95 protein-coding genes, 2 tRNA genes and 2 pseudogenes (1 of these 99 only partly in view) are annotated in these 99,569 nt (G+C 51.2%); 44 read left to right on the top strand and 55 right to left on the bottom strand.

Features of this window, described 5'->3' with window-relative positions; translation table 11 throughout:
- From IPM31_16785 to IPM31_16775, 3 genes are all read right to left on the bottom strand, one after another.
- The coding region (locus tag IPM31_16785; protein MBK9008631.1) for a HAMP domain-containing protein at positions 1-1,131 on the bottom strand (1,131 nt) is incomplete at its 3' end.
- Between the two features lie 5 nt (positions 1,132-1,136).
- Positions 1,137-1,820, bottom strand: coding sequence for a response regulator transcription factor (locus IPM31_16780; GenBank protein MBK9008630.1), 684 nt, complete (start codon positions 1,818-1,820; stop codon positions 1,137-1,139).
- Between the two features lie 169 nt (positions 1,821-1,989).
- Positions 1,990-3,078 carry a hypothetical protein gene (locus IPM31_16775; protein MBK9008629.1) on the bottom strand — a complete coding sequence of 363 codons (1,089 nt, stop codon included), beginning with the start codon at positions 3,076-3,078 and terminating at the stop codon, positions 1,990-1,992.
- Positions 3,079-3,245: 167 nt separating this feature from the next.
- Here IPM31_16775 and IPM31_16770 point away from each other — a divergent pair, with 167 nt between their 5' ends.
- Positions 3,246-4,253, top strand: coding sequence for a rod shape-determining protein (locus IPM31_16770; protein MBK9008628.1), 1,008 nt, complete (start codon positions 3,246-3,248; stop codon positions 4,251-4,253).
- A 170-nt stretch (positions 4,254-4,423) separates the two neighbouring features.
- Here IPM31_16770 and IPM31_16765 read toward each other — a convergent pair whose 3' ends face one another.
- From IPM31_16765 to IPM31_16715, 11 genes are all read right to left on the bottom strand, one after another.
- On the bottom strand, positions 4,424-5,047 hold the full coding sequence (locus IPM31_16765) for a hypothetical protein (GenBank protein MBK9008627.1): 624 nt from the start codon (positions 5,045-5,047) through the stop codon (positions 4,424-4,426).
- A gap of 660 nt (positions 5,048-5,707) precedes the next feature.
- On the bottom strand, positions 5,708-6,100 hold the full coding sequence (locus tag IPM31_16760; protein ID MBK9008626.1) for a hypothetical protein: 393 nt from the start codon (positions 6,098-6,100) through the stop codon (positions 5,708-5,710).
- A complete protein-coding gene (locus IPM31_16755) occupies positions 6,078-6,377 on the bottom strand; it encodes a hypothetical protein (protein MBK9008625.1) in 300 nt (99 codons plus the stop codon). The genes IPM31_16760 and IPM31_16755 overlap by 23 nt, the downstream gene beginning before the upstream one ends.
- Positions 6,378-6,489: 112 nt before the next feature.
- Positions 6,490-7,107, bottom strand: a complete 618-nt coding sequence (locus IPM31_16750; GenBank protein ID MBK9008624.1) for a redox-sensing transcriptional repressor Rex — start codon at positions 7,105-7,107, stop codon at positions 6,490-6,492.
- Positions 7,108-7,304: 197 nt separating this feature from the next.
- A complete protein-coding gene (locus tag IPM31_16745) occupies positions 7,305-8,387 on the bottom strand; it encodes an SH3 domain-containing protein (GenBank protein MBK9008623.1) in 1,083 nt (360 codons plus the stop codon).
- A gap of 101 nt (positions 8,388-8,488) precedes the next feature.
- Positions 8,489-8,560, bottom strand: a tRNA-Arg gene (locus IPM31_16740).
- A gap of 68 nt (positions 8,561-8,628) precedes the next feature.
- Positions 8,629-9,615 carry a PrsW family intramembrane metalloprotease gene (locus IPM31_16735; protein MBK9008622.1) on the bottom strand — a complete coding sequence of 329 codons (987 nt, stop codon included), beginning with the start codon at positions 9,613-9,615 and terminating at the stop codon, positions 8,629-8,631.
- Positions 9,616-9,633: 18 nt separating this feature from the next.
- Positions 9,634-10,266, bottom strand: a complete 633-nt coding sequence (locus IPM31_16730) for a DUF2344 domain-containing protein (protein MBK9008621.1) — start codon at positions 10,264-10,266, stop codon at positions 9,634-9,636.
- A 139-nt stretch (positions 10,267-10,405) separates the two neighbouring features.
- Positions 10,406-10,822, bottom strand: coding sequence for a hypothetical protein (locus IPM31_16725; protein ID MBK9008620.1), 417 nt, complete (start codon positions 10,820-10,822; stop codon positions 10,406-10,408).
- 21 nt (positions 10,823-10,843) lie between these two features.
- The gene (locus IPM31_16720) at positions 10,844-11,572 is read right to left on the bottom strand and encodes a GNAT family N-acetyltransferase (protein MBK9008619.1); all 729 of its coding nucleotides are present in this window, start codon (positions 11,570-11,572) and stop codon (positions 10,844-10,846) included.
- Positions 11,573-11,766: 194 nt separating this feature from the next.
- Complete coding sequence (locus tag IPM31_16715) at positions 11,767-13,683, bottom strand: TIGR03960 family B12-binding radical SAM protein (GenBank protein MBK9008618.1); 1,917 nt, start codon at positions 13,681-13,683, stop codon at positions 11,767-11,769.
- Between the two features lie 234 nt (positions 13,684-13,917).
- Here IPM31_16715 and IPM31_16710 point away from each other — a divergent pair, with 234 nt between their 5' ends.
- Positions 13,918-14,568 carry a hypothetical protein gene (locus IPM31_16710; GenBank protein ID MBK9008617.1) on the top strand — a complete coding sequence of 217 codons (651 nt, stop codon included), beginning with the start codon at positions 13,918-13,920 and terminating at the stop codon, positions 14,566-14,568.
- 236 nt (positions 14,569-14,804) lie between these two features.
- Here the strand turns inward: IPM31_16710 and IPM31_16705 are convergent.
- Positions 14,805-15,107 (bottom strand): annotated as a pseudogene (locus IPM31_16705) (YjbQ family protein).
- A 129-nt stretch (positions 15,108-15,236) separates the two neighbouring features.
- Positions 15,237-15,656, bottom strand: coding sequence for a YjbQ family protein (locus IPM31_16700; GenBank protein ID MBK9008616.1), 420 nt, complete (start codon positions 15,654-15,656; stop codon positions 15,237-15,239).
- Between the two features lie 135 nt (positions 15,657-15,791).
- Here IPM31_16700 and IPM31_16695 point away from each other — a divergent pair.
- A pseudogene (locus IPM31_16695) lies at positions 15,792-16,380 on the top strand (ATP-binding protein).
- A 325-nt stretch (positions 16,381-16,705) separates the two neighbouring features.
- Here the strand turns inward: IPM31_16695 and IPM31_16690 are convergent.
- The 20 genes from IPM31_16690 to IPM31_16595 all read right to left on the bottom strand — a co-directional run bounded on the left by IPM31_16690 (position 16,706) and on the right by IPM31_16595 (position 42,792).
- Positions 16,706-17,230, bottom strand: coding sequence for a hypothetical protein (locus IPM31_16690; protein MBK9008615.1), 525 nt, complete (start codon positions 17,228-17,230; stop codon positions 16,706-16,708).
- Between the two features lie 34 nt (positions 17,231-17,264).
- Complete coding sequence (locus IPM31_16685; protein MBK9008614.1) at positions 17,265-18,872, bottom strand: polysaccharide deacetylase family protein; 1,608 nt, start codon at positions 18,870-18,872, stop codon at positions 17,265-17,267.
- A gap of 36 nt (positions 18,873-18,908) precedes the next feature.
- Complete coding sequence (locus tag IPM31_16680) at positions 18,909-19,832, bottom strand: PD40 domain-containing protein (GenBank protein MBK9008613.1); 924 nt, start codon at positions 19,830-19,832, stop codon at positions 18,909-18,911.
- 160 nt (positions 19,833-19,992) lie between these two features.
- A complete protein-coding gene (locus IPM31_16675) occupies positions 19,993-21,090 on the bottom strand; it encodes a hypothetical protein (GenBank protein ID MBK9008612.1) in 1,098 nt (365 codons plus the stop codon).
- A 69-nt stretch (positions 21,091-21,159) separates the two neighbouring features.
- Positions 21,160-22,425: a hypothetical protein gene (locus tag IPM31_16670; protein MBK9008611.1), complete on the bottom strand. Its 1,266-nt coding sequence runs from the start codon at positions 22,423-22,425 to the stop codon at positions 21,160-21,162.
- A gap of 2 nt (positions 22,426-22,427) precedes the next feature.
- Positions 22,428-23,792 carry a hypothetical protein gene (locus IPM31_16665; GenBank protein MBK9008610.1) on the bottom strand — a complete coding sequence of 455 codons (1,365 nt, stop codon included), beginning with the start codon at positions 23,790-23,792 and terminating at the stop codon, positions 22,428-22,430.
- A 25-nt stretch (positions 23,793-23,817) separates the two neighbouring features.
- Positions 23,818-24,090 (bottom strand): hypothetical protein, encoded by a 273-nt coding sequence (locus IPM31_16660; GenBank protein ID MBK9008609.1) that lies wholly within the window; start codon positions 24,088-24,090, stop codon positions 23,818-23,820.
- On the bottom strand, positions 24,087-24,761 hold the full coding sequence (locus IPM31_16655) for a hypothetical protein (protein ID MBK9008608.1): 675 nt from the start codon (positions 24,759-24,761) through the stop codon (positions 24,087-24,089). Before IPM31_16655 ends, IPM31_16660 begins: the two co-directional genes overlap by 4 nt.
- The gene (locus IPM31_16650; GenBank protein ID MBK9008607.1) at positions 24,758-26,173 is read right to left on the bottom strand and encodes a hypothetical protein; all 1,416 of its coding nucleotides are present in this window, start codon (positions 26,171-26,173) and stop codon (positions 24,758-24,760) included. The genes IPM31_16655 and IPM31_16650 overlap by 4 nt, the downstream gene beginning before the upstream one ends.
- Positions 26,174-26,255: 82 nt before the next feature.
- Complete coding sequence (locus tag IPM31_16645; protein ID MBK9008606.1) at positions 26,256-27,311, bottom strand: PD40 domain-containing protein; 1,056 nt, start codon at positions 27,309-27,311, stop codon at positions 26,256-26,258.
- A gap of 10 nt (positions 27,312-27,321) precedes the next feature.
- Complete coding sequence (locus tag IPM31_16640) at positions 27,322-28,683, bottom strand: hypothetical protein (GenBank protein MBK9008605.1); 1,362 nt, start codon at positions 28,681-28,683, stop codon at positions 27,322-27,324.
- A gap of 25 nt (positions 28,684-28,708) precedes the next feature.
- Positions 28,709-29,662 carry a hypothetical protein gene (locus tag IPM31_16635; protein MBK9008604.1) on the bottom strand — a complete coding sequence of 318 codons (954 nt, stop codon included), beginning with the start codon at positions 29,660-29,662 and terminating at the stop codon, positions 28,709-28,711.
- Positions 29,663-29,782: 120 nt separating this feature from the next.
- The gene (locus tag IPM31_16630; GenBank protein MBK9008603.1) at positions 29,783-30,376 is read right to left on the bottom strand and encodes a hypothetical protein; all 594 of its coding nucleotides are present in this window, start codon (positions 30,374-30,376) and stop codon (positions 29,783-29,785) included.
- A complete protein-coding gene (locus IPM31_16625) occupies positions 30,373-31,140 on the bottom strand; it encodes a hypothetical protein (protein ID MBK9008602.1) in 768 nt (255 codons plus the stop codon). Before IPM31_16625 ends, IPM31_16630 begins: the two co-directional genes overlap by 4 nt.
- Before the next feature lie 7 nt (positions 31,141-31,147).
- Positions 31,148-31,942 (bottom strand): PD40 domain-containing protein, encoded by a 795-nt coding sequence (locus tag IPM31_16620; protein ID MBK9008601.1) that lies wholly within the window; start codon positions 31,940-31,942, stop codon positions 31,148-31,150.
- A 312-nt stretch (positions 31,943-32,254) separates the two neighbouring features.
- Positions 32,255-32,944 carry a hypothetical protein gene (locus tag IPM31_16615; GenBank protein MBK9008600.1) on the bottom strand — a complete coding sequence of 230 codons (690 nt, stop codon included), beginning with the start codon at positions 32,942-32,944 and terminating at the stop codon, positions 32,255-32,257.
- Between the two features lie 14 nt (positions 32,945-32,958).
- Positions 32,959-33,816 carry a hypothetical protein gene (locus IPM31_16610; protein ID MBK9008599.1) on the bottom strand — a complete coding sequence of 286 codons (858 nt, stop codon included), beginning with the start codon at positions 33,814-33,816 and terminating at the stop codon, positions 32,959-32,961.
- On the bottom strand, positions 33,801-35,072 hold the full coding sequence (locus tag IPM31_16605; GenBank protein ID MBK9008598.1) for a hypothetical protein: 1,272 nt from the start codon (positions 35,070-35,072) through the stop codon (positions 33,801-33,803). The genes IPM31_16610 and IPM31_16605 overlap by 16 nt, the downstream gene beginning before the upstream one ends.
- Before the next feature lie 2 nt (positions 35,073-35,074).
- On the bottom strand, positions 35,075-41,971 hold the full coding sequence (locus IPM31_16600) for a DNRLRE domain-containing protein (protein ID MBK9008597.1): 6,897 nt from the start codon (positions 41,969-41,971) through the stop codon (positions 35,075-35,077).
- A gap of 314 nt (positions 41,972-42,285) precedes the next feature.
- A complete protein-coding gene (locus IPM31_16595; GenBank protein ID MBK9008596.1) occupies positions 42,286-42,792 on the bottom strand; it encodes a hypothetical protein in 507 nt (168 codons plus the stop codon).
- 862 nt (positions 42,793-43,654) lie between these two features.
- Here IPM31_16595 and IPM31_16590 point away from each other — a divergent pair.
- From IPM31_16590 to folE, 18 genes are all read left to right on the top strand, one after another.
- Entirely contained in the window at positions 43,655-45,295 is a 1,641-nt protein-coding gene (locus tag IPM31_16590; protein ID MBK9008595.1) for a recombinase family protein, read from the top strand.
- A gap of 269 nt (positions 45,296-45,564) precedes the next feature.
- On the top strand, positions 45,565-46,500 hold the full coding sequence (locus IPM31_16585; GenBank protein MBK9008594.1) for a DMT family transporter: 936 nt from the start codon (positions 45,565-45,567) through the stop codon (positions 46,498-46,500).
- Positions 46,501-46,627: 127 nt separating this feature from the next.
- A complete protein-coding gene (locus IPM31_16580; GenBank protein MBK9008593.1) occupies positions 46,628-47,527 on the top strand; it encodes a diacylglycerol kinase family lipid kinase in 900 nt (299 codons plus the stop codon).
- Between the two features lie 76 nt (positions 47,528-47,603).
- On the top strand, positions 47,604-48,167 hold the full coding sequence (locus IPM31_16575) for a GNAT family N-acetyltransferase (GenBank protein ID MBK9008592.1): 564 nt from the start codon (positions 47,604-47,606) through the stop codon (positions 48,165-48,167).
- Positions 48,168-48,342: 175 nt separating this feature from the next.
- On the top strand, positions 48,343-49,608 hold the full coding sequence (locus IPM31_16570; protein ID MBK9008591.1) for a hypothetical protein: 1,266 nt from the start codon (positions 48,343-48,345) through the stop codon (positions 49,606-49,608).
- Positions 49,609-49,625: 17 nt separating this feature from the next.
- Entirely contained in the window at positions 49,626-51,164 is a 1,539-nt protein-coding gene (locus IPM31_16565) for a hypothetical protein (protein ID MBK9008590.1), read from the top strand.
- On the top strand, positions 51,127-52,599 hold the full coding sequence (locus IPM31_16560) for a hypothetical protein (GenBank protein MBK9008589.1): 1,473 nt from the start codon (positions 51,127-51,129) through the stop codon (positions 52,597-52,599). The genes IPM31_16565 and IPM31_16560 overlap by 38 nt, the downstream gene beginning before the upstream one ends.
- A gap of 182 nt (positions 52,600-52,781) precedes the next feature.
- On the top strand, positions 52,782-53,483 hold the full coding sequence (locus tag IPM31_16555; GenBank protein ID MBK9008588.1) for a response regulator transcription factor: 702 nt from the start codon (positions 52,782-52,784) through the stop codon (positions 53,481-53,483).
- Positions 53,484-53,486: 3 nt separating this feature from the next.
- Positions 53,487-54,518 carry a hypothetical protein gene (locus tag IPM31_16550; GenBank protein MBK9008587.1) on the top strand — a complete coding sequence of 344 codons (1,032 nt, stop codon included), beginning with the start codon at positions 53,487-53,489 and terminating at the stop codon, positions 54,516-54,518.
- Positions 54,519-54,662: 144 nt separating this feature from the next.
- Complete coding sequence (locus IPM31_16545) at positions 54,663-54,812, top strand: Flp family type IVb pilin (GenBank protein MBK9008586.1); 150 nt, start codon at positions 54,663-54,665, stop codon at positions 54,810-54,812.
- 157 nt (positions 54,813-54,969) lie between these two features.
- Positions 54,970-56,025: a hypothetical protein gene (locus IPM31_16540; GenBank protein MBK9008585.1), complete on the top strand. Its 1,056-nt coding sequence runs from the start codon at positions 54,970-54,972 to the stop codon at positions 56,023-56,025.
- A 41-nt stretch (positions 56,026-56,066) separates the two neighbouring features.
- Positions 56,067-57,308: a response regulator gene (locus IPM31_16535; protein ID MBK9008584.1), complete on the top strand. Its 1,242-nt coding sequence runs from the start codon at positions 56,067-56,069 to the stop codon at positions 57,306-57,308.
- Positions 57,309-57,331: 23 nt separating this feature from the next.
- Entirely contained in the window at positions 57,332-58,744 is a 1,413-nt protein-coding gene (locus IPM31_16530; GenBank protein ID MBK9008583.1) for a CpaF family protein, read from the top strand.
- Positions 58,745-58,771: 27 nt separating this feature from the next.
- Positions 58,772-59,740, top strand: coding sequence for a type II secretion system F family protein (locus tag IPM31_16525; GenBank protein MBK9008582.1), 969 nt, complete (start codon positions 58,772-58,774; stop codon positions 59,738-59,740).
- A gap of 1 nt (position 59,741) precedes the next feature.
- Positions 59,742-60,683 carry a type II secretion system F family protein gene (locus tag IPM31_16520; GenBank protein ID MBK9008581.1) on the top strand — a complete coding sequence of 314 codons (942 nt, stop codon included), beginning with the start codon at positions 59,742-59,744 and terminating at the stop codon, positions 60,681-60,683.
- A gap of 240 nt (positions 60,684-60,923) precedes the next feature.
- A complete protein-coding gene (locus IPM31_16515) occupies positions 60,924-61,430 on the top strand; it encodes a ComF family protein (protein ID MBK9008580.1) in 507 nt (168 codons plus the stop codon).
- 47 nt (positions 61,431-61,477) lie between these two features.
- Entirely contained in the window at positions 61,478-62,047 is a 570-nt protein-coding gene (gene raiA, locus IPM31_16510; protein ID MBK9008579.1) for a ribosome-associated translation inhibitor RaiA, read from the top strand.
- A 167-nt stretch (positions 62,048-62,214) separates the two neighbouring features.
- On the top strand, positions 62,215-62,835 hold the full coding sequence (folE, locus tag IPM31_16505; GenBank protein ID MBK9008578.1) for a GTP cyclohydrolase I FolE: 621 nt from the start codon (positions 62,215-62,217) through the stop codon (positions 62,833-62,835).
- A 39-nt stretch (positions 62,836-62,874) separates the two neighbouring features.
- Here the strand turns inward: folE and folK are convergent, their stop codons facing one another.
- From folK to IPM31_16490, 3 genes are all read right to left on the bottom strand, one after another.
- Complete coding sequence (gene folK, locus IPM31_16500; protein MBK9008577.1) at positions 62,875-63,354, bottom strand: 2-amino-4-hydroxy-6-hydroxymethyldihydropteridine diphosphokinase; 480 nt, start codon at positions 63,352-63,354, stop codon at positions 62,875-62,877.
- A complete protein-coding gene (gene folB, locus IPM31_16495) occupies positions 63,347-63,703 on the bottom strand; it encodes a dihydroneopterin aldolase (protein ID MBK9008576.1) in 357 nt (118 codons plus the stop codon). The genes folK and folB overlap by 8 nt, the downstream gene beginning before the upstream one ends.
- A 68-nt stretch (positions 63,704-63,771) precedes the next feature.
- Positions 63,772-64,500 carry an SDR family oxidoreductase gene (locus IPM31_16490; GenBank protein ID MBK9008575.1) on the bottom strand — a complete coding sequence of 243 codons (729 nt, stop codon included), beginning with the start codon at positions 64,498-64,500 and terminating at the stop codon, positions 63,772-63,774.
- A 163-nt stretch (positions 64,501-64,663) separates the two neighbouring features.
- Between IPM31_16490 and IPM31_16485 the strand changes: the two genes are divergently transcribed.
- The gene (locus IPM31_16485) at positions 64,664-65,683 is read left to right on the top strand and encodes a hypothetical protein (protein MBK9008574.1); all 1,020 of its coding nucleotides are present in this window, start codon (positions 64,664-64,666) and stop codon (positions 65,681-65,683) included.
- Between the two features lie 94 nt (positions 65,684-65,777).
- Here IPM31_16485 and IPM31_16480 read toward each other — a convergent pair whose 3' ends face one another.
- The 3 genes from IPM31_16480 to IPM31_16470 form a co-directional block, all read right to left on the bottom strand.
- Positions 65,778-66,929: an acyl-CoA dehydrogenase family protein gene (locus IPM31_16480; protein ID MBK9008573.1), complete on the bottom strand. Its 1,152-nt coding sequence runs from the start codon at positions 66,927-66,929 to the stop codon at positions 65,778-65,780.
- Positions 66,926-67,165, bottom strand: a complete 240-nt coding sequence (locus IPM31_16475; protein MBK9008572.1) for a DUF2007 domain-containing protein — start codon at positions 67,163-67,165, stop codon at positions 66,926-66,928. The genes IPM31_16480 and IPM31_16475 overlap by 4 nt, the downstream gene beginning before the upstream one ends.
- Positions 67,166-67,270: 105 nt before the next feature.
- A complete protein-coding gene (locus IPM31_16470; protein MBK9008571.1) occupies positions 67,271-68,089 on the bottom strand; it encodes a YwiC-like family protein in 819 nt (272 codons plus the stop codon).
- A gap of 394 nt (positions 68,090-68,483) precedes the next feature.
- Between IPM31_16470 and IPM31_16465 the strand changes: the two genes are divergently transcribed.
- Positions 68,484-68,963, top strand: coding sequence for a peptidylprolyl isomerase (locus IPM31_16465; GenBank protein ID MBK9008570.1), 480 nt, complete (start codon positions 68,484-68,486; stop codon positions 68,961-68,963).
- A 215-nt stretch (positions 68,964-69,178) separates the two neighbouring features.
- Here the strand turns inward: IPM31_16465 and IPM31_16460 are convergent, their stop codons facing one another.
- Both IPM31_16460 and IPM31_16455 read right to left on the bottom strand, forming a co-directional pair.
- Positions 69,179-69,526 (bottom strand): DUF59 domain-containing protein, encoded by a 348-nt coding sequence (locus IPM31_16460; protein MBK9008569.1) that lies wholly within the window; start codon positions 69,524-69,526, stop codon positions 69,179-69,181.
- Between the two features lie 55 nt (positions 69,527-69,581).
- Positions 69,582-70,202 carry a winged helix-turn-helix transcriptional regulator gene (locus IPM31_16455; protein ID MBK9008568.1) on the bottom strand — a complete coding sequence of 207 codons (621 nt, stop codon included), beginning with the start codon at positions 70,200-70,202 and terminating at the stop codon, positions 69,582-69,584.
- A gap of 189 nt (positions 70,203-70,391) precedes the next feature.
- Here IPM31_16455 and sufC point away from each other — a divergent pair, with 189 nt between their 5' ends.
- The 7 genes from sufC to IPM31_16420 all read left to right on the top strand — a co-directional run bounded on the left by sufC (position 70,392) and on the right by IPM31_16420 (position 76,858).
- The gene (gene sufC / locus IPM31_16450) at positions 70,392-71,165 is read left to right on the top strand and encodes a Fe-S cluster assembly ATPase SufC (protein MBK9008567.1); all 774 of its coding nucleotides are present in this window, start codon (positions 70,392-70,394) and stop codon (positions 71,163-71,165) included.
- Between the two features lie 87 nt (positions 71,166-71,252).
- Positions 71,253-72,662 (top strand): Fe-S cluster assembly protein SufB, encoded by a 1,410-nt coding sequence (sufB, locus tag IPM31_16445; GenBank protein ID MBK9008566.1) that lies wholly within the window; start codon positions 71,253-71,255, stop codon positions 72,660-72,662.
- A gap of 66 nt (positions 72,663-72,728) precedes the next feature.
- Complete coding sequence (gene sufD, locus IPM31_16440) at positions 72,729-74,069, top strand: Fe-S cluster assembly protein SufD (protein MBK9008565.1); 1,341 nt, start codon at positions 72,729-72,731, stop codon at positions 74,067-74,069.
- A gap of 15 nt (positions 74,070-74,084) precedes the next feature.
- The gene (locus tag IPM31_16435) at positions 74,085-74,633 is read left to right on the top strand and encodes a hypothetical protein (GenBank protein MBK9008564.1); all 549 of its coding nucleotides are present in this window, start codon (positions 74,085-74,087) and stop codon (positions 74,631-74,633) included.
- Positions 74,634-74,712: 79 nt separating this feature from the next.
- Positions 74,713-75,939: a cysteine desulfurase gene (locus IPM31_16430; GenBank protein MBK9008563.1), complete on the top strand. Its 1,227-nt coding sequence runs from the start codon at positions 74,713-74,715 to the stop codon at positions 75,937-75,939.
- Between the two features lie 91 nt (positions 75,940-76,030).
- The gene (locus IPM31_16425; protein MBK9008562.1) at positions 76,031-76,426 is read left to right on the top strand and encodes an SUF system NifU family Fe-S cluster assembly protein; all 396 of its coding nucleotides are present in this window, start codon (positions 76,031-76,033) and stop codon (positions 76,424-76,426) included.
- Positions 76,427-76,510: 84 nt separating this feature from the next.
- Positions 76,511-76,858: a non-heme iron oxygenase ferredoxin subunit gene (locus tag IPM31_16420; protein ID MBK9008561.1), complete on the top strand. Its 348-nt coding sequence runs from the start codon at positions 76,511-76,513 to the stop codon at positions 76,856-76,858.
- 173 nt (positions 76,859-77,031) lie between these two features.
- On the opposite strand, the gene IPM31_16415 is transcribed toward IPM31_16420, so the two are convergent.
- Together IPM31_16415 and IPM31_16410 are read right to left on the bottom strand one after the other, a co-directional pair.
- A complete protein-coding gene (locus IPM31_16415; protein ID MBK9008560.1) occupies positions 77,032-77,664 on the bottom strand; it encodes a PIG-L family deacetylase in 633 nt (210 codons plus the stop codon).
- A 72-nt stretch (positions 77,665-77,736) separates the two neighbouring features.
- The gene (locus IPM31_16410) at positions 77,737-78,537 is read right to left on the bottom strand and encodes a class I SAM-dependent methyltransferase (GenBank protein MBK9008559.1); all 801 of its coding nucleotides are present in this window, start codon (positions 78,535-78,537) and stop codon (positions 77,737-77,739) included.
- Between the two features lie 168 nt (positions 78,538-78,705).
- On the opposite strand from IPM31_16410, the gene IPM31_16405 reads away from it, so the two are divergent.
- From IPM31_16405 to IPM31_16390, 4 genes are all read left to right on the top strand, one after another.
- Positions 78,706-79,905: a hypothetical protein gene (locus IPM31_16405; protein ID MBK9008558.1), complete on the top strand. Its 1,200-nt coding sequence runs from the start codon at positions 78,706-78,708 to the stop codon at positions 79,903-79,905.
- A gap of 42 nt (positions 79,906-79,947) precedes the next feature.
- Positions 79,948-80,556, top strand: a complete 609-nt coding sequence (locus IPM31_16400; protein MBK9008557.1) for a hypothetical protein — start codon at positions 79,948-79,950, stop codon at positions 80,554-80,556.
- Between the two features lie 532 nt (positions 80,557-81,088).
- Complete coding sequence (locus IPM31_16395; protein ID MBK9008556.1) at positions 81,089-82,366, top strand: histidine--tRNA ligase; 1,278 nt, start codon at positions 81,089-81,091, stop codon at positions 82,364-82,366.
- Positions 82,359-82,832: a GNAT family N-acetyltransferase gene (locus tag IPM31_16390; protein ID MBK9008555.1), complete on the top strand. Its 474-nt coding sequence runs from the start codon at positions 82,359-82,361 to the stop codon at positions 82,830-82,832. The genes IPM31_16395 and IPM31_16390 overlap by 8 nt, the downstream gene beginning before the upstream one ends.
- A 175-nt stretch (positions 82,833-83,007) precedes the next feature.
- On the opposite strand, the gene IPM31_16385 is transcribed toward IPM31_16390, so the two are convergent.
- A complete protein-coding gene (locus IPM31_16385; protein MBK9008554.1) occupies positions 83,008-83,421 on the bottom strand; it encodes a 4Fe-4S binding protein in 414 nt (137 codons plus the stop codon).
- A gap of 272 nt (positions 83,422-83,693) precedes the next feature.
- Positions 83,694-84,302 carry a superoxide dismutase gene (locus IPM31_16380; protein ID MBK9008553.1) on the bottom strand — a complete coding sequence of 203 codons (609 nt, stop codon included), beginning with the start codon at positions 84,300-84,302 and terminating at the stop codon, positions 83,694-83,696.
- Positions 84,303-84,496: 194 nt separating this feature from the next.
- Between IPM31_16380 and IPM31_16375 the strand changes: the two genes are divergently transcribed.
- The 8 genes from IPM31_16375 (at position 84,497) to msrB (ending at position 91,341) form a co-directional block, all read left to right on the top strand.
- A complete protein-coding gene (locus IPM31_16375) occupies positions 84,497-85,072 on the top strand; it encodes a DUF1211 domain-containing protein (GenBank protein MBK9008552.1) in 576 nt (191 codons plus the stop codon).
- Between the two features lie 4 nt (positions 85,073-85,076).
- Positions 85,077-86,345, top strand: a complete 1,269-nt coding sequence (locus tag IPM31_16370) for an aconitase X catalytic domain-containing protein (protein ID MBK9008551.1) — start codon at positions 85,077-85,079, stop codon at positions 86,343-86,345.
- Positions 86,333-86,758, top strand: a complete 426-nt coding sequence (locus IPM31_16365) for a DUF126 domain-containing protein (GenBank protein ID MBK9008550.1) — start codon at positions 86,333-86,335, stop codon at positions 86,756-86,758. The genes IPM31_16370 and IPM31_16365 overlap by 13 nt, the downstream gene beginning before the upstream one ends.
- A 153-nt stretch (positions 86,759-86,911) precedes the next feature.
- Entirely contained in the window at positions 86,912-87,955 is a 1,044-nt protein-coding gene (locus IPM31_16360; protein ID MBK9008549.1) for a proline racemase family protein, read from the top strand.
- A gap of 145 nt (positions 87,956-88,100) precedes the next feature.
- Positions 88,101-88,589 (top strand): YbaK/EbsC family protein, encoded by a 489-nt coding sequence (locus tag IPM31_16355; protein ID MBK9008548.1) that lies wholly within the window; start codon positions 88,101-88,103, stop codon positions 88,587-88,589.
- Between the two features lie 60 nt (positions 88,590-88,649).
- Positions 88,650-89,618 (top strand): hypothetical protein, encoded by a 969-nt coding sequence (locus tag IPM31_16350; GenBank protein MBK9008547.1) that lies wholly within the window; start codon positions 88,650-88,652, stop codon positions 89,616-89,618.
- Between the two features lie 50 nt (positions 89,619-89,668).
- Positions 89,669-90,496, top strand: coding sequence for a serine/threonine protein kinase (locus tag IPM31_16345; GenBank protein ID MBK9008546.1), 828 nt, complete (start codon positions 89,669-89,671; stop codon positions 90,494-90,496).
- A gap of 398 nt (positions 90,497-90,894) precedes the next feature.
- Positions 90,895-91,341, top strand: a complete 447-nt coding sequence (gene msrB, locus IPM31_16340; protein MBK9008545.1) for a peptide-methionine (R)-S-oxide reductase MsrB — start codon at positions 90,895-90,897, stop codon at positions 91,339-91,341.
- 84 nt (positions 91,342-91,425) lie between these two features.
- Here msrB and IPM31_16335 read toward each other — a convergent pair whose 3' ends face one another.
- From IPM31_16335 to IPM31_16305, 7 genes are all read right to left on the bottom strand, one after another.
- Positions 91,426-92,040, bottom strand: coding sequence for a transposase (locus IPM31_16335; protein MBK9008544.1), 615 nt, complete (start codon positions 92,038-92,040; stop codon positions 91,426-91,428).
- 415 nt (positions 92,041-92,455) lie between these two features.
- The gene (locus IPM31_16330) at positions 92,456-92,800 is read right to left on the bottom strand and encodes a transposase (GenBank protein ID MBK9008543.1); all 345 of its coding nucleotides are present in this window, start codon (positions 92,798-92,800) and stop codon (positions 92,456-92,458) included.
- Positions 92,800-92,991, bottom strand: a complete 192-nt coding sequence (locus tag IPM31_16325) for a transposase (protein MBK9008542.1) — start codon at positions 92,989-92,991, stop codon at positions 92,800-92,802. Before IPM31_16325 ends, IPM31_16330 begins: the two co-directional genes overlap by 1 nt.
- A gap of 81 nt (positions 92,992-93,072) precedes the next feature.
- Positions 93,073-94,599, bottom strand: a complete 1,527-nt coding sequence (gene malQ, locus IPM31_16320) for a 4-alpha-glucanotransferase (GenBank protein ID MBK9008541.1) — start codon at positions 94,597-94,599, stop codon at positions 93,073-93,075.
- Complete coding sequence (gene glgC, locus IPM31_16315) at positions 94,589-95,851, bottom strand: glucose-1-phosphate adenylyltransferase (protein MBK9008540.1); 1,263 nt, start codon at positions 95,849-95,851, stop codon at positions 94,589-94,591. Before glgC ends, malQ begins: the two co-directional genes overlap by 11 nt.
- Positions 95,848-97,377 (bottom strand): glycogen synthase, encoded by a 1,530-nt coding sequence (locus tag IPM31_16310; protein MBK9008539.1) that lies wholly within the window; start codon positions 97,375-97,377, stop codon positions 95,848-95,850. Before IPM31_16310 ends, glgC begins: the two co-directional genes overlap by 4 nt.
- Positions 97,378-97,735: 358 nt before the next feature.
- A tRNA-His gene (locus tag IPM31_16305) sits at positions 97,736-97,807 on the bottom strand.
- A 480-nt stretch (positions 97,808-98,287) separates the two neighbouring features.
- Between IPM31_16305 and IPM31_16300 the strand changes: the two genes are divergently transcribed.
- Together IPM31_16300 and IPM31_16295 are read left to right on the top strand one after the other, a co-directional pair.
- Positions 98,288-98,887 (top strand): hypothetical protein, encoded by a 600-nt coding sequence (locus IPM31_16300; protein ID MBK9008538.1) that lies wholly within the window; start codon positions 98,288-98,290, stop codon positions 98,885-98,887.
- 283 nt (positions 98,888-99,170) lie between these two features.
- On the top strand, positions 99,171-99,569 hold the 5' portion of the coding sequence (locus IPM31_16295; protein MBK9008537.1) for a hypothetical protein. The gene runs 123 nt beyond the window's last position; the window shows 399 of its 522 coding nt (coding positions 1-399); its start codon is at positions 99,171-99,173; the stop codon falls past the right edge of the window.

The raw sequence follows: 99,569 nt of genomic DNA, 5'->3' as shown, positions 1-99,569 counted from the left end.
GTCAACATGATCGCCTGCTTGATTCGCAGAAAGGACGATGCTCCCGCCTTCGGGCGTGTGGCGCAGGGCATTATCCAGAATATTGGTGAGGACTTGCGTTATCCGCGCGGGATCAACCTCAACGGTGGGAAGAGGCGAAGCAATATCCAGTTCAAGCGAGATATTTTTCTTTTGTGTTTCGAATTGATAAAGCGATGCCACTTCTTGAATCAATCGGTCTGGCTCAATGATCTGCAGATTGATGGTCAATTCGCCCGCGTCGGCAAGAGACAATGTCCGCAGATCGTTGACGAGGTGTTCAAGTCGCGCGGCTTCTTCGCGGATGATCTCGAAGTTTTCTTTTGTTGGAGGTAACACGCCGTCGTGCACTGCTTCCGCGTGCCCCAAGATCAAACTCAATGGCGTGCGGAGTTCGTGCGCGATGTCGGCGGTCATTTGTTTGCGGGCGTTGACCGAGCGCAACAGTTCCGCGCTCATTTTGTTGAAGGCTTTGGCAAGTTCACCCAGTTCATCGTGGGAACGGACCGTGACCTGTTGCGAAAGATCGCCCTCCGAAACCGCGTGTGTGGCTTGGGTCAGTTCGCGGATGGGACGCGTGATCGTGCGCGAGAGGAAAATGCCCAATCCTAACGCAAAGACTGCACCGATGAGCGCGCCGTAAAATAGCGTGGTATTGATCCGTTCGATGAATTCGAGTTCGCGCGGTTGACCTTGATACGGTGTGCTCATTGGGACGAAGATACCGATCACAGTTCCGTTTTCGGTCAGCCGGGTTCCCGCCGAAAGGTCAGAGGGTGAAAGTGTATCGCCGGGTCTGTATTTTCCGTTCGAGAGGATCACTACGCCGTTTGCATCTGCCAACGCAAAGGATTTTGCATGTGCGTGATTCGGGCCGGGTCCGTAGCCCGGTTTGGGTTGATTTGAAAAATAATCTATTTGCAACCCGTCCCATGAACCGTTCTCAAGGTGATAGTTCGAAAGCTCGCTGATCGTGTCCGTTTGTGATTGATCGTTGAGAAAGCGGATGAACTCGGCGCGCGTGTTCCATGTGGCTGTAACGGCGATGATGACGATGCTGAGGATGCCGATGCTGAGGAATGCCAGAATTAATTTCGAGGAGATGGAGCGCATAACACTTATTCTCTTTTGAATCGATAGCCAACACCGTACACGGTTTCGACATATTGCGGCGCGCGCGGATCGTTTTCTATTTTGCCGCGCAGGTTTTTGATATGCGTATCAATAGTGCGCTCGTAGCCTTCGTAACGGACTCCCTGGATGATGTCCAGCAGGTCGAGCCGTGAATAGACACGTCCGGGCGATGCCATCAGCGCGGTGAGGATGTCGAATTCAGAAGGAGTGAGGTCAACGAACTCTTCCCCTACTTTAACCGTGCGCGTGTCTCGGTCCAAGACGATATCTGCCGCCTTCAACACTTTGGCAGAAGGTTCTTTTTCTCCCGCGCGGCGTAACACAGCGCGGACGCGTGCCACCAATTCGCGCGGACGAAATGGCTTGGTCATGTAATCGTCCGCGCCGACTTCGAGGCCGACAACTTTTTCTTCATCGTCCACCCGGGCGGTGAGCAGGATGATCGGCGTATTGCTCTCGGCGCGGTGTTTGCGCATGAACTCGTAACCGTCCATTTCGGGCATCATCACATCAAGCACGATGAGATCGGGCTTGTCGCGGCGCGCGGCGGTCAGCGCTTCTTTTCCGTTGTGCGCGGTGGCAACGCGATAGCCTTCTTGCTTGAGGTAACTCTCTACCAGCGAGACCAACCGCTTTTCATCGTCTACAACGAGGATGGTTTTTGACATACGGTCAGTATACCAAGTTGCCGCGTTGCAGAGTTCACGTATGTTGGTGGAATTATGTGGAATTTGTGTGGGTTTGACAAACAAATTTTACTTGGACGCTGATGAACGCAGAAAACGCAGATTTTTCTTTTCAGGGTAAATCAACGTTTATCTGCGTCCCAATTTAATATTAACTCTTCGTTACTGTAGGAACTTCGCGCGGAGAAACCATGCCCCAGCGCGACGCGCCGAGGTACAAAATATCGAGGATGAGATCCTCATAGCGAATGCCTTCTGCTTTGGCTTGCAAGCACAAATCGCTGTAATCAGGCGTGAGCCCGGGCAGGGTGTTGATCTCGAGCAGGCGCGGGTTGCCCTCATCATCGAGGCGGATATCGGTACGCGATATATCCAACGCGCCGAGCAGTTGATGCGCGCGCAAGGCGAAATAGCGGAGTTTCTTTTCCAATTCGGGTTCCACCACCGCCGGGCAGAAATAACCGGGAGCGCCTTCTTCACCTACTTCTTTCGACTTGGAGGCATTGCTGTACACGTTCGGGGTAACGGAACGCGTCATATCCAATTCGAGGATGGGGAAACGGTGGAAGCCGTCTTTTTCATACCACTCAGGGTTGCGCGAGTAGAGTTTCGCATCGGCGCGCCCCAGGATGCCGACGGTGAATTCACGCCCAGGTAGAAAGACCTCCACCAGCGCAGGTTGCTGATAGGTGTTGATGATATATTGCGCCCGCTCGCGTAATTCCTTTTCTTTGGTGACGATGGCTTTTGTGTCCACGCCCATGCCGGTGCCTTCGCGCGCCGGTTTGACGAAGAGCGGATATTTTAATTCGGGTCGAAGTGGTTCGTCGCCGACGATGAACTCTTGAAACGGCGCGACGGGCAACCGCCGGTCGCGCCAGATGCGTTTTGTCAGGGTTTTATCGAGCGAGATGCCGTTGGTCAGCACGCGCGAGCCGGTATAGGGGATGCTCATCATTTCAAGCAGGGCTGGCACTTGCGCCTCGCGCGCGTCGCCGCCGAGTCCTTCGGCGATGTTGAAGCAGATATCCGGTTGGTGATCGCGCAACGCGAAGGGCAAGTCCCTGTCGGCTTGGATGAAGACCGTTTTGTGGCCGTCAGTTTCAATGGCGGCACGAAGCGAATCAATAGTTTCTATGTGGTCGAAATCTGAGAAGGCATCCGGTGGGACGCCCTCCGGCTTGGGCTGTGAATCATCCTTGATGTTGGCAAGAACGGCGACCTTCCAATAGCGCTTCATGAGGATTTGAATCTCCTTTTATTTGATTCAAAATTTTTCGAGCTAATGATAGCGCAATGCTGTCAGATGACAAGGGTTATGAAGTTTAAAACATTCTGCTAGACAATGAATTGTCTTTCAGGTATCATCGGTTCACTTCCAACGAAACGGGAAAGAGAAAAACACGAATGGCAATGTTTTCCAAAGACCTGGGTATCGACCTGGGAACGATGTTCACCCGCTTGGCTGATTCGACTCAGGTGCTGGCTCAGGAGCCGACCATCGTTGCGATCGAGGCGATTGAGCAGAAGATGGTGGCGGTGGGGCAGGAGGCGCGCGATATGTACGGCCGCGTGCCGGAGAGCATCGAAGTGGCGCGTCCCTTGAAGAACGGCGTGATCGCGGATTATGAAATCACCGAGACGCTTCTCTCGTACCTGCTTTCACGCGCTAGTGGAAGCATGCGCATCTTTCGCCCCCGCGTCATGATCTCCGTTCCCAACGGAGTCACCAGCGTGGAGCGGCGCGCAGTATACGAAGCTGTGCTGGAGGCTGGAAGCCGCGAGGCGTTTTTGATTCAACAACCGCTTGCGGCGGCGATCGGGGTGGACCTTCCGATTGGTTCGCCTTCGGGTAACATGGTGATCTGCCTCGGCGGCGGGTGCACTGAGGCGGCTGTGCTGGCGATGTATGGCATTGTCTCTGCGGAGACCCTGCGCTCCGGCGGTATGGATTTCGACGATGCCATCGTTAATTATGTGCGCAGGAAATATGGCGTGGTGATCGGGCAGGTGACCGCCGAACAACTTAAGACAAGGATCGGCGCGGCGGTTCCGCAGGATACCGAGAATAGCATGGAAGTGCAGGGACAGGACCAAGTGACCGGTTTGCCGCGCCCGGTCACGTTGACGACCGGCGAGATCGTCGAAGCGTTGCAAGACCCGCTCAAGGCAGTCGTCGAGACCGGTCGCCGCGTGTTGGAGAAGACTCCGCCCGAACTCGTATCGGACATCATCGATCGCGGTGTGGCGTTGTGCGGCGGCGGGGCGCTCTTGCGCGGTATCGATAAATTGCTGACGAAATCTTTGGGCATCCCCGCCTATTTGGTCGATACGCCGATGACGTGCGTCGTGGAGGGCACAGTGAAAGCGATCCCGATGTATAACATTTTACGGCGTAGTTTGCCGCAAGTCTGAAAAGTAATCAAGATTCCCTCTTAGATTTTATCTGAGGCACAGAGAAACGCTGGTTTGCGCTGAGGAACGCAAAATCAGCGTTTTTTCGTGGGCAGCCCAAGAAATAAACTCAACTAGTATTGATGCGTGTCAAATTTTTGATTCGAGTGGATTGCGCGTTATCCTTCATGTCACTGATTGGTTGAAAACATCAAAGCGATGAAGTAATCGCGCTCGCCGAGAAATCCATCGATGTCGATTTGCTGCCCCACTTCAACTTGAGAAGATTGGAAACCATATTGCCCCACGCTAAACCCGTCAACGGATGAATCGTCAGCGTTCAGGGGGATTGCGCCGTTCGGAGTATCCTGCCAGTGAGCAAAAATATCATTTTTCTGGACGGTTAAAGAGCTTGACAGTTTTACCACCGTGGTCCCTGTTTGGGCGGAGGGCGAGTCGTCGGATACGTGAATGCGATAGACGACCTTCCAGCCATCATCGTTGGGTCGCAGGATCAGCAAGTCGAATTGTTCGACGGCTTTGTCGCTGTCGTTGAGATACATGATCCCGTTAATAAATCCATCTGACGGCATGGAATATTCGTGCAGGAACAAGTGTCGCCTGGCGGACAAATCGCCTTTTGGCGACGATGGGACTTGCCCCCAAAAATTAAAACCAATTTGCCGAGTCTGCGCAGAGGGTTTAGACGGGGGCGGGTTGTCGTCTATGGATATTGTGATGCTACTACATGCAAGAGATAACACGATCAAGAAAGTGAAATATGTGAGAGGCGCTTTTCCTGCTGGGTAATCCATGAATTGTCCTTTTTTCCACCCCCCCGCGGGGGCCGGAAGGCCCCCGAAGCCCCAAAACCCCAACCCGGCCCGGGGACCCCCCCGCCCCGGGGGCCCCCCCCGGCCTCCCTGGGGGTTGGGCGGGGCGGAAAAAGCCCCCGAAATTAAACTTTTTTCCTTCCCCCCCCGGGGGCCCCCCCTCCCCCCAGGCCTCCCAAGGGCCCCCGGAAAAAGGAACCCCCCCCCCCCCGGTGGGGGCCTTTCCCCGCCCCCCCCCCGGGAGGACCGAACCCGGGCCCGCCGGGGGGAAAAGGCCCCCCCCGGGAAAAAGCCCCCCCCCCTCCCCGGGCCCCCCCATTTTGGGCGCTGCCCCCCTGCCCCCCCCCCCCCCCCCCCAGAATCCCCATCTGGGGGGAGGAAAAAAAACGGAAGGGGGAGCCGGCGGGGGGGTGCGGGCGAAAGCCGTCTCATATATTTCCCCAGCCCGCCCAATATGGGTTTAACAACATCCGTCGCGGGAAATTCCCACCAATCATTTGAGTCGGCTAACCGCTTTCGCAGCATCCGATTATGGACATGCCATGCGCCAAAATACCAATCAAAATCTCGCGCGCCCGTTGGAAGTTCGTTCATGATAAAAGAATCTCCTTGTGATAGCAGTCTACTTGTACCGTCAGTAAATTATGAGCCAGCGATTGTATCGCTGTGCGGGGCGAGGAAGGCTAATACAGCGGCAACAGCAAACAGCACCAAGACATCCCCATAGAGATGCCCCATGTTATTTATGCTGTCGAATGACTGCACAGCCATAATGCCTCCATGTACCACGCTTGACCACACGGTGAACCAAATAAGGCTTAGGTGTTTGAGCGGATCTCGAGCAGCAAGGATGAGAAATATTCCCAGCGTGGCGTAAATGCCGATGATCATCTCTAGATAATAGGAGCGTCCCTCAGCATGCCATGACCATCCGGATGGCCAAAGTTGAGTGAGAGGCCAAAGCCCAAAAGTAGCGACAAATCCAACAACCCACAGCGTGATGCGTAAGTACTTAATACGATTTGATTCGCTCATGTTTCTCTCCTTTGGCGGCTTCAATTTCAGTTTCGTTAATTTTCACGCCGCCTGCGGGTAGTTCCCATTCAGTTAAGCCAGTCGTATAGCGGGAAATACGGGCAAACACAATATTTCTCGAATCGTTTTCTACAATTGCTGCGACTGCGGCACGAGGAAAATCCAGAAGATGATATTTTTCAATCACAAGCCCATTTGGAAATTTCACCTTATCAAGATACAGGTTTACCCAGGGACTTTCATAAACGGGAATTCTCGATAATCGCTCTGGTTGCATGTGCCGTTTAAAAATTTCCTTATAAATTGGAAGGGGTTGCCTAACTAGGGGTTATACCGCCGCCGCATAATACGCCACGTGGCAGATTAGACGGCGTCAGATTAATTCATCTCTACAGATAATACGTCATCCTCTGCAAATGCGTGACCGGGTCCACATACTGCACCTTCACATCCTCTGGCACATTGATACTGATCGGGGCGTAGTTGAGGATGGCTTTGATGCCCGCCTTCACGAGTTGGTCTGCGGCTTCCTGCGCCGAAGAGGCGGGCACGCACAGCATCGCCACTTTGATCTTTTGGCTTCTGATCTTCTCTGCCAGATTCGCCGAATCGAGCACCTCGAAATCCCCCACTTTGCGGCCGATTTTCTTAGGATCGTTATCGAACACCATGCTCACATGAAAGCCGCGTTTGTTGAATTCTTCGTAATGCGCCAGCGCGTGACCGATGTCGCCCATGCCCACGATGATCACATCCCAAACGCGATCCATTTTGAGGATGCTTCGCAATTTTTCCATCAGGTAAGAGATCGAATACCCCGTCCCTTGTTTGCCGAACTCGCCGAATTGTGAAATATCCTTGCGGATCTGCGCGGCAGAAATGCCCACGATAGCCCCCAAATCCTGCGACGAAGTGGTTTGAATCCCCTGATCAGACAGCCGTTGTAACGCCCTCAAATAAATGGGCAACCGCCCGATGATAATATCCGGTATCCTCTCAGTAGCCATGCAGGACATCCCTCGTTGAGTGTAAAGTTATCTGACTCGAATTGTAGAGCACTGACCCACGCGGAAAAACGCAGAGATACGCTTTTGAATCAACGTTTTCAGCGTCCAAAAAACTGCCTGAATGTTTGTTCGATTAACTCTACCATAAAAGGTTTCTTAGTACAAACTGGCACAATCAAAATGCAATAAAACAAAGGTCATGGGATCGCCTCCACCTTCAACGTGTATTTTGTATACTCCAACCCCCCGGTAGGCGACGAAACGAAATGCACCGCATACACCCCGCCCGGGTCGCTGAGGAACAAAATGATCTTCCCGCACACAAGCGACTCCACCACCGAATAGTTCAACAGCAACTCCGCAATATACGAGCCGCTCCCCGCGCACTCCAACTCCAATTTCGTATTCACCGAAAAAGTCTTGAACTGAATCCAATCCTCCGCGTCGCCGATGGGGGAGGAGACATCGCTCGAATACTGAAACGAACTCGCCCCAGCCGAGGTCAATGTGATATTCACCGCGGGCGCCACCGCCGAATCATGATCCGGCGCGGCAGGCGCAACCGTTGGCAAAGCCGGGCTGGCGGTATTTTCCGGGGTGCCGGTGCCGATCACCAGCCCCGTGTCTGTCACGATCGGGAGCGAATCTACACGAGTTGCCTGAACGAACGCCGCATTCACCCAACCCAATCCGTCTGGTCCCGCCGCAAAGACGATCTGCAACCATGCTCCACTCGCATCCTTGCCCGTCAGCGTGACCACATCCCGCGCGTTCAACGTGCCGATGGAATTGAAACTCGTGCCGGGTCCGCTGCGCACATTGAGTTGCTGTTGGATGATCGCCACATGATCGCCGTTCGGATTCACCCCCGCGCCTCCCACCACAGGGACAGTTGGCTCGCCCGTGGTGACGATGAACTCCGCCGTTACCCAGCCTTTCCCCTCCGTCGCCTGCGGGTACTTGATCTGCCACCAATTCCCGCCGGGGTCTTTGCCGATGATCTCCACGTTCGTGTTTGCCGGGATGATGCCAACCACTTCGCCCGCCGTAGACGGTTCGACGCGCACATTCACCTGTGTGGATGTTGTCCCCGCCGCCGGAGCAACTGTACTCGTGGGAAGAGGCGGAAGCGGCGTTTCGCTGGGCTTCGAGGTCGGCGAGGCCGGTAACGTCGACGTGACGACCAACGCGGTTGGCGTGTCCGCTTCGATCACATCCACAGAAAAACTGCACCCCGCGCAAAAGATCGCCAGCCAACAGATCGAAATAAACTTTTTCATTGCGCTTGAATTGTAATGCAAAATAAAATCAGTTTCGTTGGGCGGGATGCCATCCCGCCCAACTGATCAAAACGAAAACCGCCTCGCGGCGGTCTTTTGTGCGCCCCCGCGCAGACTCGAACTGCGCTCTTCGGCTCCGGAGGCCGACACTCTGTCCACTGAGCTACGGGGGCGGGTTAAAAATTTTATCACAAGCGAACGATGCCGCCGCAGGTGAACTGCGGCGGCATCGTGTGATTGGTCACGCCTTCGCCAACGGAGCCAGCCGCGTTAACTCGGTACGATAGCCGTTAATGATCTCTGTGTTGTTTGTTTCTTCGCCTACCCTGACGCGTTGCTCTTTTTTGTGCGCCAGCTCGCCCAATACTTGATAAAAACGCTTTGTAGGACCGAAACTCCCCGAGGTGAGCGCCGAAATATGCGCGTTGAACTGAAAGAACGAAATGGCGGTCTGATATTGCTGCTGCGAGATCGTCCCGCTGTTCACTTCCTCTACCAACTGCCGCTTCAAAATGTTGCGCTCATGGATGATCATCCAGATGATGAACGCCGTCATGAAAAAGTAGCCGAAATAATCGGCGAGGATGCCGAGGAAGAACCCACCCTCACCGCCGACGAGCGAGCCGAAGGTATTGTGGAACGAGTGGGTGAGCACGGCAACCACATAACCCGCCGGCACCGCGATGATCTTTACCAGCATGTTTCTGCTCATGCGCGCCACGGCGAAGCCGATACCGGTGAACGCCGTAAAGAACGGATGCATCCAGCCCACCAAGACCACCCGAACTACCACGAGAATCCAGAAACCTTCCCAGCCGCCTTGCTGAAAACCGTTGCGGTAAATGTACAACACGTTTTCGATCGCGGCAAACCCCATGGCGGTGATCGCGCCGTAGACGACGCCATCCAGGATCGAATCGAACTCCTTACGGAAAAGCAGGAAGACCACGCCCACCGCCAGCCCTTTCAACGCTTCCTCGATAATCGGCGCAACGATGGAGGTTGTGCCGAAGTCTGCCGCGCTTTCCGAACCCGTCAGCACATAGATGCCGATACCGAACACCGTGTTCAAAATATACGCGCCGCCCCCGGCGATCACCACGCCCCACACGAACGCCGCGCCGAGCAATAGCTTCGGCTCTTTTTCATAACGATCCAGCCAGTTCACGAATGCCGCGAACACAAACATCGGCACAAAACCAAAGAAAAACGCTCCAAGTAATGCCATCTCTCCTCCAATTAATTTTTATGTCACTCTGAGCGAAGAGTCTCGAAATATCAACTGTGTCCGCTCGATCTTCGTCTCATCGAACGCGATGCCCAACACATCTAACACCTCTTCGGGTCTCCCCGTTGCGCCTTCGCGCGCCGCCAATTTCATCACGATTGTATCATCCATCGCTTCCATCCACTCGATCAACGGACGCAAGTCATACTTCTTTCCGCGACGTTCTCGGAGGATGGATTCGGATTCCAAAACGGACTCAACCCTGCGCTTCAGATCGGACCCTCCGCCTGCCTCTGCCAATTTGACTTGATACTCCGCCGAAGCGACCTGCGTCTGCAAGGCTGGTTCGCGCTCGTCAACTTGCTCAACGCCTGACACTCGAACCCCTGGCGGCAGGGTCGCGTTCAATTTCGCAGGTAAGCCGTCCAACTCAACGTCGCGTTCGAGACGCATGTCTAACATCTCGCACGTGGACGAAAACCCCAACGGCAACGCCGCCGCGAGACTCATCTTCGGCTGTGGGTGAAATCCCTGCGAATACGCCAGCGGAAGTTCGGCGCGGCGGGCGGCGCGTTCCCACAACTTGTGCAAGTCGAGATGCCCCGTGTAGCGAAGCGGTCCCTGTTTGGAAAATGTGATTCGTATCCGCATGATGTTTGTATAGCGAGATAATATCTCGCTCTACTTGGCATTCACCGCGTGTGTTTTGAGCCACTGACGAATGTCCCTCAGGTGCTCACGGTAATGTTTGAACGTGTTGTTGGCGATGCGGTCGAAGAGATTATGCTCATCAATCAACTTCTGCGGCATTGTTTCGAGCATCGTAACGATGGATGAAAACGCCTTGAATCTCTTGCGCGACAACATCCTCCAGCGAAACATTTTTATATTTTTCCACCACCCACGCATTTGGCGCGTCGTCATCCAGCAGGGGAGAGCCGAAATCGGGATAGCCGAACTCCTCGAGGAAAGCATCCAACGCGGATTGTGTCTTGCAAGGCGTGTACTCTTGTCCATGCAAAATTTCGTTCATACGATCCGCGATATACAGTTCGTAAGCCAGGATGTGCGCGAGAATATCCTTGATAGACCATTTCTCTGTTACGCCCTTCAACGTCATGCGGCGCGAGTAGCCGACGCGGTTCAAGGTCAACTCGAACTTGTCGCGTTCGCGCATTAATTTGTCAATGAATTGTTTCTTTATCATGGCAGGTAACGCCGAATCCTATCACACCTGGAGTTCTTTTTTGTAAATGTGATATTGCTGGACGATCTTCATCCCCACGCTTTCATACAGCCTCGGCGCATTGGTCAGGCTCTTTGAGTCCACGCTCAATTTTACAGTCTTGAGTCCTCGTTTGTAGAATTCACCAAAGGAATATAGCAACAAGGCTTTGCCGATTCCCTTGTTGCGCCACTCGCGTCGCACGCTCAAATGGTCAACCCAGGCGACGCTACCTTCCAGATCGTGTACGTTGAGTGCGACGCCAACGACATCATTTCCAGCGCAGGCAAGGAACCAGATGCTTGGGTCGAAATCTTCGCGATCCAAGCCCATGCGTTTGACCCAACCTTCATAGCTAAGCGGAGAGTGATAGCCCTTATCTTTCCCTGCTTCCTCGTCGGTCTGGTACGTGACTTGTTCGTCCAAGCCGCGTTCAAACGTTCGGACGCGAATCCCCTCCGCCCAACGTGCAGGCGCAGGTCGTTCGCTCAACGATGATTCCATGATGAGAAAAGAAAGATTCGAGTGATATCCCTTTGATGCGAAGAGTTGCAGAAGCGGCTGGTTCTTTTCACTGATTTGTGTAATGAGCTGAAATGTTTCTTTGGCGCGTGAAGCGGCTTTCTTTTCAAGCAATGACAGGAGTTGGAAAACCGAGGTCAATGTTATTTCGATCTGCCAGATAAATAAAAGGCGAAGGTCGCCATCGCGCAGTTCCGCATAACCTGCCAACTGTCCTCTGAAAATGCGGTGATGGTATCGTTCTCAAGATCGAATTTGCTCCATCTCTTTTGCAAGTCGTCCAGCGAGATCATCGCGGAGCCAAAGTCGATCGTCCTTTGTGTCGAAACAAGATCGAATACTGCTTCAATGTCACTGGTTCTTGCAGGGCGTACGGAATATTTATTCATCGAAAAACGTACGCGTTAATCCCCGACCATTGGTAAACTGTTCACTGCTAACTGATCACTTGCAACTGCCTCACTGATCACTTTCCGCGAAGGCGACTTCACCTCCGGGCACTTCCACACATCGCCGGGATTCTCGCGTCGCATTTGCGCGAACGTCGGCAGGATGCCGCAGGCGAAACAATCGAAGCGGCAATCCACGCGGATCTGCCCCTCGAGCGATTGACGGAAATCTTGGAATAAAAAGTTTTTGCGAACAGCGGCAGTGATGTGTTCCCACGGGAAGACCTCGTCCGTTCGGCGTTGGCGGTGCGTGTAAAACATTGGGTCGAGTCCGTGTCCCTCAAAGGCGGCGATCCACGCGTCGTATTTTCGTCCCTCCTGCCACGCGTCGAATTTCGAGCCGTTCTTCCATGCGGAGTAAACGACCTCCGCCATTTTTCTGTCGCCGCGTGAGAGCCACGCTTCGAGGAACGAATCTTCCGCGTCGGTGAGACTCAGTTTGATGCTTCGATCGCGTCCCAGTTCGCGGCGAAGCAATGCCTGCTTGGCGCGGATCTGTTCAGGCGTGTCGCATGAAACCCACTGGAACGGTGTCTGCGATTTTGGCACGAACGTGCTGACGCCCGCGTTCAACTTGACGCGCATCCCCGCCACTTTGCGTCCCTCGGCGATGACGCGCTTGCACAAATCCGCAATTGCCTGAACATCCTCAAGCGTTTCGCTCGGATGACCGATCATGAAATACAGCTTGATCGTCGTCCAGCCGCGCGAGTAAATTTCGCGCGTGGTGTTGATGATATCTTCATCGGGAATATATTTGTTGATGATGCGCCGCATCCGTTCGGTGGCGGCTTCGGGAGCGAGCGTGAATCCGCCCGAGCGTTTGTCCCTGAGTTTTTCCATCAGGTCAATCGAGACCGATTCGATTCGCAATGATGGCAACGAAACTTTGAGATGCGTGCCGCCGAATTTTTCTCCGACCTTCGTGACCAACTCCAACACGTTGGTGTAATCGGACGAAGACAACGACAACAGCGCGATCTCCTCAAAGCCGCTGGATTTGACCGCTGCCTCGAGCGCCTCGACCACTTCATCTACGGGTCTTTCGCGGACGGGGCGGGTGATCATCCCTGCGTGACAGAATCGGCACCCGCGCGTGCATCCGCGCATGATCTCCACTGACACGCGGTTGTGGACGATGTCAATGTTTGGGACGATGAACTTCGTCGGCGGCGGAGGCAGTTTGGCAACAACGCGCTTGGTGACAACTTTTGAAATTTCGGGAATCGTCGGCTCGATGTGCGAAACGGTGCCATCTTCGAGATAATTGGCTTCGTAGAAGGTGGGGACGTAGACGCCGGGGATTCGCGCGAGTAAGCGAAGTAATTCGTTGCGGTCAAATGTCGAAAGTCGAAGGTCGCTTGCGACTTGTGACGTTTGACCTTTGACTCTCTGAATTACGTTGATGATGTCGTGTATCACCTCTTCCCCCTCGCCGATCACGAACGCATCAATGAACGCGTGCATGGGTTCGGGGTTCATGGTGGAATGTCCACCGGCGATGATGATGGGGTGGGTCTCGTCGCGGTCTGCGGAGCGGACAGGGATGCCGGCTAAGTCGAGGATGTTGAGCGCGTTGGTGTAGAGAGTCTCATAAGGGAGGGTAAAGCCGATGAGGTCGAAGCAGGCTAAAGGTCGTTTTGATTCGAGCGCGTACAGCGGAATCCCGTGCTCGCGCATGAGCGCTTCCATATCCAGCCACGGAGCGTAGGCGCGTTCGGCGAGCGCGTCGTCGCGTTGATTCACTTGGTCGTAGAGGATCTTGAGTCCCACGTTCGAAACGCCGATGTCGTAAATGTCGGGGAAGACGAACGCGACCCGGGTCTGAAACCGAGTCCCACCTTGAGCGTGTGTTGAGTTCGCCGCCCACATAGCGACCGGGCTTTTGCACTCTCAACAGGACGCGATCCAGTTTGTTTTCGATCTGGTCGGGCGTGAGCATGGTGAAAATTATATCAGAGCCTCATGGGTACTTTGGGGGATGATGCCTCGCGACAAGAAGCCACCAAACTATCGAAAATGAAAAGTAGAAATCGAATTGAGCCGTGTACACATACCTGACACCGGGCTAAGATTGTTTAACTATCCAAAAAGGAGTGAAAGAAAATGAAGAGACTTTTATTTATCTTGTTGGCGGTCGCGCTTACCGCGTGCGCCGCGCCGGCGACTCCCACTGCCCAGCCGGTGGCGCCCGAGCCCGTCGTTGTGACTGTGGTGGTCGAACCGACTCAAGCCCCGCAAGAGCCGCAGCAACCGGTGGTTGTCACAGTGGTGGTTGAGGCTTCGCCTGTGCCCGCGCAACCGACCGCCATTCCGCCCACGCAAGCGCCTGTTGTTGTCGCGCCCACCACTGCGGCTACCGGCGGCGCCATCGTGGTGGATGACTTGCTGGGCAAAGGTGTGTTCAACAACATTTCGGTATCGGGCAATGAATTCTCACTGCGTTGCGTAACGCGCGAACTGACCTTTACGGCAACCGCCAAATTGATCGATATCACAGATGCCGAACTCTTCTATCGGATAAGAGATTACCCGCAAGCGCTCTATGATTCTCCATGGAGAACCGCAGGCAAGATGGATGAAGTCAGCCCGGGCGTGTTCTCGATGGTGCTTACCGGTGAAATGGTTAACCCCGATTCACGGCAAGACCCGGGTTGGTTTGATTTCCAGATCGTCGGCTTGAACAAAGGCGGCGGTAGGGTAGACGCAACCCAAAAGATCGAGCAATTGATCGTCTATCGGATCAACTGCCCGTAGAAAGTAACCGTCCCGAAGGACTCAAATCCTTCGGGACGATTTTTTTGCCTCACTTCGACAAATCTCAGTGCGGCGCATTCGCAGGGACGGTTGATTCAGTTTCCTGCAAGTTTCTCGCCTCGTCATGCCCGCACGGGGATGAACCCCCGTGCTATTCATACAAAGCCCGCTGAAGCGGACTAAACCCAAAACGATTTTCCTTAGTGCCTCTTTGTGCCCTTCGTGGTGAGAGTGCTTTATTCCCCAATTATTTTCACAAGCACGCGCTTCTTTCGCCTCCCATCGAACTCGCCATAAAAAATTTGTTCCCACGGACCGAAATCTAACTTGCCGTTTGTGATCGCGACGACAACTTCGCGTCCCATGATCTGACGTTTGAGGTGAGAGTCCGCGTTGTCTTCGCCTGTGTCGTTGTGACGGTATTGACTCACAGGTTCATGTGGCGCGAGTTTCTCGAGCCATTGTTCGTAATCGTGATGCAAGCCTGTTTCATCGTCGTTGATGAAAACGGATGCGGAGATGTGCATGGCATTCACAAGTCTGTCACACTTACCACTTTGAGATTTCACCAAACTTAGTTCAACTCCTGTCGAAAACAAAATCAAAACCTACCAATTGATTTGAAAGCATCAAAGAGAGTCCTCTTGGAAAAAAACCGAGAGGACTTTTTATTCACCGATGATTTTCACCAAAACTCGTTTTCGCCGTCGACCATCAAATTCACCGTAGAAAATCTGTTCCCAAGGACCAAGGTCAAGTTTACCATCTGTCACAGCAACGACTACCTCCCGCCCCATGATCTGGCGCTTCATGTGTGCATCGGCATTGTCTTCACCGGTATCGTTATGACGGTACTGGCTGACAGGTTCATGCGGAGCCAGTTTTTCCAGCCACTTTTCATAGTCTTGGTGCAAGCCTGATTCGTCGTCATTGATGAACACTGACGCCGTTATATGCATGGCAGAAACCAGAATAAGGCCTTCCAAGATTCCACTTTCATGCAGGCAGGTTTCTACTTGCGGAGTTATGTTTACAAAGCCGCGGCGGGTGGGGATGTTGAACCAAAGTTCTTTACGATGGGATTTCATATTTATCTTGTTCAGAATTTTTTTACTGTTAAGATTCTACTTGACTCTTAAGTATTGGCATAGCTGTATTTACTTGGAGTATATAGCAATGAGATCTTTTTACATGCGATTAGTAAGATAAACGAGATCGCGTATATGGGGAATACATGTGATCCTGTTGGTTCGGCATTTCGCACGGCGGTTTATCATCACGTGTGTGGGGGAATACTGTCTAGGTCGTATATCCAACCACACCCGTGCGGCTACTACGGCGATTCACAAAAACCATGCACGTGAGCAACTGCGCTGGTGACCAAATACCAAAAACGAATATCGGGTCCACTGCTCGATAGAATTGACACGGCGCAGCCGCATCGAAGTCCCGCGCGTGGATTATGAAAAGCTGAGCGGAGATCGAATTGGCGAATCAAGCGAAGCCATCCGCGCGCGCGTGCAAGCCGCAAGAAACATTCAACAAAAGCGGTTTGCCAATTCGCAATCCGATATTATCTGCAACGCCGATATGCGCGTGGGGGAGATACGTCAGTTTTGCCAGTTGCAGGATGAAGGTCAGAGCCTGATGCGTGCGGCAATGAGCCAGATGAACCTGTCGGCGCGAGCGTATCATCGCATCCTGAAACTCGCGCGCACAATCGCTGATCTGGCAGGGAGCGAAGAGATTCAATCCGCGCATTTGGCGGAGGCGTTGCAGTACCGTCCGAAGTTGATGATGGGGACGATGTGATGGGGGTAAGTTAAGATTATGTATGGTGTCCTTGAAGCACGCGCTCTGGGACTGAAATTGCCAGCGCCGATGGTATCGAACGTATCACCCCAAGGAGTGTAGCGCGCGGAGAGGGTAATGTCACCGCTCAGATCAGACAGTTGGCGCGGGGTGTTTGTTCCATCGGGCAGGGAGTAACTCCATGCGCTTGTCTTTTCTCCAATCGCGCCGAGACCATAGAGGTAGAAGGTGGTGTTGTTATTTGAGGTTGCTGTCAAAGGTCTGTCACCATCCAGCACATACGCGGCGATTACGCCTGCGGCGTCCATGCTCAGGCAATGACTACTTATCTAATATTGAAATCCGTAAACAGGACCTCTTTGTAAGCTTCGCCTTTCGTAGTAATGACAAGATGACTTATATACCCATAATCCGAATCGAATTCTATAGAGGATATTTCGTAGGATAAACTGTTCTCTAAAATATCCTCTACAAACTCAAATTGATTCGAAATTGTGTATCTTTCATAATCACTGCACTCTGGATTCTGAATAGACTGGTTCTCGGGCAATTCAATAGTAACTGGTGTAACCAATTCTTGGATTGAAAATAATTTGTTATCCATGACAACTAAAGTTGCAATCATCTGGCACGGTGGAGGCAAAATGGAAGAAAATACATCAACAGTAATATTGTAATTTACGACTCCTCCAGTATTCCATTTCTCGCGTGCGTCGTTGTAGGAATCACGAATGGAATCGGGAGATGTACTTGTTTTCGTAATAGTTGTCGTTGGATAAACTGCACTACATGATGAGTTTATCACCAAAAACAATGTTGCCAATATTGATGTAAAGATTTTGATTTTCATATTTGACTGCCTAAGTCTAAACGCGGCATTCATGCTACCAAGAAATGGGGGTTATTGTGCCTGGGCTATCGCACGGCCTTGGCAGTATTCCGAAACTATAATGTCGTTCTTGAAATCCTAGTATCAGTCGTTCTAGAGCCGGGGGATCAACCGGATGAATAGAATGGATCAATACAATTGGTTGAGGGTGTCCCGTCGCATCAATAGAAATACCCTGAGTATAGATTCGTCCGTCTTCGCCGATTGGAATGGAGTTAGTAAATACTCCCTTGAAAACATTATCTGCAACTACCTGAGGATCGCCGTTAGGAAGATAATAGTCGAAGGTATCGTGAGACCAATTGTAATTGTAGAATTGTGATATGTTGGCAGTTGTAGCGGCACCACCTGGTGCGCGGAACAAATTGATTTTGCTTCCAGTCAAATTCTCTAGAAGCTGTTGCGTATCATATATTTCTTTGGTTTGTTGCTCTGTGGAAAGATTATTCCAAAATGGAGCAGGAGCTGGTCCATTTGGATGAGACCAAGAATGGACACCTATGGCATGTCCTTCTTGTTTGATACGTTGAACTTCACCAGGATATTGTTCTATATTTTTACCCACCAAGAAAAATGTAGCTTTGACTTGGTATTTGGCAAGCACGTCTAACACAGCACCCGTATAAGAACCTGGGCCGTCATCAATAGTAATATAGGCAATTCCTCCTTGTCCTGGTGGGAATATTTGTGGACAGCTGTATGTAGGTGTCGGCGTCGGCGATGGAGGCGCAGCTGGGCTCGGTGTTTGTGATGGAATCGGAGAAGGAGTCGGCATTGACGGTGGTATTGTTGGCGAGGGAACAGGAGTTGGCGCGGGAGAGCAAGCCGCAATGGTCATTCCCACGCTTCCAAGCACTACTAACAACACCAGGAATGTTCCATCCTTGCATCCTTTCTTCTTTCTTCCGAATACCAGTGCAATCAGCCCCAGTGGACCAACAATCGCTCCTATAGGATTCCAAGGCACATAAGGGTTCGTACTTTCAGGATTTACATCGCGCGTCAGGAATCTGCCAGTGGACGGATCATAATACTGCCCATTGCCAACATACAGCAATCCTGTAGTAGCATCCAGCACGCCGCCGAGGTAGCCGAAGGTGAAACCGCCAGTGCCGAATGTATCAAGCGTGTCACCCCAAGGAGTGTAGCGCGCCGAGAGGGTAATCTCCCCGCTCAGACTAGACAGTTGACGCGGGGTGTTTGTTCCATCGGGCAGGGAGTAACTCCACGCGCTGGTTTCTTCGCCAATTGCGCCGAGACCATACAAGTAAAAAGTGGTGTTGCCGTTGGATTCGGCGGTGAGAGGACGATCACCGTCAAGCACATACGTGGCGATCACGCCTGCCGCGTCCATGCTCAGGCGTTGACCGAGTCCGTTGTAGGATAAACTGGTCACTGATAACTGATCACTGACTTGCACTAACCGATTCGCAGAATCATATGTGTATGTCTTCATACCATCAGAAATTAAACTACCATTGGCGTCATATGTATATTGCCAAGTAGTACTGCCTTGTTGCGCGGTGTTGAGTTGGTTCGCTTCGTCGTAGGTGTAGGTCGTGATAATCGTGCCGGGACCGAGGTTTTGTTGCAGTTCAAGCACGTTGCCCAAGGCGTCGTAGGTGTATGCGAAGGAATATCACTGTACTGGCGACCAAGTAGGCATATAATCGTCCGCAGGATCGTTTGTTAATTGAATAATTTTTGTGCCATCTGTATTCATCACATAAATATCGTAGTTACCGTCGCGTCTTGATGCAAAAACAATATACTGCCCATTACGCGCCCAAGATGGATCTATATTATAAGAAGAATCATCGGTTAAGGCAGATTGATCTGTTCCATCTATATTCATAATGTAGATATTAGATTGACCATCTCGATTAGAAACAAACGCGACGTGCTTTCCATCCGGCGACCAATCTGGATCGCAATTATTTGATGTACTTTGAGTTAGTATCTCCTTGCGAGATACTAATGAAATATAGATTTCATCAAAATAATATGCGCCACTGGCCGCCCTAGGAGTAGAGCAAATTACAAAACTCTTACCATCTGGCGACCAAGAAATCGTATGATAGAGGTCTAGATCATTAGTTAATCTCATTTGGTTAGAACCATCTACGTTCATGATATAGATTTCAGACTTTGTAATACCCCGGTTTGAGTCTACTATAACGTCATCGCGATTAGAGAGAATAGCGATATATTTTCCGTCTGGAGACCAAGCCAATGGCATATCATTTGCCTTATTGTTGGTTAATCTCTTTTGATTAGATCCATCTGCGTTCATAACATATATTTCGAAATTTCCATCTCGATTGCTCGCAAAAGAAATTTTTTTTTCATCAGGTGACCATACAGGTGAGGAATCGTCGGCGGGATTTCTTGTAAGATTAACCTGGTTGTTGCCATCCGAGTCCATAACATAAATCTCGAAATTTCCATCTCGATTTGATACAAATGCAATCTTTCCATATACTTGAGACGTAGAACAACTTGCAATTGCTATCGATGCGACAGCAAATAATACTAACGTAAGAAATACTCTCTTTGGGATCATGGCTCACCTCACTATGGCAACTCTCGATTTAGGCGCGCCATTTCCAAGCTGAATGACATCGTTCCAAAGCATAGGACCTACAAAGATGTCCACATGATTTTGATCTGCTAATAACGTGCCAGTATCAGTTACTGTAAACTCCCCAAACTCCTTGTACTTCTCAATGATTATTTTTGTTCCAGGAGGAAGTCTTGGGATCTCTGTTTCCAACAGTTTTCCATGGTATAGAGTGGGCATATGCTCCGCCTTCTTCATACAAGAAGAAATAGTCGTCCACCCTTACATCGTTTATATTCGAAATATTATAGTGTTTGAGTGTTGTAAAGTGATCGATAGTAATATATTGATTATTGGCTGTAATGCCCGTCCCTTGCTTAACGACTCCTTTTTGCAGATCATAAACAAAACTATATCGATGTTGATGATACTCGGGATTAGGATACCCATAAGAAAATTTTACATTAACAAGATAACCCAAAGGATCATTAACAAATACTGGGTCATTTTCCAAAGGATAATGATAATAGGTTAATTTAAAATCTTCGCTAAACCATTCTAAGGTTACGGGTGGTGTTGGTGTCTGCGAGGGCGCTGAAGGTGTCGATGTTGGTGCAGGTGTGCTGGTTGCAGGTGTTGGACAAGGAACAGCGGGTGGTACGCTTGGCGACGGAGGCGTTCCATTGCCACCTCCACAGGCGGATAGAGTCATTCCTACTGTCACTGTAACCAACAATAGAACAATCCACGTTCCTCCTTTGCCGCCCTTCTTCTTGCGACTATAGAACGCCGAGATCACCCCCAATGGACCAACGATTGCACCGATTGGATTCCAAGGAGTGTAAGGATTCGTGCTGTTTGGGTTTACGTCCCTTGTTAAGAATCTACCAGTTGTAGGATCGTAGTATTGTCCATTCCCCACATAGATCAGATTCGTGGCCACATCCAATATCCCCTCGAGATAACCATAAGTAAAGTTGCCAGCGCCACGAATCTCTAGAGTATCTCCCCAAGGTGTATACCTACTCGCCAATGTTATTTCTCCATTGGCGTCGGTTAGCTGACGTGGAATGTTTGTCCCGTCAGGCAAAGCAAAACTCCAAGCATCTGTTTTCTCTCCAATCGCTCCCAAGCCATATAGATAGAAGTTTGTGTTGCCGCCAGATTCAGCAGAGAGAGGTCTGTCGCCATCTAGCACATACGTGGCGATCACGCCTGCCGCGTCCATGCTCAGGCGTTGACCTAGTCCGTTGAAGCCCATCTCGTGTCCCAGTTCTATCAAAATTCACGAACCAGTAGTTGGTCAAATCGGATTTCTATACTTCGCAATTTATGGACCCAATTCTCCAAATCCCAAAAGTTCGTAGCCCTCCAAGTAACTCAACTTACCTGTCTCAGTATCCAGTATTACAACGCCTAATGGCTCTTCATTACTTGGCAATTCGCGAATCGTCCAACCGACGAAACGATGGTCGGCTGAAATATACATAAACCATGCACCACCAATTTGATCATAGAACAAAGATCGATTCAAACAGTAATTATTTAGTGTCCGAGTTGCCAAATTGATCGTTGCAAAAGTCTGTGGGATGTCACAACCCAAAAAAATCTTTTCGCCAGTCGCAACAAGATCCAATCCGATGATTTGGTCTTCTGGTATCCAAAATGTAAACAGGGCATTCTCATTCACCATGCCTTTAGGGAGTGAAATTGTGCTTACAGTTGGTTTAGATAAAAATGCAGTATCGGGCAAATCAAATGCGTAGGTGATTTTACCTGAATCAGGTATAGCGAATGACAGACCATCTTTTCCCCAGTAGAAGTAAGATTTTTCACCACCCGGACTTGTGTTTAACCCCGGCAAGACAGAATAGGATGTTTGAGTTCTGTAATCGTATATTTGCCAGCCTAGTTCACTATTAAGATACATTACTTGAGAAAAATCTGGATTAAAATAAGGTATCGGAAAGCAGTATTGACTTCCTTGAGTTGAAATATCTGGAACATTATTTACATCTCCTGAAAATGGATTGAAGATCTGCATTTCACTCGGACAATCTAACCCAAGCCCTCGCCTATCATAAACAATTATTTTTTCATTGTTCAACCAACGAAAAGATGATCCAATGGCGTTTTTTATACCCACAAAATGCTGAGTGCCATCAACAGAGCTTATCCATATGTTGAAACCTTCGTCTATCACTAAATAAGCGAACCAACGGCGGTCGGGACTCATACTTATTCCACTACGGAGTATATTTGCCTTTGATTGTATGCTAAAGACCGGGTCGATGGAATTATCTGAGATTGCTAAAACCTGATCTGATTTTGGGTCAAGGACCAAAATTCGTGTTGTGGGTTTTAATTTAAGATCGGACAACTCAACAACGCGGTTAGAGAAATCGAAATTTTCTACCTGAAGGGTAGTTACATCAGGTATTGCTGTCGCAATTTTTGAAGGCGCAATTTGAGCGACTGTTGTGCCAGTTTCCGTTACCATAACAGTCGTAGCCGACGGATTGACAGTATTCTGGGGCAGCGTAGAGCACGCTCCCACAGAAACAGCCACGAGCAATAACAAAGAAGTTGTCCTCATTTTTACTTCTCCGGTGGCGTTGGGTATATCACTTTATACCAATCTTCATATGCCTGGAGAAATTCCAAGTATTTACCATCCCAAGTAGGCGCATTATGATGTTTATAGTTGAACTTAATCTCCCTTTTAGTGATTCCTTCGGCAAATTCAATCTCATCCTGTGAAACCCAATAAAGATACCACGGACGTTCCTTTGTATTATATGTTGTCATGGATTCTTGAATAATTTTGAACGCATCCTCCAATTTCAATCGATCTGGATTAATTAGTTTGTTCCAATCGCTCATAGTGAAATTATTTCTTTCATAACCCGTACTAACGTCTGGATTTGTTGTAGGAGTATATTCTGCTATGCCCGAATTGGGGATTTTATAAAGTAAGATCCATGCCATCAGTTTCTTATCCTCACGGTTAACCAAATTTACACCTTCCGCATAGATCAAATAGGCAACCCACTCTTGCATTGTCGGATAATCACCTTCCCACCATTTCTCGCCTTGATAACTCGAGAGTACCGGTATAAGCATTTGCACATGTGCTTCCTTCTGAGCGATACTATTTCCCCACGAATTATCAGTCGTGAATGGGGGCGGACATGGAGTTTGGGTTGGCCCAATCGTCGGTGCAGGAGGCGCAGTCGGGGAAGAAGTCTGAGTAGACGCGGGAATGATAGTTACATTAGGAGGAGGCAATACTGGAGTAGGTGCAGATTGCGTTGGCGCGGGCGCACAAGCAACCACACCCATTCCTACTGTAATTCCAAGCAACACAAGGACAATTACCGTATCCCATTTGCCACGCTTCCGTTTGCGGCTGTAGAAAAGCGACACCATCGCCAGTGGACCCAATACCGCCCCCAGCGGATTCCACGGCACATACGGATTGGGGCTATTCGGGTAAACATCCCGCGTTAGGAATCTGCCCGTGGACGGATCATAATACTGCCCATTGCCAACGTACAATAATCCCGTAGTCGCATCCAGCACACCGCCGAGGTAGCCGAAGGTGAAATTACCAATACCGAATGTATCGAGTGTATCACCCCAAGGAGTGTACCGCGCGGAGAGGGTAATCTCACCGCTCAGATCAGCCAGTTGACGCGGGGTGTTTGTTCCATCGGGCAAAGAATAACTCCATGCGCTGTCCTGAGCTTGTCGAAGGGCGTTTGTCTCTTCGCCGATGGCACCAAGTCCGTAGAGGTAGAAGGTGGTGTTGCCGTTTGAGGTTGCTGTTAATGGTCTATCACCGTCAATCACATACGTGGCGATCACGCCCGCCGCATCCATGCTCAGGCGTTGACCCAGTCCGTTGTATTCCATCTTGGCTTGCCTGTCCCATTTCAAGCCATTGTGAGCATCCAGTTGCACGAAATTCTCTGAGGGGTTTTTGATGTCAACGAAAACTTGGTTGCAGGGTTTGGATTTGCTCTAGATTTGTTGTAACACACATGTCAAAGGCATTGTCGCTTGTAAACGTCTGATAATATGCATTCAAATCCTTTTTAGTCAGTGCTTCCCATGTTACAGGGAATATATTTTGCAATTCCGCCAAAGGGCGTTCGGGATTTATTTCTATCAACAGATAGTGAGGGTCTTTTGATGGGCATAAAAACAGGGCCTCTCCATCATAGTATGCCAATGCGCCTATAAGTATTTCCAAATTCATTTGTTCATATTGTATATGCATCGCATACAAAATGGTTCTTCCTCCAATGGCGATCCCGCCTGAACGTTTGTTGTAAAGTCATAACCAACATATGATGGAACACCATATGCCTTGAGAAGCTTGTCCAAACTAAACCCCTGCAATGTATCACGGTATGCCAATAAAGCATCTTCTCTCAGATAAATATCTGAGGAATCTTGAATCCGAATACGTACGCGGTCAATGGTCTCTAATTTTTTTGTCCATGTTCCAATAGATAAATACACAGCCACCTGTCCATAGAGCGGATTTTGATCAAGGGTAATATATGTTTCTCCGTTAGGGTTCTCAAATATACTCATTGGCCCCCATTGCGACAGCTTTTGCGCGGCATCCTGCACTGTCATAGTATCTGGGCGGATACCCGCAATACATTTGCCTGCACAATCGCCGTTTGTTTTCAAGAGTTCTAACAGGGCGCTTTCAGATTCCTGAGATGACATCGTAATCAAGGGGAGCACAAACCGATAAAGTGTTGGGGTAAATGTGGGCGAGGGACGCAAAGTCCCTATCATCGCACTGGAAGGCGTTGTAGCACTTGTAACCGTTACTGTGACGGGAAGTTCATTGGCCATGGCGCAGCCTACAATGAACAAACAAAGCAATGTATATCTATACCAATATCTTTTCATGGAACGCCTCCCATCACATGGCTTTCCATTTCTCTAAAGAAAGTATCCATCTGCTTGCCCAGGCTATTTGACTTGTTGATATTGAGAAGGATAGAATTAGAAAATATGTCTGCCCAATCTTCCCAATGTGGAGTGCCACCTCCTTGTTGCCATGCATCTCCTCCGCCAGCCGGGGATGCTATTAATGCCTCGGATTTAACTATGGCTCTTGGCAAGGACGCATAAGAATAAGATGTAGTATTCCAGCCAGCCAAATATTTACCGTCTACGTCCGTAAAAGTTGTTTTTTTCAATTTGCTTGTAAAATAATCTTGCCAAAGATTATCTACCAAATGTCCCATTTCATGCAACATATTTACGACTGGATTAACCATATTCGTAGCGTAAAAGTAAATTGTAGTAGAGGGCGTTTCACCATAATAGCAGTATTCTCTCTTTTTTCCGTTTTCATCTACTGGACAATCTGCGCCCCCCGCTGTTTTTATGGTCGCTTTCTGCCCTCCCATCCAGTATTTCAGATTTATATAGCCAATATGATCAAATAAGGCTTCCCACAAGTTTAAGAGATATCTACCAGTCCAATTACCTTCAAGCGTAATCCCGAAAGAATTGATATATTCTATCCTTTGCGATTCAGTAGGATTCGCTGGCGGCGGTAATAAAGTTGATGTTGGTACCGGAGTTACGGTACAAGTTATAGTAATCGTCGGAATGGGTGTTCCTGTTGGTGCAGGGGTTGAACCTGGCACTGTCGTTGGTGTCAGAGTAATCGTATAAGTGTTCGGCTGAGCTGGAGACGGGGTAACTGTTACATCATATCCAGATGTTGTAGTTTGACAAGCCGCCAGCGTCATCCCCACTGACCCAAGCACCAGCACCAAGGCTAGGAATGTTCCAGCCTTGCTTCCTTTCTTCTTGTGCCTGTAGAAAAGCGAAACTACCGCCAGCGGACCCAGTATCGCTCCAATCGGATTCCAAGGTACGTAAGGATTTGTGCTATTCGGATTTGCATCGCGGGTTAAGAAACGCCCAGTTGCCGGATCGTAATACTGCCCGTTGCCAACATACAACAACCCAGTGGTTGCATCCAGCACGCCGCCGAGGTAGCCGAAGGTGAAGTTACCGGTGCCAAAAGAATCTAGCGTGTCACCCCAAGGAGTGTACCGCGCTGAGAGGGTAATGTCACCGCTCAGATCAGACAGTTGGCGCGGGGTGTTTGTTCCATCGGGCAGGGAGTAACTCCATGCACTGGTTTCTTCGCCAATCGCGCCAAGACCATACAAATAGAAAGTTGTGTTACCGCCTGATTCGGCTGTGAGAGGTCTATCGCCATCTAGAACATACGTGGCGATCACGCCTGCCGCATCCATGCTCAGGCGTTGACCGAGTCCGTTGTAGGAGAGATTGCTCACCGACTTCTATCACTTGATTCACAGAATCATATGGGTACGTCTTGACACAAACAGTTGAACAACTACTAATTTCAGGAACTATTTATTGTTTCAAGGATAATCGCCAGGAAGGAACAGCATCTTGATTACCATGAGTGGCTTGAATCACAACCGATTGACCAAGCGAAGCAACAAAAATATTGCTGTTTAACTCCTTATCAAAAGAAGTAAATGCAACCCATTTTCCATCGGGTGAAAGAGCAGGTGAGAATACATCACCTTCGAACTCTTGAGTAAGGTTTTTTTCTTCTCCTGTATCTAAGTCTTTCATAACAAGATCAGACTGTAGCAGTGAATTTACACCCTCAGACTCGTTAAGACGTACAAATAGAATTTTCTTACCATCGGGAGAAAAAGATGGAGTTATGTTGTTCATTGGCCCTTCCGTGATCTGACGGCCATCTGAGTCATTAATGTCAGCTAGATAGATCTGATCGTAACCTTGATTATCTGTCAAAGTGTACGCGACTTGTTGACCGTCAGGCGATACATCATAAGAATTGTAGTAATCAATCCTCGAGTTGAGTAAATTGAATTGCACCTCTCCTGTGAGACGAGCGCGATAGAGACGGCAGGCACCATGTCCTCCATAGTTTCCTTCTGTTGTGCGCTGACAAGCACGATAGTAAATAGAATTTCCGTCGGACGACCACTTAGGTTGATATTCATCAACATCAGAACTGTTTGTTATATTGACCCAACTTTGCGCTTTTATGTCGCCTATTAATATGTCTCCGGTTGAAGTGAGGGCGATTCTAGTTCCATCTGGCGACCAACTGTAATCTGTGAGTAAGCCTCTTGGCTTATTTTCATCACTATTTGGCATAGTTAAAGTAGCAAATGACAATTTCGGTTCGCCAAAACACGCCTTATCCTGTGTCATGCAATTGACATCGGATATATATAGTTCACCAGAATTGTCGTGGTTTTGTATATACGTTAATTGAAACTGATTTGCTGAAAAAGAAGTTGTCGATTGCGTTGAGACGGCTTCAGTTATAAAAGTATTCGATTTTTCTGTTGTCAGTGAGGAACAGCCAACCATCCAGATGATTAATATATACAAAAGAATTGGATTAATCTGTTTATAGTGCTTCATATATTTATTCCTATTTATTTGGGCAATAACTCTGGAACTTATCATTCCCGTCAGCGGTTAGCATCCAAAACACAAGCCCATTCCCAACATCAATACTTATGCTCGGCTTTACGTTTTTGGCACAATTTTTACTCGGTGTGAAAGGACCAAACCATTGCCATGGTTGGTTTCCGATCTTTCCTTGGGTCCATCCTAATGGATTGGCGTAGTTAAAATCTGTAATTTGTCTTACATCTGTCCATAGCCAGTCCTTATTACTGCCGAGTGCCTTGATCAGATGTTGTGCTCGCTCCGTAGGCGTCTTTTTATTATTGTCAAGCTTTCTATCTGACCAAGGCTCGTAACCAGCGAGAAAATTATAAAATTCATCATCTTGACAGCCGTTGACATAATCTTTCACATAGCAAACGGAATAATAGGTTCGAGCCAGTCCTTCTTGCCCGAAATCTTCGGTACCAGAATAAGCTGTGTATTCAGTGTCGGCGGTCATATACAAAACTTCTTCCATGCTCGGTATACGGCCCAATTGATTTACCACTGCAGCATAGGTGAGATAGGAGTCATAACAATCATATATGCAGGCTGGGCTAGGTATAGGAGCTATTATTGGAGTAGGCGTCGGCGTTGGCGTCTGTGTTGATGGTTCTAGTGTTTGACACGGCACCGCCAACACGTCTGTTGGCATGCCGTTTGATGCGGGTAGCGTGCCAGTAACTGTAAGTCCATTATCAAAGGTTGCGGTGTAATTTATTGGAGATCCCGGCGTCGAAACAGCAGTTATTGTCACTTGACCAGCTGGAAGCCCACACCCCACCAGAGTCATCCCCATACCGCCGAGCACAATCAACAAAACCAGGAACGTTCCAGACTTGCTTCCTTTCCTCTTGCGCGTGTAAAAAAGCGACACCACCGCCAACGGACCCAGTATCGTCCCCAGCGGATTCCACGGCACATACGGGTTGGGACTGTTCGGGTACACATCGCGCGTCAGGAACCTGCCAGTAGCGGGATCATAGTACTGCCCATTGCCAACGTACAATAATCCCGTAGTCGCATCCAGTACGCCGCCGAGGTAGCCGAGGGTGAAGTTTCCTGTGCCGAATGTGTCAAGCGTATCACCCCAAGGAGTGTACCGCGCCGCGAGGGTAATGTCACCGCTCAGATTAGACAGTTGGCGCGGGGTGTTTGTTCCATCGGGCAGGGAGTAACTCCATGCGCTTGTCTTTTCTCCAATCGCGCCGAGACCATACAGATAGAAAGTTGTGTTACCGCCAGATTCAGCCATGAGAGGACGATCACCATCCAGAACATATGTGGCGATCACGCCTGCCGCGTCCATGCTCAGGCGTTGACCGAGTCCGTTGTAGGTCATCTACACTTAAAAATCCCAACTTGAATCATTGTTCTAGCCAAATATCTAGTGAGGTTTTCAAACAATTATTGGTAGGTTCTCTAAAAGTTTGGTAAAACTCTTCAACTGTCATTAACGCAGCTTCTTCTACAGGTTTCGTATATGGAAAATTACCTTCCCATGTAGCGTCATTTACTGAAAGAAATTCATCATAAGAATCTTTATCATCTGGCGACAATAACCATAGCTCCACAAAAGCCATAGAGGGACAACCGATAATATTACTTGCCACTCTTTCAGCAACAGAATTGTAACGAACGTATATTCCTTTTTCTGGATACAGGAGTGTAACTTCAAAGGTTTCTCTTGACTGTGTGTAGTTGTAAATGTCTGCCCTCAATAAAACTTGAGAAGGGCGTCCATACTTGGCCAATATATTAGCAAGGGAATAAGAATTTAACAATTCAATATAAGAAGAAGAATCGTATATCTCTTCATAACTTCTATTGCCAAGGTCACGTAGAACTTGCGTGGAGATTTTCAACATTCTAGTTATTAACCCACTAGAATCAGAGTGGAATTTCACATTAATCTTTGTGAGTAATTCATCTTTAGGATATGTAATATCGATAACTCCACCCGTAGGATAAAGAAGCCCATCGTAGGCTATGCTTTTAAAAGTGACTAATGTGGTATATGCATCTGAAGAGGAAGAGATACTGGGCGTAATTCCCCACCAGCAGGGGAGATCACACCCCTTGTTATTTCTAAGCAAATCAACTAACAAGAGATATGCATCATCCTTTGGAAGTGAAGGCGTTATTGTAAGATGTGAATTTTCAATTGCAGTAGTTGTAGGGACAATTGGCTCAACAACAATTGTTCCAATACTAGGAACTTTTGTCTTCGTATCTTGTGTTGTATCGTTTGTTTTACACGCACTTAGGATAACTAAGGCAGCGCATAGAAAACAAGTAACAAACAATGTTCGACTAAACATTTTGTCTCCATTTTTTCAAGATCATCAGCAAATTTCAAAACTGTATTAGCGGCTCTAACCGTTCGGTCAAAATCTAAGGCTCCATTTCGATGCTTTTTTAGCGAAGTAAAGATCTTCATATCAAGGAGTTCCCATAAAATTATTCATCCATTGCCTGGCTTTTCCTGACCTAGTTAAGTTTTGATAATTATCTACAAGGGGTTCTTGCCATTGATCATATGTCCAAGCCACGAAGAAGTCCCCAAATGTTTCCTGTGGGGTCATTGCATCATTGAGTACCCAGGAACAATCAACATTCGGTTTGATTATTTCCTTGCGATTAGTGACAAAGTCTTCTGGATTTATAGATAGATCGGCCATTTTAGAAGCTGGCGTGCCATTATTAACATTGTTGTATATATGGCCAAATTCATGAACAATATTATGTTGGGCAGTACAACCATCATTCCACCTAGATAATGAATTAAAGTTTATTATACGTTTTCCAGTTGTACATCCGCCATCATCATTATTATTTTCGCAAAATTCACTTATATTTATATCGCCGACATCTTGTTTACCCATAACTAGATATATGGGTGATGATGGAGTTGCGTTAAACTTAGAACGAAAAGTTTCTGCCGAACCTATCCTATTCGCTATGGCTTCCGTTGCAATCCGGGCGTTGTCCTCATTAGTCGCTGACCATGTAAGTTCGCTGTCTATTAATTTCACACCATAAAGATTAAGTAATGAATCCCTAGTAGACATTGGTGTAGATGTTGACGTTGGGCAGGGAATCGGCGTTGGCGTTTCAACGGGAGCCGTGGCGTTCCAGTTGGGAAGGTGGGAACAGTTCCCGGGTTGGTTGGCACAGGCGTTTGAGTCTGTGCAGGTATCGCTGGTGCTGTATTGGCAGAGCTAGATGGTGATGTTGGCGCAGGGGTACAGGCAACCACTCCGATGCCCATTGATATACCAAGCAACGTAAGAATAATCAGCGTGTCCCACTTGCTCTTCTGTTTCTTTCGACCATAGAACAACGAGAGCACAGCTAGCGGACCTAAAATCGTGCCGATGGGATTCCACGGCACGTACGGATTGGGACTATTCGGGTAAACATCTCGCGTCAGGAACCTGCCTGTTGACGGATCATAATACTGCCCATTGCCAACGTACAGCAATCCTGTTGACGCATCCAGCACGCCGCCGAGGTAGCCGAAGGTGAAACCGCTAGCCCCGAATGTATCGAGCGTATCACCCCAAGGAGTGTAGCGCGCCGCGAGGGTAATCTCACCGCTCAGATCAGACAGTTGGCGTGGGGTGTTTGTTCCATCGGGCAGGGAGTAACTCCATGCGTTGGTTTCTTCGCCAATCGCGCCGAGACCATACAGATAGAAAGTTGTGTTACCGCCAGACTTAGCCGTGAGAGGTCTATCGCCATCTAGCACATACGTGGCGATCACGCCTGCCGCATCCATGCTCAGGCGCGACAACATAGAAAGTCTAGGGTAACGGGTAAACTGCCACGATACTATAAAAAGCTTCTTGATTCGTTACAGGATGGTTGTTTGAGCCATCGGGAGAAATCGAATAAATATTTGTATGTCCAGAATCAACTCCAGCTACATAGACGATTTGTTTTCCATCTGGCGACCAAACAGGCTCTTTTAGAATAGCGAAGTTCTCTAATTTCATCTCGTGAATTCCGTTACCAACAGAATCAGTGATAAAAAGCCCCATCAGATCAGTTACCTTATCGCACACGAAGGCAAGTTGATTCCCATCAGGAGACCAAGATGGCTCAAAACATGAAGTATCACTAGGTCCAATTCTTATTGGCGCTGCAAATTGGTCATCCAAATCTATTACATAAAGTGATGATATTGATGATAAAGCCGAGTCAAGTTTGCAAGTTACCAAAATCTTATTGTCTTCTGGTGATCGTATAGGATTTCCACATAATCCAAGCGATGCTTCAGTTATTTGCCTAATTTGAAAATCTTCTAGTCTAACAATGTATACATGTTGTTTAAGGGGGGGCTCTGAGAAAAAATTTCCTGCGGAAAAGATAATATTTTTTCCATCCATTGTCCAGTCAAGAATGGGCGTGGGGTATTGATAAGTTGGAGCATTACGGATTGATAAAGGGATTTCTACATAATTAGTACCGTTAGCATCCATAAGCATCAAGGATGACTGTCTATCTCGAGTTAGAAAAGCAATTTGCTCTTCATTGGGTGACCAAGAACCCGGGTAACTTAGAATATCAAGGTCATCCGTTAAACTCTTTGTAATCATATCTTGAGTATTTAGAATATAGACTCTTCTAGGTAAAACTCCACTATTGTCTAAGATATCAAAAAGGATTTCTTTCCCATTCCTAGATACGTGAAGTAGCTGTTCTGTAACATTTGGTGTATATGTCAGGCGTTCTGCGTTTTACTACTCAAGTTCATGCGATAAATATCTTGATTCCCATTGAGATCAGCTGTGAACACTATATTGAAAGATGGCTCAACAGATTGGCAACCTGTAACCAGAAATGCCAAAACAAACAAGAGACGCCCAAGTTTTAGTTCGAGAATTTTATACATAATTTCCTCTCTTACCTTACGGTCCTACTAAGTTGTTCACAATATCTTGACCTTTTCTCAAGGATGCAACAAGTCCAGAATCTCCACACCCAACATCTCCGGGGACCCTAGCTTCCAACATGTTTGCAACATTGTTCAAGTAATTTCGATTTCCTTGTCTATTCTTATATACTAAAATTGGATTCGGTCCACCATTATAGTGAAGCAGAATTCTAACAGTGCGTGAATTTTCAATATCGTTAAATGCTTCTCCATAACCAATAGTATAGGAATCAATGTTGCTGCTCAAATATTGCAAATAGGAGATTGCATCAATAACATTAGACTCAATTCCCATTGGAGTATTATTGTATAAAGCACCGTTTTGGTTATCCCGCGCCCATTTTTCATGGAATCCACTTGCCTCTGTAACCTGTAGAATGCCATCACGTAAGCCAATACTAGGAATATAATCATTGTTCCAATAATGAGCTTCTCCTGTTTCAGCCCAACCCATAGCTACTAATAGCTCGACAGGAATTTCTGGGGGTAATTCATTCTTATGTCTAAAGACTGATTGTTTAAAATAGAAGTGCCTTTGTTCAGGATCATCTAATATATCCCATTGATGAGTGGGGTCAATAGTAGGATCTGGAGGGGTTACTGTTGCAGCTATACAAAAATAACTTGGCGTCGTCGTAGGTGTAACCGGTACAACAAGAGTCATACTGTCACCGTTTGCTAGGTTGCTTCCACTAACTGGGTCTGAGTATTAATCGGCGTAATAGTTGCTGTAGCTTGACCAGCAGGAAGTTGCTGCTCTCCTCCACACCCCGCCAAAGTCATCCCCACTGATCCGAGCGCCAATACCAACACCAAGAACGTGCCGGCCTTGCTACCTTTCTTCCTTCTCGTGTAGAAGAGCGACACCACCGCCAGCGGACCCAATATCGTCCCCAGCGGATTCCGCGGCACATACGGATTGGGGCTGTTCGGGTAAACATCTCGCGTCAGGAATCTACCAGTGGCGGGATCGTAATACTGCCCATTGCCAACATACAATAATCCCGTAGTCGCATCCAGCACGCCGCCGAGGTAGCCGAAGGTGAAACCGCCAGCCCCGAATGTATCAAGCGTATCACCCCAAGGAGTGTACCGCGCCGAGAAGGTAATGTCACCGCTCACATCAGACAGTTGACGCGGGGTGTTTGTTCCATCAGGCAGGGAGTAACGCCACGAGTTTGTTTCTTCGCCAATTGCGCCGAGACCATACAAGTAAAAAGTGGTGTTGCCGTTGGATTCCGCGGTGAGAGGTCTATCGCCATCTAGAACATACGTGGCGATCACGCCTGCCGCGTCCATGCTCAGGCGTTGACCGAGTCCGTTGTAGGATAAACTGGTCACTGATGACTGATCACTGACTTGCACTAACCGATTCGCAGAATCATACGTGTATGTCTTCACACCGTCTGAAATTAAACTACCATTGGCGTCGTATATATATTGCCAGACTTGCCCTGAGTCTGATGAAGGGTCTCCTTGTTGTGTGGTGTAGTAAGCGGAGATACCAACAGAAACGAATCTTATGGAATGATCCATCCAAATGTTTCTAAATCCTTTATTACTATTACCACACCAGTTTCAAGGTCTAATACTTGTGTTTCAATAGGAGGGGTATAGTCGGCATTGCTATATATAGTCCACGCTAAATATTTACCGTCTGGAGAAAAGTAGCCCTGTTGCACTGTTTTGGCAAATTTTGCTTTGTCCGGATCAAATGGGACACTTCGATCTAAACAGTAATTTGTAAATTGATTTATATCTAAATTGATCCCATAAAAGGTTGTCGGTAAATTACCATTGTCTGGATTAATATAATTGCTTGGGGCGTCGGCGCTTGAGCCAATTAAATCCCAGCCGAAACTTCTTATATTTGATCCAATTATGGGCGATATCCAATAGTAATCTTTTGTGGCAAAGGCGGGCAGTTGAATAGTGTGCAACTTGATGGGCTGATCATTCAAATCACTCGTTGTTAAGTCTAACTGAAAGGAGAGTAAGTTTTCCTTAAAGGACATAATAGAAATTGAGTCATTTGTCCAATCTAAATAATAGCGCGGAGGATCGGTAGCAACATTATCGGCTAGATGAATCTCTGATATAGCGCCAGTATTTAAATCTTGTATCTGCCAAGGATACAGGGCTTTTAAACCGTTTTCGCTAATGGATGGGAGCAATCTACATCTTGTCGGATCTAACTCAGGTATCTTGTTTGCAGGTTGAGTAATAACCTCCGTATTTAGATCAAAAAAACCGTTATATTGCTGACATCCATATGAATCAGGGTAGTTCCACAATGCAATTTTATCGCTAGCGATCCAACTTATTGAAACAGTTTCGGATGGTATTGGATAAGATTTAGGCGAACTACGAGATGAAGGCATAAACACCCATAGCGTCTTCTTGCTACCGTTGATAGTCATATACGCTATGTACTTACCATCTATACTCGAAATCAAAGGCTTTCTATCAATTACAATTTCGTCATACATATCAGTAGTACCAGTACTTATATTGGTTAGTATGAGTTTGTTGTCAATCAACCCGACTAAATTTGCGTTTGATGAAAAACCAGAATATTTATCTAGAGCATATCGATCTGATGGACAACTTTCTGTCACGGAAAACGATGTTTCTGGCGAAGAAGTTGCTAATTTTGATGAGCCGCTAGCATCGAGCGGACTAAGCGTTTGCAATGAAGTCGCGGTTGCGGGTGGCTGTGTTTTGGGATAGCTTGTTCGCGAAACACATCCATAAAGTAAAAGCATTAAGGTCAAAAAGATATAACGTTTCATAACTATGGTTGTACCTCACAAGCACTGCCGCCTTGAGTTCCACACTTGAACACATTGGGAATTCCGGTAAAGTAAAACGGCAGGCCATCTACTCTAGTAGTCCTTGTATATTCTCCAAACGGCTTCAAATCCGGCTCAGTTACATTGACCTTGTCCATTTCAGACTGGTCGAACCAGTATAAATATTTGCCTCGGAGATCCCTGGGGCCTTTGTACGGTATTGAATATGTTTCGTTTGTTATCTGCTTATATCCCGACATATCCACTCCTGGAGCAGTAAGCGACCTCCAATCTCGTTCATCGAAAACATCGTCTCTTACGGGATTAAGAAAAGCTGTATATGCTCTCAATGAAAAAGAGTTAAAGCCCCATCTGCTAAATCTATAGTAAATTCCCCCGGACATGTTTTTTTGATCTGGGGCAGAAAGAACGCCACCTTCTTCGAATAGTATCCAAGCGGCTAAGGTTATCTCATCCGGACACCCTGGACCCCAAAATCCACCACTTTTACATATCCATTCATGTACTTTCTCAGCCTTTTTCTGACGCGCCGGTTCGCTGTTATCTGTTCCCCACTGCAAAATGCTGTTTGAAGTGGAATCGTATCCAAGGCTGCCAGTCTCCTCCTCATAGCCCCAATCCATTTTCCAAGGCTCTAAGTTAAAGGTTGGGGTTCCAGTGAATATCGGAGTCGGGCAAGGTATTGGGATTGGCGTTTCAATAGGGGCAGTTGGTGTTCCTGTTGGGAAGAAAGGGATGGTTCCCGGCTCGGTAGGTACAGGCGTTTGATTCTGCACAGGCATAGCTGGAGGCACTGTATTGGCAGAGCCCGCGGGCGGAGTTGGCGCGGGCGCACAAGCAACCACACCTATTCCCACTGTGATTCCAAGCAACACAAGGACAATTACCGTATCCCACTTGCCGCGCATGCGTTTTCTACCAAAGACCAACGCAATCAGTCCCAAGGGTCCAAGTATTGCTCCAATGGGATTCCAAGGAACATAAGGATTCGTGCTATCAGGATTGACGTTGCGAGTTAGGAATCTACCCGTTGATGGATCATAGTATTGACCATTCCCCACATAGATTAGGTTCGTGGCACCGTCCAAGATTCCGCCAAGATAACCGTAAGTAAAGTTGCCTGTACCGTACAAATCGAGAGCGCCACCCCAAGGAGTATAGCGGGTTGAGAGGGTTACATCGCCTTGTATGTCCGTTAACTGACGGGGCGTATTCAATCCATCTGGCAGAGCAAAGTTCCACGTATTAGTTTTCTCTCCTATTGGACCGAGACCATACGAATAGAAAGTGGTATTTCCACCAGATTCAGCAGTTAATGGTGTATCCCCATCCATGACGTATTGCGCGATGACACCAGCCGCATCCATGCTGAGTCTTTGACTCAATCCATTGTAAGAAAGTGTGGTCGTTATTGATTGGTCACTGACTTCGATCAGCCTGTTCGCAGAATCGTAGGTATAGTTCTTCACACCGTCTGAAATTAAACTACCGTTGGCGTCATACGTGTATTGCCAAGTAGTACTGCCTTGTTGCGCGGTGTTGAGTTGATTCGCTTCGTCGTAGGTATATGCCGTGATGATCGTGCCGGGTCCGAGATTCTGTTCCAGTTCCAACACATTGCCTGAGGCATCGTAGGTATAAGCAAAGTTGCGTCCGTCGCTGTAGTTTGCGCTCGTGAGACGGTTGAGGGGATCGTAGGCGTAGTCAATGATCAACGATGATGTTTGTTGAGCAGGCGCTGGGAGTTTGAAACTGACAGGCGCAAAGTTCCCAGCCAGTTGAGGCAAAGTCATCGAACCCGTTTGGCTGAAGGTCATGTAATTGATATTGCCTACCCAGCCATTGGACGAATTGGTATCAAACGCCAATCTGACGATGTGTTCCCCTGCCGCAAGCGAAATGCCGTTGACAGTCACTGTTTGCCACGCATGCCAATGCTCCGTTTGAGGGACGGCGACCGAACCAGTCACGTTTACACCGTCTACTTCTACATGTAACATGCCGCCGGGGTCTGGGTTGGCGAGCCGTAAATCCAACGAATAGGTTCCGCTGGTGGTTACATTCACGGTATATTCCAACCATTCACCGGCTTCTGCCCAGAACACGTTGTATCCACCTGTCGGATCCCAAGCCACTTCGATATCCACCATTTCGTCGGTGCGATATTCTCCGCCCTGATTCTGCAAGGTGGTTTCATGATAGGCAACCCCTTCGCCGCCATTGTCGAAGTCTTCGGCTTGGATGATACCGGGGATCGTCCGCGCAGTTCCACCAAACGGTGTTTGGGGAAGGGGGGTGAATGTGGGAGCAGGTCCCGCTGTAATAGTCCCGCCGCCGAAATTGTCGAGAATGGCGTCGGTTGCGTCAATGAACCACAAGCCGATGAGCCCGCCTTCATCGTAGTAGGGCCACGAACTCACATTTCGTGTGCCGATCAACGCGTCATTCTTGTACACTTCGACTGTTCCGTCCGCAAAGGCGCGCGCGCCGAACTGGTCGCCGTTGTTGAAGGTGACGGGAATGGGCGCGCCATGCTCCACCCAGCCCTGAGAAGATGCATGGGTTACTACTTTAACCACATCATCGGTTGCGTTATACCAAACTTCAAGCACATTGGTATCTCCGCCTACGCTGTGTGATTTCAACAGCAGATCCTGCTCGCCGCCATCCGGGTCCACATTTACAAATGTGACATACACCTCTTGGTCTGCGCCATAGGGACCCCCAGTCCATGCCATATGGCTACTGCCTGTCACATCGAGTTGGTTCGATACAATGCTATAACCGCCGGTATTCCCCTGCCAGTTGCTGCCAACCGGTCCATTAGCGCGGTTGAAATTATCCAGTACGGAGGTGGATGGGAAACCGCTGGAGTTCGTCGCGGTGGGCGTGAAGGTTTGAGTCGGGGACAGGGTGTTAGTGGGCGTATTCGTAATGGTAGGCGTCAGGGGAATTGTAGGTGTGTAAGTAACTGTTGGGGTCGGAGCAACAGTGGGAGTGTTTGTAGCGGACGGAAGAGCGTATTGCACAACCAGTTTCGGTCGCTGGGACGCGGTGGCATGGTCCGACGTTTTGTAGGTGAACCCATCGTTGATTTCGGTATCGGCAATGATGATAAAACCGTTGTTGGTGAACGCGCCGTTGATCAGCTCCTGAATCTTGACGGCATCCAGCGCGATCTGCTTCTCGGTGTTGAGCGGTTCATTTGCAAGGATTTGAACCGAACCGATACTCACACTCTCACGGTCGTTCGCGCCGCTTGCGCCGGCGGTCTGCCAATTCGAGCCGCTGGCGCGGATATTCCATGTGGCTTGCGTTTCATTGAACGGGACTTTCAAGCGGAACACGCGGATCGTGCGACCGTTACTGGAGTAGTCGGCGTTCGTCCACAACGATAGCGTAACCGAGGTGATGACAGCGTTCGAGGGGATGGACGACAGATCGAACTTGATCAGGCTCCGCGCAACGGTATTCAATGAGTTATTGGCTTCGCCCACGCCCATCTCATTCACTGTTCCAAAATTCGTCGTGGGGTTAACGTTCATCATGAAGGTGTCCATGCCTGAGGAAGCATTGGGCTGGAGAACCAATGTGTTACTGCTTTGCGTGGCGGTTGGCGTAAGACTCCCCTCTCCGGTGGGTGTTGGTTGAGTCGCTGTCGCAGACGGCGTATCGGAAACAGAGGGGCTGGGGGTGAGGGTGGAAGTGGAAGTGGAAGTGGGCGTAGAGGTTTGCGTTGGCGTGGAAGAAGAAGTCGGCGTCTCCGTCGGCGTGTTTGTAGAGGTCGGGGTCGGCGTGGGCGGCAATTCAGGCTGGTTCACATTTTCAATCGCTTGAATGCGGTTGCCAGCCGCGTCATACAGATAATCATAGGAAGCCAAAGGTTCAACACCCAACGCATGGTCAAGCCCAATCAACCGCCCCGCGTTATCATACGAATATTGGGATTCAATTCCATTAGGTCGCGAGACGGAGGTCAACCGCCCAGCGTCGTCATACCCATACCCAATACTCTGGTTATCCCAACCTGTCACACCTGTCAGTTGATTTACATCGTCGTATGCATACGAAACAGTTTTATTATCGGGATAGGTCAGTGCAATGCGGTTTCCAACCGCGTCGTAACCGTAACCGATCGTGTTGCCGTTGGCATCCGTAACGGAAATCAGGCGGTTGAGGTTGTCATACGTCCAGGTAGTTGCCCCCAGCCCGTCGGTCATTCCGATGCGCTGCCCGTTGAGATCATACGTGAAGGTCACATCGGGCTCCGTGCCCGGGTAATCAATTATGATTAACTGCCCCGCGTCATCGTAGGTATATCCAATGGTTTGATCCTTTGCGTCGGTCGAAGAAATGCGGTTGCCCGCCAGATCGTAGGCATAGAGCCACGTGTTATCGAGCGGGTCCGTTTTTTGGATGACGCGGTTGAGCGGATCGTATCCGTAGGCGGTGACATTGTCGTTCGGGTCTTTTACGGATATGCGATTGCCAACCGCGTTGTAAACAAACTCATAGCGGACGTTCGTGTCCGCGTCTGCCTGAACTCCAGGCTGGTAATTCAAAATAACGGCTGTCTGTCGATTCAAGGCGTCGTATAGGTAATGGGTTACGACGTTGTTGGCATCCTCTACCTCAAATACATTTCCAAATGAGTCATAGAACCATTCAGTTGTATTTCCGTCCGGGTCGCTCACACTCTTTCTGCGATTGAGTTCATCGTAGGTATAGTTTGTGGTGTGCCCAAGCGCATCCGTTACGGCGATCAGGTTTCCCGCCGCGTCGTAGGTGTTCGTGGTTTGATTCCCGTTCGCGTCTGTGATTACCTGTGGGCGATACAAATCGTCATACGTGGTTGTGGTTGTATTACCGTTGGCGTCGGCGCGCGATAAGACATTCCCAAGCGCGTCATACGTTGTGTTTGTGGTGTTGCCATCCGCGTCGGTCACTGCGATCACGCGGTCGAGCAGATCGTAGGTATAGCTGGTTTCGCGCTCCTCCGCGTCAATGGTCGCGATACGCCGCCCATACACATCATATACGGTTTGCGTCGTGCGGTTCAACGGGTCTGTTGTGGCGGTCAGCCGCCCAGCATCGTCATAGATATAGGTAGTTTGGTTGCCCAACGGGTCTATGGTGGTAATGCGGTATCCGGTCACCGGGTCATACACAGTCTCGGTGATTCCGCCATTGGGGTCAATGGTGCGAATCAAGCGATTCAGTTCGTCGTACTGATATTGGGTTGTTCTCCCTAATTGATCCGTACGCGCGATGACGTTGCCATTCTCGTCGTACGTGATCGTCGTGGATTGAGTTAAAGGATCGACGACCTCAACGACTCTTCCAAGTTCATCGTAATGAAAGACCGTTGCTCTCCCGAGCATATCCGTTACGGTGGAAGTGTTATTGCTTACATTGAACGTCGTGGCGCCTGAGTGAAAACCCAAAGCATTGATCGTTTTTATGAGCCTGCCAGCCGCATCGTACTCATATTCTGTTGTGTTTCCAAGCGGGTCTGTCGTAGAAATCAACCTCCCGGAGGTATCGTATGCATTCGTTGTGGCGCTGCCTGCCGGGTCAATTGTCTGGATCAGGCGATCCGCGTCGTCGTACACATATTGTGTCGTGCGGTCATATGTGTCAGTAACTGAAATCTGGTTGCCGCGGGCGTCATACTCGTATACCGTAACGATGTTATATACGTTCTCGCCATTCTGCGGACGATTTGGATCATAGTTTTGCGTCACACGGATCAATTGCCCTGCCGCGTTGTATTCATTGTGAGTTACACGTTCGCGTGGGTCAGTGGTATCAATCAGCCTCCCAAGTGAATCATAGGTGTATTCCCATGTATTATCGCTCGGGTCGGTCATCGAAATGCGCTGACCGAAGGTGTCGTATTCGTATGAGGTTACTCGACCAGACAGATCAGTAACAGATTCCAAAAATCCTTCGGGGGTATATGTGTAAGTGGTTTCGCCTCCGAGCGGATCTTCACTGCCCATCAATAACTTTCCGTTATATGTGTAGTTGGTCGTGAAGTTTCGCGCATCAGTTGTCGAAGTTAAATTGTGTAGGGAATCGTACATGTAGGTTGTTTCATTTCCCGCCGGGTCGGTCTTCGATAATAAATTGACGCCGTCCGCGCTCCAAATCATCTCTAGCGTTTGGTTCGAGTCATTGGTGATCTCTGTTGGGCGGAAATTAGGATCGAACGTCCTGGTTTCCATCCTGCCGAGCGGGTCAACAGTCTCTGTTGCAAGATTGTGTTCGTTGTATTGATGTTCGTTCTTTTGCCCCAACGCATTATAGACAGACGTGCTTCCATCGCTGTTGTAAATAATTGAAACGATCAGGTTTCCTTCACCGTCGAACTGTCGGTTGGCGCGGCCCTGTTCATCATACTCCGTCTTAACGGTCTCTTTACCTGCCGGATCGGTCGCCTGAGTCATATGGTGTTCGGAATCATACAGATACGCCCAGGTTTGCCCCAGCACATCGGTGGCGGAAACCAAATCTCCGGCAGCATCATAGGTGTAAGAGACCACCTGGTTTGCATGATTGCTCACAGAGTCAATGCGACCCTGGGGATCGTAACTAATTTGAATGAAGCGCGCTCCGTTATCGGAACTGACCGTTACTAATTTACCCTGGGCATCATAGTCGTAATCAAATGCATGTCCCTGGGCGTCTTCGCGCAATATCAAGCGGCCATTTTCATCAAACTTGAAAATAGCCTGCTGAGTATCGGTCAGGGTATAGGTTATCGGCGCAGTCGTGGATTTTAGAAGTGTTGCAATGACACCGGGTCCCGGACTGTAACTTCCATCCGCCTCGATCTTGAAAAGAAATTGATTTCCCAGGACACTTTGGAAAAGCACATATCCTTCCATCCCGCCCGGATCGGTAGGGAAGATGAGCTTAGCGTCGTGGTTGTGAGTCCAGCCGTACCCTAAAACCCCAGCAGAATTCACTGCGCCCGATGAGTATGACCTCTGGAAAATCAGGTCGCCTGCCGAGGTGGGTATAGTTAGATCCGCTAGGGTAAAGGAAAATACACCAGTATGGGTATTGACTGGGTCGCCATCGCACTCCTGCGTGCATGCGGTATTACTGATGTTCCCATCATTCTCAATCCTGCCGGAAATTGTTTTACTTCCACCAGCATTAAGGATCGAGCCTGGAAATACATCAGTCAGAGGATTGAATACGTAAATAGTTGAAGCGCTACAGGCATAGGTCTGTTGAACAATTTGTTGCGCGCTGGCTTGAGAGTCGGCGCATACAAAGTGGGAATCGTATCTGTGAAAGAGCCGATTAATGTGTCATTGAAATTAATCTGACTGCTGTGGTTCAATACATTACCTTGCGGCTGAAACGTCATCTTCAACAGGACAGACGCAATATTTTCCGTCCTGAGAAAGGCGGGAATAGGCATCGACGTGTCAATTAAAGGACGATTCGTACAATACCAGTCATCAGTTTTAAAAGTCATAGTGCAGTCTTGCATCGTCACAGGAATAATCTGCCTGGTTGTTCCACAAGATGTAGTGACCGGTCCAGTGCTGACTGTGGTTCCCGCTCCAGCGGCTTGCAATTCAAAATCTATATCGCCGACACCGGCTATCTGGCTTGCAGGCGTCCCCAAGGTGCTGGCTTGCCCGGTCAGCCCGTCTATGATTGGATAGGTTGTTACCAACAACAGCGAGCCGTTCTCAGATTGAGATGAATGTGATCCCGCCTGATTCGCTGAATCAAAAGATGAGCCTGCTGTTTATCTTGGGAATATCGTTCGCTTACAACACAGGATGCTAAAAGTAACTTCCCAGTTGGCTTGCTCTGCGTTCGTCAGATAGCGGTGGGAGTTTTGGAGCATACGACTTGTGACTATAGATAATGCCAAGCGTCCTGGATCGTGCGCTCGCATTATTTGCAAAGCATGGTCGCAAAATCGCTGAGTTCTCCCAAAGAAGTACCTGGCCGTGAAGGGCAACTGCGGAAGATTTTACATGATAGGGCATTTGCGGCGTGTGTAATCACATGGCATAAACGTCAAGAGTGAAGAATGGCTGACTGTTCAAGGCTGCAAAATTGACCAGCTATCGTGCTGAGTATTTGCGCCTTCTTATTCGAGAGGAAGATTGCTGCCCGCAAATTTGACCTGTCTGGGCAATAAACAAATCCTCTTGGCATATTTGAAAGCGCTGAAAAATCTTCGGACAAACGACACGGTCCGCGGTAAAAATACTGCGGTTGGGCTTGTCTGGGTGTCTAATTACATTGTAATGATACAATGGCAGCCTTTGATCAGTGTTCCTGGAGTCTGTCGCAGGAGGGACGAGCCTTCTGCACTGTGAGAGCCCGGTCGGTTTGCTTCTTTTCGATATTGTTGCAAAACTTGACATTCCTGCCGAAGAGCAACGTCATTTGCTTGGACCAGCATTGTTCAACGAAGTGACTGAATTCGTGACAAACCAAGGTTGATTCAAAGAAGGGGATGTGCCGGCGCATCCCCTTCTTTCATATTGATATATATCTCATGAAATTCTACATGGAGTAGAACAATGACTAAAAAAGCAGCAATTTACGCTCGTGTTTCGACAGATGATCAAGCTGACAAAGGGTACAGTTTACCAAGCCAGTTGGATGGTTGTCGGCAGTATATCGAACAATTGGGGTACTCAATTGTGGCTGAGTTCAAGGAAGATAATAGTGGTGCCATTCCAGTTGCTGACCGCACACAGGGGAAGCGTCTGGCAGAAATGGTGAAGTTTCGTGAGGTGGATGCCGTGGTTGTGCATCAGGTGGATCGCTTGTCGCGTGACATCGTAGACTTGCTTGCCACAGTCCGAAACTGGCTTCGTGCGGGAGTTGAAGTATATGCTCTTGATGTTGGGAAGATCGAGAGCGAATTGGACATTGTTCTCGTCATTAAAGGATGGCAGGGGAGTGATGAACGAAAGAAAATCAGAGAACGCTCTATGCGGGGAAAAAGAGCAAAAGCACGTACCGGAAGGGTGGTAGGAACACGGGCACCTTACGGATATGATCATATTCGCGATGAGAATGGAAAGGTAGTGAATTTTAAGCCGTTTGAAGAAGAGGCAAAAATCGTACAATTGATCTATCAATGGTATGTTTATGGTGATGAATCTGGTCAGCGACTTTCAGCAGGTGGGATCGCCAAGAGATTGTCCGAAATGCGTATTCCGACCCCTGGCGAAACAAACTCTGGTTATCACCGTTCCCGTGGAAGCGGTATGTGGCACACTTATACAGTCCTTTCGGTGATTGAGCGTGAAACCTATGCCGGAATTTGGCGGTTTGGAGTCCGTATTGGTCCAACCCGCAATGAACGCCCAAAAGAGGAATGGATTGAAGTCGAGGTTCCGCCATTGGTAGATCGCGAAACTTGGGAAGCTGCGCAAGAATTAAGAGGACAGAACAAGCGTTTTTCGCGACGCAACAAGCGGCATGATTACCTGCTAAGTGGACTAATTCGTTGTGTCTGCGGAAGAGCGATGAGCGGTGAGTATTTTAGCGATCATCAGTATTACACATGTACTTGGCGGAATAATCATCATAGCCACCTGGAAGAAAGAACTTGTTGGGCACGTTCTGTTCGTGCCGACGCTATTGAGGTTGATGTTTGGGATAGCATCATTGACCTCTTCAGTAACCTCGAAAAATTAGAAAAGCAATTACGGATTGCCCAACAAGAGGAATTGAATGCGCTAGATCCAAAATTGGAGGAGTTGAACGCTGTAGAAGCAATGATGATTCAGACCGAAGCCGACGCTGTGGAGATTGGCCAGGCGCTAAAACGTGCGACTGGACTGGTAGCAAAAAGTTTAGAACAGAATATGGCAGAAGTAAATCAGAGATATGATGCTTTATGTAAGCGACAGGGTGCTTTACAGACAGAATTAAGCGTTACCCAGTTGACGGACGGCGCCATTCAGGGTGTGATTGAATTTGCTCAGGATGTTTTTGTAGGAAAAGAGAATGCCGACGTTCATGTCAAAAGGCGAAATCTCGAAATATTGAAGGTTCAGGTCGTAGTCGATAAAGGGAGATTTACAATTTATAGTGCCGCAGGGGAAATTTCCGGAGAGATCCGCAAACTACCAAAAGCTACGCGATGGGGCGGTCCCGGTGGTGGAGGTGTGACAAACTTGCGTTCACCAGAACCATCCCCTCTTTGATTCCGCTTTCGCGCAGGGCAAGTTCCACCTCGGGCGTAATATTCACGAATCCGCGGCGGGAGGGGAGGTTGAACCAGAGTTCCTTACGGTAGTGTTTCATCATGGTTTCTCGCCGATGAAGTTGGGATCCTCCATGCTTGTTACGAGAAAAGTTGTTTTGCCTTGATTGTATAATATCCACGTAAAGTATTATCGGTATTAAAATCGTCTGCGCAGTTGATCCGACAACAAATCATAGGATCCGACAACAAACCTAGTCCTCGCATCTCATGCGCCTCAAAGCCGACATTCTTCTCTTCATTGTAGCCATCATCTGGGGGACGGGATTTGTCGCGCAGGGAATAGCGGCGCAGTACCATGTCGCTTATCTATTCAACGGCGTGAGTTTCATGCTCGCCGCGTTGATTTTGTTTCCGTTCATCCCGAAAACCACTTTAGCCGCAGAGAGCACAGAGAAAAAAGAGAAAAAGAAAAATTCTCAAAGGTCTCTGTGGCTACCTAAAATATCCCAACAATGGAAGTGGATGTTCATCGCGGGCGCGATCCTGTTTTTCGCCACAGCCTTCCAACAGGTGGGGCTGTTCTACACCAAGGTTGCCAACGCGGGTTTCCTCACCAGCCTCTACGTGGTGTTCACTCCGTTTTTGTTGTGGGCGATGTTCCGCGAAAAACCACACGGGGTGGACTTGCTCGCGGTCGTCCTTGCTGGGGTGGGGGCGTACTTCCTTTCCACGGCGGGCAAATTCGAGTTCCAAAGAGGCGACGCGCTGGAAGTCGTCGGCTCTGCGTTTTGGGCGTTGCACGTTGTTGTGCTGGGGCGGTTCGCCTCCAAATTCGAATCCGTTTCGTTTGCGGCGGGTCACTTCTTCATCAGCGGACTTCTCAACCTCCTCTGCGGACTCGCCCTCGAAGACGTTTCGCAACTGACGGCGCTTCCGCTCGTCGGCGCGATTCTTTTCCGCGCTTCGATCTCGGTCGGCATCGGGTACACGCTTCAAGTGTGGGGACAAAAACACACGCCTCCCACCGACGCCGCCCTGATTCTCAGCCTTGAGGCGGTCTTCGCCGCCCTTGCAGGTTGGCTCGTGTTGAGTCAGACCCTCCAGCCAATTCAGAGTCTTGGTTGTATTGTCATCTTCGTTGCAGTTTTACTCGCGCAATTCAAAAGTTGGAATTCAAGTAAAATTGAAATACCTGATCCATGAACGCCACGATCACTTTGCCGAACAACCCCCTTTCATTTGCAACCGCAGAGACGCCGAAAAACTTAGCTGCGCCAGGAAAATCTGGTTCAATTTGCGATCTTCGCGCTCTTGGCGGTTAATCATAAAAATGACAGCAAAAGTTATTCTGAATCCCTACTCCAACCGCTGGAACTCACAAAAGCGCTGGCCCGAAGCCGAAGCCGCGCTCAATGCCGCGGGCGTGAAATTCGAGTTGGTCGTCTCGCAACACAAGGGACAGATCGTCGAACTCGCCGCGCAAGCCGCGCGTGAAAAGTTTTCGCCGATCATCGTCTCGGGCGGCGACGGTTCGCTGGGCGACGCGGTCAATGGATTGATGCAGGCGTCCACTGCGAATGAAGCGATTGGTCCGCTGGGTATCATGCCGACGGGCTCCGCGAACGACGTCGCTTTCGCGCTCGGTCTACCGAAGGAACTCAACGAAGCCGCGCGCGTCATTGCAAACGGAAAGACTCGCGCGATGGACCTCGGCAGGCTGAACAATAAATATTTCATCAACAATTCGGGCGCCGGGCTTGAGCCGTACGTCACCCTCAAGCATGAAAAGATCCATTGGATCAAAGGCATTGGGCGTTATCTCGTTGCGGCGGTGCAGGGCATCATGGATAAACCCGACTGGACAGGCAGGCTCACCTGGGACGGTGGCGAATACAGCGGAAAATTTTCCCTCATTTCAATCGGGAACGGACGGCGCACGGGCGGATTCTTCATGACGCCACACGCGAATCCTTTCGACGGGAAGTTGACCCTCGCCTTCGGCTATCGCGCCACGCGACTTGGACTCTTTCAGGCTTTGCCCCGCGCGTTCAATGAAGACAAAGGCAGTTATGTTGAAATGGACGGGATGCGCGAAGTGAACACGACGAAAATTTCCCTTCACCTCGAATCGCCCTCTCCCGCCCACACCGATGGCGAACTGCTCCCCGAATGGATTCAAGATTTTGACTACGAAATTTTGCCGCAAAAACTAAACATACTGACGGCGTAGAATTTGGCCACCGCGAGCGCGGAGAGTTTGAGATTTTCCCCGAGAACTCTGTGGTCTTTGCGGCTAGGAATATTTGATGAGCGAACTCTCTTTTCACCCCCTCACTCGAAACCTCTGGAATGACTTCGAAGAACTCTTCGGCTCGCATGGCGCATGTGATGGCTGTTGGTGTATGTATTGGAAACTGCGCGGCAAAGCCTACGACGAAGCAAAAGGCTACGAAGCGCGGCAATTGCATAAAAACCAATTAAACGATGGCGCGGTCACGGGTTTGCTCGCATACCTGCATGGCGATGTAGTCGGCTGGGTGGCGGTGGAGCCGCGCGCGGCGTATGAAAAACTGGCGCACTCCAAAATTCTCAAGCCGGTGGACGAACAGGAAGTCTGGTCGGTGCCGTGCTTTTTTGTCGCGAAGAAGTTCCGCAAGCAGGGCATCAACGTCGAGTTGTTGAAAGCCGCGGTTGGGTATGTCAGATCGAAGGGCGGAAAGATCGTCGAAGGCTATCCTGTGGAGGCTGAGAAAACGATCGCGCCTCCGTTTGCGTTCACAGGGTTGGCATCCGCGTTCGAGCAGGCGGGCTTCAAAGAGGTTGCGCGCAATTCACCCACACGTCCAATCTTTCGGTTTGTCATTGAGTAATTTTGGCTCCCCCGTAATTAACGGGAACCTTTTCAAACGAAGGACACGCGGTACAAGGAAAAAAAGGATCGCAGGTTTCAGACGTGTCCTCGTGGTTCCTGGACCCCGCCGGTTTCAGAATTTTTAGCGTTCATGGCGGGCTTCGCGGCTCAACGGTTGTTGCACTCGAGAGAATATGGCATTTCAAGATATTCGCAAAATGCGCAAAGGATGGAGTTGGGAGGATATTCGCTTCCTTATTTTGTTTTTCCTTGTCCTCGCCGGATTGCTTGCGCTGAATATCTTCCTCGCGCGGTCCCTGCCCGGCGGCGAGTGGTTATCTTTACGTTGGAATGGCGCGCGCGCGTTCATGTTCGAGGGCGTGGAGCCATACAGCACAGCCGTTGCCGAGCGCGCGCAGTCGTTGGTCTATGGGCGAACCGCCCTGGCTAGCGAGTATGGATATGTGCTGAACGATCCGTTTTATATTGTGTTGTTGTATGCGCCGTTGGCGGTCTTCAGCGATTTTTCAATCGCGCGCGGCATTTGGATGCTCTTCGCCGAAGCCGCATTGGTGGGAACCGTTTTGCTTACCTTGCGCCTGCTCGAATGGCAGGCTCCGCACTGGGCGCTTATATGCCTTTTTGCTTTTTCGCTATTCGGTTACTACAGCCTTTTGTCTCTGATCTCCGCGTCTCCCACAATATTCTTCACCTTCATCTACATCTCGATCCTGCTCGCGCTCCGTTCCTTCCATGATGAACTCGTCGGTGGTCTGCTTGCCCTTCTCGTCTATCAGTGGGAAGTGGGCGCGTTATTTTTTCTATTCATCCTCCTCCTCGTCGTTGCCAATAAGCGCTGGGCGGCGCTGACCGGTTTTGGCATGGCGCTTTTCGTGTTGCTCGCGGTATCTTTTTTGATGAAGCCAGACTGGTTCCTCCCGTACGTTCGCGCGACGCTGTCCGATTGGTATCGCGGCGCGGCGTTGAACCTCAACGCCATATTGGAATTTTGGTTCCCCGCTTCGAGATTTCCAATGGGTGGAGTGATTTCTGCCGCTTTGCTGATCATCGTGCTCATCGAAATGCTTCGCGCGGCACAGGAGCATTTTCGCCGAATCACCTGGGTCGCCTGCCTCGCGCTTGCCGCAACGCCCTTGCTTGGCTTTCCGATGTTCCCGTCCAACTATGCGACGTTGTTACCCGCTTTTATTTTGATCCTCCTGCTTGTATCCGAGCGCTGGAATCGCCGCCCGATCATGGCGGGCTTCATCGTGTTCGCGAGCGGCTTGCTGATCCCATTCGGTTTGTACTACGCGTCGTTTGTTTTTGCATCATACCTGTACAAAGATCTACTCGCGACCCTTCCGCCCATGGCGGCGATCCTCGCCCTGTACTGGATGCGCTGGTTTGCCGTCCGTTCGCCGCGCACGTGGTTCGATCAAGTGGGGTTACGCAAATGAACTGGCGTCATTACCTTATGCTCTTCCTCGTTGGCTTGGCTGTCCCAATCGCGGTCTCGCGCTATCAAAACCTGCCGGGCTACATGGACGCCGATTATTATTTTGCCGGCGGCATTCAACTCGCGCAAGGCAAAGGCTTCACCGAACCCTACATCTGGAATTACCTCAGCGACCCGCAAGGACTCCCCAACCCCTCGCACACCTATTGGATGCCGCTGGCGTCCATGATCTCGGCCCTGGGGATGTGGGTCACGGGACTCGCCACCTACGCGGCTGGACGCGCTCCGTTCATCCTCCTTTCAGCCTGCGCGCCCCTCCTGACCGCCGCTCTCGCTTTCGACATTTCTCGCCAAACCCGCCTTGCCCTGGCTTCCGGCTTGCTGTCGATCTTCTCGCTGTACTACGCGCCGTTCATGCCCGTCCCTGATAACTATGCCATCTTTATGATTCTCGGCGCGACTTTTTTCCTCCTTGCCCCCCGTAACGAAAAATGGATTCCCCTCGCCCTCGGCGCGCTCGCCGGCCTGTTGACTCTTTCGCGCAGTGACGGTTTGCTCTGGCTCGGTCTTGCGGGGTTAATCCCCCTCTTTCGAATGGAGAAGGCAAGTGTGATTGCGAAAGCCCGCTCTACGCTTTCCGCCGGCTTGCTCACTCTCCTCGGCTACCTCGTGACCATGGGCTTTTGGCACTACCGCACCTTTACCTTGTTTCACTCATTCCTCGCCCCCGGCGGCGGACGCTTGCTCTGGCTTGAGAATTACAACCAAACCTTCATCTATCCGCTCGACGCATTGACGCGCGATGGATTCCTGCAAGCAGGCTGGAGCGCGGCATTGCAAGACCGGCTTGCCGCGCTTGCATCGAACTTGGGCATCGCACTTGGCGCGCAAGGCGAGATATTTCTTCTTCCCTTCATTGTTGTTGGATTGTGGGGTCTGCGAAAGGAATTGCGGACAAAGGTCGCGGTAATAGGCTGGCTGATCCTTTTTGCTGTGATGACGGTCGTCTTTCCATTCGCAGGTCCGCGCGGAAGTTTTTTCCATGCGGGCGCGGCGTTCCAGCCGATGTGGTGGGCTGTCGCGCCGGTCGGGCTGGACGCCGTCCTTGCGTGGGCGCGCGATCGTGGTCAGTTTAAAGACAAAAACGCGCCGTTTGTATTTCAAGGGATGATGATCTTTCTGGCTGTGTTTATGACGTTCTATCTCGTGAATCTTCGCGTGATCTCCGACGGATGGGCGCAGGATGATGCCGTGTATGCGAAAGTGGAGGAAAAATTTCAGGAAAGTGGAATCAGCCCGAAGGATGTGGTGATCGTCCGTAATCCGCCCGGGTACTTCATCTCATCGGGTCGGGCGGCGGTCGCGTTGCCGTTTGGAGATGAATCGACGATCCTTGCCGTCGCGGAAAAATTTGACGCGCGATATCTTGTCCTTGAGAAGGGTGGCACGTACGACGCGATTCAAGATTTATACGACATCCCGGAAGGGAACTCAAATTTTATTTTTGTAGGAGAAGTCGATGGCGCGCGCCTCTATTTCATCGAAGCCAACCCTTGATTGGCGCGTGATCGTCGCCTGCGCGGCGCTCATTGCGGTGGGGCTGTATTTGTTGATGAGCGCGACGATCGCTCGCGTCGGCTTTCCGCTTGATGACGCGTGGATTCACCTCACGTATGCGAGAAATTTCGCCGAACAGGGCGAATGGGCGTTTCGGCTCGGCGAGCAATCTGCCGGTTCCACCTCGCCACTTTGGACGTTATTACTTTCGATCGGATATGTACTGCGCCTGGCTCCCTATGGTTGGACATTTTTTCTCGGATGGTTGATGCTAACCCTGCTCGCCATTTCAGCCGAAGCCAGCGCGCGAAAATTGCTGACGGGGTATCAGCCTCGCGTCCCTTGGGTGGGAATCTTTTTTGCGTTTGCCTGGCATCTCACCTGGTCGGCAACCTCCGGGATGGAAACCCTGCTCCACGCGTTGTTGATCTTTCTTGTTCTAACAGCTCTCATCGGCGGCGCGAAGCGCTATGCTATGTTGGGTCTGCTTGCCGGTCTCAGTGTGTGGGTTCGTCCCGATGGAGCGACATTGCTGGGTCCGATTTTATTTACGATTGTCTTCAATGAAAAAAGTTGGTCCTCGCGCGGCAGATCGGCTGTTTCTGCGTTGATCGGTTTTGGGGTTTTGTTCCTTCTGTATATGTTATTCAATCTTGCGCTGTCCGGTCACCCAATGCCAAATACGTTCTACGCCAAGCAAGCGGAGTATCAAGCCGCCTGGCTCGACCAACCGCTGAAAGACCGCCTAGTCGATTATTTGGCGCCCATTTTTGCGAGCCCTTTCATTGCTTTGTTCCCCGGCGCAGTAGGGTGGGTGGGCGGGGCAATTCGGAATCGAAATTGGGGCGCGTTGGCTGGGGTGATCTGGTTTATTGGATATATCTTGATCTATTTCCTGCGGTTGCCTCCCTATCAACACGGGCGTTACATCATCCCTGCTTTTCCCATCCTTTACCTGTGGGGATTGTTAGGCATGGCTGGGTTCGCGTTGAGGGCAACATCGAATCTGCGCCTGAAATTTCTGTGGACGACTCTGGTCGCGGTGTTCTCGGTATTGTTTTTCATCCTGGGCGGGTTGCAAAATGCGGATGATGTGCTCTGGGTGGAAAGTGAAATGGTTGCCACTGCCGAATGGGTGAAACAAAATATCCCACCCGACGACACCCTCGCCGTTCATGATATCGGCGCGATGGGATATTTTGTCTCAAATCCGCTTGTTGACCTTGCCGGGTTGGTTGATCCGGAAGTGATCCCGTTTATCCGCGATGAAGCTAGGCTGGTAGAGTATCTCAACGAGCGGTCGGTTGATTACCTGATTGCGCCCCCAGGTTTTTATCATGCGCTACTCGCAAACCGGGAAATCATCCATGTTGCGGGCGGGGCTTTATCCTCTACAAACCCCGATGAACACATGCTGGTCTTAAAATGGAAATAATGAATCAGGACTTACGCAGTTGGCGGGCAATTGTACTGCCGCCGCAGTGCAACTACGGCAGGTCTTAAAATGGAAATCATGAATGCTAAAACGATATTGAAATGCAAGCGCAAACTCGCCAAATTGCCCCCATGTTCCACCTGTGCTATACTCCGGCGCACAGTTAAACATGGGATTGAATTATGAATGAAATCACTCTGATCGTTGCAGACGACCACCCGTTATTTCGGCAGGGGGTGGTGGATGCGTTATCTCTGGAACGGGATTTTCGGATTTTGTCTCAAGCCTCAGATGGGAATGACGCGCTTGATCAAATTCGGTCGTTGAAGCCCAATGTGGCGATCCTCGATGTGAACATGCCCGGCTTGAATGGTCAACAAGTTACGCATCACGTGTCATCCGATCGCATCCCGACCCGTGTTGTTTTGCTGACCGGCTATGACGATGTCGAACAGGCAATCCATGCAATGATCGCAGGCGCGGCTGGATATTGCGCAAAGGATATTGAACCCGATGTGTTAGCGCGAACGATTCGAGCCGTTTCCGAGGGGAGGTACGCGGTTGGCGGAAATGTGTTCAACCGGCGCGAACTTGACCACTGGATCGACGAACAGATGGAAGGCACGCGTCGATCCTACAGTGAGCCTGGCGCGCCATTTCATCCTTTATCGGACCGTGAAATGGAAGTCCTCAGTTGTGTTGTGCGCGGCATGAGCAACAAGGAAATTGCCGGCATGTTGGGGATCAGCCACCAGACTGTGAAAAACCATGTCACCTCGATCCTTCGCAAATTCGGCGTTGAAGACCGCACCCAGGCCGTTGTCTATGCCCTCAAGCGCGGTTGGGTTAAGTTACAATTCGACCAAGAGAAAACCCAGGAGTAATGTATGTCTGTGGAAATGGAATCGCCCGCCGGCGAATTGGACATTCAAACTGAACTTGACGAAACAGTCCGCGCGTTGCGTGAGATTACCTTGATGATCGAGCAAAGTCAGGTTGAAGTCTCCAAACTTTCCCAGCGGAATGCGGCAATTACCACTCACTTGCAACAGGTCCAGAACCAATTGGATAAAATGCCCCAGCAGGAAATCCGAAACGCCTACGATTCCGCCCTGGACGCCCAGCAACGGCTGTTTGTGATGCGAGGGCAGTTGGAAAAACTCCAAAGTGAAAAAACCCACCTCGAACGGTTCAAATCTGCGCTTGAACGGGCAAGCGCAATGACCGCAGGCGGCGGAGCGGTCACTGCTTCGCCCGGGTCGGCATCCAAAGGACCCATGGCAAGCGTCGAAATGCTGGTCAATGCGCAGGAAACCGAACGCCAGCGTTTATCGCGCCAAATACACGACGGACCCGCGCAAGCGCTCTCGAATTTCATCCTCCAGACCGAGATCGCAATGCGCCTGATGGATGTGGATACAAACCAAGCTCGCGATGAATTGAATAATTTGAAATCGTCCGCGATGGGCACCTTCCAGAAGGTGAGGAATTTCATCTTTGAGTTGCGCCCGATGATGTTGGACGACTTGGGGCTGGTCCCCACGCTCCGTCGTTATGCCGACGCTTACAGAGAACAGACAGGCATTGATATAACCATCACCGTGACCGGTAATGAACGTCGCCTGCAACCCTATCTCGAAGTTATGTTATTCCGCGCAATTCAAGAACTGCTCGGGAACTCGGCTCGGCATGGGCAGGCTACCCAGGTGAAAGTGCTGACAGATTTGGGAGAGGATCGAATCCGCGTCAGTATTGACGATAATGGTAAAGGGTTTGACCCCGACAGCGCGCTCCAGAATAATAGTCTTGGGTTGAAACTGATACGCGAGCGGGCTGAGATGTTGGGTGGAAATTTCGAAATCGACAGTTCCCCGGGCAAAGGCGCGCGCGTTTCTTTTGCGGTTTCGGCGCGATCGTAAGTTTCAAAGTCGTTAGGTGAAGATAACAGGATTGTAAGCGATTCTCATCCTCTCCATCTTGATTTTTAGCCAAGGCTGAATACAATAGAAACAACACTGAGGAATGCCTCAGGTAAATATTTCAGATCAAAAGGAGATTTCATCATGTTATTTGCACCCAAAGAAAAAGGTCAAGGTTTGGTTGAGTATGCCATCATCATTGCTCTTGTGGCGATCGTTGTGATTGCGGTCATGACGTTGCTCGGACCCAAGATCGGCAATACCTTCTCCAGCATCAACAACTCCCTGCCGTAACCCCACTCTGACCTGTCAAAAAGTAGGACTCTGCCATTGGCAGAGTCCTACTTTTTTACTAATTTGCCATTATCGCCTCTTGTTTATGCTGTATAATCACAGGAAAGATGGACATACCAGCTTGACGGATGAACAGTCAAGAGAGGAGATCTGAAATATGCGTCGCGGACGATTACTAATCTTCGTTGTATTAATTCTTGTAGTGGGGCTGGGAGTCTTGTTCGTTGCCCTTAATTTGCTCGCCCCTGCCACACAGCAGCAAGCGACCCAAACGGCGGTAACTGAAATCTACTATGCCGCCCAGAACATTCCCCAAGGCGCTGAAATTACGGCAGATTTGCTTGGCAAATTTTCCATTCCCTCGGCAAATGTTGCAGAAGTTATGTTTACCGCAGGCGAAGAGGCGAATTTGGTGGGTCAGACCGCTCGGTTCACCTTGGAGCAAGGCGTTGTGATTACCTCGTCTATGGTTGGATCGAAACCGGTGGAAATTTCCGGTCCCGCTTGGGCGGTTCAAATCCCGACGGGCATGGTGGCGATCACGATTCCAACGAGCCGTCTCGCCACAGCCGGCTACGGGATCAATGATGGAGCCCACGTCAACGTCAATGCCTGTTTACTATTTATTGATATTGACCCAGCCTATCAGACCATTTTGCCCAATCGCACATCAGTCGTTACCGGAACGGGGTTTCCTCCCAATGCCTTGCCGGTCCTGTCTGCCGCCGTTGTGTCTGGCGGCGAGCTATCAACTCAGGGGCGGGTGGAACTTGACCCCACATTTCAACAGCCGTTTTATGTGATTCCATCCGAAGCGCAACGCCCTCGCATGGTGTGTCAAATGATCTTGCAGGATAAGGTTGTGATGAAGCTTGGCAATTTCACGTTGGCGGCTCCCTCGGCGGATCCGAACGCCACTCCATCTCCTGCTCAAGCCCAGGCTCAAGCGGCGCCGGATATTATTACCATCATGGTTGACCCTCAGGATTCGATCTATTTGAATTACCTGATGTATAACGGGGCGCTCATTACCATGACCTTGCGCAACCCGAATGACACTTCCCGCATCGAAACACAAGCGGCAACTCTGACCAACTTGTTGACGAAGTACGGAATTTCCCTGCCTTCCAAACTTCCCTATACCACCGGTCCACGAGTTGATATCTTGACCCCGCCGGTGTTACCGAATGACACCGTACCGGCAGAGCCTTAATCGAGAATTGTTGATCATCAATCAGTAGAGGCTGATCCTTCATGGCACCAGGCGACAAAATTAAAGTCTTGATCGTTGACGATATTTCCGAAACACGAGAGAATGTTCGGAAACTCCTTCAGTTTGAATCTGACGTTGAGGTTGTTGGCGTTGCGAGAACCGGCAAGGAGGCAATTCAAACATCCTTAGAATCGCAGCCGGATGTTGTTTTGATGGATATCAACATGCCGGATATGGATGGAATAGCCGCGACGGAAGCCATTCGAGCCAAACAACCTGCCGTGCAGGTGGTCATCCTCTCGGTTCAGAACGATCAAAATTATATGCGGCGGGCTATGCTTGCCGGGGCGCGTGATTTTCTCACAAAACCTCCCATGGGGGACGAGCTGATCTCTGCGATTCGTCGGGCTGGCGCAATGGCGCTGAGCGAAAAAGCGAAGGCCGCCCAGGTCCAAGTGGCGCCTGCCATGGGATCGATGGCTGGGACTAGTTATTCGTATGGCACGAAGGGGAAAATTGTAACGATTTACAGCCCTAAAGGCGGTGTCGGTTGCACTACCATTGCCGTGAATCTTGCCCTGACCCTAAATAATGAAGACACTCGCGCCGCGTTGGTGGATGCGAATCTTCAATTTGGCGACGTCGCTGTCTTTGTCAATGAACAAGGTAAGAATACCATTGCCGATCTGGCGCCGCGAGCCGAAGAACTCGACCCGGAGATCGTTGAGGAAGTCATGGTGAAACATGCGGCATCGGGGTTGCACATCCTTGCCGCACCCAGCCGCCCTGAATACGCCGAAAAGGTGACTGGCGAGCAGTTGTCTAAGGTGCTCGAATATCTGCAAAAACTTTACCCCTATGTGGTGGTTGATACATCACCCTACCTGACCGACAACGTCCTTTCCATTCTTGATATTAGCGATATCATCATTCTTGTCACTTCCCAGGATATTCCTTCGATCAAGAATTGTCGTTTATTTTTAGATCTTCTGCAAACCATGGGCGTCGATCGCGACCGGATCATTTTTGTGATGAACCGCTTTGACAAACGGATTAATATCACGCCGGACCGGGTGGCTGACAACCTAAAACAACCTGTTGCGACGATCATCCCGCTGGACGAACAAGTTGTAACAAAGGCGGTGAATCGCGGCGTCCCGTTTATTTTGGAAGCCAGAAATCAGCCTGCATCCCGAGGAATTCTTTCTTTGGCTGAAAACGTCCGGGCGCGTGTTGCCGAACTCGAGTCTGACGGTGAACCGGGCCGGGTTGCCAGGCGATAAGCAAAGAGTTATAGGAGATATATATGTCTCTATTGAAAAGAATTGAACAAGGACAGACGGGGTCGTCCGGCGGCGGACAATCCTCCGGCAATCAGGGAGGGGATGGTTCAAAACTTGCATCCTTGCAGGCAAGGCGCGTAAACGCGCCCATCACATCGCCGCAGGCTGGCACATACTTCGACCTGAAAACCCGCGTACAGAATAAACTACTATCCGAACTCGATCCTACCATGGATATCTCGCGGACCGATGATGTTCGCAAAACGATCCAGGATCTCTTCGAACAAATCTTGGCGGAAGAAAACATCGTTCTGTCACGGCCTGAAAAAGCCCGTTTGTTTGAGCAGATCACGGCGGAAATCCTTGGTTTTGGTCCGTTACAACCCTTACTGGAGGATGAGACCATTACGGAAGTGATGGTGAACGGCGCGAAAAATCTCTATATTGAGCGTAAAGGTAAGATTCATCGCGTGCCGGTCACTTTTGAGAACAACGATCATGTCATGCGCATCATCGACCGTATTGTGGCGCCTCTGGGAAGGCGCATCGACGAATCAAGCCCATATGTCGACGCCCGTTTGCCGGACGGCTCCCGTGTGAACGCAGTGATTCCCCCAATCTCGCTCGTTGGACCTGTCCTGACGATCCGTAAATTTTCCAAGAACCCAATTACCGTGGATCAACTCATCACGTATGGATCGCTATCGGCTGAAGGCGTGCAGTTCTTGAAAGCGTGTGTGGAATCGAGATTGAACGTGGTAATTTCCGGCGGCACAGGCTCTGGAAAGACAACATTGCTAAATGTGTTATCCAGTTTTATCCCTGTGGATGAACGAATCTTGACGATTGAAAACGCCGCAGAGTTGCAGCTTCGTCAGGAACACGTGGTTACGCTTGAATCCAAGCCGCCCAATATTGAAGGACGCGGTGAAATCACAATCCGACAGTTGGTGATCAATGCGTTGCGTATGCGCCCCGACCGTATTGTGGTGGGCGAGATCCGCGATGAGGCGGCATTAGATATGCTTCAGGCGATGAATACAGGTCATGATGGGTCGATGACCACCCTTCACTCAAATAGTCCGCGAGATACTCTTTCGCGCCTCGAAACCATGACGCTAATGGCTGGTATGGAACTCCCTGCTCGCGCCATCCGTGAACAGATTGCCTCTGCGGTGGATGTAATTTGCCATCAGGAGCGCATGCGCGATGGAACAAGAAAAGTGACCAACATCACCGAAGTCAGCGGCATGGAAGGCGATGTGATTACCATGACCGATATCTTTGTGTTCGAACAAACCGGGATCGAGAACGGCCAAATCGTTGGACGATTGCGCCCGACGGGTCTGCGTCCCAAGTTTATGGATAAGATCGAGGCGTCGGGTATTAATTTGCCCCCATCGATTTTTGGTATTGGCGAAAGGCGACGATATTAGCAGGTCGATTTTGCAGGTATGTGATCAATGAATCCCGTCATATTGCTTGGGGGGGGCATCCTCCTCCTGGTCCTCCTCATTGTTGGCGCAGTCATTACTGTGATCAGTGACCGGTCGTTGGTAGAGGAGCGCCTGGGTCAATTCCTTGAAGATGACAAGCCTCGAGTGGAAGAATCCTCGCGAGGCGCTGTCGTCAGTGAATGGTTAAACCGACGGGTTGCGAAATCTTCCTGGGGCGACCGGGTTGCCCGCGAGTTGGCGCGCGCCGATCTCAAGTTTAAAGTATCTGAATATTACGCTTTGATCTTTATTTCGGTAGCGGCCTTGGGCGCGATTGGCTTTCTCCTCCAACCGATCTGGATCTCCGCTGTGATCGGCGGTGTGATCGGGTTCTTCCTGCCGCGGTTGTACGTCAAACGACAACAAACTCAGCGGCTTTACAAGTTCAACGATCAACTTTCTGATATGCTGAACCTGATGGTAAACGGCTTACGGGCGGGGTATTCCACGATGCAAGCCATGGAAGCGGTGAGTCGGGAACTTCCCGCGCCGATTTCCGATGAGTTCAGGAGATTGGTCCAGGAGATACAGATCGGTATCCCGCAGGAGAAGGCGCTTGACAATATGCTTCGCCGCATTCCCAGCGACGACCTTGATTTCGTGATCACGGCGATCAATGTTCAGCGTGAAGTTGGCGGTAACCTATCCGAAATCCTCGATACGATTTCCTTCACCATCCGGGAACGCGTGCGGATCAAAGGCGAAATTCGCGTGTTGACCGCTTCCGTGCGCACCTCTGGAACTGTTTTGTCTCTCATCCCGGTGTTTCTAAGCGTGGCGCTTTGGTTCGTAAGCCCGGACTATCTGGCAGGATTTTTTGACGATCGCGGAGGAATACCCCAACCGCTCTGCGGAATTGTGGCTGTGGCAGTCATTGTCGGCATGATCGCGCTGGGCTATTTCATCATGATGAAGATCGCGGATATCGAGGTGTGATGTGAGCGCTGGATTATTGATCTTCGGCGGTGTTGTTGTCCTGGTCATTATTGCCGTGGTGGTCTTCAGCATCCGGGCGAACGCGGCCGCGCAAGGCGAAGCGGACGATCCGTTGCAGGAGCGGCTTTCGGAATTCATTCAGCGGGGCGAAGTGGCGTCTCTTGAGGAGATTGAGCTTTCTCAGAACTTCAGCGAACGGGTGCTCATCCCGGCGGTGAGGAGGTTGGGCGAATTTTCAGCCCGCTTTACGCCCCAAAAGATGATTCAAGATACTGCCCGTAATCTTGAATTGGCGGGTAACCCCTGGCCCGTGGATGCGCCCACGTTTTTGGCAATTCGATTTATCCTCGCCGTTTTGTTGGGCGGATTCATGATTACAACGGTGGCTTTGAATCCCGCGCCACAAGCAAGTAACAACTTTTTATATATCGGCGGCGCGCTCTTTGGAGGGTTTTTTCTGCCGCATCTCATCTTGACGCGCCGAATCACCCAGCGGCAATCTGAAGTGCGCAGGGCAATGCCCGACGCCTTGGATTTGTTGACGATCTGCGTAGAGGCTGGCTTGGGTTTTGACGCCGCCATGGCAAAAGTGACCGAGAAATGGGAGAATGAACTTTCTTTGGCATTTGCGCGGACCATTCGCGAAGTGCAGTTGGGCAAGACCCGCCGCGAAGCCTTGAAAGCGATGGGAGACCGTCTGGGAATCCCCGAAGTATCGAGTTTTGTGGCGGCGATCATTCAAAGCGAAATGTTGGGCGTGAGCATGGCGCGCGTTTTGAGAATTCAATCGGATCAAATGCGCGTCAAGCGACGCCAGATTGCGGAAGAAGCGGCTCATAAGGCGCCAGTAAAGATGATCGTCCCCATGGCGTTGTTGATCTTCCCGTCCATTATGATCATTATTCTCACTCCGGCGGCGCTTAATATTTACGCAACTTTGTGATCTACTGCTTTGAAAAACATTCCGTGGTCGTATCGCTTGTACCGATGGACCTGGAGCGGGTTGGATTTGCTCTTCCCGCCCGTGTGCGGCGGATGCGGAAAACCCGGTTCGCGCTGGTGCGCTGATTGTAGGAAGCGCGCGCCGAAAATCGGCAAACCGTTCTGTGAGAAATGCGGAATACCAACGAAAGGGGCTGAACGATGCGAGAAATGCAAAGTAAACCCGCCCGCGTATCGAATGATGCGTTCTTGGGCGGTTTTTGATTCGCCGGTGCAGAACGCGTTGCATACCATCAAGTATCGCCGCAACATTGGGCTTGCGGATGCGATCGCGGTAGACATGGCGGAATTTGCCCAGCAGTTGAACTGGAATGTGGATATGTTGATCCCGATTCCGTTGGGGAAGGCTCGTTTGAAAGAGCGAGGATATAATCAAGTTGCGCTCGTTGCGAAGCCTCTCGCGTATGAACTTGGGATTTCGTACGCGCCGCATGGAGTGAGAAAGGTCCGCGAGACGCGCACGCAGGTTGGCTTGACGGCGGCTGAACGGCGAGAAAACGTCCGCGCGGCGTATCAGGCTGACCCGTCGGAGGTGAAGCGGAAGTCCGTCCTGTTGATGGACGATGTGGCGACGACCGGTTCCACCATCTCCGCCTGTGCCGACGCGTTGCTGTCTGCGGGCGCATCAGAGATTTACGCCATCACGATCGCGCGGGCGCTTTCACATCACGATCTGAATCGCGTTTGACAATCGCGCATATGCGTGATTGATAAAATAATTTCAGGAGGTCTGTCATGACAAGCAAGATCGATGTTCAGGCTCGAAACATGCGTTTGACCGATAACACCCGCGAGTATGTTGAAAAGAAGACCGCCAAACTTGAGCGGCTCCTTCAAGATATAGAAGAAGTTTACATCGAGTTGTCGCACGAGAAGAACGCGCGGCAGGCGAGCGACCGGCAAGTGGCGCAAATGACCGTGCGCGGAAAAGGATTTCTGCTGCGAACGGAGGAGCGAGCGGACGATCTGCATCTCGCGTTCGATACGGCGTTGGATAAAATGCAGAGGCAGATCGAACGGTACAAAGGGAAGCGTCATCGCGGTCGCGGCGATGGGCGTTCGGCGGCGGAGGTGGTGGAGGAAGAAGAGATGCCGGTGGACGAGACCGGCGAACTCCTGCCGTTGATCGCGAAGCGCAAGAAGTTCATCATCATGCCGATGAATGAAGATGAAGCCGTTGAACAAATGCGCCTGCTGGGGCATAACAACTTTTTCATCTTTTTCAACGCCGAGAAGAATTCGATCCAAGTGTTGTATCGAAGGCGGAACGGGTCGTATGGGTTGATCGAACCGATCGTCGGGTAAAACGAAATAGGACGTACGCAGTTGAACCTGTTTTGCCGTAGTTGCACTGCGGCGGCGGCACGATTTGCTTGGCAAATCGAACTGCCCGCCAACTGCGTAAGTCCTGACGAAAGAAAAAAATCATCAGCCCGGCAAACATTGTCGGGCTGAATGTTCAAGGAGCGAGCATGGAGTCTGACGAGGAATCGAACGAAGCAAGCGAAAGCAAGATTAACATAGAAACCATTAGCCGCATCATCCGCGAGTTGATCGAAGCGGTGGGCGAGGACCCCGAACGCGAAGGATTGAAAAACACGCCCGACCGCGTGGCGCGGATGTATACCGAATTGTTGAGCGGCTACACGGCCGAGCCTGAGCGAATCATCAACGGCGCGTTGTTCAACATCGCCTACGACGAAATGGTCATCGTGCGCGACATCGAATTTTACAGTTTATGCGAGCATCACATGCTGCCGTTCATCGGCCGCGCGCACGTCGCGTACATCCCCAAGGGCAAAGTGATCGGCTTGTCGAAAATTCCGCGCATCGTGGATATGTACGCGCGTCGTTTGCAAATTCAAGAACGCATGACGCGCCAGATCGCGGACTTCATCCAAAAAACGCTTGAGCCGCAAGGCGTGGCGGTCGTCGTCGAAGCGATGCACTTGTGCGCGATGATGCGCGGCGTGAAGAAGCACGACGCGCGCATGACGACTTCCGCGATGCACGGATCGTTCCGCGCGAGCCTGGCGACGCGGCAGGAATTTTTGGATAACATCAGCCGCGGAGCAAAACCGATTCAGTTCTGACGCCGCGCTTCGTTCGCAGGGCGGGCTGGTTCGCCCTCGTCAGCCTAGCAACACATCCCGACGCGTCTCCGTCCAAAATTCACGGCGGAGGCGCGTCGCTGTTTCTGCGATGCTTTCATGAGAGGTGGGGTTTTGAAAGTCGGGATAAATTTCTGCCAGCGGCACAACGACGAACAATTGCGAGAGCCAGCGTCCGCCGACGATCTCGTCGTCGAACAAGACGATGTCAATGTCAATGGTTCGAGGCGCATTTTTGTCTTGCGTGCGTTTGCGTCCAAGGCTTGATTCGATGAGATGAAGAATCGTGGTCTTCAATTCATCATGCGCGAGTGTTGTTTTGTAGGACAAACACGCGTTCAAATAATTTCCACCCTCGCCGCCGACGGGTTCTGTCTCCCACGTGCTTGAAATTTTTTCGACCTCCCCGCGTTTTGATAATAATTTCACCGCCTTCGGCAAGTTGACCTCAGGCTCGATATTCGACCCCAGACTCAAATACGCGAGGTGGAGTTCATTCATCGCGGCTACGTTCGATCTCCACGCCCACCGATTCGGCAAAGCGCACCGCGCCTGGCTTCTCCACGCGGACGATGACTTTTTGCACGTTCGCATCCTCAAGGCAGAGCTTCGCCAGATCGTTGGCGAGCGCTTCCACGGTGAGACGCTGTACGCTTTCGGCGTGCGCCATCACTTTCTTCGACATCTTGCTGTAATCCGCGCAATCGTTGATGTGATCGGTCTCCGCCGCGCGATGCGTGTCGGTGAAGAGGGTGAGGTTGATCAAGATATTTTGGGCGCGGCTGCGTTCCCAGTCGTTGACGCCGATGATGCCGCGGGCGAGCAGGTTTTTGATGATGACTTTGTCCATGGGGATTTCCTTTGAATGTAGTAACGACTTTAGTCGTTCTGCGTGGGCGACTGAAGTCGCCACTACGACTATACCAAATGTCTTCCGCCATCCACATGAATGATCTCGCCTGTGATGAACGTGGGGGAGGTGAGCAGGAACAGCAAGGCTTGTTCCACTTCATTTTCTTTTGCCCAGCGTTTCATGGGGATATTTTTCGTGATGTCGGGCGAGGCGTTTCCATCGGCGGGAGGGATGATGGCGCCGAGCGCAAGTCCATTGACCGTGATCTTCGGCGCGAGGGCAACCGCCATGGACTTGGTCATCGCCGCGAGCGCGGACTTGCTCACGGTGTAGGGGAAGTGGTCCGCGGCGGGGCGCAGGGCGCGCCAGTCGAGGATGTTGACGATGCGCGCGCCTTCGTCTGCTTGACGGGCGAAGGCTTGGCTGAGGAGGAAAGGCGCGGTGAGGTTGAGGGCGAGGTGACGGTTCCAATCATCCAGCGTGGTTGAATCGAACGTGAGTGACTCGAAGATCGCGGCGCTGTTGACGAGAAAATGCAGAGGCGTGGATTCGTTGACAAGCCGAATCAGGTCGCCCGTCTGAGTTGAATCGTTTAAGTCCGCTTGAACAATCCACGCGCGTCCACCGAGTCGCGTGATTTCGTCGCGTAACGATTCAGCATCCGCTTGCGAGTGCGCGTGATGGATGACGACATCCGCGCCCGCTTGCGCGCACGCCAGTGCGAACATCCGCCCGAGGCGGCGAGCCGCGCCAGTGATGAGGACGGTTTTATTTTTGAGAGGCTGATCGGGCATGAGAGAGATTGTAATCCAGATTGACTACGATCTTGAGGAGTTGTACTGCATCAAGAACGCGCAAAGTGAACTTTGCGGTACGGGCGAAACTTGACGCTCATGTTTGGCGGTGATATATTTTCGTCGCAAGCCGACTCCTTCATCGATCAAGAAAGGTGAACCAATGGCTACCAATCAAACCTCAACAGTTTACACGGGGGATATTGCCGAACAACACGTTGACCCAACCAAAGAATATTCGAGCGAAAATCAGGAGATCAGTTTTTCCGCCGAGCAGCACGCCATTTGGGCGGACTTATACGCGGGCGTGCATCAGCCGTATCTTGTTGAGCATATCTGCGACGAATGGAAGAAGGGGATGGGATTTCTGCAACTCGACCCGCGCGGCATTTCGACGGTGGCGCATTTGAATGGGAACATCACGCCGCGTTCGGGCTGGCGCATCGAGCGGACGGTGGTGCGTTACACGATGGCGGACGATTGGTATAAAAAATTTGCCAACCGCGTGTTCCTCATCACCGATTATTTGCGCACGCGCGACCAAATGGAATTTACGCCTGAGCCAGATATGTTCCATGACATCTTTGGGCATCTGCCGTTCTTGACGCAGGAGTTTTATGCGCGCATCGAAGATAAATTTGCGCCTGCCTACATGAAAGCGACTCAAGAAGAGCGCGAGGTGATCAAACGTCTGGCGTGGTACAGCACGGAGTTCGGACTCGTCGTGCAGGATAACCGCTTCAAGGTCTTCGGCGCGGGGATCATCTCAGGTCGCAAAGAGTTGACGCGCACCATCATGGAGTTCTACCGCCTCGGGCGCGATAACGTGATTGACTTTACTCACGATGTGTACAAGCAGGTGCATCACCAGTTTATGGCGAACAAGAATAAATTGTTCCGCATCATAGACGGGGTGAACGCGCTCCACCAAAAGGGACAGATGTCCTCCGCCGACGCAGGCTGGAACGTGGTGTTGTCGCTGTATCAGAGTTTGGGCATCGAGCAGGAGGGTATCTTCGGCGGCGAGGTCATCATCGCGCCGTTCGACATCGAGACCATCGCCCGCATCCCGAAGACGGTCTACGCCTTCAACCCGATGCTGTTCGTGTGCGAGTCGCTGGAGCAGATGGACGCGTTGCTGGAGTCGTATCTGGGTCCCATTGCGGCGAGGAACGGCGCATAGGCGCTACTGGGAAGTTCTTGACGCGACAGTATTCGCCTTATATCAACCATGCCCATATAGACAGAGAGACGGTCGCTTGTGACCGTCTCTCTGTCTATTCGCTCGCCAACACATGCCGCGCGATCACTAACCGTTGAATCTCGCTCGTCCCCTCGCCGATCGTCATCAACCTCGCGTCTCGATAAATTCTTTCAACGGGATATTCGCTCGAGTAGCCGTAGCCGCCGTGAATTTGGATCGCATTACGGCAGACGCGTTCCGCCATTTCAGTGGCAAACATCTTTGCCATGGCGGCTTCCTTGTTGAAGTTGCGTCCCTGCTCTTTGAGCCATGCGGCTTTGTACAACATTGTGCGGGCGAGTTCGATCTCGGTCGCCGCATCTGCCAGCATCCATTGGATGGCTTGTTGCTCGGCGATGGGCTTGCCAAAGGCTTTGCGTTCGCGGGCGTAACTGACCGCATACTCGAACGCGGCTTGCGCCAGCCCAATTGAAATTGCCGCAATGCCCACGCGCCCGCCATCGAGTATCGACAACGTTTGTTGCAATCCCTTGCCTTCTTCGCCCACCAAATGATCGAGCGGCACGCGCACATCTTCATACGTCACGGCATGGGTGGGGGAGCCGCGCAGTCCCATCTTTTTCTCGGCGCGACCGATCTTCAACCCCGGCGAACTCGTCGGCACCAAAATTTGACTCAACGAACGCGAGCCGCCTTTCGCATCCGTGCGGACGAGCGTGACGATGTACTCAGCGATGGACGCGTTCGTGCACCACATCTTCGCGCCGTTGATCACCCACTCGTTCCCATCTTTGACGGCTTTCGTGATCACGCCTCCCTGTAGATCGGAGCCCGCGCCCGGTTCGGTGAGCGACAACGCGGCGAGCTTATTTTTTCCGCTGGATACGAGAGCCAGCCATTTTGATTTCATCAATTCGCTTCCGAACAGCACGATCGGAGTTGTGCCGAGACCGTTATGCGCCGCAATCGCCAGTGCGGTTGATCCACACCCCCAACCCAATTCCTCCAGTGCGATCGCCGCGCTGATCGAATCCACGCCCGCGCCGCCGTACGCTTCGGGAATGTTCAACCCCAGCAACCCCAGCGGACCCATCTTGCGCGTTGCCTCCCAGTTGAATTCACTGGTCGCGTCCACTTCCTGGGCTTTGGGTTGCACTTCCTTCGCCACAAACTCATGAACGGTCTTGCGCCAGAGCGTCTGTTCCTCGGTCAAATCGAAATTCATTTCGCCTCCATGTTATCAAAATAAGTTTCCATTAAAGTTCGGGCAGTGTCCAGATCTTCGTTTGCCACAAAAATTTCCACGCGTCCAAAGATGTCCAAGTTTGTGGGAATCAGTTGACCGATCGCCTCCTGCGCGAGGTGGGCATCGATCCCATGCAGGGCAAGGTATCCTTTAATGATATCCGCCTGCCAGCGACCTTGAATTTCAGCGAGCAATTCCAGGTTTGATTGGCTCATCTAAGTTCATCTCCGTTGACGCATGAGCATCTTCCTGACGAGTTCGGCGTATTCGGCAAATCGCGCGGAAAAAACCGCGTTCCGGGTATGAAAGCGCGGGTCACATCACCTCCACACAAGAATAAACAATACTGTCCACAAAATGGAAACGATCAACTGGCGAACGCCGATGCGGGTGGGTTTCCATCCCACGGCGGGGAAAAAGATTCCCCAGATGGTCTCGCTCCATTGTAAGAGGTAGGGGAGGAAGAGAAGGCTGGGGAGAAAGCCGAGCAAGCCTAACGTCAGGGTGGAAGCGAGGTTGAAGGTGGTGTAGAGCGCGGCGCGGAATCCCATCTTCCACGATTCGTTGCGAGTGGGCATCGCTTTCAAGACGCGTTGGTCGAGTCGCATGTAGGCGTGGATAATGCTTGCCGCGGATTGAAACCACACAAGGATCCATAACCACCAGCCTGCGGGGTCGTATCGTCCGACACCGATCCAATAGGCGGCGGGCGCGGTTAGCGATAGCACGCCTGTGGCGATAATCTCGACGCCGACCTGTTTTCTTTCATCGCGATTGCGCACCAGCCATAAATGCCAGCCAAAGACGAACGCGCCCGGAACCGCCAGATACAGGATGAAGTAGAAACCTTCAAGGACGAGGGCGATGACCGATACCAGGGCGATGGCTGAATAGAGGGCGAGCCAGAACCGCGCAACGGGTAGTTCGCTATCCGGGCGGCGAGCCGCGAGAATTTTAACCAGCACGGTTGTGGGCTGGCGGAGCATGAACGCCGCCATTGCCGCGACGATCAGGTTGAAGGAGCCGTAGTTGAAGGTGTTCCCGGCAAAGATGCCGATCAGTAATGGGCTGAGGATGAAGACCCACGAGCCGTGATCTTGAGGTATGGTGATATGTTTTTTGAAGGCGTATGGTTGCATGGTTCCCATTATATTCGGTAATGAGTATGCTAGAATCGTCGGAAATATCCCGGGAGTGGTTATTTGGGTGTGTACAGTCACAGAGTCCACAGAGAATTTGAGTTTTTCACTGCGGTCTCGGTGTTCTCTGTGGCAAAGATGGTTTTTGCACACTTGTTTCGCCACTTCAAATATCCCGACAGGAATTAGGAGAAAAGCAGATATGGCAAACAAGAAGAAGATCGACGAGCGCGAAAGAGCGTTGCAGGCAAAACAATCGGAGCAGACCGTTCAACGGGTCGGTCTTGCGATCGTTTTTCTGGTGGTTGTGGGGTTGGTTTTTGTTTTTGTGCGAAACCGTCCGACGCAACAGGCGGAGCGGGTTCAGATCATGCAATATGCGTCGCCTCCCGAAATGACCATTGACCCATCCGCAAAGTATTTTGCCGCGTTCAAGATGCAAAATGGCGGCGAGTTTGTGGCTGAGCTCTTTGCAGACAAAGCGCCAGTGACCGTGAATAATTTTGTATTCCTCGCCCGTGAAGGTTTTTATAACGGCTTGACGTTCCATCGCGTGATCGACGGCTTCATGGCGCAGGGCGGCGACCCGTTCGGGGATGGGACAGGCGATCCCGGCTATTCTTTCGAGGATGAGATCCGCGACGATCTTGTGTTTGACAAGGCCGGACTGCTCGCCATGGCGAATTCGGGTCCGAACACGAACGGTAGTCAGTTTTTTATCACATTCGGACCAGCCGAATGGCTGAACGGTTTGCATACGATTTTTGGGCAAGTGATCGAGGGCATGGATGTGGTCAACGGTATTACGCGCACGGAGCCGGGTTCCGGCGTCCCTGCCGATGTGATCGAGACGATTACGATCACTGAGAAATGAAAGGTGAAGAGAAAAGACGCCGCCCTTACGGACGGCGTCTTTTTATAACAACCTTTCTACCATACATTTGCACGGCTAAGTGTCGCCATGGCGCCATGCGACACCCGCAAAGAACGCAAAGAAAACCTTTTTAACTTGGCGACCTTAGCGTGCTTTGCGGTAAAAAGCTTTCATGTACGGTAGAGAAATGACAACTTGACTACCAGACGAGCGAACTACGCGTACATTCCCCAGTCCAACGCGGAGGGATCTTCCATCATCGAGAAGTCCCACATGTCCATGCCCATTTCGATGGTGACAGGCATGTTGAGTCCTTCCATGGCTTTGGCTTTGGTCATTTCGATCATGGCGGGACCGTACGGGCAGAACGGGGTGGTAAGGATCATTTTCACGTGGGCAACGCCGTTTTCGATGGAAATGTCGCGCACCAATCCCAGTTGGATGATGTGCATCCCGATCTCCGGGTCGATCACCTCGGAGAGGCTCGCGCGGGCAGGTTGAACTAGCTCAGGATTAGTCTGGTGGATCGTCCATTGGATTTCGTTGACGGTTTCTTCGGTCATATTTCCTCGTTGTTGTAGACCTCACAGGTCTTCGAGACTTGCGAGGTTTTTGAAGTTAATTTTTACTGCCTACATTCACCACATACGTGCAATGCGGGCCGCCGTCCAACACACATTGTACCTTTTGGGCGGGCAGGGCAAGCATTTTTGAGATCAAGGTCTGGTCTACCGCGCACACTTCCGGATGGGCAATGCCAATCTGATAATAAGGGCATGAAATTTCGTGGATCTGGTATTCCTTACCCTTCTTCTCCCATTCCACAGTAAAGCCTTCCTGGGCGAGCGTCTCTTTTAGAAACTCCAGCCGGGCTTCCATGCTCATGCCTTTCACCTGCTCTGAATAATCGCTTGCCATTCCTTCCGCAACCTGGCTGAATAATTTTGCCACGGTTGGCGCCGGCATGGATTCTTTCATCTGCGCCAGTAATTTGGTTGTCAAGCGCAGGTATTTGGTGGGGAAGCGCTCCATGCCATCTTCGGTGAGTGAATACATCAGACGCGGGCGCCCTACGCCGTGACGCTCTTCTTCAGCGGTAATGAGCCCTTCCTTTTCAAGATTCGACAGATGATGGCGCACGGAAATAGCGTTGATGCCCACAGCCTCCGCAATCTCGTTGATCGTGATCTTCGGCTTGCGAAGTAAGGTTTGGAGAATCTTGTCCTTCGTGCTTTTCATGTGGCGGAGTATAACCGTCTGCTTTTGTATTGTCAATATACTAGAAAAATATCATAAATATTGACTTTTCGCTCCAGCCCTGCTATAATGCCGCCGACCGGCACTATAAGCGCCCCGCAGGTATGTGGCAGGGTCATTTTTTCAACAGAAACCCGCGGGACAGTGAATCATCTCAGGAGCAAATCACGCATGTCGCAACTCGAAATCAAGAATCTGCACGTGAGCATCGAAGACAAGGAAATTCTCAAAGGGCTTTCGCTCACTGTCAACCAGGGCGAGATCCACGCCATTATGGGACCGAACGGAACGGGGAAGTCCACATTGGCATACACATTGATGGGGCATCCCAATTACACCGTCACACAAGGCGAGATCATTTTCAAAGGACAAAATGTGTTGGAACTCGAACCCGATGAGCGCTCGCGCCTCGGCATCTTCCTCGCGTTCCAGTATCCGGTTGCCATCCCCGGCGTCACCGTCGCCAACTTTTTGCGGACAGCCATCAATGCCCGCCGACGCGCGGAGAATCCCGAAGACAAGGGCATGCCGATTCCCGAGTTCCGCAAACTGCTCAAAGAAAAAATGTCCATGTTGAAAATGGATCAGAATTTTGCGGGCCGCTACCTCAACGACGGCTTCTCGGGCGGAGAAAAGAAACGCGCCGAAATTTTGCAGATGGCAACCTTGAAGCCCGTGATCGCCATTTTGGATGAAACCGATTCGGGTCTGGACATCGATGCTCTGCGCATCGTGGCGGAGGGAGTCAACGCCCTGAGCGGATCCGAACTCGGCGTGCTGGTCATCACACACTATCAACGTTTGCTGAATTACATCAAACCGCACTTCGTCCACATCATGCTGGACGGGCGTATCGTCGAATCGGGCGGACCCGACCTCGCGTTGCATCTTGAAGAGCAAGGTTACGATTGGGTGCGCGAGAAACACGAAGAAGTCGCCGCATAATTAGCCACAGAGCCCACTGAGAAAGATGAGTTTTAAATCTTTTCTCAGAGTCTCTGTGCTCTCTGTGGCTGACAAATTGGAGATACTATGTCTGAAGATGCGCAACTGCTTGAAGATATTGGACAATATAAATACGGCTTCCACGACCGCGACGATAATTACGTGTTCAAATCGGAACGCGGACTCTCCCGCGCCGTGGTGGAAAACATTTCGCGTATGAAGCAAGAGCCGCAATGGATGCTCGACTTCCGCTTGAAAGCGCTCGAACATTTCATGAAGCGTCCCATGCCGAACTGGGGACCGACTCTCGCAGAGTTGGACCTCGATAATATCTACTACTACGTCAAGCCGACGGAGAAGAGCGAAAAATCATGGGACGATGTTCCCGATGACATTAAGCGGACGTTCGACAAACTGGGCATCCCCGAAGCGGAGCGGAAATTTTTAGCGGGCGTCGGCGCGCAATACGAATCGGAGATGGTTTATCACTCGATTCAGGAACATCTCGAAAAGCAAGGCGTCATCTTCCTTTCGATCGAAGACGGCTTGAAGCAATATCCCGATCTGTTCCGTGAATATTTCGGGACAGTGATTCCAATTGAAGATAACAAGTTTGCCGCGTTGAACAGCGCGGTCTGGTCGGGCGGATCGTTCGTCTACGTGCCGAAAGGCGTCAAAGTGGATCTGCCGTTGCAGGCATATTTCCGTTTGAACACGGCGAACGTCGGACAGTTCGAACGCACGCTCATCATTGTGGACGAAGGGGCGTCGGTGCATTACGTTGAGGGTTGCACAGCGCCCCAGTACACCACCGATTCCTTCCACTCCGGCGTGATCGAGATCATCGTCAAAAAAGGCGCGCGCTCGCGCTATTCGACCGTGCAAAACTGGTCAACGAATGTGTACAACCTTGTGACCCAACGCGCCAAGGTCTTCGCTGACGCCACGCATGAATGGGTGGATGCCAACATCGGCTCGAAGGTCACGATGAAATATCCCTCATGCTACCTCATGGAACCGGGCGCGCATGGCGAAATGCTTTCGATGGCGTTCGCAGGTCCCGGTCAAACGCAGGACGCGGGTTCGAAGATGGTTCACTTCGCGCCGAACACCTCCAGCAAGGTGACATCCAAATCAATTTCAAAGTCTGGCGGACGCGCTTCGTATCGCGGTCTGCTCAAAGTGCACAAAGGCGCGAAGGGCGTCAAATCGAACGTGGTGTGCGACGCGCTTCTGCTCGATCCCAAATCGCGCTCCGACACGTATCCATACATTGAAATTGACGAAGACGATGTGACCATCGGTCACGAAGCCTCGGTCAGCAAAGTGGGCGAGGAGCAGCTCTTCTATCTCATGTCGCGCGGTCTCAGCGAGGAAGAAGCCACCACCATGGTCGTCTCTGGTTTCATCGAGCCGCTCGTCAAAGAACTGCCGATGGAATACGCCGTCGAAATGAACCGCCTCATCGCATTGCAGATGGAAGGGTCGATCGGATAAATTAGTCTAAGGTCGAAAGTCAAAAGCCAGACCTTCGACCTTTGACTTTCGACTTGAGGAATTCACATGCAAGAAAAACCAAAAGTAGTAATTTCAAAAACTAGACGCGCGGATTCTGCCGCGAAGGATTTTGCATTCGCCGAATCTGATATTCGCATGGGACAAGGGGCAGTCGCTTCTTATCGGACCTCAGCCTGGTCCGCCTTTAGGAAACATTCTCTCCCCCTAACGACCGAAGAGGCATGGCGCCGCACGGATATTCACGCGCTCCCCGCCGATAAATTCGTCCTGCCGAAGGATGGCGCGTTCGACGATTTGCCTCCCGTCCGCGAAGATCTGCTTCGTCCTCTGGTTGCCGATCAACACGGCGGACAGATCGTTTTGTTGCCCGGCGGCTCAAAGATCGAGTTGGATGAAAAGATCGCAAAGAAGGGCGTCATTTTCACTGACTTGAAAACTGCGGAAGAAAAACATCCTGAACTGCTTGCGAAAATGTTCGGCAAGACCGTCAACGTTGAGGAAGGGAAATTTTCCGCGTTGGCTGGCGCGTTCGCGCAAAACGGAGTTGTGTTGTACGTCCCCAAAGGCGTGACCGTGGACGAACCGCTTCACTCCGTGTTGTGGGGTCCCGGCGCAGACTTGGCTCACATCTCGCACATCCTCGTCCTTGTGGACGAAGGCGCGTCCGTGACGTATGTCCACGAGGCGGCGTCGCCCGACGAAACTGGATCAAATTCACTGCACGCGGGAATCGTCGAAATCCAGGTGATGCAAGATGCCACGTTCAAATTTGTCGAACTGCAATCGTGGGGACGTCACGTGTGGAATTTCAGTCACGAGCGCGCGCGCGTCGAACGCGGCGGCAATCTCGATTGGATCTTCGGCGCGATCGGTTCGCGCCTTACAAAAAATTTCTCCGAACTCGATCTGGCTGGCGAAGGCGCGCAGGGACGCATGTCGGGTTTTTATTTTACCGATGGCAACCAGCATCTCGATCACGACACGCAACAGAATCATTTCGCGCCGCACACCACCAGCGACCTGCTGTTCAAGGGCGCGCTCAAAGGCAAGAGCCGCTCGGTGTGGCAGGGCATGATCTACGTGGCGCCCGGCGCGCAAAAGACCGACGGCTATCAAGCGAATCGCAATCTCGTGTTGAGCGAAGGGGCGCGCGCCGACTCGATCCCCGGCTTGGAAATTCTCGCCGACGATGTGCGCTGTACGCACGGCGCGACCGTTGGCAAGCTGGAAGCCGAGCCGTTATTCTATTTGAAGTCGCGCGGCATCCCGCAAAACGAAGCGGAGAAAATTGTCGTCGAGGGATTCTTCGACCCGATCTTCCAGCGCATCCCGTTCGAAGGCGTGCGGGAGCGGTTTCAGCAGTATATAGCGGATAAAATGGCATAAGGAAACCAGAAAACCATGACAAAGTTGAAAACAAAAACAGTTGCAAGATCGAAAACCCAGCCAAAGTTAAAGAAGAAGGCGGTTGCTGAGAAAAAAGCGACAGTGGCGATTATTAAGCCAAAATCGATTGTTTTGTCTCGCGCGAAAAACTTGTCTGCGAAACCGAAGGCGTCAACCTCTACGAAAGTGCGCGTGGTGAACAAGGTTGCATCTCCAGACATCTTATCGCGTGACGGACGGCGATTGTCGAAGGGACTGCGCTTGCCTCAATACAATTATATGAAGCCGCCCGGTTTGGCGCATAACTTTCAAGTGGGCGATAAGGTGGAAGTGTTTTGCGACCACGAAAAGAATCGCGAGCGAATTCGCGGCTGGATCCAGGGCGTTGTGGTGCAGGTGGACAACAAACTCGTCGCGGTGCAGTTCCGCTCCAACGTGTATCTCACCGACGGCTGGATGGTTCCCGACCGCATCCTGTGGTATCCGCTGACCTCCGAACACATGCGACCGGTGCCGGGCAAGAAATCGGCGAAGCGCGAAGAAAAATTTATTCCAGATTATTAGGAATTCACGTATATACGTAGACAAATAGACACGCACACATGTTTACTTGTTTACCTGTTTACGTGTGTACTTGCTTACCATGCCTCTCGACCCCAACGAAATCCGCAAAGATTTTCCCATCCTCCAGCGTAAGACGCATGACAGTGTCCCGCTGGTGTATTTGGATTCGACCGCCACCTCGCAAAAGCCAACGGCGGTGATCGAAGCGATGAATGACTATTATCGCCGCTCGAACGCGAACATCCATCGCGGCGTGCATACGCTTGCCGAAGAAGCGACGACGATGTACGAAGAGGCGCGCGAGAAGATCGCCAGGTTCATCAATGCGCCATCGTCAAAGCAGATCATTTACACGCGCAACACGACTGAGTCCATCAACCTCGTGGCGTACACGTGGGCGCGCGCGAATCTCAAGGCGGGCGACCTCGTTATCCTCACCGAGATGGAGCATCACTCGAACCTCGTGCCGTGGCAGATGTTGCAAGCCGAACGCGGCATCGAATTGGATTTCATTTCTGTAACCGAAGACGGCTTGCTGGATCTGGACTCGTACAAAACGCTTCTTTCGCGGACCCCGAAACTGGTCGCCTTTACCCACATGTCCAACGTGCTGGGAACGATCAACCCCGCCGCCGACCTCATCCGCATGGCGCATGAAGTTGGCGCGATCACCATCGTGGACGCGGCGCAATCTGTCCCGCATCTCACAGTGGATGTGCAGTCCCTCGACGCGGATTTCCTCGCTTTCTCTGCCCACAAAATGTGCGGACCAACCGGTATCGGCGCGTTGTATGGCAAGACTGAATTGCTCGAATCCATGCCTCCGTTCCTGGGCGGCGGCGATATGATCAAAGAAGTGAAACTCCGTTCGTTTCGACCGAACACACTTCCGCACAAATTCGAGGCGGGCACTCCCGCCATCGCGGAGGCGGTCGGTTTCGGCGCGGCGGTGGATTACCTGACCAAAGTCGGTATGGACAATATCGCCGCCCACGAACACGCGATCACCGAATACGCGCTCGAACGCTTGGAAGAGATCCCCGGCGTGAAGTTGTTCGGTCCCTCGGCAGATAAAAAAGGCGGCGTCGCCGCGTTCACCTTTGACGGCGTCCACCCTCACGACGTGGCGCAGATCCTAGACCGCGACGGGATCGCCATCCGCGCGGGACATCACTGCGCCCAACCGTTGCACGAGAAATTTGGAATCCCTGCCACCAGCCGCGCTTCGTTCTATTTGTACAACACAAAAGAAGAAGTTGATTTTCTGGTAAACGGACTTTATAAGGTGAAGGAATTGTTTGGTTAGTCGCATAGTTCGTTAGTCGAATAGTCTGATTGTTTTGACTTTTCGCTGACCGACTACGAAACTACCTGGCTATTGGACTACGAGACTACCTATGGACGACCTCTATCGCGAAGTCATCATCGAACACTACAAGAACCCCGCCTACCGCGGGCGCCTCGACCCGCACGATATTCAATTTGCGGACAACAATCCGCTGTGCGGCGACCATATCGAGATCACGCTTCAAGCCGCCGCGGATGGAACGGTCAAGGACGCGCGCTTCGATGGGCATGGATGCGCTATCTCGCAAGCCTCCGCCGATCTGCTGATCGAGTCGATCATTGGCAAGCCGCTTGAAGACATAAAACTGATGAGCAAACAGGACATCCTCGATATGCTCGGCATCGAATTGGGACCTGTTCGCTTGAAATGCGCGTTGCTGTCGCTGAAAGTTTTGAAGGCGGGGGTGTATGGTCTCGGCGAAGCGAGTGATGAATTGGTGGAATAAAAACACAGACAAGGAGACACGTACACAGGTAAACAGGGAAACACGCACCCACGTGTCTACTTGTTTACCTGTATACATCATCGAATGTTCAACTACACAACCTTAGACGAATCAAAAATCGAATACTATGAAATCATCCCCGCCAGCGAATTGCCGAACGGAGAGCGATTGTTTATCGAGATCGAAGGCAACTCGCTGGTGATCTTCAACATTGCGGGTCAATTCTTTGCCATTGCCGACATCTGCTCGCACGACGGCGGTCCGCTAGGGGAGGGCGACCTGGAGGGATTCAATGTGATCTGTCCGCGCCACGGCGCCGAGTTCGACGTGCGGACTGGCAAGGTGGTTCAACTTCCCGCCGTGGACGATATCCCCGCGTATCCTGTGCAAGTGCGGGATGGGGTTGTTTTCATCGGGATACCGAAGGAGTAAGGCAAAAGTAGAAAGTGGAAAGTAAAAGCGGAAGGCTTGGTTGTCCTTCCGCTTTTTGTTTACCAAAAATTTTGAATTCCATCGCAGTCTCCAGTCTCGATACGCCCCTCAAAACCATTCGGGGCTACTCGACCACCGTCAATTCTCTAATTCTCCCAATTCTCTTTACTTCCTCACCCCTCAAACGTCCCCACAATCCTCAAAATATCAAACCCCTCCGCAAAGGGACGCTCCGCCAGCGCGCCGTGACGAACCATGATGGAGCGGGTCAATTCGCTGTTGAAGTAGTAGCGGTCGCGATACGTCTCGTATTTGGATAGCGCTTCGATCTTCTTGTTCACATCCTCCTCGGTGACTTCGACGAGGAAGTGGGGGAAGAATCCGTACGAGGAACGGACAACGTCGAATCCCAGCACGGTGATGCCGCGAAACGCGCGTAGCGCCTCATCGGTCATCGTGTTGTGATCTTGATGCACATCCTGCTTGGAGTGGGTGAAGATAAGATCAGGCTTGAAGTCCTTGCGGAGTTTGAGAAAGTATTCGAGAATTTCCTGCCGCGAATCGGGGAAGACGCGCGTGGTGAATGGTCCCAGAATAATTTTTTCTTTTGAAATACCCAACACTGCCATCGCTTCGTGATGTTCGCTCTTCACGTTTTGCAGATCGGGATTCTTTTGGTTGTCCGATAGCGTGACGCAGAGAACATCGGTCTTGTCCGCGATGTTATGAAGTAACGCGCCGCATCCCAACTCAATGTCATCGGGATGCGCGCCGAGGAAGAGGACTCGTTTGCCAGAGAAGTTCATGAAATGCAATCCGCAGATTTGGCAGATTACGCAGAAAAAAATCTGTTCAATCTGCGTAATCTGCGGATACTATTACTTTGTCGCCAAAATTCCGCCCACAACCTTCGTCATCACTAACTTGCCGTCGCGTTCAAACCAGCGCGTAGCCACATTGGTGATCTTGCCGATGAGCGCTTCGTATTCGTCGTGACCGTTAAACATCGAAGTCCACAACTTGCGGTCTTCGCTCAACGAGGCGCGGACGTATTCGATGAACGGTGGGACGCTGGGGAAGGTGAGATGATTCTCGAACTTGTGCAGTTCGGTCTTGGCGAAGATGCGGTCAATGGTGTTGAAGATGTCGCCTTTGAAGCGACTCGACCCAGGCATCGGCGGGATGGTCGCATTCGTCGCTTCTTTGATGATGTCGTAGAACATCTGCTTGTTCTCAGGCAGTGGACCCGAGACGAAAAGCCGTCCGCCAGAAGTCAGCACCCGATGAGCCTCACCAAATGTAAAGTCGAGGTCAGAAGCGTAATAAATCGCAAACGCGCTGGTGCAGAGGTCGAAGGTGTTGTCCGCAAAGTTGAAGGGCTTGTTGAAATCCAAAAAGACGAAGTCAATGTTCGAGCCGCGCTCCTTGTTTTTCGCGCGGGCTTTGTCGAGCAGTTCTTCCGAGAAATCGCCGCCCGTGATTTTCGCGCCGCGTTGAGTATAATCGTCGAAGAGAAAAGACAGTTTGCCCGCGCCACAGCCGACATCGAGAATGTTCATGCCCGCCTGAGGCTGGAGCAATTCGTTCGTCCACACGTCAATGTTGGCGGAGCCGTATGTTTCGTGAATGTCAATGCGGGTGAGCAGGTCTTTTGATGTTTCTTGGTAATTGATTTCCATTGATTCTCCTGATGTGGTCCTCGTACCGCAAAGTTCACTTTGCGGATGCGCAGTGTAAAAGCAAGTGAAGCGCAAGATAAATCTTGCGGTACGAACTGGTACAAAAAATTATACCAACAAACAAACTAAAATTCAACCGCTGAATTTTGAAGCCCTGTTGGAATTGCCATGATTAGAAAACTCACCTTGCATAATTTTGACTCGATGGTAAACCGTCCACGAATAAGACCACGAATTCTCGAATGTCGAGGCGTCAATTCGTTTATTCGTGTGTATTCGTGGACGGTCTTCGCTTTTCTTGCAACGATTCTTTTAGCCTCCTGCGCCGCGCCGACAGCGCAAGCGACAGTGACGGCTGTCCCCACTTCGACGCGCGCGGCAATTTCAATTTCAACTGAAACGCCCGCGCCAATCCCTGCCCCCACAGAAGACGAACAAGCAAATACCGCTGAGGTGGCGGACCTCCTCGCAGACCTCGACTACGACGCCTCTGATCACGAGAGCTTTGGTTCTGAGTTCTACACCATCGAAACGCGCGAATGGCAGGGACAGCAGGTGCGGATGCTCATCCATGACGATCCTTCTGTTGAGGGACAGCGCATTGACGGGATGGAGGTGATGATCGACGGCGAGCTACGTTGGGTGCGGGGACTATGGTATCCGACCACGGCATACCCAGGATCGGGAGGCATTGTGCTTGATATGCCAGTGTCGCCTGGGACTGATCTGGCAACCTATTTTCGAGAGGAGAATGGACCCAACTCGGTGTATGGACAGTTTTTGCGGGCGATTGCTCACCAGAGGGGGATAGCGGAGAGCCAGATATGGGACTATATCGTAGAGCATGACTACAAAATCAAAATCAGGTTGCCTAACAGAGCCAACGGGTCGAGCTACTCGCCCTCGCTCCTGACCGAGTCGGAGCTGGTAGAGGTGGACTTGTCCCAGCCGTTTTATCGGAGCCATCGCGCGGAGGTCAATCTGGGTCAGGCAGTCAATGGAGTGGTATTGACCGATCTACCCGAGAGGGTACTATTTCTTATCGGCGACTCTCGAGAGCGGAGTGGATGGTTTGTTGACGCGCAAGGCGCCTTGGTCCATGTGCGTTTTGATTACGAAGGCTCGATGATTACAGGTAGGGCAGAGTATGTAAGTGGGGACTTGTTTGATCAGTTGGAGATTTTGGCGGCAATGACCGACGGATTTAGCGACGCAGGCGACTTTGGTCCCAATCAGTGGTTGCAAAAGTTCTTTGCCAGAGTAGGGGCGAGTTATCGTCCAGGTAACACGATATTGGATCGAGATCTTTTTGCCAAATATAATGATGCTTTTACGGATTACACATGGTCTTTGTTTACGAGAAAGTAAGATTAAGTTGACTGTGGGCGAGATTTTTTGCACAATGAGGGGGTGAAGAGATATGGATGGATTGTTTTATTGTTATTGGTGATTGCAGGGTCGGTGGTGGGGAGAAAATATCTCGGTGACCTGGCGACTGACATCGTGACTCCTGATATCGAGGTCGTGTCTGACTCGAGCCTCCTAGCGGTGGGGACGGTAGATAGGGACAAGATCAGGGACGAACTCAATACGATCAACTTGTATGATGCCAGAGGCGTCACCTATTATGCACCCACGACGGCACAGCAGGGGAGCGTGAGCGTGCGCAAGATCAAAATAGTTTTGACTCCTACCAAACAACCGCTTGGCTTGACCTATTATCAGGGAGAGCGTGAGCCTTTTCAGAGCTGGGGGGTGGAGTATGCACCGACGGCGTCGGGCGCCAAGCACGACCTAACCATCTGGCTGTATGTGCGGGAGGATATCGTGCAGAGAGAGACGGGCGAGTCGCTCGCCAAGTGGTATCAGGGCGTACTCCTGAACGCTCTCTGGGACTTGACCCACCCGCAAAAAGCGGAGTACACAGGGATGGAGCGGTTTGCGGGGATGAGTGAGTATATCCAGAGCGGGGTGGGAGCGAGCTGGTGGAGCATAGATAAGGCGGGGGGTAGACCATGAAGCACCTTAACCTGTTACTCTCGGCAGGGATATTGCTCACAACTCTGTTGGTGTTGCCAGGCAGTGTAGGGGCGCAGAGCTGTGGAGGCGGGACGATCACGGGCGCACAACCGATAACGGTTTGCGGGGGTGCGTGTCAACCTAGTCAACCTGGATGTTGCACTCAGAGTTGTAGCGGGGTGACGCTGGCTATCGAGTACTGCTCGGACTATACAAATGAGGCGACTTGCAACGCGGCGGGATTTGGCGGGAGCTATACGTGTGGGAGTGGTGGCTACTGTAGCTGGGGAGGGACGGGTGGAGGTGGGGGCGGTGGATCATCGTGCCCAGGGGAGTGCAGGCAGGGGCATTGTGGGTAGTGGCTATTTGGGTGCGTAAAGCCACAGAGATCACAGAGGATTTGAGATTTTTCTCTGCGGTCTCTGTGTTCTCTGTGGCAAAGAGGTTTTTGCCCACATGTATCGCCACTCCTGCATTGTGAACAGCGGGAAGTCTTTCGATGCCATGATAAAATCTCCGCACTGGAGTCATTATGGCGAGCAAAATAAATTCTGTCAAAGGCACACGCGAGTTTTACCCCGAGCAGATGTTCGCGCGCAACTTCATCTATGCAAAAGTTCGCGCGGCGTCTGAGATGTTCGGTTATCAAGAGTGGGACGGTCCGTTCATCGAGCCGCTTGAGTTGTACGCCGCGAAATCGGGCGAGGAACTCGTGAAGAAGCAATCGTTCACGTTCGAAGATCGCGGCGGCGAGCAAGTTGCCCTGCGCCCCGAACTCACGCCGTCGCTGGCGCGCATGATCGCGGCGAAACAGGGCGAGTTGAATTTCCCCGTCCGCTGGTGGTCGTTCGGTCCGTTTTGGAGATACGAGTCGCCTCAGCGCGGACGCTCGCGCGAATTCTTCCAGTGGAATATTGACATGCTCGGCGCGGACTCGCCCGAAGCGGATGCGGAACTCATCGCGGTGGGGGCGACGTTCCTGCGCTCGGTCGGACTCAGCCCCAGCCTGACTCAAATTAGTGTGAATAATCGGCGTCTGATGGATTCGCAGTTCGACGCGCTCGACATCCCAGCCGACAAGCGCGTGGACGTGTCGAATCTCGTTGACCGCCGCGCCAAAATGGAATCCGCGAAATGGGACGCGTACGCGCTTGAGATCGGACTGAATCAGAATCAACTCGACGGCTTGAAAAGTTTGCTCGGTAATTTCGACTTATGGAAGCAAAGCGAAGAACTCACTCGCGCGTTCGCCGCGCTCGAAGCGTTGGGTGTGAAAGACTACGTGAGGTTCGATCCAAACATCATGCGCGGACTGTTGTATTACACAGGCACGGTCTTCGAAGCCTTCGACACCAGCGGATCGGTCAAACGCGCCATCTTCGGCGGAGGTCGCTACGATAATTTGCTGGCAGATGTCGGCGGGCAACCGCTTTCAGGCGTTGGCTTTGCGATGGGCGATGTGGTGGCGGGGATCATCCTGCAAGAGGCGGGACTCATCCCTGAGTTTCAGCCAAGCCCTGCGCAGGTATTGGTCACTGTGTTCGATGCAACTCTCTTGCCTCAATCCTTCGCGCTTGCGGCGGAGTTGCGCACTGCGGGACTCAATGCGATGGTTTATCCTGAGCCAACAAAACTACAGAAGCAATTTAAATTCGCCGACAAGATGAAGATGAAGGTCGCGCTGGTGCTGGGTCCCGACGAAGCGGAGAAAGGCTTGGTGGTGGTCAAAAACCTGACGACGGGCGAGCAGGCTCAGGTCAAGAAAGAAGCGGTTCTTGAATCCGTAAAAGGGATTTTGAGGGATGCCTGAAATTCGTCCTGTAACAAAAGAGAACTGGCAAACGTTGATCGATCTGAAAGTGCGCGACGATCAGAAAAATTTTGTCGCGTCGAATTTGTATTCGATTGCCCAGGCGCAGTTCGGCGATGAGTTCGAGGGACATTGGGATCTGTTCGCGTATGGAATTTACGATGGCGATACGCCCGTCGGCTTTTTGATGTATGGATTTAATTTTTCGCATCCGTCGCAACAGGCTTACATCCAACGCTTGATGGTGGATGAAAAATTTCAGGGCAAGGGCTATGGGCGGTTTGGGATGGAAAAGATGCTCGAAATTTTTCGCGCCGATGAACGCGTCAAAGAAGTGAGCATTAGCTATGAGCCAGAGAACGACGTTGCGCGAAAGTTGTACGCAAGTTTGGGGTTTGTAGAGACAGGGCGCATCATCGAAGGTGAAGCGGAAGCGGTGTTGAAGTTGAAAGCCCCCAATAACTAAAGCGAAAGAACCTTAACACGAAGGACACCAAGGACACGAAGGAAGGAAAAGCGCCTTTGATTTGATCGGCTTTTTCCTTTGTGACCGTTGTGTCCTTTGTGTTTGAAAAGAGATGCCTGGTTGATTGCACTGTGACTAATAAAAAGAGCCACGTTTTTACGCGGCTCTTAATTTATTATCTTCCGTCGTCTTGATCTTTCACGCCGTAACCGGGACCGTCTTTGAAGAAATCGTAATGCGGTTTGATGTCCGGCGTAAAGTCGAGGACTTCGCCAGCCTCAAGTTGGCGGGCGGTCTCGAGCAGGATGGGCTTGCCGTGATGGTTCGTCCCTTCGAAGAGACCGGTGAGTCCGACGGCGCTGATGTATTCGCCGCCTTTCGCGGTGTAGGCGGTCGGCACTTCGTCTTCGGGGAAGATCGCAAGATACGGGCATTCAGGCACGCACGCGCCGCAGTCAATGCAAGTGTCGGGGTCGATGTAGATCCAGGGCCATTTGTCGAGCGGGAAGCCCGGCAACATGCACTCGACGGGGCAAACGTCGATACAACCGCGGTCTCGAACGCACAAACTGGTGATGATATGGGTCATGTAGAAACGTCTCCTTTGAGAAGTTATTTTCGAAGTTGTCTGATTATATCTGCCTTCGCGTACTCTGCAAGATTGAAATTCGATTTCTTCCTAAAGTTGTTTTTGCCACTGAACCTGTTGCGCCGTAGTTGCACTGCGGCGGCGGCAGTACAACTGCCCGCCAACTGCGTAAGTCCTGCTAAAGTTGTTTTCGCCACAGAGAACACCGAGATTTTGAGAAAAAACTCTGAGCGCTCTGTGGACTCTGCGGCTAAGACCGCAGGGTAACGCGCTTACTTCGCGGCAAACTTCGCGGCGACGGCATCCCAGTTGACCACGTTCCACCACGCAGCGACGTAATCGGCGCGGCGGCTTTGATAGTTCAAATAATACGCGTGTTCCCACACGTCAATGCCGAGGATGGGCGTCGCGCCGTCGGACAGCGGATTATCCTGATTCGCCGTCGAGACCACCGCGAGTCCGCTCCCTTTTTTGACGAGCCATGCCCAGCCTGATCCGAAGCGCGTGGCGGCGGATTTGGCGAACTCCTCTTTGAACGCGTCGAACGACCCGAAGGCTGATTCGACCGCTTTTGCCAACTCGCCCTTCGGCGCTCCGCCGGCGTTCGGTCCCATCACTTCCCAGAACAAATTGTGATTGAACGTCCCACCGCCGTGGTTGCGGACAACTCCGCGCACCGATTCGGGGATGGCGTTCAGGTCGCTCAACATCGCCACGAGCGATTTGCCCGCGAGTTCGGGGGTCTTCTCCACCGCGCCGTTCAGGTTGGTGATGTAAGCCTGATGATGTTTCGTGTGATGGATCTCCATTGTGCGCGCGTCGATGTGAGGTTCGAGCGCGTCGTAGGCGTATGCCAGTTTTGGAAGTTCGAATGCCATGATCGTCTCCTTGTTGGAATTATCGTAGTAACGACTCTGCGAAGCGCGCTGTGCGTCAGTCGTTATTTGACGACTGAAGTCGTCACTACGTTGTGGATTTCTTACAAAGAAATTGTAGCCCTGTGGAGGGAGCGTGTCAAGAAAGATATTCGATTTCTCTCTTGCCTCGAATCGGCTCCCTCTGTTATCCTCCCCGCATGAACAAAAACAGACTGGAAGCCTTCAGCGATGGCGTGATCGCCATCATCATCACCATCATGGTGTTGGAATTGAAAGTTCCACACGAACCGACGTTTGCCGCGTTGAGCGAATTGGCTCCCGTGTTTCTCAGTTACGTATTGAGTTTCATCTACGTCGGCATTTACTGGAATAACCATCATCATCTGTGGCAGATGGGCAAACAGGTGAACGGACGAATCCTGTGGGCGAACATGCACCTCCTATTTTGGCTGTCGTTGATTCCGTTCGCAACCGCATGGAGCGGCGAAACGAGTTTTGCGACACTGCCGATGGCAACGTATGGATTCGTGTTGTGGATGGCGGGATTCGCATATTACATACTCGTCCATGAGATGATCTCGCATCATGGAAAAGAATCGAGTCTTGCCTCCGCGATCGGCAACGATTTCAAAGGCATCGTTTCGTTGGTTGGATACACGGTCGCGATCATCGTTGCGTTTTTCAATCCGTTGATCTCATTGGGGTTGTATGCGGCTGTCGCCATGCACTGGTTTATTCCCGACCGTCGAATCGAAAAGATGATAGGTCGTTGATAACATGACTCTCGCATTGACGGACAAAGACCGCGCCATGTTGCGCGGAGATGGAGGAGCCGCCGCGAAGATGGCGATGAATATCATCGTCCGCATGGCGGAGGTGTCTGGCGCGAAAGAATTGCTCGACATCACCGGCGCGCACATTGACAGCACGGTGTACATCGGCGACGCGGGATTGGAGTTTGCCGAACGGCTGGCGAGCCTCGGCGCGAAAGTGGCCGTGCCGACCAGCCTCAACGTGAGCGGACTCGACGAGCATCACTGGCAGGAGTGGGCGGTCCCGCCGGAGTGGGCGAGGCAGGCTCAACGTCAGATGGAAGCGTATCGAAGCATGGGCACGACTCCCACGTGGACGTGCGCTCCGTATCAGACAGAGGAATCCAAGCCGAAGTTTGGTCAGCAAATTGCGTGGGGCGAGTCGAATGCGATCGTGTTTGCAAACTCTGTGATCGGAGCAAGAACAGAACGCTATCCCGACCTGTTTGACATCTGTTGCGCCATCACGGGTCGCGCGCCCGCGATTGGCTTGCATCTCACGGAAAATCGCGCGGGCGAATTGTTGTTGCAATTGCGAGACGTTCCCGCCGCGCTTCAACACAGCGATGATTTTTATCCAGTGCTTGGACATTTCATCGGCAAGATTGCGCGGGATCGAATCCCGGTCATCCACGGGCTGGCTGTTTCGCCTGCGGAGGATCAACTCAAAGCGTTAGGCGCCGCGTCTGCGTCGTCGGGCGGAGTGGCGTTGTTCCATGTCGTCGGCGTCACGCCCGAAGCGCCGACGTTGGAGTCGGCGTTTCAAAATAAATCTCCACATGAAACGATTGATGTGACGATGGATCTGTTGCGCAACGCGCGCGCCGAACTTACGCACACCGACAGCGACGAGTTGGACATGGTCGTGCTGGGAAGTCCACATTTTTCACTGGCAGAATTTAGACACCTCGCGCCGTTGATCGCTGGGAAACAAAAACATCCGCGCGTGAAATTTTTGGTCACCTCCAGCCGCGCCATGACTCAACTCGCACAGCAAGCGGGCTATCTGGATTCGCTTCAATCCTTCGGCGCGCAATTGACTGTGGATACGTGCATCCTCACCACGCCGATGCTTCCGCCAGACATCAAACGCCTGATGACCAACTCGGCGAAGTTCGCGTATTACACGCCGGGCTTGCTCGGCAGAAAAATCGCGTTTGGAAGTTTGAAAGACTGCGTGGACTCTGCCAGCGAAGGCAAAATCGTTCGGGATGAATCCTTATGGACAAGTTGACGATTTCAGGCAAACCGTTCATCGCAGGCTCGGCAAAGGGAATCGCACTCGTCAGCAGTGAGCCGCTTTCGTTTTGGGGTGGCTACGATTGGAAGACGGGCGAGATCATTGACCGCAGGCATCCGCTTTCGGGTGAGATTGCGAAAGGTAAAATTCTTGCCATCCCGTTCACGCGCGGATCATCAACCACGACAGCAGTTTTGCTGGAGTCGATTCGCGCTGGGACCGCGCCAGCGGGCATCATCACCACCGCCACCGATTTTTTCTTCGCGCTCGCCTCTGTGGTAGCGGACGAGATGTACGCGAGTCCAATTCCGCTGGTGGCTGTTTCACCCGAAGATTTTGCGCGGTTGAAGACGGGTGATGAGGTTGAGATTGAAGGAAATACTATTTCAATCAAACCCGGTGGTTGAGTAGGGGCGGTGCAGTTCCGCCCCGTATCGAAACCACAGGTAGGCATACATAATTTTGTAACGAGAATTGCTTTGGCGCCTGGTGGTTTCGATACGCCCTCGGCTATGGCCTCGGGCTACTCAACCACCGGATATACTTTTAGCGAGGAATCTATGCTCAGCTTCAACCCCGCCCTAAAATTCGTTCCTCCCTCCGATTGGCTCAAAATCACCGCGATTGACGCGCACACGGGCGGAGAACCCTTCCGCGTGATCGTGGATGGATTCCCTGAATTGAAAGGGGACACCATCCTCGAAAAGCGGCGATATGCCAAAGAGAATTATGACCACCTCCGCACTGCGTTGATGTGGGAGCCGCGCGGTCACGCGGACATGTACGGATGTATCCTCACGCCTCCCGTCACGCAAGGCGCGAACTTTGGAATCCTGTTCATCCACAACGAGGGATTCAGCACCATGTGCGGACATGGAATCATCGGCATCGCAACCGTCGTGCTGGAAACGGGGATGATGCCCATGGTCTCGCCGATCACCGAAATCAAGATTGACAGCCCAGCAGGTCGAATCACTGCCTTTGCTCATATCGAAAATAGTCACGTGAAAAACGTTTCGTTTCTGAACGTGCCGTCTTTTGTTTCGGAACTCGACGCGGTGGTTGATGTGCCAGAGTTGGGAAAAGTCCGCTATGACCTTGCGTTTGGCGGCGCGTTCTATGCGTACGTCAACGCGAAAGATGTCGGTGTGACTTGCTCTCCGCAAGATTATCGTCCGTTGATCGAAAAGGGGATGGCGATCAAACGCGCGGTGATGCAAACGAAGCAGATCGCGCATCCGTTTGAAAAGGATTTGGGATTTTTGTACGGCACGATCTTTGTGGATGAACCGCAAGACCCCGCGTCACACAGCCGCAACGTGTGCATCTTCGCCGATGGGGAGGTGGATCGTAGTCCCACAGGCACAGGCGTCAGCGGGCGACTCGCCATCCATCACGCGCGCGGCGAGATTCAGTTGAACGAGTCCATTGTGATCGAGAGTATCATTGGAAGCAAATTCACGGGCAGGGTCGTCGAAGAGGCGACGTTCGGTCCCCATGCCGCGATCATCCCCGAGGTCCGAGGTGAAGCGCATATCGTTGGTAGGAACGAGTTGTGGATCGATCCGAATGATCCGTTTAGCAGTGGATTTATTTTGAGGTAAACCGTCCCGAGAATTCTTTTTTTCAAACACAAAGGACACGACGGTCACGAAGGAAAACACAAGTAATCTAACTCTTTTCTCCTTTGTGTACTTTGTGTCCTTCGTGGTGAGGCACTTTTCCGTTAATTACGAGAGACCCGATTTTATGAAACTTCCACCACACATCTATCTCGATGAACGAAACATCCCATACGAAGCGCGCAGTTTTTCGCCTGAAACTGAAAAGGGCGCGGTGAACGTAGCGCGGACGCTTGGGTTCTCGGAACGGCAGGCGGTGAAGACGCTGATCTTTCAAGTGGACACGGGTGAGCGCGTGTTGGTGATGCTCGGCGGCGACCAGAACGCGATCTCTGGAAATTTGAAGAAGGCTATCGGCTCGCGCAATATTCGGATGGCTGAGCCTGACGCGGTGAAAGAGACGACGGGTTACGTGATCGGTTCGATTCCCGCGTTCGGCTGGCAACCCAGCGGATTCCGCTCCTTCCTTGAAGCGACTCTGCTCGACGAACCCATCCTTGGCACGGGTGCGGGTCAATGGGGCGAGGAGATCATGATCACGCCGCAGAATTTGGTGAAGGCGAGTAGCGCGATCGTGGTCAATTTGACGGAGAGGGAGAAGTCTGTGTTTGCGTAAGTTTTTCGAGGTTATACTTGAATCAATGAAGCCATTCTTCAATACGCACTAAGGATAAAAATGACATTGATTGGAAACATCTTGAAGGTTGTTGGGGTCATCATTGTCGGTTGCATTGTCGGATATTTCCTAGGCTCTATCCTTGGGGCTGTGTTTGGAATAATTGCCAGTTTTCTAGTTCCAGATGTATTTACATCCCACCAAGCGACTCTCATTAGTTTTTTCATTTCTGCGCTATTAGGAGTCTCCCTTAGTTCGTTTGCGACAAGGGTCTACAATAGGTTGAATGAAACCAACATTAATTTATTCCTTGGCGTAATCCCTGGAGTCCTTATTGGGCTTTTCGTTGTTGTTTTTGTTTATGGATATGTTGAAGTTTATGACCAAAGTGATTTTTACAGGATCAGAGCAAGTCATCGGCTTGCAGTAACCCCAATCATGGGGTACGGCGCCAAAGTAGGCGGCTACGTTGGTGCCGTAACTTTTGCGCTTTTTGGCGCGGTTGGAGTCGTTCATGAGATCATTCAGTCTCATTTGCAGTTACAGAGAAACCGCGAACTGATGAAGAATTCGCCTCCAATGAGTTGGGGATACCCAGAGACGCCAAAAAGAATATCTCCTGTACAAATAAGCCAGACAACTAACTCTTCTCCTCCTTTGCAAAGCCGTATGAATTTTCAAAAAGGCGGGAAAATTATTATTTTGTTAAGAGCGTTTGTCTCTGCTGTGGTTGTAGGGATAATCCTTTCGGTTGTTGGCTGGCAAATTTTAGGCTGGAGTTCAAGCGCCCAATTCAGTGAGGGACTCTTTTGGACGAGTTTGTTACTGGCTGTCTACGGCTATGTCAGCTTTTCAGGAAGACATAGAGGCAGTCGCACCTACAGCGAGTCGGCGGGCGTCATGGATCTAGAAGAACGGAATAGATTTTGGTCTTCAGAAGCGGAAAACATTTTTGAGCGGTTGCCTTACATTATTCCGGTCAGTGTCTGGCTTTTTGTGTTTGCTGGGTTGATTTCGATTATCTTTTGATCGTAATTTGACGGAGAGGGAAAAGTCAGTGTTCCTCGGATGATTTCCAAATGACCTCAACGCTCAAAAAAGCAACCATCCTCCACAAGCGCTATGAGATTATAAAAATATTAGGCGCGGGAGATTTTGGCACGGTGTACCAAGCGCGGGACACGAAAGCGGTCAACACGCCTTGTTATGTCGCCATCAAACAGATGCCCATGCAAATGATCGTTGACTGCGAGCGGCAGGCAGATTTACGCGCGACGTTGATCCATCCGTCCATTCCACGCGTCTTCGATTACTTTGCCACCGATACCCATTCCTATCTTGTGCGTGAGTTGGTGCGAGGGTCAAACCTTGAAGAGATTCTCGATAGCTGCAAAGGATTTTTGAAAGAGAAAGTTGTTGTCCATTGGGCGATCCAAATCTGCGGCGCGTTGGAGATTCTACATACTCATCCCGTTCACCCGATGGTTTTTCGTGACTTGAAGCCGAACAACATTATGGTCAATTCAGCGAGCCGCGTCTCTCTCGTTGACTTTGAACATGCCCGCATATTTCCGCCGCGTTTCTTTGAGGAAGACAAAAAGGAATTCGACCACTTCAAAAAAGGATTTCCCATCGGCACAAAGGGATATTCTCCGCCCGAACAATATCGCGGCATCGTCACCCCGCGCAGTGACGTGTACGCGCTCGGCGCGACATTACATCATCTGTTGACAAAAAGAGACCCTCGTAAGGAAAAACCTTTCACGTTTCAAAATTATCGCGTGCGGTCACTGAACTCCGCCGTTTCAAAAGGAATGGAAGCGATTGTGATGAAAGCGGTTCAGCCGAAACCAAGTCGGCGGTTTTGGACGGCGCGAGAAATGAGACAAGCACTGAATGCTTTGTAACTAACCTTTGCATCTAGCAATTAGCGCGATATGGATTGTTGCCATAAAGCCAATCCCGAAGGGATGGCAGAATTCTAAAAACGGCAAAAGGGTCTCCAAATCCCGAAGGCGTCGCGTGGCGCCGTGGCGACAGATGACATAAATTTGCCGCCTCTGACACCCCTTCGGGGTTGAATGTGATACATCCTCAACTAGAATCATTTGACCCCTTCGGGGTCTGTGAGTCATTGTCGTAATGCTCGGTTTACTTGTTAACCTGTAAAATGCCTCGTTACAGAATCTAACTTTGTTTTTTTTGTGTAAAGTGAATTTGTAAGATTTGCTTAATGAATTCACGGGTAAAAGTGAACGTCTACTTCTCGTCTATCGAGTAGAACAAGATAAAAGGAGATCGTCCGATGAAAGACTTTACGAAACCCTCAGATACCGAACTGCGCAAGCAATTGTCCCCGCTTCAATATGAAGTGACCCAACATGAGGCGACGGAGCGTCCGTTTTCGAACACTTATTGGAACAACAAACAGGCTGGGATTTATGTGGACGTGGTCTCCGGCGAGCCGCTGTTCAGTTCGCTGGATAAATACGATTCGGGATGCGGCTGGCCCTCCTTTACCCGCCCGTTAGTGTCGGATAATCTTATTGAGCGCAGCGACTTCAAGTTGTTCATGCCGCGCACCGAGGTCCGCTCGAAACATGCCGATTCGCACCTCGGTCACGTGTTCGACGACGGTCCCGCGCCGACAGGTCTGCGGTATTGCATGAACTCGGCTTCGCTGAAGTTTGTCCCTGCCGAAAGATTGGAAGAGGAAGGATATGGGGAGTACAAGTCGTTGTTTGAGAAGTAAAGTTTAGACCTGGGGTTGTCTAAAAAGGGGAAGAACAAGTTGAGAAAACGGCGTAAACGGAGCAAGAGACAAAAAAACTGGCGGTCATTGGATCGCCAGTTTTCGTAAATTGTGCGCCATGCACACCAGACCCCACTCCACATCCACTTTTTTCAACCCTCGGAGCATGAACCTTCGGAAGCCCATGTTCTGTTTCACGTCCCCGAAGACCGTTTCGGGTTCAATGCTTCGTAATTTACGCAAGGCCATACCCTGCTCGGAAAGCAGGTTGTCTTTGGCTTGCTGACGATAGCGGCGGAGTTCAAATCCGACTTGCATTTGGCGATTGCCTTTGGCTTTGGTGCATTTGGGTTTGAGAGGGCAGGCGGCACACTCCAAACATTCATAAACCCGCCGTTCAGATAAGAAGCCGTTTTTGGATTGGTAGGGTTTGGTTTCGATATAGACCATGCGATGGTGGGCGGGACACACGAACTGATCCTTGTCCTGATCGTAGGGAAAGCAGGTTGACTTGAAGCGCATCTTCTCAAGCAGTTCGGGTTTGCGCGGCGGGTGTTGCTCCTGGTGGAAGGTGTTGTATTTGAGGTAGTTCCCCATGCCGTGCTTTTCCAAATAGGCATAGTTTTCTTCGCTGCCGTAGCCTGCGTCGCCAGACACGTTTTTGAATTGTTTGCCCTGCGGAAACTGCTGTTGTTGCATATGGGGAATGAAGCAACTGGTATCGTCGGCTTGTTGGTGGAGCTATAGCCCACCACAAACTGTCCTTCGGTTCCTATTTGCACGTTATAAGCCGGGCGCGCCAGCGGCTTGCGCGCCGCCCGGTCTTCCTTCATGCGCAGACTGCTGGCCTGCGGGTCGGTTTTCGAATAGCTGTTGCGTCCCGCCAGAATGCGTTCTTGCTCTTCGTACTTCTCCAAACGCGGCACATCCTCCTGCTCCAATTTCTTCATTGCCTTTTTCTGTTCCGGCGTCAGCGGCTTTTCCTTCAACTGGGCGTTGATCTCCGCCGCTTTCCGCTTCACCTTCTCGGCCCGTCAACTCGCTTTGCTCGCCCAGTTCTCCCAGGTTTTCCTCCCCGTATACTGCATTCTCGCGTTCGTTCACCTGCTCGATTTCATCCAGCAACGCCTGAATTTGCTGTTGTAGTTTCTCCTTGTATTTCTGCGTCTTCTTCGCCCACACCACTTTGTGCGGGTTGGAGTTGGCGCCCAGCTTGCTCCCATCCACAAAGTAATTCTCCATCTTCACGTAGCCCTCTTCCACCAGAAGCTCCATCATCGAAGCGAACACTTTCCGCACCGCTTCCTTCAACGTGTCGCTCCGAAAGTTGTTGATCGTGTGAAAGTCCGGCCGTTGCCCCGCTGATCCACATGAAGCCAATATTCTCCCACAGCGCTTTTTCGATCTTCCGCGACGAATAGATCTTCTGGGTGTAGGCATACACAATCACCTTCAACATCATGCGCGGATGATAACTGCTCGTCCCGCCCCTTTGTATTTTGCTAAAAGCGGCTCGATGTCCAGCTCATCCACGACGCGATTGACCACCCGTACCAGATGTTTTTCAGGGATCAATTCTTCCAAACTCGGCGGCAGCAGACTCAACTGCTCCATTGCGTACGGCTTGAAGGTGAGGTTTCGGTTGTTCATCTCCCTATTGTATTAAACTTTTCCCCAACTGAGGAGGGGCTGTCCTCCCCTTTTTAGACAGCCCCAGGTCTTTTTTATTTGTTACCTCAAATACAGCCAATTCAATTCACGCAACTTATTTGCCAGCGACTCGCTCAAATCTCCCTCGCTCATTCGCCATTCCCAGTTGCCGCCAAGTTTGGAGGGGAAGTTCATACGCGCCTCGCCGCCCAGGTTCAACACGTCTTGCATGGGAGTCATGGCGATTGTCGCCACAGACGACCAGACCGCGCGGATCAAGTCCCATGCAAAGCCTTGCGAAGGTTTGGAACCTTCGCAAGGCTGAATATTCAAATACCGAAGCGCGAACTCACGTTCTTCACTGGTCGTTGATTCAAACCAGCCTTTAGCCGTATCGTTATCGTGAGTGCCGGTATAGGCAACGCAATTTTCCACATAGTTGTGAGGCAGGAAGGGATTCTTCGGATCGGAGAAGCCGAACTGCAAAACCTTCATCCCCGGTAGTTGAAACTCTTCCAAGAGCGCGATGACATCGGGTGTAATCAGCCCCAAATCCTCGGCGATGATGGGAAGTGTGATTTCGGCGGTGGATGCGCCATCGCTGAGTTTTGAGTCGACCGCGCGGAAGAAATCGGAGCCGGGTCCCGGAACCCAATGCCCGTGTTCGGCAGTCTTATCGCTGGCGGGAATTTCATAATACCCCGCAAAGCCACGGAAGTGATCGAGCCGCAAGATGTCAATCGTCTTCAACGCGAACTTGATCCGCTCGAGCCACCATGCGTACCCTGATTCTTTGTGAATATCCCAGCGATACAGCGGATTGCCCCACAGTTGACCGGTGGGTGAGAACAGGTCGGGCGGAACGCCCGCGACGACGGTTGGGTTGCCCGTTTCATCGAGAAAAAATAATTCGGGGTGCGACCATACGTCCGCGCTGTCGTAGGCGACAAAGATCGGCATGTCGCCGATGATTTTCAATCCCTTTTCGTTGGCATACTTTCGCAGATTTTCCCATTGGCGCGAAAATAAATATTGATAGAAAGAATGGCGATGGATGTCGTTGGATAATTCTTTACGGGCTTTGTCCAACGCGGATTGCTCCCGCATCCGAAGCGGCTTTTCCCACGTGTTCCATGCTTTGCCGCCGTGCGAATCTTTCAACGCCATGAAGAGGGCGTAATCATTGAGCCATGAAGCGTTTTGCGCGCAGTAATAATCGAAGCCGTCGCGGAGGTCTTTTGTCGCGGCAGGGAAGCGGGAGAAAGCCTTGAGGAGTAGAGTCAGTTTCCACGGGATGAGCAGGCCGAAGTCCGCGCGAGAGGCGGGAAAGGCTGGCACGTCGCGTAGGTCATCCTGAGTCAGAAGTCCATCTTGAATCAAAACATCGGGGCTGATCAAATAGGGGTTGCCCGCGAACGCGGAAAAACATTGGTAAGGCGAATCGCCATATCCCGTTGGACCGAGCGGAAGGATTTGCCAAAGTTTGCATTGTGACGACGCCAGCCAATCTACAAAGCGATAGGCTTGCGGACCGAGATCGCCGATGCCGTATGGGCTTGGAAAACTTGTGGGATGTATGAGGATTCCGCCCGCGCGGTCAAATTTCATTTGGCTGTCTTTTCGTTTGAATGACCTGACCCGCGCGAATGGTTGAATCGGGATAGTCGCTTTGAATCACGTCGGTGCCGATCTCGGCTTCGGGCTCGATCACATAGCCTGACGGCACAACGCTATTCTTGCCCACCAATGCGATGCGGATGTTTTGATCGGTTACGCCCCAGCCTACGCGGGCGTGTTCTTCCACGCGCGCTTGTTTGTCGAGCACGGATCGTTCCACAACCGCGCCGGGTCTGATTTCCGCGTCGGTCAATACGATCGATTCGCGCACCACCGCGCCAGACCGAACGATGACGCCCGGCGATAGCACACTGCTCTCCACGATCGCGCCTTCTTCAATGAAACAGCCGTCACAGATCATGCTGGCATACACATAGCTTTTGGCGGGGAAGCGCGCCGGCGGGCGTTCGGCGGTGCGGGTGTGGATGATCCAACTTCGATTGTACAGTTTCAAGCGGGGCGAAGGCGCGAGCAAATCCATGTGCGCCTGCCAATACGACGCCAGCGTTCCCACATCCATCCAGTAACCGCTGTATGGATAAGCAAAGACGCGAGTTTTTGATTTGATCAAGCGCGGCAAGATATCCTTGCCGAAGTCGTGCGACGATCCTTTTCGCTGGCGGTCTTCCCAGAGGGCTTTATCGAGCACTTCGCGTTTGAACAAATACACGCCCATGTTCGCAAGGTTCGATGGCGGCTGTGGCGGTTTCTCGACAAATGAGGTGACGCGATATTTGTCGTCTGTGGCAAGGATGCCAAACCGCGACGCTTCTTCGATGGGGACGGTGATCACGCCCATGGTCAGGTCTGCCTCATGGTCGAGGTGGAACGAGATCATTGGCTCATAGTCCATGGTGTAGATGTGGTCGCCCGAGAGGATCAACACCAGGTCTGGCGAGCCTTGTTTGATGAAGCCGAAATTTTGTTGCACGGCGTCGGCGGTGCCGGCGTACCAATCCGATTCGTTGCGGGCTTTGTACGGCGTGAGGATTTTGATGCCGCCTGTGAAGTCGCGGTTTAAATCCCAGGGCGCGCCAACGCCGATGTGTTCGACCAGGGATTGTGGGCGGTATTGCGCCAATACCATCAAGTCGAAGATTCCCGAATTGACGCAGTTTGATAATGCAAAATCAATGATGCGATATTTGCCCGCGAAGGGGACGGCGGGTTTTGTCCGTTTGACGGTGAGGGCGCCCAGCCGCGAACCTTCGCCGCCCGCTAAAATGATTGCTCGTGTTTTCATTCTGCCTCGCCATGGACTACTGGAGTTGTGGCTTGCCTTTCACGGATTTGCCTGCGCGGTTTCTCTGCCGAAGCCGGATACGCTTCACGCGCCGGGGCGGCTGATTCGGCGATCAATTTTTTATACGCTTCGACATATTGTTCCGCCGAGGCGCGCCAGCTGAAATCTTTTGCCATGCCCGCTTTTTGCAGAGCCGCCCAGCGGGGTCGATCTGGAAAGAGCTGTAATGCGCGTCGTACCGCCTCGTTGAACGATTTGACTTTTATATCCACAAATACGAACCCGGTTTCGCCGTCGGTGACCGTATCGTGCAGTCCGCCTACGGCGCGCACGAGCGGCGCGCATCCGTAGCGCATGGCGATCATTTGCGAGGTGCCGCACGGTTCGTAGCGCGAAGGCATGAGGAACAGGTCTGCCCCGGCGTAGATCTGGCGGGCGAGGTTGGCGTCGTAGCGGGTTTCCACGCGCGCGCGATCCGGCAATTCCTCTTGTATTTTTTTAGCCGCCGTCTCGAGTTTAGGGTCGCCCGCGCCGAGCAAAACGAATTGCCAGTTTTGCTTCTTCAACATGCGCAAGCCTTTGAGGGCAATATCCACGCCTTTTTGCATGTCCATGCGCGTGACCATTCCAAGCAGGGGGGTATCTGGCAATTCGGGCAAGCCAACCCGGCGCTGGAGGGCAAGTTTATTTGCGGAACGAAGGGGGAGCGTCTCGGCGTTGAAAGGCGCCGAAAGGGCTGAATCAGTTTGAGGGTCGAACGAAACGACATCCAATCCATTGAGGATGCCGCTTAGCGTATCGGCGCGATTCTTGAAGAAGTCCTGTAAACCGGAGCCAAACTCCTCGTGCAGGATTTCGTCGGCGTACGTGGGCGAAACAGCGATGATCGCATCTGCCGCCCATAAGCCGAGCGGCATAGGCAGCGTGCGCGCCCAGTCTGGCAGGTCGGTTTTGGCAAGCGGCAAACCATAGTCCTCGAGGAGTTCCCGAATGTCTGGACCGAGGAAAGGCAGGTTATGGATCGAGATCACCGAAGCGACGCGGTTCTTTTTATCCTCCCAGCGTTTGACCAGGTTGCCATAAGCCGCAAGGGCGGTATGCCAGTCGTTGCAATGCAGGATGCTCGGCATCCAGTCGATTTGGTGGGGCAACTCCAATGCGGCTAAAGAGAAAAAAACATACTTTTCAGCGTCTAACTTGTTATTGGATGAATATACCGAGCCGCTAGCCTTGATCGGGTCGCCGTTGATGAAATATACCGGGAGTCCGCCCAGCGTTCCTTCAAACGCCTCTACCTGGACCTCGGAACTGCCTCTCGGTAGGGAATAGATCGCCAGGGGTTTCAGGGCTTCCGTTTTGATCACCGGGTGCAACGGCAACACAAGCCGTATATCGATCTTGATCTCCTCCCCTGAAATTGCGCGCAATTCGCGCGGCAATGTGCCTGCCACATCACCCAGCCCCCCAACTTTGACAAAAGGTTCCGCTTCTGCCGCAAGAAATAGAACGTTGATTGTTTGGGGCATGTGGGCTATTGTACTCGTTTTTAAAAGACGCGGAGTTTGGGCTTGGAGAAAAAATACGCGCCGGGTAGATAACCTTACACTTTAGGACTTACGCAGTTAAACCTGTTGCGCCGTAGTTGCACTGCGGCGGCGGCAGTACAACTGCCCGCCAACTGTGTAAGTCCTGACTTTCAAACTCGGGACGCTGATTCGCGCGGAAAACGCAGATTTCTTTCTTTCGAATCGGCGAATCAGCGTTTTCACCTGCCCTTGGGGGCGGTGCAAGGGTCTGCGTCCCAAAGCATTCTGTAAAGTAATCAGTTCGCAGGATTAAAAGCAGACTTCCGAAATCTTCGAGACTTCGGAAGTCTATGTACTGGGAGCCTGATGGGTTTCGAACCCACAACATCTACAGCCACAGTGTAGCGCTCTGCCGTTGAGCTACAGGCTCCATGTGAAGCGGCGGGATTATATCACCTGATAATTCGACAAACAAGGTTGTTTTCTGGGGGAGTGGCTATTTGGGTGTGTAAAGCCAAAGCCACAGAGATCATAGAGAATTTGAGATTTTATCTCTGCGGCCTCAGAGTGTTTCTTGAAGGCTGAAAAAGAACCTCAGCCACACACCTGCCCTGGCGGGCGGCGCCAGGGGAGAACACCGAGTCCACAGAGATTTTTTATAGGTTTTTCTCAGAGGTTCTCTGCGCGCTCTGTGGCAAGGATGGTTTTTTATACGTTTGTTTCACCGTTCCTTCCGGGGCGCGCATGGCTTTGGCAAAGTGGGGAATGTTGTAACGCGAAAGGCGCGAATGAGTGAATTACGCGTTTCAATATCCGGCGATCTGCCGACAATTTTGAAAGTCAGACTATTTCTCTAATTGAATATAATCCCGCTCGTAAACAAATCGCTACATATTCAAGGAGTAGGAACATGAAGAATTTATTTGGTTTTTTGCGTAATGAAGTTTTTCTAGGCGCCATGATCGCGTTGTTGAGCGCGCTGACCGCCTTTTCGAGTTATCAGGGCGCCATGGCGGATTCTGAGCAAAACAAGTACGAGATCAAGGGGATGCAGGCGCTCAACGACGGGAATGCTGAATATCTCAGCGCGAATCAGAATTGGATTCAAGACGAGGGCAACTACGATAATTGGTATATCAACAGCGGCAACAACCCCGAAGCCGCCGAGTATTATGAAGGGAACTTTTCGCAAAGCCTGTTCGATGCGATAGCGCGCAACGGCGACGAATACCCAATGGATGAACAATATTCCGATGAGTTGTATGCCGACGCCATCGCCTACTGGGATGACTCAGACTATAACTTCGAGATTGGCTCTCAATGGGACGAACGCGGCGACCAGCTTCAACTTGTTATGTTGATCATGGCGCTTGGGCTTGCCCTGACCGCATGGGCGTCCCTGCTTCATGCGGAAAGTAAGATGCGCGGGTTCTTCTCTCTATTGGGATTGGCGGCTCTGATCGCAGGGTTGGTTATTTACTTTGCCTTGGTTCCTACGGTAGTCGCATAATCCTAAGGATCGCAAGCGCGTGGTGGCGCGCGCTGTCCTTGTGAAAGCGGAAGCGGATAAGTAACCGCCGGACGAATCAAAACACGCCCCGGAACTTCCGGGGCGTGATCATTTAATCGGCCGGGCGTTCCGTGTTCGACACGCTAAAAAAGGTTACAACTTTACGCTTTGCATTTTATTTGTGGCTTTGCGCGGCTGTCGGTTATAGCCATTGCCATTTAAAAAAAGATATGCAAGAATATGGCATCGTTATCAATCTATATAAAAAGGAGATGGTAAAACAATGAAGAAATGGTTTGCATACGTAATGGTTTTGGCGGTATTTGCGACAGCCTTGGGGGTGAATGTTGGCTCAGCCAGCGCGGCTGGTTCGCGCGTGGTTTTTTATATACCCGGGGTCACCCCACAGCAATTGAAGAATGCCCACATGACTTCCAGTGGAACGTCTATCCCTGTGGAGTGCGTTCTCAAGGATGCTGAAACGGGCAAGGTGGTTTGCCGCGTTCCAGGCAAGTATGCCGGTCTAGATGGGGTGTTGCGTGTGGCGGGGCAGGTAATCATGGTTCACGTGCCTCAGCCGAAAGCGCCCGTTGTAGCTGACGCGCCCGCGGCAGGATGCGGCGAGGGTGAGGTATTCTGGTATTCCTGGAACTCCTATGTGTACGGGAAATTTTGGCAGAAC

Source organism: Candidatus Defluviilinea gracilis, assembly GCA_016716235.1.
GTDB classification, from domain to species: Bacteria; Chloroflexota; Anaerolineae; order Anaerolineales; family Villigracilaceae; genus Defluviilinea; species Defluviilinea gracilis.
The sequence above is the reverse complement of the archived record's forward strand: the minus strand, read 5'-3'. Positions and strand labels throughout refer to the sequence as shown.

What these genes read in the sequence shown, in the direction of transcription:
- IPM31_16780 (MBK9008630.1), bottom strand. Translation starts at nt 1,820, where the DNA reads ATGTCAAAAACCATCCTCGTTGTAGACGATGAAAAGCGGTTGGTCTCG.
- IPM31_16775 (MBK9008629.1), bottom strand. Translation starts at nt 3,078, where the DNA reads ATGAAGCGCTATTGGAAGGTCGCCGTTCTTGCCAACATCAAGGATGAT.
- IPM31_16770 (MBK9008628.1), top strand. Translation starts at nt 3,246, where the DNA reads ATGGCAATGTTTTCCAAAGACCTGGGTATCGACCTGGGAACGATGTTC.
- IPM31_16765 (MBK9008627.1), bottom strand. Translation starts at nt 5,047, where the DNA reads ATGGATTACCCAGCAGGAAAAGCGCCTCTCACATATTTCACTTTCTTG.
- IPM31_16760 (MBK9008626.1), bottom strand. Translation starts at nt 6,100, where the DNA reads ATGAGCGAATCAAATCGTATTAAGTACTTACGCATCACGCTGTGGGTT.
- IPM31_16755 (MBK9008625.1), bottom strand. Translation starts at nt 6,377, where the DNA reads ATGCAACCAGAGCGATTATCGAGAATTCCCGTTTATGAAAGTCCCTGG.
- IPM31_16750 (MBK9008624.1), bottom strand. Translation starts at nt 7,107, where the DNA reads ATGGCTACTGAGAGGATACCGGATATTATCATCGGGCGGTTGCCCATT.
- IPM31_16745 (MBK9008623.1), bottom strand. Translation starts at nt 8,387, where the DNA reads ATGAAAAAGTTTATTTCGATCTGTTGGCTGGCGATCTTTTGCGCGGGG.
- IPM31_16735 (MBK9008622.1), bottom strand. Translation starts at nt 9,615, where the DNA reads ATGGCATTACTTGGAGCGTTTTTCTTTGGTTTTGTGCCGATGTTTGTG.
- IPM31_16730 (MBK9008621.1), bottom strand. Translation starts at nt 10,266, where the DNA reads ATGCGGATACGAATCACATTTTCCAAACAGGGACCGCTTCGCTACACG.
- IPM31_16725 (MBK9008620.1), bottom strand. Translation starts at nt 10,822, where the DNA reads ATGATAAAGAAACAATTCATTGACAAATTAATGCGCGAACGCGACAAG.
- IPM31_16715 (MBK9008618.1), bottom strand. Translation starts at nt 13,683, where the DNA reads ATGTGGGCGGCGAACTCAACACACGCTCAAGGTGGGACTCGGTTTCAG.
- IPM31_16710 (MBK9008617.1), top strand. Translation starts at nt 13,918, where the DNA reads ATGAAGAGACTTTTATTTATCTTGTTGGCGGTCGCGCTTACCGCGTGC.
- IPM31_16700 (MBK9008616.1), bottom strand. Translation starts at nt 15,656, where the DNA reads ATGAAATCCCATCGTAAAGAACTTTGGTTCAACATCCCCACCCGCCGC.
- IPM31_16690 (MBK9008615.1), bottom strand. Translation starts at nt 17,230, where the DNA reads ATGAAAATCAAAATCTTTACATCAATATTGGCAACATTGTTTTTGGTG.
- IPM31_16680 (MBK9008613.1), bottom strand. Translation starts at nt 19,832, where the DNA reads ATGATCCCAAAGAGAGTATTTCTTACGTTAGTATTATTTGCTGTCGCA.
- IPM31_16675 (MBK9008612.1), bottom strand. Translation starts at nt 21,090, where the DNA reads ATGGGCTTCAACGGACTAGGTCAACGCCTGAGCATGGACGCGGCAGGC.
- IPM31_16670 (MBK9008611.1), bottom strand. Translation starts at nt 22,425, where the DNA reads ATGAGGACAACTTCTTTGTTATTGCTCGTGGCTGTTTCTGTGGGAGCG.
- IPM31_16660 (MBK9008609.1), bottom strand. Translation starts at nt 24,090, where the DNA reads ATGAATTTGGAAATACTTATAGGCGCATTGGCATACTATGATGGAGAG.
- IPM31_16655 (MBK9008608.1), bottom strand. Translation starts at nt 24,761, where the DNA reads ATGAAAAGATATTGGTATAGATATACATTGCTTTGTTTGTTCATTGTA.
- IPM31_16645 (MBK9008606.1), bottom strand. Translation starts at nt 27,311, where the DNA reads ATGAAGCACTATAAACAGATTAATCCAATTCTTTTGTATATATTAATC.
- IPM31_16640 (MBK9008605.1), bottom strand. Translation starts at nt 28,683, where the DNA reads ATGACCTACAACGGACTCGGTCAACGCCTGAGCATGGACGCGGCAGGC.
- IPM31_16635 (MBK9008604.1), bottom strand. Translation starts at nt 29,662, where the DNA reads ATGTTTAGTCGAACATTGTTTGTTACTTGTTTTCTATGCGCTGCCTTA.
- IPM31_16625 (MBK9008602.1), bottom strand. Translation starts at nt 31,140, where the DNA reads ATGTTGTCGCGCCTGAGCATGGATGCGGCAGGCGTGATCGCCACGTAT.
- IPM31_16620 (MBK9008601.1), bottom strand. Translation starts at nt 31,942, where the DNA reads ATGATTACAAAGAGTTTAACGGATGACCTTGATATTCTAAGTTACCCG.
- IPM31_16615 (MBK9008600.1), bottom strand. Translation starts at nt 32,944, where the DNA reads ATGACTCTTGTTGTACCGGTTACACCTACGACGACGCCAAGTTATTTT.
- IPM31_16610 (MBK9008599.1), bottom strand. Translation starts at nt 33,816, where the DNA reads ATGGATCATTCCATAAGATTCGTTTCTGTTGGTATCTCCGCTTACTAC.
- IPM31_16605 (MBK9008598.1), bottom strand. Translation starts at nt 35,072, where the DNA reads ATGAAACGTTATATCTTTTTGACCTTAATGCTTTTACTTTATGGATGT.
- IPM31_16590 (MBK9008595.1), top strand. Translation starts at nt 43,655, where the DNA reads ATGACTAAAAAAGCAGCAATTTACGCTCGTGTTTCGACAGATGATCAA.
- IPM31_16585 (MBK9008594.1), top strand. Translation starts at nt 45,565, where the DNA reads ATGCGCCTCAAAGCCGACATTCTTCTCTTCATTGTAGCCATCATCTGG.
- IPM31_16580 (MBK9008593.1), top strand. Translation starts at nt 46,628, where the DNA reads ATGACAGCAAAAGTTATTCTGAATCCCTACTCCAACCGCTGGAACTCA.
- IPM31_16575 (MBK9008592.1), top strand. Translation starts at nt 47,604, where the DNA reads ATGAGCGAACTCTCTTTTCACCCCCTCACTCGAAACCTCTGGAATGAC.
- IPM31_16570 (MBK9008591.1), top strand. Translation starts at nt 48,343, where the DNA reads ATGGCATTTCAAGATATTCGCAAAATGCGCAAAGGATGGAGTTGGGAG.
- IPM31_16565 (MBK9008590.1), top strand. Translation starts at nt 49,626, where the DNA reads ATGCTCTTCCTCGTTGGCTTGGCTGTCCCAATCGCGGTCTCGCGCTAT.
- IPM31_16560 (MBK9008589.1), top strand. Translation starts at nt 51,127, where the DNA reads ATGGCGCGCGCCTCTATTTCATCGAAGCCAACCCTTGATTGGCGCGTG.
- IPM31_16555 (MBK9008588.1), top strand. Translation starts at nt 52,782, where the DNA reads ATGAATGAAATCACTCTGATCGTTGCAGACGACCACCCGTTATTTCGG.
- IPM31_16550 (MBK9008587.1), top strand. Translation starts at nt 53,487, where the DNA reads ATGTCTGTGGAAATGGAATCGCCCGCCGGCGAATTGGACATTCAAACT.
- IPM31_16545 (MBK9008586.1), top strand. Translation starts at nt 54,663, where the DNA reads ATGTTATTTGCACCCAAAGAAAAAGGTCAAGGTTTGGTTGAGTATGCC.
- IPM31_16540 (MBK9008585.1), top strand. Translation starts at nt 54,970, where the DNA reads ATGCGTCGCGGACGATTACTAATCTTCGTTGTATTAATTCTTGTAGTG.
- IPM31_16535 (MBK9008584.1), top strand. Translation starts at nt 56,067, where the DNA reads ATGGCACCAGGCGACAAAATTAAAGTCTTGATCGTTGACGATATTTCC.
- IPM31_16530 (MBK9008583.1), top strand. Translation starts at nt 57,332, where the DNA reads ATGTCTCTATTGAAAAGAATTGAACAAGGACAGACGGGGTCGTCCGGC.
- IPM31_16525 (MBK9008582.1), top strand. Translation starts at nt 58,772, where the DNA reads ATGAATCCCGTCATATTGCTTGGGGGGGGCATCCTCCTCCTGGTCCTC.
- IPM31_16515 (MBK9008580.1), top strand. Translation starts at nt 60,924, where the DNA reads ATGCGTTCTTGGGCGGTTTTTGATTCGCCGGTGCAGAACGCGTTGCAT.
- raiA (MBK9008579.1), top strand. Translation starts at nt 61,478, where the DNA reads ATGACAAGCAAGATCGATGTTCAGGCTCGAAACATGCGTTTGACCGAT.
- folE (MBK9008578.1), top strand. Translation starts at nt 62,215, where the DNA reads ATGGAGTCTGACGAGGAATCGAACGAAGCAAGCGAAAGCAAGATTAAC.
- folK (MBK9008577.1), bottom strand. Translation starts at nt 63,354, where the DNA reads ATGAATGAACTCCACCTCGCGTATTTGAGTCTGGGGTCGAATATCGAG.
- folB (MBK9008576.1), bottom strand. Translation starts at nt 63,703, where the DNA reads ATGGACAAAGTCATCATCAAAAACCTGCTCGCCCGCGGCATCATCGGC.
- IPM31_16490 (MBK9008575.1), bottom strand. Translation starts at nt 64,500, where the DNA reads ATGCCCGATCAGCCTCTCAAAAATAAAACCGTCCTCATCACTGGCGCG.
- IPM31_16485 (MBK9008574.1), top strand. Translation starts at nt 64,664, where the DNA reads ATGGCTACCAATCAAACCTCAACAGTTTACACGGGGGATATTGCCGAA.
- IPM31_16480 (MBK9008573.1), bottom strand. Translation starts at nt 66,929, where the DNA reads ATGAATTTCGATTTGACCGAGGAACAGACGCTCTGGCGCAAGACCGTT.
- IPM31_16475 (MBK9008572.1), bottom strand. Translation starts at nt 67,165, where the DNA reads ATGAGCCAATCAAACCTGGAATTGCTCGCTGAAATTCAAGGTCGCTGG.
- IPM31_16470 (MBK9008571.1), bottom strand. Translation starts at nt 68,089, where the DNA reads ATGCAACCATACGCCTTCAAAAAACATATCACCATACCTCAAGATCAC.
- IPM31_16465 (MBK9008570.1), top strand. Translation starts at nt 68,484, where the DNA reads ATGACCATTGACCCATCCGCAAAGTATTTTGCCGCGTTCAAGATGCAA.
- IPM31_16460 (MBK9008569.1), bottom strand. Translation starts at nt 69,526, where the DNA reads ATGACCGAAGAAACCGTCAACGAAATCCAATGGACGATCCACCAGACT.
- IPM31_16455 (MBK9008568.1), bottom strand. Translation starts at nt 70,202, where the DNA reads ATGAAAAGCACGAAGGACAAGATTCTCCAAACCTTACTTCGCAAGCCG.
- sufC (MBK9008567.1), top strand. Translation starts at nt 70,392, where the DNA reads ATGTCGCAACTCGAAATCAAGAATCTGCACGTGAGCATCGAAGACAAG.
- sufB (MBK9008566.1), top strand. Translation starts at nt 71,253, where the DNA reads ATGTCTGAAGATGCGCAACTGCTTGAAGATATTGGACAATATAAATAC.
- sufD (MBK9008565.1), top strand. Translation starts at nt 72,729, where the DNA reads ATGCAAGAAAAACCAAAAGTAGTAATTTCAAAAACTAGACGCGCGGAT.
- IPM31_16435 (MBK9008564.1), top strand. Translation starts at nt 74,085, where the DNA reads ATGACAAAGTTGAAAACAAAAACAGTTGCAAGATCGAAAACCCAGCCA.
- IPM31_16430 (MBK9008563.1), top strand. Translation starts at nt 74,713, where the DNA reads ATGCCTCTCGACCCCAACGAAATCCGCAAAGATTTTCCCATCCTCCAG.
- IPM31_16425 (MBK9008562.1), top strand. Translation starts at nt 76,031, where the DNA reads ATGGACGACCTCTATCGCGAAGTCATCATCGAACACTACAAGAACCCC.
- IPM31_16420 (MBK9008561.1), top strand. Translation starts at nt 76,511, where the DNA reads ATGTTCAACTACACAACCTTAGACGAATCAAAAATCGAATACTATGAA.
- IPM31_16415 (MBK9008560.1), bottom strand. Translation starts at nt 77,664, where the DNA reads ATGAACTTCTCTGGCAAACGAGTCCTCTTCCTCGGCGCGCATCCCGAT.
- IPM31_16410 (MBK9008559.1), bottom strand. Translation starts at nt 78,537, where the DNA reads ATGGAAATCAATTACCAAGAAACATCAAAAGACCTGCTCACCCGCATT.
- IPM31_16405 (MBK9008558.1), top strand. Translation starts at nt 78,706, where the DNA reads ATGATTAGAAAACTCACCTTGCATAATTTTGACTCGATGGTAAACCGT.
- IPM31_16395 (MBK9008556.1), top strand. Translation starts at nt 81,089, where the DNA reads ATGGCGAGCAAAATAAATTCTGTCAAAGGCACACGCGAGTTTTACCCC.
- IPM31_16390 (MBK9008555.1), top strand. Translation starts at nt 82,359, where the DNA reads ATGCCTGAAATTCGTCCTGTAACAAAAGAGAACTGGCAAACGTTGATC.
- IPM31_16385 (MBK9008554.1), bottom strand. Translation starts at nt 83,421, where the DNA reads ATGACCCATATCATCACCAGTTTGTGCGTTCGAGACCGCGGTTGTATC.
- IPM31_16375 (MBK9008552.1), top strand. Translation starts at nt 84,497, where the DNA reads ATGAACAAAAACAGACTGGAAGCCTTCAGCGATGGCGTGATCGCCATC.
- IPM31_16370 (MBK9008551.1), top strand. Translation starts at nt 85,077, where the DNA reads ATGACTCTCGCATTGACGGACAAAGACCGCGCCATGTTGCGCGGAGAT.
- IPM31_16365 (MBK9008550.1), top strand. Translation starts at nt 86,333, where the DNA reads ATGGACAAGTTGACGATTTCAGGCAAACCGTTCATCGCAGGCTCGGCA.
- IPM31_16360 (MBK9008549.1), top strand. Translation starts at nt 86,912, where the DNA reads ATGCTCAGCTTCAACCCCGCCCTAAAATTCGTTCCTCCCTCCGATTGG.
- IPM31_16355 (MBK9008548.1), top strand. Translation starts at nt 88,101, where the DNA reads ATGAAACTTCCACCACACATCTATCTCGATGAACGAAACATCCCATAC.
- IPM31_16350 (MBK9008547.1), top strand. Translation starts at nt 88,650, where the DNA reads ATGACATTGATTGGAAACATCTTGAAGGTTGTTGGGGTCATCATTGTC.
- IPM31_16345 (MBK9008546.1), top strand. Translation starts at nt 89,669, where the DNA reads ATGACCTCAACGCTCAAAAAAGCAACCATCCTCCACAAGCGCTATGAG.
- msrB (MBK9008545.1), top strand. Translation starts at nt 90,895, where the DNA reads ATGAAAGACTTTACGAAACCCTCAGATACCGAACTGCGCAAGCAATTG.
- IPM31_16335 (MBK9008544.1), bottom strand. Translation starts at nt 92,040, where the DNA reads ATGCAACAACAGCAGTTTCCGCAGGGCAAACAATTCAAAAACGTGTCT.
- IPM31_16330 (MBK9008543.1), bottom strand. Translation starts at nt 92,800, where the DNA reads ATGTTGAAGGTGATTGTGTATGCCTACACCCAGAAGATCTATTCGTCG.
- IPM31_16325 (MBK9008542.1), bottom strand. Translation starts at nt 92,991, where the DNA reads ATGAACAACCGAAACCTCACCTTCAAGCCGTACGCAATGGAGCAGTTG.
- malQ (MBK9008541.1), bottom strand. Translation starts at nt 94,599, where the DNA reads ATGAAATTTGACCGCGCGGGCGGAATCCTCATACATCCCACAAGTTTT.
- glgC (MBK9008540.1), bottom strand. Translation starts at nt 95,851, where the DNA reads ATGAAAACACGAGCAATCATTTTAGCGGGCGGCGAAGGTTCGCGGCTG.
- IPM31_16310 (MBK9008539.1), bottom strand. Translation starts at nt 97,377, where the DNA reads ATGCCCCAAACAATCAACGTTCTATTTCTTGCGGCAGAAGCGGAACCT.
- IPM31_16300 (MBK9008538.1), top strand. Translation starts at nt 98,288, where the DNA reads ATGAAGAATTTATTTGGTTTTTTGCGTAATGAAGTTTTTCTAGGCGCC.